We start from the raw sequence: 115343 nt of genomic DNA, 5'->3' as shown, positions 1-115343 counted from the left end.
CACAACTTCTGAATTTTTAGCAGCTTCTATTGCAGGAACTAAAAGATCTTTATCTAATTTAGACCATAGTAATTGAGCTTGTGGATCTGTATGATAATTGTAATATTTTATCTTTATGTCATATGATTTACCGGCTTCTAATCTCATGTCCAGATACTTCATTTTTGGCTCGTGATCATCTTCAAAATCTACTCTTAAAGAATCATTTACATAAAGTTTACCTGCACTACTAGCTCTTAATCCTATTCTATATGAGCCGCTTTCTTCTGGAACAATTTTTCCTGTCCATCTAACAGAAAAACTATCGGAAGCTGCATTCTCAAATGGTGTTTTAGAAACCCATATAAAATCTATTATACTATCATTTCGGGTTACTTTTGGTTCACCTTTCCACTCTTTATTGTCAAAATATTCTCCTTTTAATCCAATAGTATCTCCATTTCGCAATGCAGAAGCCGGTATTGGTTGTAATAAAGGCCAACCTTTTGCGATATGGCTTCCTTTAGCATAATATACTTTTGTATTAGGTAATTTTTCTTTGATCGCTTTTAGAGGTGTGATGTTATTTAAAGGAGTTCCATGATAATTTCCCAATAGCGCTTGTTTAGCATTTGCATTAGGACCGATTACTGCAATAGATTTGATATCTTTATTTAAAGGAAGTAGTTTTCCCTCATTCTTTAACAACACCATGGATTCTCTGGCTGTTTTCTCAGACAACTTATAATGCTTCTCACTACATACAACATCATACGGTATTTTAGACCACGATACGATCTCTTCCGGATCAAACATACCAAGTTTAAATCGAGCTTCCATAAGTCTTGATAACGCTCGATCTACTTTATCCTCATCAACCAATCCTTTAAGAACAGCATCTCCTAGGTTAGGGTCGTATACATCTCCACAATTTAAATCCGTACCTCTACTTACTGCCAAAGCTGAAGCCTCAGCAGGGGTCTCGACTAATTCATGCTTATTTGGTTCCCAGAAATCGTTAATTGCCCAACAATCCGAAACCACATAACCATCAAACCCCCACTCTTTTCGAAGTATATCATTTAATAATAAATTACTCCCACAACAAGCTTCATCTCTATATCTATTATAAGCACACATTACAGATTGTACATTTGCTTCTTTAATTGCGGCCTCAAAAGCAGGTAGATATGTTTCTCTTAGATCTCTATCTGATGTATGATAATTGTCTTCGTGTCTTGATTTTTCCGGTCCACTATGTACAGCAAAATGCTTAGCTGTAGCAACCACTTTAAGGTATTTTGGATCATCACCCTGTAATCCTTTTATAAAATTAACTCCCATTCTTCCGGTGAGATATGGGTCTTCTCCATAAGTTTCCTGACCTCTTCCCCATCTTGGATCTCTGAAGATATTGATATTAGGAGTCCAAAAAGTAAGCCCTTGGTATATCCCTCTTTTATTTTCCTTTACAAAACGATGATGCTTCGCTCTTGCTTCATCAGAAATTACTGTACCTACATCAAATAATAATGGTGCATTCCAAGTGGCACCCATTCCTATTGCCTGCGGAAATACAGTAGCCTCTCCAGCTCTTGCAACACCATGTAGGCATTCATTCCACCAGTTATACTCAGGCACTCCTAAGCGTTCTATCGCCGGTGCATCATACCGCATCTGCGATACCTTCTCAGAAAGAGTCATATGACCTATTAGATCACTTACTCTTTCACTAATAGGTAGTTTGGGATTCTTAAACTTGTATTCTGTTTCTTTTTTTGTTACACATCCAATATTCAATTGAAGAATAATTGAAACGACAATTAAACTGTTAACCCTGAAAAGTTTTTTTAATGTTTTTTTAGATTCTTTCCTTATCATTATTGTTAGTTAAAGCTGGTTCTTTTTATGATATTAGATCAAGGATGAAAACAAATAATCCGAGCACCAATACTATTAAAAATATCTCTCCCAAAATTTTAATTTTAGAGTACTTCTTATTCATGTCCTTTGGCTAATTCACAATTTTTTAACAATTTATATACAGGATTAAAAAAACAATGCCACAGATAGAGCATATGATAAAACATTTGTTGCATCCGCCCCTTTTACGGGGGTTTTACAACATTTTAGACAGTCGAGGCAACAATATTTATAGCTAAATTTGACTAGTATGGGGTCTAATTATGAAGAATATATTTTATTATCTTATTTACTAATACTTCTATAATAAATGTAATACAAAATTGAATATATCTTAAACCACCGAAGATTGATGAAAAATACATTGAGCCATAAACATCCTTTCAATTATACTTAAAAAAGGATGAGGATAGGGTAGAAGTATACTTTATTAATACGCTCGTAATTAGATAACTGAATTCAGTGCAAAAAGTCAATAATTTTACCTTGAATATCTATTTTGTCGATTCCATTTACGGATAAAATTAAGGTTCATTTGTAGTTACCTCTGTAGGTAATATTCCAAACTGCGTTTTAAAACACTTTGTAAAATAGGAGGGAGAAGAAAACCCTACCTTATAGCAAACTTCGCTAATATTCGTAGAACCGCTTTCTAAAATTTGTTTCGCCTTTTGCAATCTTATATTTCTTAAAAATTGATTGGCCGTCTGTCCCGTAAGCGTTTTTATCTTCCTGTAAAATTGACTTCTGCTTAGATGAAGCTCTGAAGACAAAGACTCTACACTTAAATCCGGATCACTTAAATTCTCATAGATATGATTCAATACTTTTTGAATAAACTCTTTATCCAATGATGTATTGTTCTGATTAATATCGGCATCACTAACATCACTAAAGTACTTATTAAAAACTATTTGTCTTATTGTAAGCATCTGAGTTAAATATGATTTTAACACTCTCATATCAAAAGGCTTATTGAGATACACATCTGCTCCGGACTCAATGCCTTTTAATCGATCATCTTCCATTGTTTTTGCAGTAAGCATTAAAATAGGAATATGACTTGTCTTTATATCTTTTTTAATCATAGAACAGAATTCGAAGCCATCCATTTCTGGCATAATTACATCAGTAATAATGATATCCGGCACTTCTTTTTTAGCTATTTCCAGACCTTCGCTACCATGTTTGGCATCAAAGACTTTGTAAGTATTGCCTAATTCTGTTTTCAGATAGTTTCTCAACTCGGTATTATCCTCAACAATTAATATCCTGTTGGTTTTTTGTTCCTCTTCTATTTGATTTTCTAAGCTTTGATTATGAACATTACCTATAAATTTAGTTTTAAGCAGAACATCCGAATCTTCATCACTCAACACAATTTCGCTTTCGCTGAAATGTTTTTTGCCTAAAGGTAATATTACCGAAAATGTTGTTCCTTCATTAACCACACTATCAACTTCTACCCTTCCTTTATGTAACTCTACAAAACTTCTAACAACTTCTAAGCCAATTCCGGTACCGCCATAATACCATTTGTTTAGGTTATCTACTTGATAAAATCGCTCAAATATTTTATCAAGTTGTTCTTTTTTAAGGCCGGGTCCAGTATCAGACACACTAATTTCGAATGCTTCAGATAAAATGCCTTCACCTGTTTTTTCTGTAAGAGTTTGTCCAGTCTTTTTTATTGAAACGGTGATCTGTCCTCCTTCTGGAGTAACTTTAAATGCATTGGATAATAAATTGAAGATGATTTTCTCTAGCATACCAATATCTACCCATACTTTTAGTTCAGGAATTTCATGGCTTATGGTCAGATCTATTTTTTTATGAGACGCTTCCATAACGAAATGACTTACCACATCTCGTACAAAGGTGATTATATCGAGTTGCCTTGCTTTAATACTCAATTTATTAAGCTCAAGCTTTCTATAATCCATCAATTCATTAATTAATCTATAAAGTCGATCTGTATTTTTATGGATTATTAAATGTTTTTCATTCACCTCTTTTGGTAAGTTTAGCTCTTCATTTTTGAGTATGTCTTCCAGCGGGTTAATTATCAACGTTAAAGGAGTTCGAAACTCGTGAGATATGTTGGTAAAAAATTGTAGTTTTTTATTATGAAGCTCTTCTTCTTTAATTCTTTTTTCTCTTTCATATCGTATCTGTTGCTTCTCTCTAATTCTATTTTTTGTTACTTTATTTAAAAGATATATACCAAGCAAAAACAATAAAACATATGCCGATAATGCCCAGTTTGTTTTCCACCAGGGTGGTAAAATCTTTATTTGTAAATGCAATGGAGTTTCATTCCATTTACCATCATTATTCGCAACTTTTAATTTAAAAGTATAATTTCCCGGATCCAGATTAGTATATGTTGCACTTCTTGTATTGCCAACATAATTCCATGAATCTTCTAATCCCTCTAAATAATAAGCATATTGATTTTTCTCTGGACGCGTATAATTAATACCTGTATATTCGATTGTAAAAACTGATTGTTCATTACTTAAAGAAATACTATCAGTCTCTGAAATTACTTTACTTAGAGGTGTCCCTTCCTGATTCGGATATACCTTTTTGTTAAATATTTTAAAATCCGTAAGATATAAACTTGTTGAACTATTATTTGTTTGTATGTTTTTTGGATTAAAATAATCTATCCCTTCGTAGTTTCCGAAATAAATATTTCCCTTTTTATCTCGAAATGCAGCATTAAAATTAAAATCATTGGATAACAAACCATCGTTAACCTTATAATCTTTGATTGTTTCTTTTTCCAGATCTAATTTATGAATTCCAGCATTACCACTGGTCCAAATATTATGATATTCATCTTCAATAATTGCAGAGACATTTTCGTCTTCTAATTCATAAAGTTCATTGTACCAAACAAAGCTATACGTATCTGGATTATACCTACATAAACCGGCACCTCTTGTACCAATCCAGATAGATCCATCGGCTCCTTCATAGATGGAAAGTATATGATTTGTATCAGATTCGTTCTGATATTTACTGTTCATTTTCTCTCTTAATAATATAACAGAGAATTGATTAACCTCATTTTTACTTACTTTATACAATCCATTGGCTGCACCTATCCATAAATTATTATCAGAATCTACCAATACCTTTCTGACATCGCTGTTGGGAATTCCATATTTAGAAAACTCTTCGGACGTATGATGGGTAAACTCATCTTTTGACGGATTATACGATACAACTCCTTTAAAAAAAGTTCCAATCCAAATAGTGCCTTCAGCGTCTTCTGCAAAACTTAATATGCTATTAGAAGCTAATGTTCCGTTTGTATTTTCTATTGTATAATTAACGAATCTTTTTGTTCCTTTTTTTAGTAAAAAAACACCTCCATTCCAGCTTCCAGCCCAAATATTTTCTTTACTATCTATAAATATAGTCTGAATATCATACGCTGTAAGATTTGAAAAATCCTTATTATTCTTTTTATTAACATGGATAAATTTTTGACTGTTTGGATCATAAATCTCTATTCCTCCTCCGTCGGTACTAATCCACAACAAACCTGATTTATCTTGAACAATTCCAGTAACAGAACCTGCTTCTAAAGAATTAGGGTTACTAGCAAGACTTTCTATGTTTTTAAACTTATCATACAACTTATCATAAACTGCTATACCTTTATTATAATACCCTATCCATATCCTTTCATTATTATCCATAAACAAAGACCATATGGAATTTGATCGAATACTATTTTTATTGTTTTTATCAAAAAGGTAATTTTTTATTAGCTCGCCATTCGGTTTAATATGAAACAAACCATCATTTTCAGTGCCACAGAGTATAGATCCATCTGCATTAGAAATCATTGAAAAGATTCTCTTATTAGTAAATTGAAGGTTTTTGATATTGAAAGTGTTGTCATCTTTTTTATCAATTTTATATATTCCGTTGGATATACTACCTAACCACAAACTATTATTGTTATCAATCAATAACGATATAATTGGTGTACGCACTGATTGCCTCCCTTTTTCTGTCCCAAAAACCGCAAGATCCAATGTATTCGTTTTAGGGTCATATACTTTTAACCCTCGATTGGTTGCTGCATATATTATTCCTTCAGAATTTACTTTAAGATCATGGATATCTATCGAACTTTGTTTGTTATCAGCATCAACATTGGTGACCGCTTCTACATTGTAGGTTTCTGAATTTAACTTAAGTAAGCCTATTTCGTATGTGCCGATAAAAATATCACCAGTTTCATCCTCGATGATACTATTAACCGCCAAATCTGGTTGATTAAGATCTTTTGGTTGAGAATAAGAAATATCAATTCTCTTAAATTGATCCAATTCTCGATCATAAAGGTCTAATCCATTTTCTGTACCAACCCAAAGTCTGTTCTTTTTGTCGATATATGAGCAGTAAATGGAGCTACTTCTTAAGGAAGTAGTATCCTTTAATGTATGTTTATACGATTTATACTCAATTCCATCGTATCTGTGTAGGCCCGCTCCGTTAGTTCCGATCCAAATAAAACCATCTTGATCCTGTATAATTACCGGTACGGCTATTCTAGAAATACCATCTTCTATATTTACAAAATCAAAATCATTCGATTTTTCTTGCGCCCAAATAAAATTCAGACAATAGCAAAAAAACAATAAAAATGCTATAGTATTTTTAATATTCATAAATTGATATTCCAGTGCTTAAGAATAAATATAGCATGTTTTATCATATTTCTTTGATTTTTAATATCCCTCAAGTTCAAGAAACACGATTTATACGGGTGTTTGGTATCAACCAGTGAAGTATGTTAATATAGATACTACTACAATCACCAATAATACGGATAAAACAATATCAATCGGGGTATAACTATTTTTAGTTTCTTCTTTTTGCTCTGATGACAATGTTCCGAACGCAAGACCTTTAATCGTTGCATAATCCGGCGCTGTAGTAACCAGACTAGTTGTTACACAAACAATCACGGAAAACACAAACATGAATATTGCCATATGTGCAAAATTGATAGTTGCAAACTCATAGGCAAAGCCTGATAAATCATCCTTTAAAATTTCTGCTGTAATTCTTAAAGCAGCTATCAAAAGACCCGAAAACAATGTAACAATTGCAGCTTTAGAATTTACCCTTTTCCAAATTATTCCTAGTATAAATACTGCTGTAATAGGTGGTGCTATATAAGATTGTACACTTTGTAGGTATTGATACAAAACACCTCCACCTATTTTGTTCATAATAGGAATCCATATAATTCCTAGAACAACTACTAATGATGTAGCTACTCTTCCGATATTTAATAACTTTTTCTCTGGAGTTGCCGGTTTTAATTTTTTATAAATATCTATTGTAAATATGGTGGAGCACGAATTAAATACAGACGCCAATGAACTCATTAATGCCGCCATCAATCCTCCGGCAACTAAGCCTTTTAATCCTGTTGGTAAAAGGGTTTTTACCAAAACAGGGAATACCTCATCCGCTTTATCATATGTCAAAACACCTTGTTTTGCTAAAGCAAAAGCTATAATACCTGGTATTAAAAAGATAAAAATTGGTAATATCTTAAGATATGCTCCAAAAATGGCTCCACGTCTACCTATTTTTATATTATTTGCAGCTAACGTTCTTTGAACAATATATTGATCTGTACACCAATACCAAATACCTACAATAGTTCCTCCAAACAATAAGCCTGTCCAAGGAAAATCTGGGTCAGACATAGGTCGCCACATATTAAAATGGTCAGAACCTACGGTAGTTCTTAGATTTTCCCAACCACCTACTTCTTGTAACCCTAGGTATGTAATAATTAAAGATCCAGCAATCAATACTACAGTTTGTAAGGTTTCTGTATAAATCACAGCTTTCATACCTCCAACTATGGTATATGCTCCTGTAAAAACAACTATCCCAATAGCTCCATACCAGAAAGGTATACCTAGTAATTCTGAAACTACTATTCCTCCTGCATATATTGTTACTGATACCTTGGTAATTACATATCCTACTAAAGAAAAAATAGATAAAAACCAACGTGATCTACTGTCAAATCTTTTTTCTAAAAACTCAGGCATCGTAAACACCTTGCTTCTCATATAAAATGGTAAGAACAACCAACCTAATAATAGAACAATCCAAGCGTGTAGTTCGTAATGAGCCATTGGCATCCCTGATTCAGCTCCTGTACCTGCCAAACCGACCACATGCTCTGATCCTATATTAGAAGCAAATATTGATGCTCCTATAACAAACCAACCTACATTACGCCCTGCTAAAAAATAATCCGCCGTATCCTTATTTCTTTGTAATATTACCCAGACAGCTACGCCTATAAGTGCTAAAAAGTAAACACTTAATACCATCCAATCTAATTGTTCTAAGACTGATTCCATAAATCTTTTTTGGTTAATTATATAGTTTGTATTGTTTGATAATTACAGTAATCCAACTTTTAAACAACTATCTTATTTAGTTAGACTATTGCAGAAAAACATTTACAAACCTATGAACGATTAGCAATTTTAAAAAACATCGTTTGACAAATCGTTTATTTTTTACTTAAAATTTTAAGTAAAAACCAAAAATATTATGCGACCTCCCGATGAGATGGGATATTTGAAGCGAATACTATAAATTATGATGCATCACGAAGTGTGTTTTTTCAGATTTATAAAAAACATCTATTTTTAGTACGTATACACCTTTATTGATGAAAAATGAGGAAGTAATAATTGTTATATTATTAAGTATTTCTTATTAAGAACTGACTATAAACAAATCAACTTTTGTTTCTGCAAATCCGAAAACCTTGATCTGGGCCTACACCGCTAGCTTCAAAATAATCTCTATTGTCATTTTTGGAGTAAATTTCAATGCCAATCCATCCACCACCTCTTTGTGAACGAAAATGTCCACGAGGTATCCGCTCATCTTCATACCAATCATCACACCATTCCCTAACATTTCCTGTTAAATCATATAAACCAAGTTCATTGGGTTTTTTGGCACATATAGGATGTGTTCTACTCTTATTATTTTCTAAAACACGATAATTCCATTGTCCTTTTAAAATAGTATCTCCACTATTTCTCCAGTACCAGGATATCTCCTCAATATTATTGCTTCCACTATATGAATAGCTTTTACTTAATTGACCTCCACCTGCTGCATATTCCCATTCGATTTCGGTAGGCAAACGATATCCATTTGCTTTTGGATTTTTCTTAACTAACCATTTAATACTATCGAACTCGGAGGTATTAAACTTATCTATAGAATCTTTATAAATTTTATAATAAGGTCTTAATCCATCTATTATACTTTTTTTGATACAAAACTCTACACAATCATACCAACTCACCATTTCGACAGGTAAACTATCTCCTTTAAACTTGGAAGGATTACTCCCCATTATCTCCATCCATTCCTTTTGTGTAACTTCTCTTTTAGCTATATAAAAATCATTTACATAGGCATTTTTTCCATATAAATTAGATTGTCTATTTATAAAGGTTCCCCCTTTGACTAAAACCAGATCACCATTGATGACTCTTTTCGTTTCTTCCTGATCACAGGAATAAAACATCATTAGGAATCCAGCAAAAAAATAAAACAAAACTCTTTTCATTACTAAGTCAAAAAAATAATAAACTGTCTATCTCTAATAAGGTCTAAAATTATAAGGCCGAAACAATGAATCGGCCTTATAGTTTTAGTTTTTTATGTACTAACTACCAAATACTAGCATTAATTTTCCCCCAGTTACCTGTATAGGATTCGATACCAAAAACCTGATAATCAAAATCTCTTAGATTTCCCCATTCTGGTTTATGGCCACCATACTTATTCCAATGATTAATATGCGCTTGCATGTGAACCTGCTGATTAGAACCAGTAGAGACACTACCGTGCTCACTTATATATTGATAAAATGTTTTAGTACCTAAAATTGAAGGGGCATTGGATCTCAATTGTTTCTTAAATTTATAATTCTTGCCATTTACAGTATAATTCCTGTTTTGGTTTTGACCTGTAATACTTCCCTTTTCTACTACATAATATTCTATAAGTGGAGTTTGTGTCCAACCATATACACCTACAAAATTATAAGATCCTTGAAGCAATCCAATATTGTAGTTTATTCTTCTTCCATTACCAGTCGACCAGCCTTTCCCTCCAACAATATCTTGATTGTTATCGTATTCGATCTCAAAATTACCGCTATATTGGTTAGCGTAAGGAAACCTCAATCTACCCCATCCTCCTTCTTTATAAATAGTCCAAAAGTAGCCCTTATTATACCCGTCGGTTCGATTATCACTAATGTATCCGTTATTGTCTATCGACTTTTGTTCGATTTCTGTTGTTTCTGGTAGATTATCAGAATTCAAATCATCAGAGCAATTAGTAAATAACAACAAACAGAGTACTGAAATGCTTAAAAATGTTTTCATAATTAAATACGTTTAAGTTAGAATAATTTAAAAATTCATATTCAATCATCAACAATACTCTTTGGAGTCAAATCAATTACGAATACGAATGAATTTGTGTTAAAAATTTAGTTAATGCTCAAAATTATAACTCAATATAAAAACAATTGACAATTTTATTGATTTTAAATCTAATTCTACGAAAACTTTTCGTAAGCACATAAAATGCTGAATAACAATAAATTAACTATTCGCATATGGAGAGGTTGGTTCGACTTATCTTTAAAAATGACATCTTTTCAATATTCGCTCTAAAAAAATAAAATTTCTATTCGCTTCTAGTCATCCAAAAAAAAAGGTAGCTCTAAAATATTTGAAGCAATCTTTACAAATTTTGTTGCAATTAGAATTTCACATCCTTATAAATTAAATTATTAAGATTACTTTACGAAAAAAGCATATTTACCTGATTTTTACGTATAACTTATTAAAACCTTTTATAAAATTTTGATATCTCAAAATATACTGCTCTTAGCCATTATTTAGTCAAAAAACATCTTTAAAAACTAGTATGAAAAAAAAGAGAATCACACTAAAGGATATTGCAAAAAAATTCAATGTTTCTATTGCGACAGTTTCAAAAGCTCTGAATGATAGTTATGAAATTAGCAACAGCACTAAATCTATGATTCAGGAGTACGCGAAAGAACTTCAATATAAATCTAATAATAGCGCTTTTGCTAACGAAAGGCATAAAAGCACCAAAACCATAGGAGTTATTATACCTAATATGCTTAATCACTTTTTTACAAAAGTTTTTGTAGGCATCGAAAAGATTGCAACAGAAAAAGGATATAATATCATTACTTGTATTTCTAACGAATCTCGAGAAAAAGAAGTTGCTGCTATGGAGCTATTAAAAAACTCAGATTTAGATGGATTCATATTATCTATTGCAGAAGAAACACAAATCAAAAAGGACTTTAGTCATTTTCGGAATGCAATAAATCAAGGAATCCCAATCATAATGATTGACAGAGTCACTGATGAAATAGAATGTGATAAGGTTATTGTAAATGACGAAGAAGGAGCTTTTAATGCTGTTAATTATTTTATTAAAACAGGTTGTAGAAATGTTGCAATAGTTTCTAACATACATCAACTTAGTGTTGGAGAACTTAGACTTAACGGGTATAAAAAAGCGCTTACAGAAACCGGTATTCCAATTGATGAAGATTTAATACTTAAAATTGACGAATTCAATGATATCAATACCTTGCTAAAAATATTACTTGATTCTAAAAAAGTGGATGCTATATTGTGTCTTGAAGAAGATTCTGCTATTAGCACGCTAAAAATGGTATTATCCAAAGGATATAAAGTGCCTGAAGACATTTCTATTATAGGGTTTACTAATGGCGTTCTTCCTCGCCATGTAACGCCATCTATTACTACTATAAGCCAACACAGTATCTATCTTGGGGAAGCTGCTACAAAAATCCTTATTGACAAAATAGAAAATGAAAACATAGAAACTTCTTATACTACTAAAGTTATAAAAACGAACCTTATTGAAAGAGAATCCACAAAACGTCTTCACTAACGACAGAGTAGGAGAACCAACCTAGCTTATAATTTTGCCTGTTTAACCCATTTTATATTAGAAAATCTATTATGGCTCGAGACTACTACAAAGACGAAGTTCTAATGCATAAAGCAGTTTAAATAATCGAAAACTCGAATACACTCCTATTCTCATATTCTTCTCCTACTTTTAGTAAGGAAGATGGAAAATGATGATGATTGGGTGCATCAGGATAATTCTGATTTTCAAAACAAATAGCGGGAAAACGATCATATTTTGTTTGATTCTTAAAATTCCAATGAGGTAAATTTTCTGGAGTATAAATTACTACCGCAGATTGATTTGTTTTTATTTTCATCTGTAAACCACTCACTGGGGAAACAAGTTTAGCCTTTATTTTATTCACTGATTCTCCATTTTTAGTTTTATAAATAAAGGTGTCATCTATTAGACCAAAATTAGCTAAGGATTGTAAGTTTTTCGGCTCTAAAAAATCAAACTTAGTACCAGTGACTGATATCAGTTCTCCTGTTGGTAATTGTTTCGAGTCAACTTCTAAATATTCAGAGCAATCTAAAAGTAATGAATGATCTAAAATGTTATTTGAACCATTAAGATTAAAATATGCGTGATTAGTAAGATTCACAAAAGTATCTTGATCCGTGACAGCCTTATAGGTAATGTCTAGAACATTATTATCTGATAAATGATAAATAGCCTTCGCCTCCAGATTCCCAGGGTATCCTTCTTCTAAATGCCTGCTGAGATATGAAAAAACAACAGTGTTTGTGCTATAATCTATTGATTCTACTTCCCAAACTTTTTTATCAAAGCCTTCTGGTCCGCCATGTAAATGAACGCCATTTTCCTGATACAGTCTATACTCTTTATTATTTATAGTAAAGCCTCCAGTACTGATCCTACCCGCATATCTTCCTATCGAGGCTCCCAAAAACTTAGCACTTGGATGGTATGCAACTTCCTGGTAATCTTTAACAGAATCCAATCCTACTACAACATTAATTAACTCTCCTCTTTTATTCGGAATCTCTAAGCTTACGATTGAAGCACCATAATTAGTTAAGGTTAATTTAGCTCCTTGATTATTTCTTAGTATTGGAGAAAGAAGTTCTAAATTTCTTTCTTTACCTGATGTCTTTTGAGTCATTGCCATCTTTTTATTGTTCATACCTCATTATTCATTGATACCTAAACTAAAAAAACCCAGATTATACATTAGAAAATCTGGGTTTAAGTTTAGAATACTTACAAACTATATTGTTAAGACATTTCAAGAATAGATATATTATATTCTCTCATCGTTATATTAATTTCCTTTCTTATAATCCTCTAAGAATTTTGCTAAACCTATATCCGTTAGAGGGTGATTTAACAATCCTGTTATAGATGATAAAGGTCCGGTCATTACATCTGCTCCTATTTTAGCACAATCAATTACGTGCATTGTATGTCTAATAGATGCTGCAAGAATTTCAGTTTGGAAACCGTAATTATTATAGATGTGTCTTATTTCCGATATTAGATGAAGTCCATCTGTAGAAATATCATCTAATCTACCAAGAAAAGGGGATACATATGTCGCTCCTGCTTTTGCAGCGAGTAGTGCTTGTCCAGAAGAAAACACTAAAGTAACATTCGTTCTTATACCTTTATCCGCAAAATATTTACATGCCTTTATACCATCCTTTATCATAGGAAGCTTTACCACAATCTGGGGATGTAAAGCGGCTAGCAATTCTCCTTCACTTATCATTCCTTCAAAATCAGTCGATATTACTTCTGCAGAAACATCTCCATCAACTATGCTACATATTTTTTTATAGTGATCGATTATATTTTGCTTTCCTGTAATACCTTCTTTAGCCATTAGTGAAGGATTCGTAGTAACTCCATCTAGAATCCCTAAAGACTGGGCTTCGGATATTTGATCCAAATTAGCAGTATCAATAAAAAATTTCATATTCTTTTTTCTATATAAAATGTTATAAACTCAAGCAGTTCATTAAATGTATTGATTAATGATATTCTCAAATAACTCCTGTTTTCCGCTTTGTAGAGCAAGCTCTCCGTTATCCGATGCTATTTCGTACAGATCTTTGAGGTTTAATGCTCCATTTTCAAAATCTTTCCCTTTTCCTGTATCGAAAGAGCTATATCTATCTGTTCTTAATTTTTCGTACGATGACGAAGAGATTATTTTATCCGCCGTAATCAACCCTCGCGCAAAAGTATCTGCTCCACCAATATGTGCCAAGAACACATCTTCTAAATCTGTAGAATTCCTTCTAATTTTTGCATCAAAATTAACTCCTCCTCCTTGAAGTCCTCCTGCTTTTAAGAACACCAACATGGCCTCTGTTACTTCTAAAATATTGTTAGGAAACTGATCTGTATCCCATCCGTTTTGATAATCTCCTCGATTAGCATCTATACTTCCTAACATTCCTGAGCTCGCCGCTACCTCTAATTCATGCTGAAAAGTATGCTGTGCCAACGTCGCATGGTTTACCTCTATATTTATCTTAAAATCTTTATCTAATCCATGTTCTTTAAGAAACCCAATAGAAGTGGCTGTATCAAAATCATATTGATGTTTAGTAGGCTCCATTGGTTTAGGCTCAATGAAAAAAGTTCCTTTAAACCCTTGTGCTCTTGCATAATCTCTAGATATCGTTAAAAATTGAGCTAGATGATCTAATTCTCTTTTCATATCGGTATTAAGCAAGGACATGTAACCTTCTCTACCACCCCAAAACACGTAATTCTCGCCCTCTAATGCTATCGTTGCATCTAGCGCTAATTTTACTTGCCCACCAGCTCTTGCTAATACATTAAAATCGGGATTGGTAGCAGCACCATTCATATATCTAGGATTAGAAAAGCAATTTGCCGTACCCCATAATAATTTAACACCTGATTCCTTTTTTTTCTGTTTCAAATAATCGGTTATGATAGAAACTCTTTTTTCTGACTCAGAGAATGTCGGTCCTTCTTGTATCAAATCAAAATCGTGAAAGCAGAAATAATCAAATCCCATTTTAGTAATAAACTCGAATGCAGCATCCGCTTTATCTTTTGCTGCTTGTATTGGATCTGAGGATTGATCCCAAGCAAAATTTTGTGTCCCCCATCCAAATGGATCAGCTCCTTGACCACAGAATGTATGCCAATACGCTATTGCAAATCTAAAATGCTCTCTTAACGTTTTTCCAGCTACAATTCTTTCCGGATCATAATACTTAAATGCCAACGGATTGTCAGATTCTTTTCCTTCAAATTTAATTTCACTTATCCCTTTGAAATATTCTTTGTCTCCTAGTAATACCATTACTTATTTTTTTAAAATTCTATTTAATTCATTTTTCCATCTTTGGTAAGCCGATTGATAATCATCACTATTATGTAAAGGATGATAGGTCATTACTTTATCATTTTTTATTATCATCTCACCAAAATCATTAAATGCACCGTGAGTCCATCCTGCAGCTCTTGCTGCTCCGATTGCACCGGTTGTATTATAAATTTCTATTTCTTGATCTATTAATGTAGAAACTGTGTTAGAAAAAATTTCAGATCTAAATAAATTATCATTTCCAGCCCTTAGTACTTTTATATTAGCTCCATCTTTTCTTAAAATTTCCATTCCATACACAAAAGAAAATGCAATTCCTTCTAATGCTGCCCTGCATATGTGTGATCGAGTATGTTTATTTAAATTGATATTACAAATTTGAGTTCCAATTGTTTTATTTTCAAACATTCTCTCAGCTCCATTACCAAAGGGTAGTATTTGTAGATCATCAGATCCTACTGGAACTTCTGAAGCAAGCATATTCATCGTCTGATATGAATTGGTTTCTAGGCTAAGATTGTCTTTTAACCATCTATATTGAATACCTGCTCCATTAATGCATAGTAATTTACCAATTATTGGCTTCTGCTCGCTATAACTAACATGTGCAAAATTGTTATACTTAACAGGTTCTTTTCCTGATACCTTATCTGTTACCGCATAAATAACGCCTGAAGTACCGCCCGTTAATGCGACTTCTCCCGGGTTAAAAACATTAAGAGACAAAGCATTATTGGGTTGATCACCTGCTCTATAAAAAATTGGTGTTCCTGTTTGTAAACCACTTTCTTGAGCTCCTTTACTATTTAGCTCTCCCTGATTCGAAAAAGTATCTACTATATCGGGTATTAGACTTGGGTCAATATCATAATACTCTAACAACCAGTTTGCAGGCTGCTGTTTTTTATAATCCCATAGTATTCCTTCGGATAATCCTGATTTAGTTGTATTAATATTACCCGTAAATTTATAAGCTATATAATCACCTGGTAACATAAATTTATATGCTTTCTTATAAATACCAGGTTCATTATCTCGTACCCACTTTAATTTTGATGCGGTAAAATTTGCAGGTGAATTGAGAAGATTTTCTTTACACTTTTCTTCTCCTAATTCTTTAAAAGCCTTATTTCCGATATCAACTGCTCTACTATCACACCAAATAATAGAATTTCGCAATAACTTCCCTTCAGTATCAACCAAAACAAGTCCATGCATCTGATACGATATGCCTATTCCCAGAACTAACTCTGAAGCAACTGTGTTTTCCTTTAATAATCGTTTACTGGCATTACAAACATTCTCCCACCAGAAATCTGGATTTTGCTCTGCCCAATCTCTGTTTACCGAAATAATATCCATCTCATCCTTTGGTTCATGTATTGAAGCAATACTTTTACCGCTCTCTGAATCGATCAACGATGCTTTAACAGATGAACTTCCTATGTCAAATCCTATATAATACATTCAGCACTTTAGTTATTGGATATAAAAATCTAAAATCTATATTAATTACAATCGATAAGTTGTGGATATAAACGAAAACTAATACGTAAATTTTCGTAAAAAAGTAAAGGGTGTTTTCTTTTCGAATAAAAACTATTCTAGACAATAGAGATAAGAACTATATATGTTACAGGGTATTAATTACTTTTGTAGCCAATTCTTATACTTGCCTAAAAAGAAATTTTCTTTGTCCTTAAAAAAACTTAGAGCTTCTACTTTTACAGGCAATATCATTCCCAGTTGAAGGTGTTGATTGTGATTAAATCTCATATATTCTGTAGCAACAAAACGAATCGTAGCTTTTCCTTTTTTAAAATCAAGTATGCAAAAGCCAGATTTTGTAAATTTTATGCCAACATACGGATTTTGTAAAAACCCTGTAATATCTTTTAAGCTCTGTATACTTTCTATATCTATTTGATACTCTTTTACCTTCTTTAATACCCAAGAATCGTTTTTAAAAGCATCGACAACATCTTTTTCCTCAAACAATTTTAGAATTGTTATTTCATTTCCGGTTTTTAGGGAAATACTTTTAACACTAACAGTACCTCCTGGGGTTCCACAAGCAGATTCAGCATTTTCTTTATATTCATAACTATAGAAATTTCCAACAAGAGATAATGGATTGTAATAGGATTCGAAATGAGCGGTACAATCGGTATTTGGCATTTCATTTTTTTCCATAAATCGATCATAATCCGTTTTTGTATTGTAGATTTCAGTTTGATCGATAATGAGCTTATTCTTGAAAACACGAGCATCATTTTTATTGAAAAGAATAGAATCTTGGATTTGAGATCTACCTATATTACTTATAAAAATTATAAGTAAAAACCGAACAGTGTTGTTTTTCAAAAGTATACTTCTAAAAAAAAAATGATAACTATTTTTCATAATATGCCACATATAAACCTGCCATTTTTTGATAGTATGCGGCTTCTTTTGTTACCGACTTAGCATACTTCTTAAATAAATCATATACTTTAAGATATTTTTCATTCTCGGTATTATACGTATAAGCTCCTGCCAATAAATATTGATTAGCAGCAACCATCCAATCTTCACCTCCTTCATCTAACTTTAGTCCTTTTTCTAGATGAGGTTCTGATAGGAAATACTTTCCTTGTTGATTATATAACAGCCCTAACATAATATTTGCTCTTCCATGACATTCGCAATGACTAATAGCGTTTCTGTATGCATCTTCAGCTTCTCCTACAATTTTTCTTCCACCTTCAGATAAAGCTTTTGTTGTTGCAGATGCCAATCCTGGTTGTAATAATGCTGTAAGAATACGACCATAATCAAAAACCGCATTTGCATTTTTAGGAGCTGCTATCATGTCCTGATATTCTCCATCTAACTTTTTCATTTGAGCACGATCTATTTCATTATTTCTTATCGCATCTTCTATTAATGAATCAAGCACTCCTTTTTCTATAGGTTTAAAGGTAAACTGTGCTATTCCAGATACATTAAAAAATAATATTGCCGTATATAGTAAGATATTTCTCATAAACAAATTTTAAAGTGATGATTATAATTATTCAATTTCCTTTCCATCAAAGTCTAAATAACCCTCCTTTACATCAGTCGCCCCTTTTTTACCTATTCTGTAAAAGATTCTTTTTTCGGGGACTACAGGAAATAAACCGTCATATTTCTTTGTATTAATAGGTAGACCAGAGTCATCAACAATAAACTTTTTTTTGTTTTCTGTAACAATGAATAGTGGTTTTTCTGGGATTCTAAACACACTTTTAAAAGAAGTTTTATGCAATCTATTTCCATTTATATCGGTAATAAAAACTTCGTTTGGGCGAGTTACAATTTTTCTGCTAATATCTTTACATATCCTTGAAAATTCTTCTACTATATTTCCTTGATAATCTAAATATCCATTTTTATTGTTAACTGAGCCATAGGATCCGATTCGATAATAAACTACCTTTTCTTTATAATGAGGATATAACATATTATATTGATTGTTATCTAATGGTTTTCCATTACGATCAATAAAAAAATCTTTGCCATTTCTAGTCGCCATAAAAGTTATTGGTGCTTCTTTGCCTAGCACTCTAATATTTGTAAACGGTTTTTCGTGAAGTATTGCCCCCGTATAATCTGCTAAATAATATTCTTTATTTTTTTTTCTAAGTTCTATACGTTGGGCTTCTTTATGAAAACTAATTGTTTCGTAAGAAGCAGGAATAATAAATTGATTCTTATACGTATCAAATAAGCCCAAAAGAGAATCCCTAACATTTAAAAAAGAAGTTTCTTCAATTGCATATATACTTTTGTGCTTTGCCTGTAAAACAATTTCCCCTTTTCTATTTGCCCATCCGTTATATTCTTTCTTTTTTTCTGTTTCAGAAGACTCTTTATTTACAATGCTATCAATAGTTAATAAGAAACCTTGCTCATAACTTCTGATACTCTCATATTTTGTTGGTAAAATTAGTTTTCCAGTTGTAGAAAGAACTCCTTTGGTATCCCAACCTTTATCGCTAATAAAAATATATGTAGAATCTATCCTGTCTAAATATGCAGATCTAAATCTATTGAAATATGGCTTTAGTGCTTTTTCGAAAGGATATGTTTCTAACTCTAAACGCTCTATTACCTGATAAAACTTAACAGCGAGCTTCAGAGGAATATTTTTTGAAAATGGACTTTCTTTTATTTCAAAAAACAAGGTGTATCCCTGATACTCTCTAAAAACAAAAGGTTTGTATACTTTATTTTTTGTCTGTAGTACGATACTATTTTTGGTTTGTAAAACAATAGACGCATCAGGATATTTCTTTAATGTCTCTTTTTTAATTTTATTTACTGACACATCCAATATCGATAAAGTACCAGAATACTGACTGTACTTCTCTAGATAAAAACTTTTTGGAAGCCATTTCTCTACAAAATGGTCTGATCTCATTTTATCTTTTAAACTATTATTTACGTCTTTTTCTATCCTTTCGAATATCTCTTTTTCCTTATCCGTATTTAGAAATGTCGCTTCTTCTGTAAAAAGAGATTTTAAGTCTAATGTTTTTACTTTTGAAATAACATTTACTGAATTAAAAATATTATAAAACTCCTTAAGCTCTTCTATATTTTTGTTAGGGCTTTCGGCTTCAGCTATAGCGTAGGTCCCATTACTTATTTTTTTGACACCAATAAATCTATATTCATTAAAAAATCTGAATAATACCAAATCATCATCCTGAAAAAACACTTCTTGTCTATAATTTGGGGCTATCGCCATATAATCCGCTACAGTAATTGGTAGAGTAGAGGTTATAACACCCACATTCATATGACCATAATCGTTATTTTTGTAATTACCGACGGTAATCCCACCGAGAATACTATCTTTTTTTAATGCATATAAAGATGTTTTTTCGCCTGAATCTTTAAGATATTTTGAAGTATATTCTATAGGAATCGACATTCCATAATCACTCGTTTGAATAGCAGTTACATATCCATCCACAGATCTTTTCTCTTCAGATAGAAAATCTTGAGCAAATGTATCGTTCTCCTTTTTTTTCTTTTTTCTAAACGCTTCTATTCTGGTCTGAATACCAACCAATTTATCATCACTCTCAGACACTCTTTTAAGTCTCATTTTTATATGATTGTCTGAAGATTCTGTTAATGACAGATTGATCTTTAATTGAATTATAAATTGATCTTCATCAATAAGATGCAAAGTGTTTTTCGAATTATTCAGAATCTTTAATGCCTTAAAATCAATTTGATCTTTTTTTACTTCTCGGATAGTATATGCATTGATATAAGAAACGGCAGTATCCGTTTCTAAAACATAATAAGATTGTTGAGGTAACGAATCGATAGCAACATTCCAATTAACAGATTTCATTACATTTTCTGGGATATCATGCGATAAGCTATCAATAATATAATGACCTTCTGTTGGTAGAATTCTTTCTGTTTCTTGAGCGTATGAATTACAAAATCCAAAAACAATATAGATAAAGATTAATAATTTAGAAATGGGGGATTTTATCATTTTACTTCTTACTTATTAGTGTTATTCTATTCAATGTATGATACGTTTATCGACGATGAATTCTTTTTTCCATTTTGAGATTTTCGAAGTAATATCAAAATATTCATCAAATTCTGATGTTGGAGTTTCTTCGTAGTATTCATTCAGACTTTTAATGAAATCAGATAGATTAGGAGCAATTACATTCCTATCATTATATTCGTTCCAATAGGATATCAATTGTCCTTTTTGCTTAGTAAATATACCTTCAATATCATAACAAATGTAGCTTCCGCCTCCATTACCAAATATTGGCAACCAATTTTTATTCCACCAATTTTCAATTTCAAAATCATAACCAATCATCTCCGTTAATTCCTTATTTCCGGACAAAACTTGCTCCAACGGCTCGAATTGCGAATTATTTACAAAAGATTCATAACAAGTATAATCTTGTCCATTTTTCCATAAATAAAGTTCTTTTAAATCTTCTGGTAATTTAATATTGTACTTAATTTCTAAATCCTCAATTTTCGTTTCTGATAATGGTTCTTGCAGTTTATTGTAATATTCAGAGCGTTTTTCTCTTAAGTTACGATCTAATTTCTGTATTTCGGTGGTCATAGTATTATAGCTACAGTTTATGAATAAAAATAGGGAGAACAACAATAATATTGTTTTCTTACTTAATTGATGAACATTATTATACTTTATGTTAATCGACTCTTCTCTAATAACTTTTTAATCGCTTATATTAAATACAATTTTCAATATACTTTCTACTCCACGACCTGCTCCATTAGAGCCCTTATTCATTTTAACCTCTACAATATCGACACCTGTAAATCCTTCTTTTGGTTTGTATGTATATATATGTTGTCCTATAGTATGATCTCGTTTTACTTCACTTATTTCAAAATGTTTTGCCTGTGTATCAATCCAAGAACCTTCTTCATCACCAAAAAAACCCAAATCGTATTCGTACACCTCGGAATTAGAAGAGCTAATATGTTTTTCAATTGTCGTGGTGTTATTACTATTACAAGAAATCAAAATCATGACTAACCATATTAAAATACTTCTATTTATCATCTTACCTAATTTCTCTTTTCAATAATTTCATTTTCCACTCACCTTGATTTTTAATAATACTATGTATTAAACTTTCAGTTTTATTTGACACGGGATAGAAAACCGTAGTATAGATTTCTACTTTATCCATAGCAAGAGGATGTTCGGTAATTTGAACAAAAGCCTTTTCTTCAAAAAGTCTTCTCTCCAACTCCTTATTTGCATGAATAGTTTCATTTTCTAACTCCATAAGCTCACCTTCATTACCTCGATTCACCCATAGTATTTTTGTTTTACTGTTTGCTTCTATTTTTTTAGAAAATGTAGGGTGTTCAACTAAGTCATTATACTTTTCGAAGTATTCTTTTAGTCCACTCTTCTTTAGCTCTTCATAATATTCAAAGGCTGCTGTGCCACAATAAAAAACTCTGCTTTCTCGCTGTACTAATAAAGTGTCCGTCCCATTCTCAAACCGAAAATTATCTAAATACGCCTCGTATGGAGATACCTGATCTTGATTTGTAGCCGAAACAGGATCTTTTTCATCTATAACTTGTATTTTTTTACTTTGCGAAGTACAAGACGCTATTATCAAGATTACGATAATTAATACACTATAATGTTTCTTAAAATCTAACATCGATTCCATTTTCTTTTGCATAAGGTATTGCTATTTGCATAAGTGCTTCTCGCTTTACGTGATATTGATTAACAGAACTCTCTAATTTCTTCATCGCGGCATCTAAATCTTCAGATGAAGCGCTTTTATCCATTAATTTAGCAATTTTAATATAATCATTTTCATAAATTGATTTCACGAATTCGAAAACTTCTAAAGAGGTTTTTATCAAATCTTCTGTTTCTGTAGTTACTTTAAGTTCTTTAATTTTTTTAATATCTTCCTCTAAAAAGGCCATTTTCATTCCTCTTATGTGGGTTTCGTAACTGTCAGCAATTTTAAGTTCTCCATCACTAAAACTACCATACAGCATGTTTGCTTTTTTAGAAGCTTTCATCTCTGCAAAATCTCTAGCACCTAAATTATGATACCTATTAGTGTTTAAAGTTGTTCTACCAAAATAATTTTCTGGGGTATGCATATTACAAGCTTGAAAACATAACATTAACAGGAATAAAGCAAAGGCTTGGTGACTTTTTACTATTGTATTTTTAGAAATTCTTCTCATGGTTTTTAGACATAAATTAATCAAAAATGAAATGGTTTAAAACAGTTAATTTTATAGTTAAAAAAATCACAATCATAGCTAGGATTATAGTAGTAAAAACCTTGACTTTAATTGATTTATTAGGTAAAAAAACAATTACTCCTACTGCCACAGAACATATCGCAAAAATCATAAATACACCAAGTATTAGAAGTGCGATTACTTCAGTCCCAAGAACTCTTCCTGAATTACCACCAAATTGTAGCAAACCTATATACAACCCCAATAGTATAAGAGAGGTTATAAGTAAAAAAGTTAAAACGATTTTCATTATTTTTTTTTAGTGTTATCTTAAATAAAAAAACTCAAGTTATCTGTATATGATAAATGTACTATAGAATTGTTTTAAAAAAGTTTCAAATTATAATTTGGCACTGGTTCCCCATATTTTCTATGTTGGTAGTACTATCTAACTTATCCTAATATAGTTTCAAAAACAAAACGATTAATACTAAAAGATATCGAACAGATAATTAAAACTTCAACTAATCATAAAAAGACTTTAAGTTCACTGTATAACAATAAATAAAGCCAAATAAAAACATATAAAATAGAAACTTTATATATTTATTTTTTCTCTAATGATCCACGATTAATTAGCTGATATTTTATAATTTCTGGTATTATCACGAATCACTTGAGATTCGAATTTCATTTTTTTATCCGATGATATAATCTTTATTTCACGATCTGCTGTAGCTTTAAACTTACCTTCAAAAATTATAAATTCGAAATTAGTATAATCTGTATCTAACGTATTAAAAGTAGCTTCTCCTAAATCGAAGCTTGTTCTATAGCTAATAATACTATCAGCAGGATTCACATATATTATTTTTATCCAACCATAACTTTTTTCGGGGATATCCGAATCAGATATAGGCTGAGTAATAGAGCCGTAGTATTTATCTCCTATTTTGGGCAAACTTGTAAATTCGACAAAATCATTCTTAAGTTGAATTGCTTTTTGATTGAAATAATAAAAAATAGTTATACCAATCAATAAGACTATGATACCTGTTATAGTATTTATAACTTTTCCAAAGCGAGAATATTTCTTTTCTGCACCTGGTACTGGATAGTCTAACGCATACTGCTTTGCACTTTGCTTCATTTCATAAGTCCAATCTTCTCTCTGAATATCTACCCCATTAGATGCAAAATAAAAAACTACCAAGGGTTTCTTTTTTATATTTACTGAAACTCTAGAAGATACTATCTGTTTATATAACTGTACTTTTATCAGCTCCCTTGTTTCACTAAATGGAGAAACAAACTTGCTTTCGAAACTTTTATACAACTCTATAGATTCTTTTCTTCTTAACATTGGTGAATTCTTCTTTTTTTAATCTCATCAAAAGCAAGCTTTCCGATATATAATAAGGCCATCTATCGACAATATGGTGTTCATCGAATTCATATTGAACCTTGTTAATTACGACATTCCAATGTTAAAAAGAAATCCTGTGAAAATGGTTCCATCTTATAATTTGAAACCTGTAAATGCTATTACAACGGGTATATGGGAAAAGTAGGCTTGGTAAAAAACTGTGCGCTTAATCCAAAACAATATGCTGTTTTTGATACTCTGAAGGTGTAGAGCCTACTAGGTTTTTAAAAACCCTATTAAATGAAGTTTTGCTCGAAAAACCAGCCTCATAGCCAATAGATAAAATTTTATACTGTCTGTATTTAGGGTTTTTCATAAGTGATTTTGCTTCACTTACTCTGTATAAATTAATAAAACTATTGAAGTTTCTATGAAAACAAACGTTCAGTACTTCAGAAAAAAGATGAACGCTCATGGATAAATCATTTGCTATATCTGATTGTTTAATCTCATGATTCAAATATGGCTTCTTATTATCCATATAATCCAGAATTTGTTGCATATATAACTTTCGATCGTCTAGGGTAAGTGAAGAATTCTGGTAAGAAGTTACATTAGTATCTTTTTCTTTCTTAGTGCTCTTAGCAATTCTTTTTAGCTTTACTTGTAACGCTTCCTTTTCGTTCGTTAATAGCTCTTTGTCCGCTTTTAGTCTCAAAGATTCAGATACAAGTCTTTTCCTTCTTTTCTTATATATTATAAAAGAACCTATTAATAAAATCAATAATACACATCCAAGAATTAGGTATACCTGTTTTTCTCTCGCAAGAAACTTAAGCTCTTGTGTTTGCTCCGTTAATAATTCTGTCTTTTCTTCTGATTCTATTTCTAGTTGTTTTTTTTGCGCTTTAGAAAGTGTATTCAGATATTCTCCATTGGCCTCCGTATAATATTTCTGTTCTTCCAAAGATTTTTTGAAATCTCCCTTAGCTTCATATACTTTAGCTAGTAATTTATGAGCATCCTTTCGGATTTTGAAAAAATTTCCAGAAACAGCAAGATCTCTAGCTTCTATTAGATATGAAAAAGCTTCTGTTGGTTTGTCATTACGAACCAATGCATCTCCTATAAGTATTAGAGCCGTAGCTTTTTGTTTCTTGGAGTCTTCTTCAGTAATAGCTACCAATATTTCTTTACAGTAAAAGACTACCTTATCGTATTCTTCTAATGCTAAAAAACTATCACTTAAATTTAAAAGAATACTTATAATCGCACCTTTACGATTTAATTTCACCGCTAGATCCTTAGCTTTCAGGCTATACTCTACTGATTGACAATATTCTTTTTTAATAGAAGCAGCAATTCCTAAGGCATTATAAGCCATCATCAGATAATGCTCAGATTGATCCACTGTTAAGGCAAGTTCAACTACTTCTTTCATCGTAGCAATCGCCTTATCATATTCTTCTATCTTATTATACAAGTTGCCCAGGTTTGCTAAAACTATGAGCTCTGCTCTCTTATTTTGTGGAAGTTTACTTAGGTTGTCCGAAACTTCTAAGTACTTTTCTATAGCTTTATCTAATTGATCAACGTTACTATAATAAATCCCCAAATTCACTAAGGCTTGATTCTTTAAATCATCTAATTCGTGTTTATTGGCTATCTCTAAAATAGCATCACAGTATTCTTTAAAAGCTTTAAAATCTCCTTTCTGATGAGCTTCAACAGACAACTGTTGATATTTGGGAATACTATCCACAGATAAACTGAATCTAGCCTCCTTAATCGTAGTAATTGTATCTAGTTCATTTTGTGCAACTAAAGAAAATGGTATAAAAACAAGGATTATGTAAAGAAGGATACGCATGTAGTAAGAATCAACTGTTGATACACTGAAGTATAAAACAAATGTATGATGAATATCTGTTTTTAGAAAATAATTTGATGCAGCACTACTTCTTCCTGTCTATCAAATAACTTAAAATGTATTGTCTCGTAATCTATTTAAAAAAAACAACCCTCAGGCTAACTACTTCCTGAGGGTCTGAATTGAAACTAAATTATAATATTTAACACAAACTCAACTTATACATAATTATGATTGTTTCAATTTTGCTGTTTTTTGGTTAGGTTTTTACGCCGCGAATATAAGAGCTAATCTTTAAATATTTAAATGAATTTTTAGTGGTAATACACATTTAACAATGCCATAATATCTCATTAAAATCCTTGAGATTAACTCACTAAAAATCAACCTTTACTATATATTAGTGTCTTTTTTGTCTAATTTGTTACTATATTCTCAACAAATTTGTCTTTAAAACTTGAAAATTTGTTAGTTATTTGATAACAATTGAGCAAAGTTCGTACCAATTTTATATTTTAGGATCAAAATTTTATGCTATAAAAAAGAACCCTCAGGGATATGATATCCTGAGGGTCTAATTGAAACAAATCTGTACTAATAATAAAATACACAAACTCAACTTATTATTATACTATGATTTATGGTTGTTTCAATTTTGCTTATTAATGTGGTTTATTATTTTTTTGATAATTAAAATAAAAGACTCCTGAGCTAACTACTTCTCAAGAGTCTCATCTTGAAAAAAATGTTTGTTTATATTATAAACAAACCCAACTTATAATTGTTATAATTTATTTCTATTATTCTATTGCACGCGTAGGGGAGCTAAATCAATTTCAAACCACCCTGTCGTATATCTTGTGCCTACACTATAATTAGATCCACTTTTCCTTATACAATCATCTGCAAAATTCGCAATGATTGCACCAAGTCTATCATTCTCTAAGGTATATGTTTTAGAAATTGTTTCAGTACGTGTTTCTTCTAGCGATGCACCAAATTCTAATCCAATTTTCACCTTTTTACCAAACCCTACATCAATACCAAAATTAGTTGCATATTTTACAGTCCTTGTATCCGTGGTAGTTATAGTTTCTGTTCTGTCAACCTCTTCAATTTCAATTTTGATCGTAGATGCATATTGATCTAAATCCCAATTCATAAGTGCAAGATTAGGATAGAATCTTTTTGTCCTTAAATTTCTTAAACGTAGTGTAGTACCAGATGGTGTTGAACTTCTAATTCTAAAAAGATCCCTAGCAGGTGCAGGAAAATAGGTCACGAATTCTGATCCTATTCCATTTTTAGCATTGATCAAAGCGGTTACTTTAAATTCGAAAACACCATCAGTCCAACTTCCAGTAGTTTGAGGATATCCTTGCACATATTGGATTCCAATTCTCGGATCACCTGTTTGATCAGCAATTTTATTATAGGCAATAACACCATTAGACCATCCGCCTCCACCTTTAAGTCTAAAAGAAGTAATATGTTCTCTAAAATCAAAAACAAAAGGACCTCTATCACTCATCGGAGTTAAATCGTAATATAAATGGTCTCTTTGCCAACCTACCTGCGTTTCAAAAAAATCATACGCAGCAATATGTTTAGGGTCTACATTAGATTTTGCAAATGCTTCATCTTTATTAAGTGGATACTGAATATTCAAATTACGATTAAACGAATCGTCCAAAAATCGAAAACCAACACCATCCTTTGATTTAAAACTATTATTTCTATTATTTTTAGAGGAAATTCCTTTTTTACCAGGTTCGTTATCCAAAATAACACGTTCACTTTCTTTTATCACTATAACAGGAAATAATGGTATCTTATACGCAGGAAGTACAAAATTTTCTTTGTTACTTTTAATGATCGGTACATCATTAGTTGATTTTACATTATACGCAACATCGGGGATTTGAGAAGTTACATCCCAGTTTTCTGCAGAAAATGATCCTTCAGGAAGATTCGGTACAAAAATAGTTAACGTCGGTAATTGCTCTTCTATTTGTAATAATAATTCTTTATCTAAGTAATCCTCTAGTAATGTTTTTACAGTTTTCGCATCAGAAAGTTCATTATCTTTAATGAGTTGATATAAAACATCATAGTCATTATCGAACATTTTCAATGCCTCATTTTTTAATAAAGCTCTAAGAGATTCACTTTCTCGAACAGATTTTGCGAGACCTTGAGCAAAAGCTTGTTTTAATTCTTCTTTGGGCGTATGCTCGACTTGCTCTAAAGATATTTCTTCTGGTACTGCTTCTGAAGATTCATCAGAAATTTCATTTTTCTGACACGACCACAGAAAGAAACTGGTAATTGCGAACAGATAAGTTGTTTTTTTGTATAAGGTCATAAGAGTAAGGTTTTAAATTAATATTAAATGATTTAAAAAATAATTTAAAAAAGTAATCTCACTTTTAGGCTATAAAGCGAAATGTATAGATAGTCTCCTGTGTTGGTTCAGGAGACCACCTTGTATAATATTATTCTACTGATACATTAAAAGTCCAGTCGATATCTGGGCTTCCTCCTGCATTTGTTATATCACCAGCAGCAACTCCCTGAGCCTCTTTGTTAAGCTCATGTCTTAGCACAACTCTTAATTCTCCATCTCCAACAGCATCTGTGGTAGTTAAGGTAAAAGCTAAACCTACAGGATTAGCATTGCTTCCTTCGCAAGGATCATCATTAAAGTCACATTCTTGATCAGCATACGCTGTAGTAATCCCTAGGTCATCAGTCAAGTAAAAAAATTGATGTTCATCTGCTTCTCCTTCAATCTCTTCATTTACTAATTCAGCTGGGCTTTCTGTTTCATTTAATAGAGCTATAGTACCTGTATAGGTTGTACCAGCACTTAAGCTACCTGAGACAGTCTCAACAGGATTCGTTGGTCCATCCTCGCCATCTTCATCAAAAAATCTAAGCGTTACCGTATCAGATCCATTTGTTAATGTTACTGTCATCGTAGTAATTACTTCTTCTCCACTAACAGGAACAGGATCGTCGTCATCTGAACAAGATGATAATATGAGTCCAAAAACTGATAACATTGATAAAAATTTACGTGTGTTCATCATTCTAAAATTTAATAATTAATAGTTAATCTTAATAAAAAGTTTCTACCTAGATCATCTGCAAAATTTCTCTGGCGATTTAGGTAATTTCTATATCTTTTATTTAATAAGTTATTTATTGTTAATCCCACCTTTAGGTCATTTTTCTCTCCCAATTTAAATCCCATGTTAGTATCAAAACTTAACAGGTGATAAGCATCAGGAGGTGTATTAATCTTTAGTTCAATTTCTTCTCCTGCATCTTGAGAAAACACGAAAATATTGGGAGGAAATTCATTTTGCCTAAAAGTATATTGACTTTCTAAAGAAACTTGTAAATTAAACCAGTCTTGTTCTGTAAAAACAATTTTATTGGTGAAATTAGGTGCTGGCATATTAATTAATGGAATGTCATCATCCGTCTCTTTTCCTTTTACTAAAGAAAAATTATGGTCAGTTTGCCAATTCTTAGACCAATGTACGTACATCTTTGCGTCAAAACCTAGAAGCAGAGCGTTAGTTTGTCGATATTCCCAAACCGGAAAAGGACCTCTAATGGTAAGTGTAGCATCAACAGGTTCTAATAAAATATAATCCTTAATAAAGTTAACATACGGAGCTATTTCCCATCCCCATTTTTCATTATTTTTTAGTATCGATGTTGAAAATTTATGTGATGTTTCTTTGTTAAACCTTAGATCACCTATTTCTATCCTAGCAGCAGAATGATGTAGTCCATCACTAAATAATTCAGCTGGATTAGGAGGGCGTTGAGACAAAGTATAATTAGCTCTAAGCTGATAATCTTCTTTAAACAAATATTGTATCCCTACAGTAGAAGATATGTTATGATAATCAAATATGGGATTGGTTAATAATTGAGAGCCTATTACACCTCTTTCTATTACAATATCTGAAAAATCTGCTTCATATCCCCGTTCATCCCATCTGCTTTCCAAGTAGAATTTTTTTGCATCAACTCTCGTAAAATCATATCTAATACCTGCTTCTAAAATTAATGATTCGTTAATCTCCAATTCACCAGTGATAAAAGCACCGAAATCGTATTTATCATAATCAGGGATTAATCGTCTTACTCCTGTTTCTAAAGCATCAGCAAAGTTATTTTGGTATCTAAGCATTACTCCAGCATTAAAACTGTAATTGTTATTAGCATCAAAGTTGAAATCTGAAGTTAATGTATGGGTAGTAAGTTCCAAGTCTACGCTGGGTCTCCTACTTAGGTCATCTGTTCTTCTAGTATCAAACTCAAATCGCTGATTATTTTGAAAATCATATTGGGTTGTCCATTTACCTAGTTCTTCAAACCTTCTGTAATATTTTACTTTTCCGAGATGGTGAGTAACTTCTTGCCTTGGATTTAAAATATCATAAGTGAAATCTCTAATGATATCAGGTTGACCACTGTTAATAGATTGAAATAAGTCATCAGGATTTCCAATATGTGAAGACGCAAGTACTCCTATTTCAGCGTCATAAAAAGAATAAAATGCATCTAAGCCATATTCAAATTTATTGATTCCAAATGCAACAGATCCACCTTTTTCAGAAACACCTGTATTAGATAACACATAGTCTGGTGCTTCAAAATCTCCGAACCTTTTTAAAGTCCCTTGTCCTTTTACGAACCATCCATTATGATATCCTTTAACTATTTCTGAAGATATAGTACCTCCTCTGCCGTTAGTAGCTCCTGTTACTATAGTTTTTCCAAACAAAGTATCTTTGGCAGGAACGCGATTAGATTCCATGATAATAATTCCGCCTATGGCATCACCTCCATATTTTAATGCAGAAGCTCCCTTTACAACAGTGACATTTCCTGCAGTATTAATATCTACATTAGGAGCATGCTCCTCTCCCCATTCCATATCTTGCATTCTTACATTGTTATTCAAAATTAGTACCCTACTTCCGCTTAAACCTTGAATAATCGGTTTTACAATCGTAGATCCGGTATTTAAAGAAGAAACTCCAGGAATTTCTCTTAAAGCGTCTCCCAGTGTAGCGCTACTATATTTATCTATAATATTCTTATTTATAGTTTCCTCCTGAGACGAAGATGTTTTAGTCTTATTTTTGCCTGAAACCTTTACTTCTTGTAATTCGCTCAAGTGATGCTCTAAATAAAAATCTTTATCAGAAACCTCATTTATATTAATAGTAACCACTTGAGAATTGCAATCCTCATGTGATATGGTAAAGGCATAAGAAGTGGCACAGAGCCCTGTGATTTTATACATCCCGTTACTATCAGTTTTAATTGTTGTACTATTAAAAGTAATTGTTGCTCCTTCTAGGGAAACTCCGTCGTGAAAATCAATTACACGACCAGAGAGTATTTTATTACAATCTTGAGCGAATAAATAATTAACTGCTAGAAGAAACACAATACATAGTGTGTTTCGTTTCATTCTAAAAAATAAAAAAGGGTCTCTACTGCTGATAAGCAATAGTAAAATCGGTATAAAAACCTGATTGATTGATTTAAGCTACAGGTGGTGCTTTATTGAGAAAAGCATAGTGTGCTTCTCTATCAAAATAGGTGTCTGAATTATTGATCTTAATACGATCTTCTGGAACAATAATCTCTTTTGGTATTTCTATAGCGTCCACAGAAACAAAATCATCGTCCAGATTTTCTGAAGCCAGTTGACATATTTTGCAATCTAAATCATTAGCGTCATGACTTAAGGCATGCAAATCCAATACCTGTATAAGACTGAATACTATCAGAAATACAGAAGCTATCATATGTCTTTTATTGGTCTTCACAATCGCAAATAAACAAAAAAAAATCAAAACCATTCTAAATTCAATAACTAAAGTGTGTTAAAGTATTGCAAATGCTATGGATTTTTCAGTAATTGTTGCTAGATCTTTAGGCATTTCTTTTTGTTTCCAGGGATGCTTTGCCCCAAAAACATGATCTGCTCCTTTTACCAAAAACAACTCACTTTTGGGGCTCCAACTATGTAAATTTTCAGCTTCTTTTAAGCTAACAGTAGTATCCGCCGTACCGTGCACTATTAAATGCGGAACTTCTATTTTCTTCATTGCATCGGAAATAGTAAGTCTTTCTTTGTTTTCAATAAATGAAGTGTAAAATTGAAAATAGTGTGGCATCTGTTGTTTGGTTCTACCATTCTCAATATAATATATTCCTTCATTTTTCCAGGTTTGAAACGCTGTTCCTTTCGGGAATCTTTGTTCATAATCCGAGACACCAGCCCAAGTAATTAATTTTGTAATTCTAGCGTCTTCTGAGGTTTTGATCGTTGTAATCCCACCTGCTCGAGAATGCCCTATGAGCGTAACATTATCCTGATTTACCAATTGTTTGTATTCGAAATTAGGAGCAATAATATAGTCCAAAACAGATGTTAGATCATCTAGTTCTTTTATATAGTTGTTATTACCAAAAGCCTCTAAATCAGGAAAATCTATTGGCTGCTGTATGGTCCCTCCATTATGAGAAAAGTTAAACTTCACGAAGAAAAATCCCGCCTCTGCAAAGGTGTTAGCTACCAGATCCCAAGCTCCCCAATCTTTAAATCCCTTATATCCGTGACAAAATATAATTATAGGCTGTTCTTTTTTCTGATCATCATAAAAAACATCCATAAGAATTGGTTTTTGATGTTTTCCTTCTATAATTATATCCTTTTTCTCTATAATCATAACTATACTTCTTTTTCTGTAAAAGGAATTTCTAAGGTAGAAATTTCTGTTATTAGTTTTTTTAGTTGTAGTAAATATTCATCAAATACTTCAGTAGTTATTTCATAATCTACTTTTCCTCTTACAGATGTTTTAGTTCCAAATTTTAGAAACCCTTCTTTAAGATTTTTAAAAGAAATAATTCCTGCCTGAAAAGGTTCTGATAGTGATTGTTGATTATATTGCATATACGCATATGCTAATACCTGTATGGCTTTGCTATACTTATAATCTTCTGTAATCACATCCCAGTCCATTAAGACTACATCACTTTTAATAACTTTGCCAGTTTTATAATCAATGATTCGTAATTGCCCGTCTAATTCATCAATTCGGTCTACTTTTCCCTTAATAAAAACGGGGAAATCAAGCTCAGGAATCCTTAATTCTGTTTTCAGATTGCTTTCTATAGCAATAATTTTCAATTGCGATCCTGATTTCAGCATCTTCTCTTCCCTTTTTAAAAAATTATAAATATACCTTTTCGCCACCTCGAAAATAAGTAAGTTTTTGCCTTGTGTAATATCCAATTTAGAATACTCTTTCCGGAAATGGTATTTGATTTCGGTATCAATTAGAGCAATCATATTTGTAATGTCCTCTACAGATACAAATTTGTCTTCTAAAGGTTTATATAGGTTTTCTAATGTATTATGGATCACTGTTCCTAAGGTGTTTGCAGCAATAGTTTCCTCTACCTGATCACTTTCACTAATTCCTAATACATACTTATAGTAAAAATCAATAGGGTTTCTAATATAAGATGTTAATGCAGAAGGAGATAATCCATTCAACGCTAACTCTTTGATTTTTTGAATTATAGCGTCATTCTTTTCAACAACCAATGGAGTGTTTTTTAGCTTAGGCACTTCAGAAGATGCTATATATTTAGATAATTGATGTGACGGTATTTTATCTATTTCCAACTGATGTAAAAATCTACTTTTCTCTCCACCTCCGACTCCTTCATCTTCTGTATTGTATATTAGATATACATTTTTGGCTCTCTGAATTAAACGATAAAAATGATATGTATATATCGCATCCTTTTCTTTATAAGTTGGGAGATTATACGCTCTCTTCAAATCATAAGGTATAAAAGAGTTCATGCTTTTCCCTGCCGGAAGTACTCCTTCATTCACAGAAGTAATTATTACAGTTTCAAAATCTAAACAACGAGACTCTAACATCCCCATCAATTGCAATCCACTAAATGGTTCTCCTCTAAAATCTAATGTCTCTGAGTTAATAATATCTTTATATAAATGATATAAAGAAGATATTGTTTTAATGTATTGATAGTTTGTACTAAGACCCAACAATTTATTAAAAACAAGATGAAAATGATACACATATTCCAATTCTAATGAATCTTTTTCTTTATCTAAGCTTTCTTTTAACAACTGAACTATTTTCCTGCATTGTTCTATAGCTTTTGACGCTTTGTTCCAAGGAGAGAATAATATGTCCAAAACTTCACTTTTTGCATCACTAGCTTCGTTTTGTAATTTTTCTAAAGAAATGAAAATAAGATTTTCTCTAGAGATTTTTGTAATCAATTGATTTGTCAAAGAGCCTAATAACCAATAACTAGGTTGACTATTTAGAATCTCCAACACAGATTTATGATATAGTCCTTTAGAGTGTGTAGCTTTATGGAGTTTAAACAACAGCTCAAAAAACGAAGCTACCGGGACATCTTTCAGAGGTAATCCCATCGTAATATTAAGTGAACTAATCGTTTCGGGTAGGGAGTTTAGAACAGGTAATAACAATGATTCATCAGCCAATACCAATGCAGTTTTTTCAATACTAGCAGACGGAATCGATCTAAGTATTTGACCTGCCAACTTAGCCTGACCAACATTTTTAGGAACTCCAATTAGTTTAATATCTTTCGAAGAAGAAAAATTATCCCTAATCCATTTAAATGGTTTTTCCTGATAGTAATTCCATTGAGTTTTATAATCTCTTAGAAATAAAGAAGCTTCGTGATACTTGTTTTCTAAAAAGAAGGTATCCACATCCCAATATACCTCAGCAGTATTAGCTTCTAACAAGGACTGAAAAATGACTTGTTCTGCATTATTAAGCGCATTAAAGCCCACCAAAATATGTTTCTGATCATTCTTCTTAATATAATCTTCTATATTCTCTGAGGCCTTTCTATATAATAATCCCTGATAACCGATCTTCTTTTCTAGAAGTTTGGTTTTAAAATTAATGTAATAATCAGATAGATTATTCCAAAAACTAATGTACTTCTGTATAAGTTCAGTTTTTTCTTTTTGAAGATACCAATGATTTAAGTCTTGTATTCCGGAGAGGTATGAAAAAAAACTTTCATTATCAATACAATAACGATCGATTTCATTAAAATCATACACCAGTGTCTGTGCCCAACTACTGAATGTCTCTAAGTTTTCTTTTTCTAAATGAGTATGTGTTGTAAGATAGGTTTCGTAAAACTCGAATAAGGTTTGTGTGCCATCAATCTGACGTAATCCAGACAGCTGGGTGATAAATTCCTCTATACTAAGAATGATGGGGGCAAAAAAAGTTTGACCAGCATACTTTTCTAGCAATTCCTTTTTAAGAAAAAGCCCTGCTCTTTTACTAGGTAGTATAAAAATAAGCTCACTTACATTATGATCTTTTTTTTGTACTTCTGATACAACCTCTTTTAAAAAACTATCCACCCATTAAAAATAAAAAACGTCCCGAATAATCGGGACGTTTTATCTATGTATTTATTATTTAGTGAAAAATAATTACTTCACTAAGTTGATCTCTACACGTCTGTTTTGTGCTCTACCAGCTCTTGTTTTGTTAGATGCAACTGGTCTTGACTCTCCATAACCAACAGCAGACAATCTGAACTGATCGATACCATTACTAGTTAAGAACGTCTTAACAGCGTTTGCTCTAGAATCAGAAAGCTTTTGGTTATTTGCTTCTCTACCTTGACTATCTGTATGCCCTTCGATAACAAATTTAGCAGTAGGATATTCTTTAAGGATACCAATGATATCATTTAATACTTTAGTAGACTGATCTTTGATAGTTGATTTACCAGAGTCAAATAATACCTGTGCAGCATACTCATTTAAAGTTTTCTGAATTTCTTCAGTTACTTCAGGACAACCGTTGTTAGCAACAGTACCAGCAACATCAGGACAGTTATCATCTTTGTCTAATACTCCGTCACCATCTTTATCTTGGTAAGGACATCCGTTGTTAGCAGCAGGACCAGCTTCGTTAGGACAACCGTCTTTAGCGTCAGTGATTCCATCACCATCAGCATCAGGACATCCATTTAAGTTAGCTAAACCAGCAACTGTAGGACAATCATCTTTAGGATCAGCGATTCCGTCACCGTCTGTATCAGGACATCCATTAAATTCTGCAGTACCTGCAGTATCAGGACAGTCATCTTTAGCATCAGTAATTCCATCACCATCAGTATCAGGACATCCGTTAAATTCTGCTAAACCAGGAACGTCGATACACTCATCGTCTTTATCAAATACACCGTCACCATCTGTATCTTTACCTCCGAAAGCGAAAGTAATCCCTGCAGAATGTTGGAAGTGAGTTGGAGGGTAGTTACTAACCTCGTAATCTTCGAATACGTGCTTATATGTAGTTTGTAAATTGAAAGCTAAATTTTCAGTTAACCATAAGTTAAGTCCAAAAGAACCATTAAGAGTTCCTGCACCAATTTCATCAACCCAAGTGTATCCACCACCTATTCCTAAGTAAGGATCGAACCATTTAGATTTCAAAAGGTTTTTAAGACTATAGCTTATTGTTCCATCTACTGCATAATAAGATAAGTCATCGGCAGTAACTTGAGTTCCATCAGGTGTTTCTCCTAATTTATCAATTTTGTTAACCGAACCAGCAGCGGTAAATGTAAAACCATCTCCTATATATCTACCAACTGATAGTTTAGAAACGGATGGAAGAATGTTCCAGTGGTCAGTAGCGTTAAAAAACTCGTCAAAGATTTCTCCTTGTATAGGTAAATCTCCTCCGGTAGGAAAGATATCAACAGCATTAACGCCAATCGATACTGCCCAAGGGTTGTTTTCATCCTGTGCATTCGCAGTACTAAACCCAAGTACTAATAACGAAGCCACTAAAAATCTGCTAAGATATTTCATATTCAATAATTTAATTTTTAAGTGTTAATTAGAGCAAATGTAATATGTTAAAAATTACTGTCAAAGACAAAACTAATAAATTTTTCTTAATAGGCCAGTGTATATCGACCTTTGCGAAGTTTTTAAAGTCCTATTTTAAATCTTTAAGCCCCCCTCAAATGTGAAAAAATTGCCGTATTAAGCTGAAACCTACTGTTCTAATTTCCTTAATTACGGTACAATTATAAGATAAAAATATTTTTTATCAATAAATTTCTACTAGTAATTACTAAAATATTTTTTATTTATATGTATTTTAAAGTAATACCTTCATTAAAATACACCAATATCCTATTACTTAGTTTATATCCTATTTTCTGAAGAAGCAAGCCATATTCTTCTAATTGATTTCCGTGCGAAGCACTGTGTTCTCCTGTTTTATAATCAATTATTGCAGCCTCTCCATGCGCATCAATTATAACTCTATCTGGTCTATAAATGCGTCCGTTTGAGATAATTCCCCTTTCATTTAACACTTGTTTATCCTCTAAAAAATATTTAGAGAGCTCCGGATGCTCTAAAACCATTTTTAACTCATTATAAAGTGTTTCTCTATCTAAAAAACTAATCATTCCAGTTTCAAAAGCGTTTTCTACTACTCTATCTAAATCTTTATTTGAATATATCAAGGACATTAGTTCATGAATTAGATTACCTTTTTCTATGGCAGCTGCCTGTGATGTATCCCAAAGTTTTCCTGAATTGGTAACAATATGCACTTTACGCTTTTTCTTGGAGTTCTCAAACTTAGTAAGTGTTATATTCTTTGTTTTGGAATTTGCAGATACAGTTTCTCTAAAAGGTTTTTCTGGATTACCAAAATCATATGATAATTGTTCTTTATGCCAAGCACCTATATGCATTAGATAATTAATGAACTTTCCTGAAAATTTACTTGAATTACCTTCGCCTTTACTATTTATTTCCGCTTTAGAAATAATATATAATTGTTCTTCTGCTCTTGTTAAAGCAACATATAATAGGTTAAAAGCATCTAACTCTAACTGTGATTGTCGTTCCTGAACGATTTTTTCTGCTGGCACTCCATAATCCGAAAGTTCCTTATTATAGTTAACAAATATCTCCCGGAAACCACTAAAGTCCTTTTTTGCGACTGGTAACCAGGTTTTAGGTTCTATTTCTCTATAAATATCAATGTTTGCATACGGATAGATAACACACGGGAACTCTAAGCCCTTAGCTTTATGTATCGTCATTATCTGAATTGCCTCTTCTCCTTCTGGCGCAATTATACTAAGCTTATCCTTTTTCTGATCCCAATAAGACAAAAACCCGATAATACCTTCGGCATGTTTTTGGGTATATCCAAATATTACATCTAAAAGAAATTGCACGTATGCTGGTGATACTGATGTAAGATTAAAACTATTTATAATATACTCTACTCCTTCATAAAGAGGTTTTGCATCCAATTGAGCAAAACTAAATTCAACTCCTAATGATTTAATTTCATCACAAAACGTTTTCTTATTAGCAAATACTAGTTTTTTCAGAAAAGTGTGTTTCTCCGATATTGAAAATTTTTCAGTTATAAAATGTAAAACATTGGTTTTGGACAACAACTCATCTGGGTACACAAACCAGGTAAGCATATCAATAATAAAACGTACTCTTGGATCATTTTTAAGCAATAGTGTCTCAGAAGAGATAATAGACATTCCTTTTTCAGTAAGAAAATCTGCAATCACAGCTCCTTCCTTTTGCTTTCTGGTAAGAATACAGATTTCATTTAGCAGATATCCTTTTTCCTTAAGCTCTAACACTGATTCATATACTCTTTCGGGATATATTTCATTTTCCTCTGCTACATTTTTAGCCTCTACAAAAGAAAGCTGTACATAACCGCCTTTTTTATCATTATACTCTTGGTTATTACCTAATAAATATAGTTTCTTATGTAAATCATTACTAAAGTCATTTGATAAAAGAGTAAATAGATCATTATTAAACTTAATAATCTCTTGATGACTTCGGTAATTTCTTGGTAAATTAAGCACTTGTTTTTCTTCAACTGAAAATGGATTTTGATCTAAAGAAAGATTAATAAACTGCTCTGCTTTTCCTCCTCGCCATCTATAAATGGCTTGTTTAGCATCTCCAACTATAGTTAACTGTCCTCTTTTGCCGCTTAAGGTTTCAGAAGAAATGGCGTTGTCTATAAGAGGAACTATATTATTCCATTGTAGTTCTGACGTGTCCTGAAACTCATCTATAAAATAGTCTCTGTACCGTTCTCCTAACCGTTCATATATAAAGGGAGCGGGTTGGTCCTGAATAGCTTCGCTAATAATTTTATTAAATTCTGATATCAATAAGATACTTCTTTCTTTTTTGATCTTCTGAAGCTCCTTATTAATAACATTCAGTACAGAAAGAGGAGTAAGATTCTTAATTATATTTTCATATAGCTTTATATCTAGTATCTGTTGTTTTGTTTCTAAAAACGCTTGTTCTATTGGTGACCGAATACTATCTATCAATCCTTTTTTATCAGGATCGAGAGATTTTGTGTAAAAGTCAGTAGTTTCGATATTTTGTCTCCACGCCGAAGAGAAATTTATTTTAAAATCTTTTTTAGAAAGTTTTACAAAGTGAAGAGGAATGTAACTTTTAAAAAAATCCTTGTGATCTAAAGAATTACTTGTGATAAGGTTTAGAATATCTGTAGAGGTTTTTACAATCTTTTCTTTTTGATTTTTGATTTTGGATATTAGTTGATTTTTTAATTCATCAAAATCCTCTGCTGTTTTATCAGATAGGTTATTTAAGTGTGCTCTATCATTTTCACTAAAGAGAAGTCTGGCTACTTTGTTTAACTCTATGGTAATATCCCAACTTTTATCATCTTCTAATTTACTTAAGGCAAAATCAATAATTGTTTCTGTCAGGATCGCATCTTCTCCTACTTTAGCTACGACCGCATCTACAGATTCTTCAATTAACGATTCTGTATCCATTTCAATTTCAAAATTCATCGGAATTCCTAGATCCTTTGCAAATGTTCGGATCACCCTATGCGTAAAAGTATCAATGGTGACTATATCAAAAGCTGCATAATTGTGTAGAATACTTTTAAGAATTCTGTCTGCCTTTTGTTTTACTACCTGTTTCTCTAATCCTGTTTCTTGGACAATATCGTTTAATAACAACTCGTATTTGGGCGAAGTTTCTGCGCTGCGAATGCCTACCAGGTTTTCTACAACTCTGGTTTTCATTTCGGCAACTGCTTTGTTAGTAAAGGTAATTGCCAAAATATTTTTGTAAGCATCCTTATACTCTCCTGTCAAAAGAGCAACTAAATACGCCTTAACTAAGGTATACGTCTTTCCTGCTCCTGCAGCTGCATTGTAGATAGTAAAAGGATATTGAGAATTCAAGTCTGTTTTTTTACTAAAGTATCAAAAAAGAGTAGTTTTTGTGTATTAATAACAACTAAAAATAAATTGAACCCAAGTTCCGCATAGAAAGGAGTTTGGAAAAATTTGAATTTAATTAATTTATAACAAATATTAATTTTTATTCATCACTCTTATTCCTAAATTTGGTTTCATTTTTTTCTTATTAACTAAAAAAAATAGATTATGTCATTTGAATTACCGAAATTAAAATATGCCTTTGACGCATTAGAACCTAACATAGATGCTCGTACAATGGAAATTCATCATGATAAACATCATGCTGGATATACTAATAAATTGAATGCTGCTATTTCTGGAACTGATCTCGACGGCAAAACTATAGAAAACATTCTTATTAATCTAGACAAATCTAATGGTGCTGTTAGAAACAATGGTGGTGGTTACTATAACCATAGTTTGTTCTGGGAAATTATGTCCCCTAATGGCGGTGGAACTCCTTCTGGTGAGCTTGGAGATGCTATTAATACTGCTTTTGGTTCTTTTGATGCATTCAAAGAGGCTTTTTCTAATGCTGCAGCAACACAATTTGGTTCTGGATGGGCTTGGTTATGCGTTCAGGAAGGTGGTAAAGTAGAAGTTTGTGCTACTCCAAACCAAGATAATCCATTAATGCCAGGTACTGGTTGTGGAGGAACTCCTATTTTAGGTCTTGATGTATGGGAACATGCTTATTACCTAAATTACCAAAATCGTCGTCCTGATTATATCTCTGCATTTTTTAATGTTATTAACTGGGATGAAGTTTCTAAAAGATATGCACAAGGAAAATAGATTATATTCAACATTTCTTATAATAAACAAAAAGAGTCGTAAATATTACGACTCTTTTTTATATATCTTTTTTTACAAACTATCCTAAAATAAAAAAAGGTGGAAAGTCCACCTTTTTTTGCCCCAAATCTACCATGAACTTAACCTACTTATGCTATGGCTCTGCTAATATAAAGCGTTATTTCATTGTGTAAAAATGTTTTAGATGAAAAGCTAAAATACTTGTTGAAATACACAAATTAACTGATTTTAACAACGCTGTTTTTCGTTTTTTTAGTACGCACGTTCATCTTTCCCTTCGAAAAAATTTATAAACGCTTTATTTACGACTCTATTCCCTCCTATGGTTGGGTAATCACCTGTAAAATACCAATCTCCTAAATTCTTAGGGCAAGCAACATGAAGATTATCTACAGTTTGATAAATAATTTTTATATCCGCATTGACTGTATCATCAATTAGTAACTCAGCTATTTTATCGCTTATTTCTTGATCAGAAAAACCTTCATATATCTCTTTTACAAAATTCTGAACTTCTTCATCTGCTAGGTTCTCTTGCGCTTTACACTTTTCATACACTTGCTCTACTAGATCATAATTACCATTTTCTTTTAACAATTCTAATGAAGCCTTAAAAGCAATAAGCCCTTCTAATCGCGCCATATCGATTCCGTAACAATCCGGATAACGAATCTGAGGAGCGGAAGAAACAACTATAATTTTTTTAGGTTTTAACCTGTCGAGCATTTTGATAATACTCTTCTTTAAGGTCGTTCCTCTTACGATACTATCGTCTATTATTACCAGATTGTCCTGATGTTTCACTACTCCATATGTAACATCATAAACGTGAGCTACTAAATCATCTCTACTACTATCTTCTGTAATAAATGTACGTAGCTTCGCATCTTTAATAGCTAATTTTTCAGTTCTCAATCTAGAAGAAAGTATTTCTGTCAATCGCTCGTCAGTTAACGAATCTTTCTCAGAAAGTATGGTTTCATTTTTTTGTTTATTTAATTCATCTTGCGCAGCTTCTACCATACCGTAGAAAGATGTTTCCGCGGTGTTAGGTATAAAAGAAAAAACAGTGTTTACAGTATCGTGATCTATTTCCTTTAATACTTGCGGCATAATTAGCTTACCAAGATTCTTTCTTTCTTCATAAATTTCTGCATCACTTCCTCTTGAAAAATAAATACGTTCAAAAGAACAAGCTTTTCTTTCTAATGGCTCAATAATTTTATTTATAGATGTTTTTCCATCTTTTTTAACGATAATAGCTTTTCCTGGATCTAATTCTATAACCTTATCAAATGGAACATTAAACACTGTTTGAATTACAGGTCTTTCAGAAGCCACAACAACTACTTCATCATCTTGATAATAATAAGCCGGTCTTATTCCTGCAGGATCTCTAAGAACAAAAGCATCCCCATGACCTAACATTCCAGCCATAGCATAACCTCCATCCCAATCTCTAGATGATTTCTTAAGGATTTTGACAACATTTAATCTTTCTACAATTTCAGGTGAGGCATCTACTTTACTATAGCCTTCCTTTTTAAGCTTCTTATACAATTTGGCAACTTCAGAATCCAAAAAGTGACCAATTTTTTCCATTACGGTAACAGTATCCACATGATCCTTAGGGTGCTGACCTAATCGTACTAAATTATCAAATAGCACATTATTATTAGTCATATTAAAATTACCCGCTACGATCAGGTTACGATGCATCCAGTTGTTTTGTCTTAAAAAAGGATGTACGCTTTCTACACTATTTTTACCAAATGTACCATAACGAACGTGACCTAATAAAACCTCTCCTATATAAGGAATGTTTTTTTTCTGTAGATCAACATCATCAGCATACTCAGGATGTTCTACCAATTCTTTATTAATTCTATCATTAATTTGCGAAAAAATATCTTGAATTGGTTGCGATTCACTTGAACGAACTCTACTTATGTATCGTTCTCCAGGAGGTGTGTCTAATTTAATACTAGCGAATCCCGCTCCATCTTGTCCGCGATTATGCTGCTTTTCCATCATCAGATACATTTTATTTACTCCATAAAATGCACTTCCGTATTTCTCTTTATAATACTCTAATGGTTTTAATAATCTAATAAATGCTATTCCGCATTCATGTTTTAAGGCATCACTCATTGTATTCCAAAAATTCTATTGTTGTGTTATAGTAGGTCTAATATTTAATTGCCAATTAAAAAAGCCCTTACACGAAATGAGCAGGGCTTATAATTTACTATTAAGACAATTCTATTTCGAATTGTGTTAATTCCCTAAATTGTAGAAGTCGTTTCTGAACTTCTTCTCGTTTTAAGTCTTGCATTCTTTCTGTACCAAACTTCTCCACACAAAAGGAAGCTAGGTTAGAAGCGTGAATGATTGCTTTTTTCATATTCTCAAAAGAGAGATCTCCTGTTTTTGTTAAATACCCAGTAAAACCTCCTGCAAATGTATCTCCAGCTCCTGTAGGATCAAATACCTCTTCTAATGGTAATGCAGGTGCAAAGAAAATTTGGCCATTATGAAATAATAATGCACCGTGTTCTCCCTTTTTGATCACCACATATTTCGGCCCCATTTTCTCAATTGCTCTAGCCGCTTTCACCAATGAATATTCTCCACTTAGTTGTCTTGCTTCCTCATCATTAATAGTAATTACATCTACTTCTGCAATAACTTTCATCAAATCCTCTAAGGCATTGTCCATCCAGAAGTTCATGGTATCCAAAACAGCTAACTTTGGCTTAGTTGTCATTTGTTCTAAAACACTAAGCTGAACTAATGGGTGCAAATTTCCCAACATAACAATTTCTGAATCCTTATACTCAGCAGGAACTACTGGATTAAAATCTGCTAATACATTAAGTTGAGTATCTAAGGTATCCCTAGAGTTTAGGTCATTATGATATCTTCCGCTCCAGAAAAATGTTTTTCCTCCTTTTACAACCTCTATAGCAGAGGTGTCAATGTTTTTCTTTTGAAGCATTGTTAGATATTCCTCTGGGAAGTCATCTCCAACAACAGAAACTATCGCTGAAGGGACATTGAAATTAGCCGCAGAAAGACCTATATATGTTGCGGCTCCGCCTAAGATCTTGTCTGTTTTACCAAATGGTGTCTCTATAGCATCAAAGGCTACAGTACCTACAATAAGTAATTTGCTCATAAAATAGCGTAATATTTTTTTTGCAAATATACGTTTTAGTTTTGAGTAGTAAAGGTATTCATGAAAACTTACTTTCTATTAAAATCTAAGTATCTTTTGACTACCTTCAATTCGTTAGTTTTTGTTTTTTACTTTCCAAAAAAGAGTCTATAATTCTTTCTTGAAAATCTAATTTATCTTGCCAAACCTTTGTTGTCATAAATACAGCGTTTTAACTTTTAACCTAAATAATACATGCAATAATAACATAAAAAGTAGGGTCTTTTCATCTTAAGATGTTTATCTATTACATAACAGCAAACTCAATATAATTATGAAAACTACCAAATTAACCAGGTTAGTTTTGATCTCTTTAGTTTCATTTTCATTGTTTAACTGTGAGAAAGAATCCGAAGAGATTTTCGAAACAAACCAAATTGAAACAGAAAAAGCCGCTCACGTATGTATCGAAAAATGGAATACTGATGATAACATTTCAAAAGCCGCTAGTGTTAAAGCAAAGGAATGGGAAACAGGTCAAACTATCCGAGTGAAATTTTTGAATGGGAATAGTTTTGTTCAATCCAAAGTTCGACAATATGCAGTAGAATGGGAGGATTATGCAAACATTAAGTTTGAATGGGTTTCTTCTAATAGTAGTGCAAACATTAAAATTGGTTTTAGAGAAGGCCAATTTGCCAATGATGGAGGATCTTGGTCATATCTTGGAACCGACTCTAATAACCAAGCACATAGTATGCATTTTGGATGGTTTAATAATAATACATCCGATACTGAATTTAGAAGAACTACAATTCATGAATTTGGACATGCTCTTGGTTTGATTCACGAACATCAAAATCCTGTAGCTGGTATTAACTGGGATAAAGAGGCTGTATATGCATATTATGCAGGACCACCTAACAACTGGAGTAGAGCACAGGTAGACAATAACCTGTTCAGACGTTATGAAGCAAATATTTCTAACTATAGTGAATACGACCCAAAATCTATCATGCACTATCCTATACCTGCAGAACATACTACAGATGGTGTTGCGGTAGGAAGTAACACGCAATTATCTGCAACAGACAAATCCTTTATAGCCACTATTTACCCTGGCACAACCACCGGAAGTGGTAACTGTGACGGTGTGTCAGCATATAATAATAGTGCTTCGTATACTGTTGGTGATCAGGTAACCTATCAAGGAAGTTTATACCAATTAGCAGCTAGTGGGTGGAACAATCTTGGTCCTTGTGATAGTGCTCCAAGCACTGATATTTGCAGTGGTGTATCGGCATATAATAGCAGTACTTCGTATTCTGTTGGTGATCAAGTTACCTATCAGGGAAGTTTGTACCAATTAGCGACTAGTGGATGGAACAATCTTGGAGCTTGTGGTGGCTAAAAGGCATTGATTTACCAACCGATAGTTGTTTATATTAAAAATAGAAATACCCTGTTGTATATTTACTCCAGGGTATTTTTTTGTGTAGCTTATTACTACAATGCTATTTGTTAAAAACATGTTTTTATTACGTTTTTTACGTAATAATTTTATGCTTTTTTTGTATTTTCTTTCAAATATAATTGCATTCCTACTAAATTTTTGTTAATTTTATGATATATTTAACAAAACTCAACATTATTATGAAAAAAAGTAAACTGGCTAGACTAGCCCTGGCTACACTAGTTTCATTTTCTCTATTAAATTGTGAAAAGGACTCTGAAGACGTTTTTGAAACGAATCAGATTGATGATTCCAAAAGCGCACACGTATGTATAGCTAAATGGGATGCACCTAATAGCGCAAAAGCTACTAGTGTTAAAGACAAACAATGGGATACCGGACAAACTATCCGAGTAAAATTTTTAAATGGAAGCAACTTTGTTCAATCTAAGGTTAGACAATATGCAGTAGAATGGGAAAGCTACGCAAATCTAAAATTTGAATGGGTTTCTTCTAATAGCAGCGCGAACATTAAAATTGCCTTTAGAGAGGGTCAATATGCAAACGAAGCTGGTTCTTGGTCTTATCTAGGAACCGATTCTAACAGTTATTCGCATAGTATGCACTTTGGGTGGTTTGATAATAACACCACTGATTCTGAATTTAGAAGAACAACTATTCACGAATTTGGACATGCACTTGGATTGATCCATGAACACCAAAACCCTGTTGCAGGAATTAACTGGGATAAAGAAACCGTATATGCCTATTATGCAGGACCACCAAATAACTGGTCTAGAGCGCAGGTTGATAACAATCTATTTAGACGCTATGATGCTAGTATAACTAACTATAGTACGTATGATCCTCTATCTATTATGCATTACCCAATTCCTGCAGAACATACTCTTGATGGAGTTGGAGTAGGTTCTAATAATCGATTATCAGACACTGATAAACAATTTATTGGCACAATATATCCATTTCCTGCTACTGGCGGAGATATTTGTGCTGGCGTAGCACCATATAATGGTAATGCTTCTTATTCTACTGGAGATCAAGTTACTTATAATGGAGATTTATATCAAAGAACTGCTTCGGGATGGTCAAATCTTGGAGCCTGTGGTCCTATTAGTACCGACCCTTGTGATGGTGTAGCGCCATATAACGGAAGTGCTTCTTATTCTGCTGGAGATCAAGTTACTTATAACGGAGATTTATACCAAAGAACTGCTTCGGGATGGAGTAATCTTGGGCCTTGTGGTGGCTAAAAAAACTTTTAATCATAAAGCGAATTGCTTTATTTATTAGATTTTAATAATCTTATTATTTAAAAAATGCTCCAGAAAAACACTGGAGCATTTTGTTTATTTTATAATTTTTTTTTAATACAATTCCCCACATTACTTTCTGCCAAAATCAGCTGGGATTTCACCCCATGCTTTGGTTTCCCATTTCACTATAGTCGTAGTATATTTGTTTTCTTTAAGCCAAGTAATTGCCCGATCTACCAGATCAAACATTTCCTTGTTTTTCGCGTTACGCTGTAGCTTTGTTTTACAGGTTTTTCTCTGCACCCAACCCATGGCAATTTTAGAATCTGTATATAAAATTCTATCACTACCTTTCTTTTTTAAGTATGCTAATCCGTGAACTAATGCTAAAAACTCACCTATATTATTTGTTCCCTGTGGGAAAGGCCCTTGGTGAAAAAGTTGCTTTACTGTCTGTGTATCCACTCCTCTATACTCCATTTTACCAGGATTACCACTGGAGGCTGCATCTACAGCTATAGAGTATAGATTAGGTTCTCCTATTTTTTCTAATTGTTCTTTGGTAAGAGAAGATTTTGGTTTGCTTTTTCCTTTATAATCTTCATAATCCCCATTATAGGCTTTCTTTGCTAAATCAAAAGATTCAAAAGACTTATACTTTGCACTTGCATACCCTTTTACTGCTGCTTTGCAATCATCCCATTTGGTATAGATACCCGGTTTGTGACCTTCCCAAACAACATAAAACTTTTCTTTCTTGCCCATATTTAGTTGATCGTTATTAGTTACTGCGTTAGGGATAGCAGTGGCATCCTTTTTATTGGTTTTCATAGGTGTCACACTGAACCAGTCGAAGTGTTATCAAAAGCCACCAATAAAAAGATACAACGTATAGCCCGCTCGAACGCCAAAATAATTCTCATTATTTTCAATCTCTCAGATACTCAAAGACTACTTTAAACCTCATCCCTCAATCCTAATACCTTCTCTATAACGACGGGAAAATATTTATATTCTAATGTATGGATTGCCTTAGCCACATCCTCAGCAGAATAATCAGGTGCTACAGGGGTTTTTGCCTGAAAAACAATAGCTCCTTCGTCATAATGTTCGTTTACATAATGAATTGTAATACCACTTTCTTTTTCCTTGTTCTTTACTACCGCCTCGTGAACATGGCTTCCGTACATTCCTTTCCCTCCATATTTAGGAAGTAAAGCAGGATGTATGTTAATTACCTTGTCAGGAAAAGCGTCTATAATCTTTTTTGGAAAAATCCATAAGAATCCAGCCAACACAATAATATCTGGTTGGGCATCTTTAATGATGTTTAACACCTCGTTGGTCGCATAAAATGACTCTTTGTCAAAATGTAAGGCCTCTACTTTCAGGTCATGAGCTCGTTTTAAGACTTTGGCACGCAGGTTGTTAGAGAACACATGTGTAACCTTAGCAGTTTTTCGCTCTTGAAAGTATTTAATTATATTTTCGGCATTGGTGCCGGAACCGGAAGCAAAAATTATGATACGCTTCATAGATAGAGTTGTTAAATTAGAGAGCACAAAAAAAATAATTATTATCCATTTTTAGGCAGCAAAAAGCCAATACTTCCATATATTTGATAAAATACAAATACATTTTTAGAGGATTGTGGGGTTTTAAAATAAAGTTTTTTATTTTTGCCACCTAATTAAAAAATTAAAATTAAACATTATGTCAGACATTGCATCAAGAGTAAAAGCGATAATCGTTGACAAATTAGGAGTAGACGAAAATGAGGTTGTAACTGAAGCTAGCTTCACAAATGACCTAGGCGCTGATTCGTTAGACACTGTAGAATTGATTATGGAATTCGAAAAAGAATTCGATATTCAGATTCCAGATGATCAAGCTGAAAACATTGCAACAGTTGGTCAAGCAATATCTTATATTGAAGACGCAAAGTAATAACTTCACAACACAATATGAATCTTAAGCGAGTTGTAGTCACAGGACTAGGGGCATTAACGCCCATCGGTAACAATATTGAAGAATATTGGGATGGATTGGTAAATGGTAAGAGCGGTTGCGCACCCATTACTTATTTCGATACCGAACATTTCAAGACTAAATTTGCTTGCGAAGTCAAAAATTACAATCCCACGGATTATTTCGAAAGAAAAGAAGCGCGCAAACTCGATAAATTCGCGCAGTACGCTATTGTTTCTTCAGAAGAAGCAATAAAAGATGCTGCTATTGATCTTGAGAAGGTTGATAAATTTAGAGTTGGTGTTATCTGGGGTGCTGGTATTGGTGGATTAGAAACTTTTCAGGAAGAAGTAATTGGTTATGCCAATGGGAATGGAACACCTCGTTTCAATCCTTTCTTCATCCCAAAAATGATCGCTGATATCGCTCCAGGACATATTTCTATTAGAAACGGTTTTATGGGACCTAACTATACTACAGTTTCGGCTTGTGCCTCTTCTGCCAATTCAATGATTGATGCTTTAAACTATATTCGTTTAGGACATTGTGATATTATTGTTACTGGAGGAAGTGAAGCAGCAGTTACTATTGCTGGTATGGGAGGATTTAATGCGATGCATGCTTTATCAACAAGAAACGAGAGTCCAGAAACTGCCTCTAGACCTTTTGATGCTACCAGAGATGGTTTTGTCTTAGGAGAAGGTGGTGGAGCCCTTATTCTTGAAGAGTATGAACACGCTAAAGCACGTGGTGCAAAAATCTATGCAGAGGTTGTTGGTGGTGGAATGTCTAGTGATGCTTATCACATGACCGCCCCTCATCCAGATGGGATTGGAGTAGAACGTGTAATGCTTAACTGTTTAAGAGACGCAGGTGTACAACCAGAACAAGTAGACGCTATAAACACTCACGGAACATCCACTCCTTTAGGAGATGTTGCAGAATTGAAAGCAATTACTAAAGTTTTTGGAGATCACGCACCTACTATGAATATAAATTCGACAAAATCTATGACTGGACACTTACTTGGTGCAGCTGGAGCTATAGAATCAATTGCTTCTATCCTTGCTATGCAACACAGTATAGTTCCTCCAACAATCAATCACACCACTGTGGATGAGAACATAGATAATAGGTTAAATTTAACTTTGAACAAAGCACAAAAACGTGAGATTACGTATGCGATGAGCAATACATTTGGCTTCGGAGGTCATAATGCTTGTGTATTATTTAAAAAACTAGACGAATAATAATGAGTGTTATTCGCAACATATTAAATTCCCGCTCTGAAAAGAACGGGAATTTTTTTTCCAAAATTCAAAACATTCTCGGGTTCAAACCTAAGAATATAGGCCCTTATGAAAAGGCTTTTACTCACCGTTCCCTAAATTTAAAAGATAAAAAAGGAAATGCTGTTAACTACGAAAGGCTAGAGTTTCTAGGTGATGCCATGCTTAGTAGTGTTATTGCTGCTCACTTATTTAAAGAAGTTCCTGAAGGTAATGAAGGGTATCTTACTAAGATGAGAGCTAAGGTAGTAAGTAGAAAACATCTGAACGAGCTGGGGAAAGATCTAAAATTAATTGATCTCGTTCGCACAAACATTCCAAAATCTCAATTTGGTATAAATATTCATGGTAATTTATTTGAAGCACTGATTGGTGCTATTTATCTGGATAAAGGATTTGTCTATTGTGAGCGTTTTATACACGAGGCCGTTATCAATCCCTATGTAGATATAGAAAGCCTAGAAGGACAGATTATTAGTTATAAAAGTTTATTGATAGAGTGGTGTCAAAAAGTAAAAAAGAACTTTAACTATGAAATCTATGAAGATACTGGAAAAGATGAAATGAAACATTTTGCGGTAAAGCTTTGGATTGATGAAAAGGTAGTCGCAAAAGCCAGAGCAACTTCTAAGAAAAAAGCAGAAGAAAAAGCATCAAAAAGAGCGTATTTCGCATTCCAATCAAAAATCAATTTTCCTTAAAACACAACCGTTCTTTTATTTCTATGCTAAAAAAGGTGTTAATAGATTATAAAATTGTCATTTTATCCTCAGTTTTATCCTAGGTTAGCTAAAAGATACTAACTCAATCGTTTTCGTATAATATCTTTATCTTTAATTAAACTTCTAAGGAAATTTTATTTGTATATTTCTCGATAATTCTGGAAAAATGTAAATTCTAATGGCGATCCAAAGGTTAGTTTTAGATACCATTATGGATGATGATTATGACCTAATTGCCATTCATTGTTCGTTAGCTTCATATCGATTAGCTTTTGGGTTAAACAAATATGTGGATCTTCGGCTTTTCAGAAAAAAACAAGATATAAAGTTTGAATATGATACACATTCGGCAAGTTTTCCGCTGTTTCAATATCACGATCATTTTCAATATAACACCTATAGTCTTTTGGGAAATAAATTCAGAACAAAAATTGAATCAGAAACTGCTGCTGTACAAGGGTTATTTGCCGCAGAAGAAGAGGATAATTATGTTACTAAATACCTAATTCCTGAATTAAAAAATGTAGATTATTTTTTAAAGATAGAAGCTGAAACTTCTCAATTTTCGAGTAAATCATTGACAAGTAAATTACTTACTATTCCGCAAATCATAACAGCTTATGTAGTGGATTATACACAACTAAAATCAAAGAACAATTTAATATTTGAATAATGCCAAAAACTAAAAAGACTAAAATAGTGGCAACACTTGGACCTGCTACCAGTACTAAAGAAGTATTGAAGAATATGCTAGATGCAGGTGTAAATGTTTTTAGAATTAACTTTTCTCATGCTGACTATGAAGATGTAAAAGAGCGTGTAAAAATGATACGTGATTTAAGTTCGGAGCACGGTTATAACGCATCTATATTAGCGGATCTACAAGGACCTAAATTAAGAGTAGGTGTTATGAAAGGTGATATCATTGTTAATGATGGCGATTTTATTAATTTTGTTACAGGAAAAGCTTTTGAAGGTACTGCGGAAAGTGTTTATATGAACTATGACAGTTTTCCAAAAGACGTAAAATCAGGCGAACGAGTTTTACTTGATGATGGAAAGTTAATTTTTGAAGTAGTTTCTACAAACAATAAGGATACTGTTAAAGCTAAAGTAATTCAAGGTGGGCCTCTACGATCTAAAAAAGGAGTGAATCTACCAAATACTGATATTTCCTTGCCTGCACTTACGGAAAAAGATATTAAAGATGCAATTTTTGCCTGTAGTCTGGAAGTAGACTGGATGGCATTGTCTTTTGTGCGTCATGCTCAGGATCTTATAGAGTTACAAGAACTTATAAAGGAAAACACAGAACATAAAATTCCTATTGTTGCGAAAATTGAAAAACCAGAAGGTGTAGAAAACATCGATAAGATTGTTGCTTATTGCGATGGGTTAATGGTTGCAAGAGGAGATCTTGGTGTAGAAATTCCTGCTCAAGAAGTTCCTTTAATTCAGAAGAAACTGGTTTTAAAAGCAAAAACAGCTAGAATACCAGTGATTATAGCAACACAAATGATGGAAACTATGATCGATAGTTTAACGCCAACTCGTGCTGAAGTTAATGACGTAGCTAATTCTGTTATGGATGGTGCTGATGCTGTAATGTTATCTGGTGAAACATCGGTGGGTAAATATCCTGTGCAGGTTATCGAAACAATGACAAAAATAATTAATAGTGTAGAGAACTCTGATCTGATACAAGTTCCTCAAAATCCTCCACACATAAGAACAAACCGATTTATTACAAAATCTATCTGTTACCACGCAGCACATATGGCAAATGATATAAATGCTAAAGCCATTTGTACATTAACTAATAGTGGATATACTGCTTTTCAGATCTCTGCCTGGAGGCCTGGAGCTCATATTCTGGTTTTTACAAGCAACAGAAGAATCCTATCTCAACTTAGTCTTCTTTGGGGGGTAAAAGCGTTTTATTACGATAAGTATGTTAGTACAGATGAGACAGTACAAGATGTTAATAATTTAGCTTTAGAACGTGGATTTGTAGAAAAAGGTGATATGTTAATAAATCTTGCTGCTATGCCTGTAGCAGAAAAAGGGATGGTAAATACATTAAGAGTATCTCAGATGTAAATATTGTTTATTAAGATATTTTATTGAGGCCTCATAAATGAGGCCTCAATTGTTTTAAGCTGCACTAAAAATAGACTCTAATTCTTCAATCGTAATTGGTTTAATTAAATAGTCCTTGACACTCTTTATGCTTTTTGCTTTATTGATGTCCAGTGGATTAATAGAAGAACTTACAATATAAAGCGTAATCACTTTTCCGAATTTATTCTTAATCGTAATAAATTTTTCTAAAAACTCCCATCCATCCATTACCGGCATATTAAGATCTAAAAAAATAATCTCGGGAATGCTTTCTTCATTCAAATTGCTTAAAATCGCTTCAAAATATCCTAAAGCTTTCTTTCCATTTTCAAAAACTAATAAGTTCTGACAAAGCTGTTTTGCCTCAATTATTCGTTTCACTAAATTTACATATACACTATCATCATCGATAATGCATGCTACTCCTATTTTATCGCCCATTATATAAGAATTGTTTGTGTTTAAAATTCAATAGTAAAAGTTGTTCCTTTATCAACCTCACTTTCTACACTTATAGTTCCATCCATGGATTCTACTTGGTTTTTGGTTAGGAACAACCCAATACCTACAGCGTCTTTGTTGTAATGAAAGGTTTTATACATGCCAAACACTTTGTCTTTAAAAAGTGCCATATCAATTCCAATTCCATTATCCGATACCTTTAGGTATCTACTTCCTTCTTCAATATATGTTTTAATTATAATGATTGGGTCTCTATCTGGATGTTTATACTTAATTGCATTGGTAATTAAGTTGAGTAAAATACTCTCTAGATAAGCTGGTATATAATCGATTTCTTCGATTTCACTAAAATCAGACCGTATTTGACAATTACTATTGCTAATCACATGACTGATTCCATTGACCACTAGTTTTAAAGCATCTTTAAATTTTACAGGTACTCTTTCTTGTTTATTATTGGTTTGTACAGTAACAACTTCGTTAAGGTGTTCTATCGTGGTATTTAGATTAGAGGAAATGGTTTTCACCTCTTTAATTAATTCTTCTTTTTCCTTAGGGTCATCAATATCTTCTATAAGTTGAACTAGCAGAGATAAGTTACTAGTATGTGATCTAAGATTATGAGAAACAATATGCGCAAAATTAAATAGCCTAGAATTCTGAGCAGCTATAATATCGACAGATTTCTGAAGTCTAATTTCTTTACTTTTTATATCATCAATATCCTGAAAAACACCTCGAATACCTATAATCTCTTTATTTTCATTGTACACAGGTTTTCCGATTGCTCTTGCCCAAAATTCTCTCTTATTAGCCGTCACCATTTTTATTTCGGTATTAAACGGTGTCCCCATCATAGCACAATTAAAGAAACAATCAGCGGCCAATTGTCTGCAATCTTCCGTATAATAGTTAGCTGAATCTTTTAGAGAAGGCTTATAATCTTCTGGATACTCTAGTATTCTATAAGTTTCAAAATCCCAATAACTTCCTTTTTTATGAAAATCTACATACCAGCTTCCTGTGGAAGTCATCTGGGCGGTTTCTTTATAATAGAAATTGTCTTTTTTAATTGTATTCTCAGGTTCCAACCTTATCTCAAAGAAAAAAACAAAATTAGTTTCAGCTTTAATGTTTACTGGTAACGCATCGTTCGTAGCACATCGAAACAATTGATACTTGCCTTTTTTATTCAGTATCTTAATATGTTGTTTAAAGTTTACAGAATTTATTCGATAATTTAAAAAATTGTCTCTAAAGACATCAACATCTTCTTTATGAATAAGATGTTCTAAAAAATAATCAAAATTAGATTCTATATCATTTCTAGAATATCCAAGGATTTCATAAAATCTATCTGACCAATTTTCTCTATACGGATCTCGATGTAACTCCCAATACCCTGTATTGAAATCTTGCATTACATTATTAAAAAGTTCATTCTGGAGCATTTAAAGTCGGTTAAAAAATAATGATCCTAACAATATAAGAATTTCTAATTGTTTTCTTCAATTCTGTCTAACCTTATAGATAATGCTTTTGTAGAAATCTGAACCTCTATAAATGATAAAAAAAGTGAAATCATTAAGGCAAATAAACTTATCCCGAATATTAAATTGGCCAAACTATTTTCTTCTACATATAGTAAAAACATAGTGACTACACTGGTAAGAAAACTAATAATAGCAATTGCTTGCATGTTTCTTATCAACCATAATCGTTTTCTGAGGTTTTTTATTTGTAATACTGTATTCTTTGATGGAGAGGTCAGGTATTCTTTGTGTAACTGACGTATTAGCCCTGCAATGGCAAGGTATCTGGCATTATAGGCTAACATTGTTAAAGATATTGCTGGAAACAATAATGCAGGAATGCTCATGGTAAGTGTCATAGAAAACTTTTTTATAGACACTAATTTACTTCAAAACTTTTACTTCATAAATGATTCTAAGATATTAGAAAACGAAGCAGTGAACAAGAATGTCTTGCTCACTGCTACAAATCCTAAATAATAAATAGTAGAGTCTAAGGGTTATTTCGGTATATTAAATAGTGTCGTTATTTCTTTATAACTCATATGTTTAAGATCCTCTGAAGATCTCGAACTATTTATAGCTACTTCTCCAGGAATAATAATATATCTAAAAACATCATTTAGAAATGGTTCTCCTATATCATTAATACCTACTCCCTCTACACCAATATTAAGTGTTCCCGCATTAATTACTCTGAAGAAGTAGTTTTCGTTTAAGAAACCATAAAATGTAACCGGAACCTGGTAAATTGTATTAGTTGTGCTTCTAGCATAAACCAAAATTGTACCTGTATCCAAGATTTCTTGCGTGATTTCTGGAGCGTCTATATTAAACGCATCGAAACCATCGGTAATATCATTCTCAAATCCAGAATCTATCCAATCAGAATACATTACGTTTGCCGTTCCAGGTTCTCCTTGCGGGCCTTGATCACCTTGAGGCCCTTGTTCTCCTTGCGGGCCAACTGCACCATCCTCTCCTTCACAAGAAAAAATAAATATAGATAACATCACTACAGTAATAAGCCTCACTAAATTTGTCATTGTTTTCATTCTTTTACGATTTAAAAGTTAATGCAACAAACCTAGCAATGGAAAGAAGTGGAGGTGTCCGAAAAATTTGAATTTCAAAGAATTCGGACGGTATTTAGGGGGTTTCCCTATATTCTTTGGGTGATATACCTGTATGTTTTTTAAAAGCGCTATAAAAAGTAGATTTAGAATTAAAACCTGATTCTAAAGCAATGTCTAATATTGTGTAATTTGTAAATTTTGGATCCTTTAGCTTAGACTTAGCATCATCGATACGAAAGCTATTTACATAATCCGAAAAATTAGATCCACTTAATTTATTTACCATTTGCGATAAATAATTACTACTTATCTTCAACATTTTAGAAATGCTATCCAGACCTAAATTAGAGTCTCTGTAAATCTTAGCCTCTTTCATTAAAAAATGAAGTTCTTTAAAATACAAATTGTCATTGGTAATATTAGTAGTATTCTTAATATTAATCTGCGAAAGCTTCTTTGCTGTTAGTTTAGCGATTAGTTGAAACAGAAGGATATGATGTTCATCAAAAAAACCTTCTTCGGAATGTTCAGAATCTAAAACCCCTATAACCGTGCCTTCAATCATAATCGGAACCGCTAATTCAGATTTTCGGCTAATATCGTCCACAACATATCGATCATCATAGGTCACATTATATACACACTCATACTCTCCTGATTGGGCAACCTGCCCTACAATTCCTTCTCCAAGAGAAATTTCTATCGGACTTAATATTTTACGTTCTCCCTGGTTTTTATTACCAAATGCAGCTTTCTGAATAAGTACATTTTTTGATGTATCTATGATATAGATGATACAGTCTTCTAATTGCAGATATGCTATACAATTCTCTACAATATCCCATAATACATCTTCAAGCTTATTTTTATCAAATAAAGATGTAGAAAAATAGCTCAATATCCCTGTAATCTGAGACGGCTTGTCATAATGGATCAATTCTAGTTCTTCTTCTGAAAACATATGATTAAGTCCTGACATCCTAAAATTCTGAATGGCTTTTTGCACTGCTTCTTCCTCAGATTGTTTTCTTTTAGATACTTCATTAAGATGCGTTGATCCCAAATATAAAAACGTATAAAAAAACAGTAGGTATAAGATCCAAAATGGATAGTATGGAAAATGACCGCTTATATCTTCTCTTATAAAAAATAGAACAATCGTCAATAACCAAATAATATTGAACGTAATAAATACGGCAACAATGGTTTTAATCCATTGTGTTTTTTTCCTTACTTGATCAAAAGATAGTTTGCCTATAGTATTTTCATACTTACGAATAATCAAAAGATTCCAAATACTAAGAATAATACTAAATGTCAATGTTGAGTTTTCATCAACTTCTGTGTGAATTATAGTAAAAACTTCATTAGAGATCCATGCGTAATCCAGGAAAACATTCACCTTAAGTACCGTGTATAATACAAAAAAACCAATAAACGGAAGGAACAAGTAATTTCGATTCCTTTTATATACTTCTTCTTTTTTTAGATAGTAACAAATAAATCCTGTAAAATATACTGGCGACAGATATTGAAAGGGGATAAAAAAAGCCAGTATCCAAGCATGCTCCTTATGAACTCCAAAATCCATTAGAAGCACCTGTATAATTACAAGATTAGCGGTAATTAAGATTCCGTAAAAAAAACGATAGGTTCTGCCCTTTTTCCAGTAAACAAGTAGCTTCCACAATGCCATAACAACAAGTGTCAGGCATCCTAAAAAGATGACCGTATTGTAGGGGTTTACTTTCATTACGTTGGTTAATAAACTTTAATATAAAGTAACGCAAAAAGATTGATTGTCTTTATATAATTGTGTAATAAATCCTAAACGTAATAAATCTATGTTTATGTTTTATTTTACCTCAAAAGGGACTTTTTTTGTTTGTCCTCCATTTGAAATAATTACCTCGTATTTTCCAACAGGAAGATAATATTTACCGTTTTTCTTTTTTGTAATTTCTTCATCAGGAAACTCTTTTAACAATGCTTTTCTTCCTTTTTCAGAAATTGTAAGATCATACGCTACATAATTAAGACCTTTATCAGAATCTGAAGAAAACTCCTGAAGCGTTTTTCCGCTTTCAGTTTCAATCTTAACAGTAGTTGTTTCAGAATTATTTGCATAATACCTAATAGTAGTAGAAGGCTCATAAGCATCTAACCACTTACTCCAAGAGCTTCCCCAACGTGGAGAAGCTTTTACAATGCTCATTGGATATAAATACAAACCAGAAGCAAGGACTTCTCCATTTAAATCTTGTAACGGTTCAATATTTGTTTTATATATACTTCTTCCGTGAGTTCCTAACAACAAATCGTTGGCTTCGGGTTGTACCACAATATCGTGAACCGCTACATTTGGTACTCCATTAGAAAATACTTGCCAGGTGTTTCCTTTATCCAAAGAAACATAAGCACCATTATCCGAACCGACATACAACACATTTTCATTTTTAGGATCTTCTTTTATTACGTTAACTGCAGATCTAGGTAATTCTCTTCCTATATTTTTCCAAGTTTGACCATAATCATCACTCATATATACATACGCAGTAAAGTCATCCCATCGATATCCATTTAAGCTTACATAAACTCGCTCTTTTTTGTGTGTAGAGGCAACAACTCTGGACACCCATAAATCTTTTGGAAAACTATCAGAAATTTTATTCCAGTTTCCTCCTGCGTTTTTAGTAACATAAACCAAACCATCATCACTACCTGTATATATGAGCCCAAACTGAAATACAGATTCAGAAATTGAAGATAATGTCCCATAAGCTACATTTCCTTTTTTACCTCCATTGGTAAGATCATCAGAAATTGCTGTCCACTCATTTCCTTGATTCATCGATCTCATCAATTTATTTCCACCTAAATACAGAATATCCTGATTGTGTGGTGATAATAAAATAGGTGTTTGCCAATTAAATCGGTAAGGTGATTCTCCTAATTCGTGTTTTGGCTGAATATAGGTTTGTTCATCAGTTGATCGATCTAATCTAAAATAATTTCCAAACTGAAATCCAGTATACACAATATTACTATCTCGATTATCAATCTGTACCTGCATACCATCACCTCCCATAATACTTTTCCAAGGATAATGACCACTTTGATGCCAGGAAGCATTTTCTTGTGCATTTACAGAACCAACCCAAACTCCGTTATCCTGCAATCCTCCGTACACGTTATATGGTTTCTCGTGATCAATATTAATTGCATAAAACTGTCCCACACTTGGTTGATTTGCTTTGATCCAGTGTTCTCCATCATCATAACTAATATTAACACCACCATCGTTTCCGTTAATAAGATGGTTTGGGTTATTAGGATTTATCCAAAGTGAATGATGATCAGCGTGCACATTTTCTGCACTAATACTTTTATACGTTTTTCCTCCATCTTTTGATTTAAGAATCGGTACTCCTGAGATATAAATATGATCTTTATTAGCAGGATTAACCTGTATTTGCGCAAAATAATATCCATAACTATAAAAGATATCGTCTAGGTATTCTTTATGTGTTTTTCCCCAGGTTTTACCTCCATCATCGCTTCTGTATACTTCGGCTCCGATTACTGGAGTATCAAAAAGGGCAGCATTTGCATTTTCTAAATACTTCGCTAAATCAATTGGCTTCACAGAACCACTACGAACCATTTGCTTTACATTTTCCGCACGATATTTTTCTTGAAATCCATTTGTTTTTAAGTAACGATTCAGCTTTTTGTCTTCTAAATTTAAAAAAGCTTCTACAGACATAGTCTTAAAATCATCCTTAGAGAGCCCAGAACTTTTTTCTGTCTTTTTACTTTCATCTCTTCTAAATTGACTATCATGAACCGCATATAAAGTATTGGAGTCAAAAACTGCCAATCCTATTCTTCCTACTCCGTTTCCCGTTGGGAAACCACTTCCTTCTAATGAAATTTTATTCCAAGTGTTACCAGCATCTGTGCTTTTATAAATACCAGAACCAGATCCGTTTCCTTCAAAATTCCATGCTTTACGATCCTTATCCCAAGCTGCAGCATACATAATATTGAAATTATCTGGTGCGTAAGCAACATCAATAATTCCTGTTTCATTATTAATAAACAATGTTTTTTTCCAGGTATTACCTCCGTCCGTAGTTTTATACATCCCTCTTTCTTCATTATTAGAATACAAATGTCCTGTGGCACCAACTATAACCTCATCCGAATTATTAGGGTTTATTATAATTCTTCCGATATGATGAGAATCAATCAATCCAACATTTTTCCAGGTTTTTCCTTTGTCACTTGATTTCAGAATACCTATTCCTGCATAAGACGATCTGGATGAATTATTTTCTCCAGTACCAACCCAAATAGTTCCTTTTTTCCAATCTACAGCGATATCACCTACATTGATAGTTTCAGCATTATCCAAAACAGGTTCGAAAGTTGTTCCATTATTTTTAGTATACCACAATCCTCCTGAAGCATACCCAACATAAAATTCTGCTGTGTTTTCAGGGTTTACATCCACATCTACTACACGTCCGCTCATTACGGATGGACCTATATTTTCAAAAGGAACATTCTTAACAAGAGATGATTTTTCTAGTTGTTTTTTTTGTAATAATCCTTTTTGAATCTCTTCGGCTTTTGTTGCTGGTTGTTGAGAAAAAATAGAAATACTAACGAATAATAGTAAAAAAGATGAGATGTATGTTTTCATTACGATGGAAATTTAGTTGGCTGAAAGTATGTAATGCTACTATAGTGTCAAAATTTTTAGATATTGTTTAACAATACATCCTTTTGGCTTTAGTATTTTTGGAAATCCATAATACACATCTAATACATTGAAAATATGAAATACCACCTAATAGATAAAAATCTCTTTATAAAGAACAGAAAGAACTTTGCAACTAAGATGAAACCTAATAGCATTGCGGTTTTCAATAGTAATGACATCTATCCTATTAGCGCTGATAGTACCATGCCTTTTGAGCAACATAGAGATATTTTTTATCTAAGTGGAGTAGATCAGGAAGAAAGCATTTTAATACTGTTCCCTGATGCTCCCAATGAAAAACATCGTGAAATTTTATTCCTAAAAGAAACCAGTGAATTAATTGCTATCTGGGAAGGTGAAAAACTAACCAAGGAAAAGGCTTTTGAAACTTCAGGAATCAAAACAGTGTATTGGTTACAGGATCTGGAGAAAATATTCTTTGAGATCATGACACAATGTGATACCGTATATGTAAATACAAATGAGCATTATAGAGCAAATGTAGAAACCGAAACCAGAGAAGATCGTTTTACTAAATGGTGGAAAGCTAAATACCCTGCACATGCTGTTGCAAAAAGTAACCCTATTCTACAGCGATTACGTTCTGTAAAAGACCCAATAGAAATTGATCTGATGCAAACCGCTTGTAACATCACAGAAAAAGGATTCAGAAGATTACTTGGTTTTGTAAAACCAGAAGTGTGGGAATACAATATTGAAGCAGAGTTGTTACACGAATTTATAAATCACCGATCTAAAGGTTTTGCATATACTCCAATCATTGCCAGTGGTAATAATGCCAATGTATTGCATTATATAGAAAATAATCAACAATGTAAAGCTGGAGATCTTATCCTAATGGATATTGCTGCAGAATACGCTAATTACTCTAGTGATTTAAGTCGTACAATTCCTGTTTCTGGTAAGTTTACAGATCGTCAGAGAGCTGTTTACAATGCCGTTTTACGAGTAAAAAATGAAGCTACCAAAATGCTAGTACCCGGAACTATCTGGGCTGATTATCATGTAGAAGTAGGTAAGATTATGACTTCAGAATTATTAGGACTTGGACTTATAGATAAAGCCGATGTACAAAATGAAGACCCTGATTGGCCAGCTTATAAAAAGTATCTCATGCACGGTACTTCGCATCATATTGGATTAGACACCCACGATTATGGAATCTTAACGGAGCCTATGCAGGCAAATATGGTCTTTACTGTAGAACCTGGTATTTATATTCCTGATGAAGGTTTTGGAATTAGATTAGAGGATGATGTAGTAATACAAGAAAAAGGAGAACCTTTTAACCTTATGGCAAATATTCCTATTGAAGCGGAAGAAATAGAAGAGTTGATGAATCAGTAAAAAGCTGGATTTCTAATTCTAATGAAATATAAACCTAATAGTTATTAAAGCTATTAGGTTTTTTTATGATCGTTTTTTGAAATTTTATAGAATATTTATGTTGATTTTGTCGTTGCATAGCAAAACATTAAAGAATAGTAATGCAGCGAATGAAAATTACAGCAGGTCATCAACAAGCAATGCCTTATTTGGTAGTCGAGAATGCAGATGATTTTATTGATTTTATCAGAAAAATATTTAATGCCCAGGAAATGATACGTAAGGTAGATGCTGCTTATAAAGTTGAACACTCTGAGGTAATGATAGGAGACGCTACTATAATGATTACGGAAGCCTCAAAAACCTATCCTGCGCAACATACTTCGATGTATGTTTATGTAAAAGATACCGACCAAACCTACTATAACGCTATAGATGCAGGCTCTACATCCTTAATGCAACCTATGGAAGAAGATTATGGCGCACGCGGAGCCGGTTTTAAAGATCCTTATGGAAATACCTGGTGGATTGCTACTCTAAATTAATCACATCCTAAATCTTCTCTGGATATGTAATCATTATTTGGAAAACAATTTCCAGAATTAATTGACCCTGGAACATATCTGCTCAATTCCGAATCTCGTAAGCTATTCGTAACAAAAGATGTCATATTATCTATTTCTTCTTCGGTAAGATTTATAGTTCCAAATTGAGAGGCTAAATTCTCTTTAGGTACTTCTGTATTTTGTGGATTTCCTTCGTTCTTATAAGAGATTATCTCTTTTATTGAAGTAAAAGTCCCTCCATGACCATAGAAACCATTATCTATTAAATTATATAGTGTTGGGGTTTTAAACTTAAAATCATCTGCAGGATTGTTTGTAAAGTTTCCTCTCCCTCTTTTAACGTTATCGATATTTACATCATATAATAGCAATGCACCATTTACATTTTCAAAATCACCCATACCAAAAGAGTGAAAATCTTTATCATTCAATGCAGGGCCTGTATGGCATTCATAACATTTTCCTTTTCCAAAAAAAGCAATGGCTCCTTTTTTCTCAGAATCACTTAATGCATTACTATTTCCTTTTAGCCAATCCTGCCATGGTGATTTATTTGCTAATAATGTTCTCTCATAAGCGGCAATAGCCAAAGCAGCATTGTCTTTAGTATATCTTTCATTTTCTGCTACATCAGAAAATGCTGCATCAAAAAGATCTTTATAACCAAAAGTGTTTACAAACTCATCATCTATCTGCAATCTATGTACTTTTTGTCCTTTGATGGCCTGAACTTCCACACCTTGAAATCCTAAAAAATTTTCCTGAATCTCTGTCCAACTGGCTTCCGTTCCTGCATTTGTTCCTGTCCCTCCAAACTGTCCATTCCAAAGCATAACATCTTGATAGGCTACATTTAATAATGTTGGAGATTTTATGGGTTGTACATCAATAGAATCTCTTGGAACTGTTGTGTCAGCTACCCTTTCTTCTCCTCTTATTCCAAAACCTACGCCACATTCTCCAATTCCTTGTCTTATTCCAGCTGCAAAACCAGCTGACGCCTGATGACAGGAAGCACAAGAATAGGTTGCCTTCATCTCTGACATTTTCGGATTTCCTCCTGTAGCAGTTTCGTGTAGTAATAATTTACCTAAAAAGACTTTTTCTTCTGTAATTAGATTTAACGGATCTTGTGGGATATTCGCATAATCATCACTTTCCGGTAATGTAAAAAACGATACTCCTTCTCCATTAGATGCTTCATTCAATGTGCTTAATAATTCTGAGTCTAAACTTGAGGTGATTGGAATATAATCATCCTTTGTACATGAAGATATAATCAGTGCCATTACCGCACCGAATGTTAGCTTTTTCATTAGTATTAGTTTTCCCTATATTGATAAAATTCCCCTTTATTAACACTCTTAATAAAATGTTAAAGCGCGAATTTAAGAAAAAATGACAACACCATATACTATTTACTTTTAAAAATAATGCACACTTACTTTGAAGATTTTTCTTTGATAAAAACGTTACTAATAATAAGACAAAGTAAAGCTGGCAATAACCAAGCTAAACTATATGTTCCAAGTGGAATCAGGCTCAAAATAGGTTGTACCTGATCTTTAAACCCAATGGAAGCTAAAAAATCCGGTAAGCTAAATATAATGGTTATGATAACGACAGCTCTAAACACTAATGAAGAAGTAAATTTCTCCGGCAATACATTTAATAATATCAAGACAATAGTAATTGGATAAATAAACATTAATGCCGGAACTGCTACTACGATTATATCATGAACATCCATTTGCCCCATCGCAATACCTAGAACACACCCAATAATGGCTGTTATGACATATGCCTGTTGGGATTCACTGAATATTCCTTTAATAAAATCCGAAGTTCCTGTTACTATTCCCACTGCTGTTGTAAAGCACGCAAGGGATACCAGAACACTTAAGAAAGTGCTTCCGATGTTTCCTAGTGTTTTTAAACTTAAACCAGATAATAATTCAGTCCGGCTAATTTCCTTTTCGAAAGCTCCATTAAATAAAGCTCCATTATATATTAGTCCGGCATACACAATAAAGAGACCCATACCGGCAATAATTCCTGAATTACGAATTAGCGTTCTATTTTCTCGAAAACTTTTTCTTCCTTTCATCCGAAGCGAAATAATAATCACACCACCAACTACAACCGCTCCAATAGCATCAAATGTTTGATATCCCTCTAAAAGTCCATCTATTAAAGGTGTTTGAATAACTGAATTATTCATCGGCGGATGTGTGGAAAAAATTCCGATGAAAATGATGCTAAGAATTACAATGAAGATTATCGGTGTAAGGAACTTTCCTAGAATATTTAAAATTTTTGACCTGTTTAGTACAAAAAACAGTACAAAACCAAAATAGATGCTACTCGTTAGTAAAGAACTCGTTCCAAAAAAAGGTTGTATGGCCATCTCGTGAGTTACCGATGCGGTTCTTGGGGATGGTAATGCAATAGAAATAGCATAAACGATAAAACAATAAATAAGGCTAAAAGTAGGAGACACTTTCTTTCCAAAGTCTAACATAGTCCCTTGCAATCTTGCGTGAGCAAAAATACCAAGTAACGGAAGCACAACTGCAGAGATAACAAAACCAATAACAACCAAAAACCACATATCACCCGCTTTAAAGCCCAAGTTAGGAGGTAGAATTAAATTTCCTGCTCCAAAAAACATAGAGAACAAAGCAAATCCTGTGATAAAAGTTTCTTTATTAAATCGCATTTAGTTAGGTTTATATCGCTTAAACGAATATTGATAATTTGATAAAAAGTTGAAATATAAAATTTCAAAATGACATTAGCATATAAAGGGATTGAAATTAATTATAACACTTACGGAAAAGGTACTCCTCTGGTTTTTTTACACGGTTTTTTAGAAAACTCTACGATGTGGAATGATATCATCCCTCATTTTTCTGAAACTCATAACTGTATAACAATAGACCTTTTAGGCCACGGAAAAACGAATTGTCTGGGTTACATTCATAGAATGGAAGATATGGCAGAAGCGATTAGAGCCGTTTTGTACAGTATCAAAATTGATAATCCTATATTCATTAGTCATTCTATGGGCGGGTATGTTTCATTAGCCTATATAGATCTATTTCCCAAACTAGTTTCGGGACTTGTATTGCTTAACTCTACTTCTTTTCCTGATAACGAAGAAAGAAAGGTAAATAGAAGCAGAGCAATTGATATTGTGAAGAAAAACCCCAAAGCGTATACAAGTATGGCGATTGCCAATCTTTTTGCTGAGGAAAACCGTGATAAATACATAAATCAGATTGAACTCATAAAAAATGAAGCTTCAAAAACACCTTTACAAGGAATCATTTCTGCCTTAGAAGGCATGAAGATCAGAAAAGATCATACAACAACCTTATTAAAATTTAAAAAACCTAAAATAATTTTTGCAGGACAAAAAGACCCTGTATTATCATACCAACAAAATACCGAAGAATCAAAACAATGTAAAACCGATTTAGTTTCACTTAATGGCGGTCACATGTCCTATATCGAAAATCGAAATGAGCTTTTAAAAAACCTGCATCAATTCCTTCAATACTTCTGACATATATTCCCCTATTTTCTAGCCTTACCTCTCCACTTAAAAAAGACCATAATTACTCATTAATTATCCGACGAAATACATTTTTAAAGGTCAAAACCACTATAAAATACACTTTTAAAGCAAAATTTGGAGTTTTTTCAAAAATTTTTCTTACAAAATGTTGTTAATAACTAAAAAAAACTTATTATTGTATTGATAATGAACTTTTAACCCCTACAAAATGAAGAAATCTATACCCAATTCGTCATTCTCCATTTCAAAAATTTATTGCGCTTTATTCGGCCACGATTATGTTACTTCCAAGCAAGTTACACATCATATAAAAGAGTATACTTGTTCTCATTGTGGTGAACAGGCAACTACGAATAGCAGAGGTAGATTAGAAGTAATGACTCCAAAACTTAAGGAAATTAATGATGCACTAGCATCTGTGCACGCTAAGAAGATTGCAAGAAATAAAGGTAAAATAAGTCTTCAGACGGCTTCTTAAATTATTCTTTTATAGGATTCCATCCTTGAGCAGTTAGTTGAATTTTTTCATTTGCTCTAGTAACTAATCCTATTCCGCTTTTTTCATCTGTCATATGACCAATTACGGTAAGATTCGGGTTTGCTTTAATCTTAGGAAAATCTTCTTGTTTAATCGTAAATAATAATTCGTAATCCTCTCCTCCACTTAGAGCTACGGTTGTACTATTTAATTTAAACTCCTCACAAGTAGAAATAACTACAGGATCCAGTGGAATCTTTTCTTCGTATAGATTTACTCCTACTTTAGATCTTTTACATAAATGTATCACTTCAGAAGATAAACCATCACTTATATCGATCATACTTGTTGGTTTTACCTCTAGAGCTTTAAGAAGTTCTGATATGTCTTTTCTAGCTTCAGGTTTTAATTGTCGTTCTATTAAATATGAATACTGATCCAGATCTGGTTGAGAATTAGGATTCGCCTTATATACCTGTTTTTCTCTTTCTAATATCTGAAGTCCCAAATATGCTGCTCCTAAATCTCCAGTTACTACCAATAAATCGTTTTCTCCTGCACCATCACGATATACTAAACTTTCTTCATCCGCATGCCCTACAGCCGTAATGCTTATCAATAATCCAGTGGTAGAAGAGGTTGTATCACCTCCTACTACGTCTATATTATATATTTTGGCTGCAGCTTCAATCCCTGCATATAGTTCTTCTAATGCTTCCAAAGGAAATCTGTTAGATACCGCTATAGACACTGTAATTTGTGTTGCAGTCGCATTCATTGCATAGACATCAGAAAGATTCACCATTACTGCCTTATAGCCCAAATGCTTTAGCGGAACATAGGATAAATCAAAATGCACTCCTTCAATCAAAAAGTCTGTGGTTAATACACATTTTTTGTTTTTAAAATCCAACACTGCAGCATCATCGCCAATGCCTCGAATGGTAGATTCATGTTTGATTTCAAAATTTTTGGTTAAATGATCGATCAAACCAAATTCTCCTAATTCTGACAATGATGTCCTTGATGTATTTTTATCTTCAATCATAATTGCAAAGGTAGGAAACAAGGTGATTTCATTATATAAAAAATCTAGAAAAATCCAGGATTAATTTGTTTGCTCTAGATACATTTTCATTCGTGATTTGCAACTGTCGAACCATCTATAAATACCAATCAGTAACTCTAGAGATCGTAGAGCAAAATTTTAAATCATAATTAATGTGCTACCAAGTTTCATAGAACTTACAACCAATAATATTATACTATCTTCTTAAAAAACTTTGTTTTCTTTCATTTAACTTTTCATTGTTTAACGTCCTAAATATTAATAGTCATAAATTTTTGTTACCTTTTTCATCAAAGTTTTTCAAAACCACAGACTCATATTTCTCTTAAAACAAATATCAAATACAGTTTTGAATAGCTCACATTATATGGTCTAGTAGGGTATTTAGCTAATAAACTGTTATATATATAAGTCTCTAATTAATATTTAATTCTAGTAAATGAAAAAGTATTTTAGTGTAGTGATTTGTTTTTTCACATTATTATCAGTTATAAACTGTAGTAATGATGATGATCAAACTAGTGGAAATGACGGGAACCAGAATGCAAACTGCACAAATCAAGTGTCTGGTGGGATTTATCCAAGTTGTGGTATTGATTTTGTCTCTTCGATATCTTTAAGTACAATGAATGCTTCAGCTGGAAACGATAGTTGGGGATGGACGGATCCAAGTGATGGTAAAGAATATGTTATTATGTGCCTTGATAATGGTACCGCTTTTATTGATATTTCTACTCCTGAAACTCCTGTGTATTTAGGAAAATTACCCACTGCTACACAAAACAGCTCTTGGCGTGATGTAAAAGTATATCAAAATCATGCTTTTATAGTTAGCGAAGCTGCTGGTCATGGAATGCAGGTTTTTGATTTAACTAGATTAAGGAATGTTAGTAATCCACCGGAAACATTTACTGCGGATGCACGATATACAGGTTTTGGTAATGCACATAATATTGTCATTAACGAAAATACTGGGTTTGCATATGGTGTAGGAACGTCTACTTTTGGTGGCGGTCCACACTTTGTAAATATCCAGGATCCAACGAATCCAATAGCAGCTGGAGGCTTTATTTCTGATGGTGGCGACGCCTACAGTCACGATGCACAAGTGGTAACTTATAACGGACCAGATAGCGATTATACAGGAAGAGAAATTTTGATAGGAAGTAATCAAATAGAAATTGTAATTGCAGATATCACTGACAAAAATGCCCCCAGAACCATCTCTACGATTAATTATGCTAATATAGGATATACTCATCAAGGTTGGTTTACTGAAAATCAGCGATTTTTCTTACTTGGTGATGAACTAGATGAGACAAGTGTTGGCTTTAATACACGCACCATTGTCTTTGATTTTGAAGATCTTGACAATCCAAGATTTCATATGAATTATACAGGCCCTACACCTTCTATTGACCATAATGGTTATGTAAAGGGAAATAAATTTTATTTGGCCAATTATACCGCTGGTATGAGAATCATTGATATTTCTGATATAAGTTCTAATTCGATGCGCGAAATCAGTTTTTTCGACACTTTTCCTTCAAATAATAGTGTAAGTTTTAGTGGCGCGTGGAACGTTTATCCCTATTTTGAAAGTGGAAATATTGTGATCAGCGATATAAATTCTGGATTCCTCTTAGTAAAAGAAATCATACCTTAACAAAAAAATAATATCATTTTATAAAACCTCATTTAATTATACTCTTTAAAAAAACTCAACCAATGAAAAAACTGATCTTACTAAACTTAATTTTTTCGTCATTTATTTTGCAATCTCAAACTACATGTGATAATGGAATGGCAGGTTCTTTTCCTTGCGATGATTACATTTTAATGTCTCAGGTTTCACTAGCCACTATGGATGCTAATGAAGGAAGTGATAGTTGGGGCTGGACAGATCCTACTAATGGAAAAGAATACGCAATTATTGGGTTAGATAACGGAACCGCTTTTATAGATATATCTGATCCCATAAATCCCATTTATGTCGGAAAACTACCTTCTGCGGTAGCATCTAGCTCGTGGAGAGATGTTAAAGTATATCAAAATCATGCCTATATCGTAGCTGATTTTATACCAATTGGAAGTCATGGAATGCAAATATTTGATTTGACAAGGTTGCGCAATGTAACCAATCCTCCAGAAACCTTTACCGCTGATGGTAGATATACTGGATTTGGTAATGCACACAACATTGTTATTAATGAAGATTCTGGATTCGCATACGCCGTAGGTACTAGTAGATCTGGACCATATGAAGGAGGGCCTATTTTTATTGATATTCGAGATCCTAAAAACCCTGTGGATGCAGGTGGTTTCCTTTCTACAGGAGGCGAAGCCTATAGTCATGATGCGCAAGCAGTAATATACAACGGTCCTGACACAGATTATACAGGTCGTGAAATTCTTATAGGCAGTAATGAAATTGAAATCGTAATTGCTGATATCACGGATAAAACAAACCCAGTAACTATTTCTACAATTGGGTATACTGATATTGGATACGTTCATCAAGGATGGTTTACAGAAGATCAACGTTATTTTTTACTTGGAGATGAAGGTGATGAAAGTAGAGTAGGCTTTAATACCAGAACCATCATTTTTGATTTTGAAGATTTAGATAATCCTAAGTTTCATTTTAATTACACCGGACCTACAGCAGCGATAGATCATAATGGATATGTAAAAGGGAATAAATTTTATATGGCGAATTATAGAGCCGGATTGCGTGTAATTGACATTTCGGATATAGCAAATAAAAATATATCGGAAATTGGTTCTTTTGACAGTTTCCCTTCAAGTAATAGTGCTGCTTTTAATGGTGCCTGGAGTGTGTATCCATATTTCGATAGTGGAAATATTGTGATCAGTGATATCGAATCAGGTTTTTTACTTGTAAGAGAAAGTAATACTTTAAATGTGACAGATTTTTCGCAGAAGCCTGAATTCAAAATGTATCCAAACCCAACAAGCTCCGCAATTACAATAGACGGAATAAACACATTTGACTTAAAAAAAATAGAAATATTTAATGTTGTTGGAAAAAAAATGAGAGAGATTACCAAATTTGATAACTCTAATAGTATAACGATTAATTTAGAATACGATCCTGGAATTTATCTACTCAGGATAAACGATGTTACTAAGAAATTGATTGTTAACTAATACTTAATAATTATTAAAAACGATTAAATATTGATAATAAGGTGGTTAAACCGGATAAATAGTGTGGAAAGCTAGGACTTAGTTTGGAGTTTTTTAGATTAATTTTGTGTAAAGCGCTAGTTTTTAAGAACTAGTTCAAACTAACTACTAAATTACACAAACTCATGAAAAAACTACCCTTAGCTTTATGCTTTTTGGTATTTACTCTTATTTGCCAAAGTCAAACACCTTGCACAAATGGATTTGCGGGATCTTATCCATGTAAAGATTATGATCTTATGTCTACAATTTCACTTTCTCAAATGAACGCTAGCTCCGGAAATGACAGTTGGGGATGGACAGATACTCAAACATCTAAAGAGTATGCAATCATTGGCTTAAATAATGGTACTGCGTTTATAGATATCTCTAACCCTACCAACCCGGTTTATCTCGGTAAACTTCCTACTGCCACGGGTAATAGTCTGTGGAGAGATGTTAAAGTCTATAATAACCACGCTTTTATAGTAAGTGAGGCTTCTGGTCACGGTATGCAAGTTTTTGATTTAACTAGATTGCGTAACGTTTCTAATCCTCCTGCAAATTTTTCTGCAGATACCAGATATACACAGTTTGGAAACGCACACAATATTGTAATTAATGAAGATACTGGATTTGCTTATATCGTAGGAGCACAAAGAGGTTCTGGACCATATAATGGTGGTCCATTGTTTGTGAATATTCAAGATCCTAAAAATCCAACTAATGCTGGAGGGTTTTTGTCAGGAGGTCAAAGAGCTTATACTCACGATGCTCAGGTAGTTACTTATACTGGTCCTGATAGCGACTATAGCGGAAGAGAAATTCTTATTGGAAGTAACGAGATCGAAGTCGTAATCGCAGACATCACCGATAAATCAAACCCTGTAACAATTTCTACAATACAATATACAAATATTGGATATACGCATCAAGGGTGGTTCACTGATGATATGAGATATTTTCTATTAGGAGACGAAACAGATGAGCAAGGAGTAGGATTTAATACTAGGACTATCATATTTGATTTTGAAGATTTAGATAACCCTCAGCAACATATGATATACAATGGACCTACTCCAGCTATTGATCATAATGGATATGTAAAAGGAGATAAGTTTTATTTGGCAAATTATAGAGCAGGGTTTAGGGTTATTGATATTTCAGACATTGGAAACACCAACATTAACGAAATTGGATATTTCGATACCTTTCCATCTAGTAATAGTGCTTCTTTTAATGGAGCTTGGAACATATACCCATATTTCAACAGCGGAAATATAGTAATAAGCGATATTGAAGGAGGGTTTTTCTTAGTAAGAAAAAGTGAACCTGGAGATGGCGGAGGAGGTGACTGTCCTTCGGTAGTAACTTCTTTTCCGTTCAATGAAAGTTTTGAATCTGGTTTTGGGTCTTGGCAAAATGCATCTAGTGATGACCTTAATTGGACTAGGAATTCTGGAGGTACTCCTTCCACTGGAACAGGTCCAACTAGTGCTTCAGATGGTAATACTTACATCTATGTAGAAGCTTCTGGTAACGGAACAGGTTATCCAAACAAAAATGCAGTTTTAAATTCTCCTTGTTTAGATTTTACTAATCTTACTTCACCTAGCCTTACATTTCAGTATCACATGTTAGGAAGTACTATTAACAATCTAACAGTAGAAGCAAGAACTAATAACCAAGGAAACTGGTCATCTATTTTTAGCAGAAATGGGGCTCAAGGAAGTGACTGGAATGCCGAAACAATAGATTTATCCTCTTATTCAGGAGAAGCAAGTGTACAATTACGGTTTAGTGCACTAACAGGAAGTGGTTCTCAAGGGTGGCAAAGCGATATCGCAATAGACGATGTAAATATAACGGATGGCAATACTACTCCTCCTACATGTGATAGTATCGATTTTAGAGATTTTCAGATCACTCCATTCTCTAATCAGGACTCTGCCGGTAACTTTGTTGTAAATAATACCGGAACAACACTGTCCCTAACCAATAATACTTGGAAATATATTCCTTATAACTATACAGTCACTCCTAATACCGTAATTGAATTTGAATTCAGAAGCTCATCTCAGGGAGAGATTCATGCTGTTGGTTTTGAAAATGATAACAGCCTAACTTCCACTAGATATTTCAAGGTACACGGTACACAAAATTATGGTGTTACTAATTATGATAACTATTCTGGCAATAATTTTATAACGTATGTAATACCAGTAGGAAGTTTCTACACTGGAACAATGGATCGATTGGTATTTATCAATGATAATGATAGCGGTTCTGGTAATACCTCAGATTTCTCTTCTGTAAAAATCTATGAAGGCTCTTGCGGAAGATCTAATAATGTGCAGATAGCATCCTCTAATATCATTCCTGTTTTTGGTAATGAAGATGAAGATATTATGGCATTAAAAATATATCCAAATCCAGTATTTGGTCAGGTCTTAGAAGTGTTTTTAAATACGGATCAACCAGCATCGTATGAAATTATATCTATTACCGGACAATTGATAAGTACAGGAAACGTTACAAAAACAATAGATGTCTCAAGTTTGAATTCTGGAGTTTATCTTTTAAAAGTTTTTAATGATAACAGTCAGATTACTAAACGTTTAATAAAAAGATAATTTAATACTAACAAATGTGCAAATTCAAGTTCTTTTACAAATCCCTATTAATTTTTATTGTTATAAGTATAGTAGCTTGCGGCAGTGATGACAACGCAACCTCTTCTCCACCAACTACCAATCCCGAAGAAGGCTTTCAGGGAACTGTAGAGTGGGTTAAGACTTTTGGTGGTAGCGGTGAAGACGACGCTTTATCCATAGTAGAATCCGAGGACGGAGGTTACGTCGTTTTCGGATATACTCAAAGTGTAGATGGGGATATATCGGATAAAGACGCTACTGATAGTGATTTTTGGGTTTTAAAAATTTCTCCTGAAGGAACCGTAGTCTGGAGCAAAACCTACGGCGGTACTGGAGATGATCGTGGACAAAGGGTTATTAAGACTAATGATGGTGGTTATGCTTTAGTAGGTTATAGCAGAAGTGCTGATGGTGATGTAAGTGAAAATGCAGGATTGCAAGACTATTGGATGGTAAAAATTGATGCTTCCGGAAATTTACAATGGGAAAAGTCTTTTGGATTTCCCGGTATTGACCGAGCTTTCTCCATTGTGCAAACTGCTGATAATGGTTATTTCTTAACAGGATTTCTGGATGTTACAGCTAGTAATGGTGAAGGAAATGACAATAGAAAAAAATCTGAAAAACACGGTGTTGGAGAATTTTGGGGAATTAAACTAGATGCTTCTGGAAACAAAGAATGGAGACGCTATTTTGGAGGAACTAATAATGATAGAAGCTATGACACTGTACAAACCGAGGATGGAGGTTTTTTAATGATCGGATCCTCAGAAAGTGACGATTTTGATATTAGTTCAACTAAAGGAAGCTATGACTTTTGGGTAGTTAAAATAAATACCGAAGGAACTAAAGTTTGGGAGAAATCTTATGGAGGATCTGAAATTGATGTAGGATATGCAATTGCATCATCAGGAGATGGAAAATATGTTGTTGTGGGAGATTCTAGAAGTGATAATGGAGATATCTCGGATCCTAAAGGAAACGCAGATCTATGGATGATTCAGATTGATGGTAACGGAAATTTAATCTGGGAAAAATCATTAGGAGGAACAGAGTTTGATACAGCGAGAGGAATTCACACTACGCAAGATGGTAGTTTTATTATTACCGGTAATTCCAGAAGTAATAATGGAGATGTTGACGAAAATCAAGGTCAAAGTGATATCTGGAATATTTTAATCGATAGTAATGGAGATGTAACCTGGAAATCAACTTTAGGCGGAAGCCTTTCTGAATTTGCAGAAGGATGTATGGAAACTCAAGATAAAAAAATCATTATTGCCGGTAATTCCGAAAGTAATGATTTAGATATCCCTAATAATCGAGGGGGTAAAGACGTTTTAATAATAAAATATAAATAAAAAATGAAAAAGTTCACACTAATAGTACTCACTTTAATAACTTTAATTTCTTGTAAGGATGATGATGTTAATGTAGGTATTGTAAACCTAGAGTTTAAAAACAACGTAAACAACAACCCTATTAATTTAAACACAACATCATATACCAACTTAAGTAATGAAACCTATACAGTTTCTGAACTAAAATATATTATTAGTAATATTGTTTTGATAAAAGAAAATGGCGATGAATTCGCTTATCCAGTTGCTGATAGTTATTTTGTGGTAAATGAAGAAATTTCATCTAGCAAGCAAATTTCACTTAGCAATATAAATGCCGGTGCTTACACCAAGATTAGATTTGGTGTAGGAGTTGATCAATCTAACTATCCTCTTAATGAAGTTGCTAATTTTATTCCTACAGCAGAAGAAAATGGAATGTTATGGTCTTGGTCTGCGGGCTATAAATTTCTTAAATTCGAAGGTTCTTTTACTCCTCAGGGAGGAACCGCTGGTGATTTTCTATTACACGTAGGAAGTCATGGAACAGCCTTAGATAATTATAAAGAAATTACATTAGATATATCTAATACACTTACAATAGGAGATGGAACTACATCTAATTTATCAATACAAGCAGACATCTCTAAAATCTTTGATAGTACTTTTACGCATTCTTTAGAAGAAAAAAGTGATATACAAGTTGATCCTGATTCTGAAAAGATTGCAAACAATGTACAAACCATGTTTACTATATTAACAACAAACTAAATGATAAAGAATATAGGTTACATAGTATTCATTCTTTTTGGAGCAGCCTGTAGCTCTGAAAAGGATGAATACGTCCCTATTGGTCAAAATCCAGCTTTAGAATTTACAATTCCATCTAATTTTCCAGAACCAAGTTATAATATCACACTGAATACACCTACAGAAAAAGGATTTGAATTAGGTAAAAAACTATTCTATGATGGTCGATTGTCTTCTGATGGAGTGATTTCTTGCGGGTTCTGTCATATTCAGGATTTTGCGTTTACGCATCATACACATATTGTAAGTCACGGTGTAAACGGAGCATTGGGTACACGTAATGCACAACCTTTGCATAATCTTGCTTTTATGAAAGAATTTACCTGGGATGGTGCTGCAACACATTTAGATTTACAACCCATAATACCTATTACTGCAGAAGTAGAAATGAATGAGTCTTTCAGCAGTATTCTTCAAAAACTTGAAGAAAAACCTGAATATGTAGAGTTATTTGCCGAGGCATTTGAAGATCAAAAAATCAACTCAGAAAATCTACTCAAAGCACTGTCACAATTTATGATTATGATGATTTCGTCAAACTCAAAGTATGATAAAATCGAAAGAAACGAAGGTTCCGTTTTTACCGCTAACGAAGCAGCAGGGTTTGAGCTTTTTAAATCTAAATGTGCTTCTTGTCATGAAGGAACATTATTTACAGATCAATCATACCGTAATAACGGCTTAGCAGTAGATCCACAATATAATGATATCGGCAGAAATCGAGTTACTGGTCTTGCTTCTGATTTGCACAAATTTAAAGTTCCTACATTAAGAAATATCGAATTAACCTTCCCGTACATGCACGATGGAAGATTAAAAACACTAACGGATGTCTTGAATCATTACAGCGACGGCCTGGTAGATTCTGAAACACTGGATCCTGTTTTCAAAAACACTGATGGTGCAGTTATCGGAATTCCTATGACTGAAGAAGAAAAAGATCAAATTATCGATTTCTTAAAAACACTAACTGATGACGATTTCCTGAACGATAATCGTTTTTCTGAATTTTAATATTCTTTCATTAAATTTACTATAGAATATCCCTATTCTAATATATGTTAGATAAATGTTAGGTTCTGTAAATAAAACCTACATATGTAGTATATTTGCATTCAATTTAGAATTAATCTATTTATAAAGTATGATTAAGGTATCAGACACAGCTAAAAAGAAAGTCGTAGAGTTGATGAGTGATGACGGTTATGACGCTACTTTAGACTACGTACGTGTAGGTGTTAAAAGTGGTGGTTGTTCAGGTTTGTCATATGACTTAAAATTTGATAAAACTCAGGAAGACGGAGATAAGGTTTTTGAAGACAATGGTGTAAAAATAATTGTTGACAAGAAAAGTTTTTTATATCTAATAGGTACTACCTTAGAATATTCCGGTGGACTTAATGGAACCGGTTTCGTTTTTAACAACCCCAACGCTAATAGAACCTGCGGTTGCGGAGAAAGTTTTTCCCTTTAAAAATTTAAACAAAGATCCTAAAATAAAACCTAGGATTTACTAAGATGGCATATACCGAAGACGACTTAAAAAAAGAATTAGAGACCAAAGAATACGAGTATGGATTTTATACTGATATAGAATCCGATACATTCCCCGTTGGTCTAAATGAAGATATTGTTCGTGCAATTTCCAAGAAAAAAGAGGAACCAGAATGGATGACAAACTGGAGACTCGAGGCCTTTCGTATTTGGGAACAGATGGAAGAGCCAGAATGGGCAAATGTAAACTATGAAAAGCCTAATTTTCAGGACATAGCCTATTATTCTGCTCCTAATAGTAAACCAAAATATGACAGTCTGGATGAAGTCGATCCAGAATTATTAGATACTTTCAAACGACTTGGAATATCTCTGGATGAACAAAAAAAACTAGCAGGAGTTGCAGTAGATATTGTGATGGATTCCGTATCTGTAGCAACAACCTTTAAAGAAACACTTGGTGAAAAAGGTATTATTTTTTGCCCTATTTCTGAAGCAATACAAGAACATCCTGAGCTGGTAAAAAAATATATCGGTTCTGTTGTTCCACAAAAGGATAATTTTTATGCAGCTTTAAATTCTGCAGTATTTAGTGATGGTTCCTTTTGTTATATTCCTAAAGGTGTGAAATGTCCAATGGAATTATCTACATATTTTAGAATCAATCAAGCAGGTACAGGTCAATTCGAGCGTACATTGGTAATTGCTGATGAAGGCAGCTATGTAAGTTATCTCGAAGGTTGTACAGCACCATCAAGAGATGAAAATCAATTGCATGCAGCAGTAGTAGAACTTATAGCATTAGATGATGCAGAAATTAAATATTCTACTGTGCAGAACTGGTATCCTGGTAATGCCGAAGGAAAAGGTGGTGTTTTTAATTTTGTGACAAAACGTGGTATTTGCGAAAAAAATGCTAAAATCTCTTGGACACAAGTAGAAACAGGATCAGCAGTAACTTGGAAATATCCTTCTTGTATACTTAAAGGAGATAACTCTGTAGGTGAATTTTACTCTATAGCCGTAACCAATAATTATCAGCAAGCCGATACGGGAACTAAGATGATCCATTTAGGTAAGAATACTAAAAGTACGATTATCTCCAAAGGAATTTCTGCTGGAAAGTCTCAAAATAGTTATCGAGGGTTAGTACAGATTAATAGCAGAGCAACTAATGCTCGTAATTTTTCTCAATGTGATTCTTTACTTATGGGCAATGAATGTGGCGCTCATACGTTTCCCTATATTGAAGCAAAGAATAAAACTGCTCAAATAGAACATGAGGCTACTACCAGTAAAATTGGAGAAGATCAAATCTTTTACTGTAACCAAAGAGGTATTGATACAGAAAAAGCAATTGCATTGATCGTTAACGGTTTTAGTAAAGAAGTATTGAACAAACTCCCAATGGAATTTGCAGTAGAAGCCCAAAAACTTTTAGAAATTTCTCTAGAAGGTTCTGTAGGATAAAGTGTTTAACTAACAAACTCACATAAATGAAAAAACCATTTCTTCTCATCATTGTAAGCCTATTAATTTTTTCTTGTAAAAACGAAAAATCAACTTCATCATCTGATTCTGATATTGAATCTAGCCTGATTCGCGGAGAATATATATTAATTGATAACGCGGGTGTTCTAAAAGGTAAAGATTTTATTTATGGAGTAATCATTGATGATATGGCACATGAATTAGCTAAAAAAGTAAAGCCATTACAAAGAGAAGAATATGATATGGTGCCTGTAGTAATTAAGGGTATTATAAAACCTAATACAGAAGATGGTTGGCCACAGGTTGTAGAGATAAAAGAGATTGTTGGTGTGAGCGAGCCAACAGAAGAATTGCCAACAAAGATAAAATCCTCAGACTCATTACAAGAGTCAAGTGAAACAGGACATGAAGGTCATAATCACTAAAAATTTATTTAAAAAGATATAAAAACAGAAGATGTTAGAAATTAAGGATTTGCACGCTAGCGTTGAAGATAAAGAAATCTTAAAAGGTCTTAACCTACACGTAAAAGCAGGAGAAGTTCATGCAATAATGGGTCCTAACGGTGCCGGTAAAAGTACATTAGCCAGTATAGTTGCAGGAAAAGAAGAATATGAAGTTACGGAAGGTAATATCCTGCTAAATGGTGAAGATATCGAAGAATTGGCGGCAGAAGAACGTGCTCATAAAGGTGTTTTTCTTTCGTTTCAGTATCCGGTAGAGATTCCTGGTGTTACCGTTACTAATTTCATGAAAACCGCGATTAATGAAACTAGAAAAGCACAAGGTCTGGAAGAAATGCCAGCCAAAGATATGCTTAAGAAAATTCGAGAGAAATCTGAATTGCTAGATATTGATCGTAAATTTTTATCTCGTTCTCTTAACCAAGGGTTTTCTGGTGGTGAGAAAAAACGAAATGAAATATTTCAGATGGCGATGATGGAACCTAAACTAGCTATTTTAGATGAAACTGATTCTGGATTAGATATTGATGCATTACGTATTGTAGCTAATGGTGTAAATAAACTGAAGAGTGAAGACAATGCTATTATTGTAATTACTCACTATCAGCGTTTATTAGATCATATCGTACCTGATTTTGTACACGTTTTATATGACGGTAAAATAGTTAAGTCTGGAACTAAAGAATTAGCTTTAGAATTAGAAGAAAAAGGATACGATTGGATTAAAGAAGAGATAAACGCATAGTTATGGAGCTGAAAGAAAAATTAATATCTTCTTTTCTTGCTTTTGAAAATACAGTAGATGTAGATGCTCCTGTTCATGATATCAGAAGTCAAGCTATAAAAGTATTTGAAGAAAAGGGGTTTCCTACTAAAAAAGAAGAAGCCTGGAAGTATACTTCATTAAATGCTATTTTGAAGCATGACTATAGTATTTTTCCAAAAGAAGAGAATGCACTAGAGTTTAAAGATGTAAAAAAGTACTTTCTTTATGATCTAGATACTTATAAAATTGTATTTATTGACGGTAAATATTCTTCTCATTTATCTGAAACTACTCATGATAAGATTGATGTTTGTTTAATGTCTTCGGCTTTAAGTCATGAAAAGTATAAGCCTATTATTGATAATTATTTTAATAAGATTGCTCCAGAAGACGGCCTTACCTCTTTGAATACAGCTTTCTCTAAAGAAGGAGCGTATATTTATATATCAAAGAATAAGCAGGCCGATAAACCGATACAAATCATTCATTTTTCTACAGGAAAAGAATCAACACAGCTTTTACAGCCTCGTAACCTTATCGTAGTCGAAGAAAATTCGCACGTGCAGATTATTGAGCGTCATCAAAGCTTAACGGAAAACCCTGTTTTAACGAATTCGGTTACAGAAATTTTTGCTGATAAAAGAGCCTTTGTAGACTATTATAAAATTCAGAATGATAGTGAGAATGCTTCGCTGATAGATAATACACATATCCAACAACAAGCGCAAAGTGTAGCCTCAGTACATACATTTGCATTTGGAGGTAATGTGACTAGAAATAATCTAAATTTTTATCAGAAAGGCGAAGGAATTGATTCTATACTTAATGGAGTTACAATTATCGAAGGTAAACAACATGTAGATCATAACACCTTAGTGCATCACACAGAACCAAATTGCGAAAGCCATCAAGACTATAAAGGTATTTTTGACGAAAGAGCAACAGGTGTATTTAATGGTAAAATTATTGTGAATAAAGAGGCTCAGAAAACTAATGCTTTTCAGTCCAACAACAATATTTTACTAAGTGATAAGGCTACCATTAATTCTAAACCACAGTTAGAGATTTTTGCAGACGATGTAAAATGTTCTCACGGCTGTACCATTGGTCAGTTAGATGAACAAGCATTGTTCTATATGAGATCCAGAGGAATTGGAGAAAAAGAAGCAAGAGCCTTATTAATGTATGCTTTTGCCAATAATGTATTAGAAAGTGTAAAAATACCTCAGCTAAAACAACGAATTAATAAATTGATTGCCAACAAGCTTGGTGTTGATATTGGATTCGATTTGTAGAAAAGAATAATCGTAATACATACTAAACCTCTTCATATATTTGTTGAGGTTTTTTTATTTTATGCAGAAAGCTACCGTATATCAAATAGTTCTCCTGATACTTTATACCTTCTTTTGTGTATTGATGTTTCAGATTACGCTTCAATATTTTCCTATTGACTTTGATGTGGCGTTTTTAAGAATCAAGCAGCAGTATATTCATTCCGCACATTATAAAATTGCATTTTATATTCACGTTACATTCTCTGTTTTTTCCTTATTTGCAGGCTTTACTCAATTTTCTAAAAAAATAAGAACAGAGTACACTAAAGTTCATAAAGTTGTTGGCTGGATATATTTGGTTTCTGTATTACTTCTTGCGGCTCCATCGGGACTGATTATTGGATATTATGCTAACGGTGGGTTCTGGTCTCAACTCGCCTTCTGCTTACTAGCTATTGGTTGGTTTTGGTTTACTTTAAAAGCTTTTTGGGCTCTTAAACAACAAGATTATCAAAAACATCAAATTTTTATGATCAGAAGTTTTGCGCTAACATTATCTGCTATAACTTTACGATTATGGAAATACTTGATTGTTTTGGTTTTTCAGCCAAGACCCATGGATGTATATCAAATTGTAGCCTGGTTAGGTTGGGTATTAAATCTAATTATCGCCGAAATTATTATTCTAAAATATATTAAAAAATGAAAAACACCATCTTCTTAGTATTCGTTCTACTCTTTATCTCTTGCAAAAAAGAAGTACAAAAAGAAAAGACAGAAACAACTCCGATCATTGAAAATGAAACTACAACCAAAGAAAGCGAGGCTACTCAGGTAGAAAATAATGAGGTGGTTGAAAAAGTTTCTAAAACTATTAATCAACAAGAAAACCCAATAATTACTTTTGAAAAAAGGGTGTTTGACGAAGATTCTGATCATCAGGGTCTACTTGGCTTTTATGTAGGAAGTTTTAATACTGTTAATTACCAAAGTGTTTCAGAAAAAAATGGCTCATATTCCAATAAAATCAATATTTCCATAGATCACATAAAAAGAGATTCTTTATTCGGTCATTCTGTAGTCGCTGGTAATGCCAGACCATTTAAAGGAAAATTTAATTCAAAAACTTTGTTTGCAGAAGTTGTAGAACCAGGTGATGATAAATATGATGGTGTTTTTGAATTTACATTAGACCCTGAAAAGACAAGAGTTAAAGGAATCTGGATTGCAAATGACAAAAATTTGGCGGTTCCTAAAAGAGATTACAACCTAAAAAAGAAAGAGTTTAAATATGATTCAAAATTAAATTTAGATTTTGATGTTGACTACGATTATAATTTAGCTCTTTATGATTCTCAAGATGAAGAAGGTGGAGAAATGGAAGCAATAAGTGCAAAAGTTATTGGAAAACTTAATGCCTCGACTGAAAAATTAACCAATCAAAATATAGAAAATTTAAATAAAGGAGAGTTAGAAGTGCTTCGAAATCTAATTTATGCCAGACACGGCTATTCTTTTAAAAATCGTAAAATGCGTTACTTTTTCGACACAAAGGTAAATTGGTACATTCCCGTATCTACAGATGTTAGAAGTCAATTAACTGATCTTGAAAAGAAAAACATTGATCTTATTAAACGGTATGAGCAACACGCAGAGCGATACTATGATTATTTTGGGAGATAAAATGAAACACTATAGACCTTTCAGCTTTTAAAAACCTGTGAGGTCTATCCTATTGTATCGAGCTAACGATCTCCTTCAAGAACGTATTAAAATCTACTCCAGCGTCACCAATTAATCCAAAACGTACAATTACTAGATCTTTAGAAGGGATAATAAATACACGTTGTCCCTGAAATCCATTTGCAGAATACATGTCTCTGGGAGCATCAGGATAAAAACCTCCTGAATTCAACCAAAAATGACCACCATAATCACCTTCTGATGTTGGGCTTGGAGTCGTTACATAATCTACCCAATCAGGGTTAAAAATTTGTTCTCCATTCCAATTTCCTCTATGAAGGTATAACAACCCGAATCTTGCCCAATCTCTAACTGTTGCCCAAGCGTATGAAGAACCCACATAATTACCTGCCATATCCGTTTCCATAAGCATAGAGTGCATTCCTATCTTATCAATAAACTCTCGATACGGAAAATCAAGATACTCCTGATAACTATCAAACTGTTTTCTCAAAATTCCTGATAACAAATTAGAAACACCAGATGAATAATACCAATACTCATTAGGCTTATGAATCGCCTCTTTATAAATCTGAGGCTTCGTCATATCTTCATCTATATATAACATTGTTGTTGCATCAGAGATAGATCCATAGTCTTCATCCCATGCTAAACCACAATTCATCTGTAACAAATTATTAATTGTTATCTCCTTTCTTTCATCATTCTCCCATTCTTTTATGGGTGCCTTTTGGTTAATATTAATCTTACCTTGTTTTTGCAATATTCCATAATTTGTCGCCAATACACTTTTAGTCATGGACCAACCTAGTAGAATAGAGTTTTGGTCTAATCCATCCGCGTATTTTTCTGCTATTATCTGATCTTTATGAATGACCAAAACAGCTCTTGTCTTTTTAATACGCGCTCCTTCTTTATCAAAAATCGAGTTGACAACATCATTTATTTTATTATAATCAATAGAAGTAAACACCGTATCTTTTTGAGGCAAATCTCCATAAGGAAATGGTAGGTTGGTTTTTGATTTACTTCGCGTAGGTGTTACATAAGGAGCTTTTTCATCAAAATCATCATTAATCAATACACTCCCTAATCCTTCTCTAAAAATTGCTTTCCTTTCTTTTAGTCCAAAAACAGATGCAATTGCAGATTTTTCAGTTGTATTTACTTCATCATCCGCTAGGTTGACTGGAGCAAAATTGTTGTCATTAACATCCGTAAATTCCACAGTACGATTTCCGATAAAAACAGAAGAAGCCATATTCTTAGCAGAATACCCAGAAAGTATCGTAAGTTTAGGATAGTTCCAAAAAACGGAGACAACTATAAGCCCAACAATTCCTATGAACCCATATCTTAAAATCTTTTTAAATCGTTTCATTGTGTAAAGTGTTAAATCCTTTTAAAAATAAACAATATCACTTAGAAATAGTTCCTATTTTTGCAGAAAGAAATTGATATGCTAGATGTACAGAAAATACGAAAAGATTTTCCTATTCTGAAAAGAGAAGTAAACGGAAAACCTTTGGTATATTTTGATAATGCAGCCACATCACAAACTCCACAAGTAGTGATAGATGCAATTGTAGATTATTACAGCAATTACAACGCTAATATTCATCGGGGTGTACATACACTATCACAAGAAGCTACTGATGCCTATGAAATTGCACGTAAAAAGGTGCAACAACATTTTAATGCAAAACATCCATACGAAATTATCTTAACCTCTGGAACAACGCATAGCATTAATATTGTTGCAACAGGTTTCACCAATTTACTAGCTAAAGGAGATGAGATTATCGTTTCGGCTTTAGAGCATCATTCTAATATTGTTCCCTGGCAAATGCTCTGTGAAAGAACAGGAGCCATTCTTAAAGTTATTCCTATGAATGAAGAAGGAGAACTCTTAATGGATGTATATGATCAATTACTTTCTGACAAAACCAAACTAGTTTTTACTAATCATATTTCTAATGCTTTAGGAACTATTAATCCTATCGAAGAGATTATACAAAAAGCTCATAATGTCGGCGCTGCTGTATTAATTGATGGAGCACAATCTTGTCCTCATATTAAACCAGATGTTCAGGACTTAGATGTGGATTTTTATGTGGCTTCTGCCCATAAACTTTGTGGACCTACAGGTGTTGGTTTATTATATGGAAAAGAGGAATGGCTTAATAAATTACCCCCCTACCAAGGTGGAGGCGAAATGATTGATCAAGTAACTTTCGAAAAAACAACCTACGCTGGTCTTCCTCATAAATTTGAAGCAGGAACACCTAATATTTGTGGAGGTATTGCTTTTGGGGTAGCATTAGATTATATGAACAGTATTGGTTTTGACAACATTGCTGAGTATGAAAATGAACTATTAGACTACGGAACTAAAAAACTTTTAGAAATAGAAGGATTAAAAATCTACGGGACTTCTAAAAACAAAACCTCTGTTATTTCATTTAATATAGATACTATCCATCCTTATGATATAGGTTCTATAGTGGACAAATTAGGTGTTGCCGTTCGTACTGGCCACCATTGCGCGCAGCCTATAATGGATTTTTATAAAATTCCTGGTACCATTCGCGCTTCTTTTTCTTTTTATAATACCAAAGAAGAGATTGACATTCTGGTAGAAGCCTTAAAAAAGGCAAAAATGATGTTGAGTTAAAAAAATCAAGCCATTAGTTAATACTATCTTATCATTGATAGAAAGTATTGAATAGCAAAGATTCATGTTGTATTTTTGTCAAAAATTGTAAGTATATGTCCATACAAGAACTTCAGGAAGAAATTGTTGATGAGTTTAGCATGTTTGATGACTGGATGCAGCGCTATGAATACATGATAGATCTTGGTAAATCACTTCCTTTAATTGAAGAGAAATATAAAATTGATGAAAATATCATAAAAGGTTGTCAAAGTAAAGTTTGGGTTCATGCAGAAATGAAAGACGACAAAATCGAATTTACTGCCGATAGCGATGCTATAATAACCAAAGGTATTATTGCCATTCTTATCAGAGTTTTTTCTGGTCAACACCCGAAAGATATTATGGATGCAGATACCGCTTTTATTGATGAAATTGGTTTAAAAGAACATTTATCACCAACCAGAGCAAACGGATTGGTGAGTATGATCAAACAATTAAAAATGTATGCTATTGCATACCAAACACAATTGAATTAACATTCGTTGTCTGACTGAGCTTGTCGAAGTCAACTAAAATATAAGAAATATGAGTGAAACTAATATAGATACTACAGAGCTTGGAGAAAAAATTGTACGCGTACTGAAAACAATTTATGATCCAGAAATTCCTGTTGACATATATGAACTAGGGTTGATATATGACGTTTTTGTAAATGAGGACTATGATGTAAAAATTCTTATGACGCTTACATCTCCTAATTGTCCGGTTGCAGAATCATTACCAGAAGAGGTTAAGGAAAAAGTAAAATCTTTGGATGCTGTAAATGATGTAGAGTTAGAACTTACCTTTGAGCCAACCTGGACACAAGATCTAATGAGTGAAGAAGCAAAGTTAGAACTAGGTATGCTTTAAAAAACATATATCAGCAAAATGGCAGAAGAAATTATCAATAGAGTCGCTAATAACACTAAACTATTCACCATTGATTTGGAGGACTATTATCCAGAAGGTGATCGTATCTTGTTTGATATAAAAGATTGGCTTTTTGAAGGTTTTATTCTTAAAGAAAAAGATTTCAGAAAATACGTATCTGATCACGATTGGAGTCAGTATCAGAATAAGTATGTTGCTCTAAGTTGCTCGACAGATGCTATTATTCCCGGTTGGGCATACCTATTATTGACAAGCTCATTAATGCCTTTTGCAAAAAAGGTAGCTGTTGGATCATTAGAAAACCTAGAAACCATTCTCTATACGGGTATTATCAACGCACTTGATGTTTCAGAATATCAAGATAAACTTCTAATTATAAAAGGGTGTTCTAATAAACCTGTTCCTGAGAGCGCATATATAGAGCTTATCCAAAAACTACAACCAGTTGCTAAAAGCATCATGTATGGAGAAGCTTGCTCCTCTGTGCCTCTATTTAAGAGAAAATAGATCATTTCATCCCATAAAACTGCTTTTTATCGAAAATTGTTTTAACAATTACTTCGTTTTAAATTGAAAAACGTTACTTCAAGTATATTTGCCAACGCAAAATTTTACATAAATCTTGAACTTGTTTTTGCAAAAGCTTTCTTAAAAAAGACTTCTTTAGATGTAAAGACAAACTACTTAAAACTATTAATTATGAAAAAAATCGTATTCTCATTTATTCTTCTATTGGCTGGTATCCATACAGGATTTGCACAAACAGAAGAAGAGTTGAAAACAAAATTATCTGCAAAGAAAGATTCTATTGCAGCAATACAAGGAAGAGCTAATGCAATACAATCGCAAATAGATGCACTACCAGGATGGAAAATTGGCGCTTTTGGTACTATTGGAGGAAGTCTTTCTGGATTTAATAATTGGTATTCTCAAGGGATTCCTGATAATGATGCAGGAACTATAGGTATTACTGTAAATGCATATGCGAATTTATTACAAGAAAAATACTTTTGGCGAAATAGTGCCACTGTTAATCTTGCTTGGGTAAAATTAGATGACAAAAGTAATGATGATAACCCTGATCCTTTAGTAACAGATGATAAAAACTTCCAAGAGTCAACAGATGTATTCAATATTACTTCTCTATTTGGTTATAAATTAACCGAAACTTTAGCAGTATCTACTCTAGGAGAATATAGAACAACATTATTAAATAATTTTAATGATCCGGGCTATTTAGATCTTGGTGTGGGTGCTACTTGGACTCCCATTAATAACTTAATAGTGGTTGTACACCCTCTTAACTACAATTTTGTATTTAGCAAAGGAGCTGCAGAATATGAGTCTTCTTTAGGAGCCAAAATCGTTGCAGACTATACGCGTAAAATAGGAGCCATCAACTTTAAAACCAATCTTTCTGCTTTCTTAAGTTATGAAGATGGTGATTATTCTAACTGGACTTGGACCAATTCTTTTTCTTATACTTTATGGAAAGCAATTGGTGTAGGGTTTGATTTTGGTCTTAGAAAAAATAAACAAGAAGCATTTAATAATGCATTGACTCTGGACCCGTTACCTACCCCAACTCCAACACTAGAAAACACGGATAATAAATTACAATCTTTCTGGAACCTTGGACTGAGTTACTCTTTCTAAGTAGAAAATCTTTTATTACTAAAAGAGGCGTTTAGGTTATCTAGATGCCTCTTTTTTTATTTCTATCATTTCTTAAACTGCATATGAAATTCATATTGATCTTCTCCAATAATACAAAAGCCATTTCTTTCGTATAAATATCTCGCAGGGTTTTCTTTTAGAACTTTCAGTAGTATATTTTTATCAAGAGACCCTGATAATTGTATCATATCGTTAAGAAGGTAGTTACCAATCCCTTTTCCCTGATACTTCGGTAGTATCTGAAACTGAAGTATTTCTATAGCATCTTTGGTTTCAATATATTTTAATAAACCTACTTTTTCGTCCAATTGTTTTATGATATACGCTGCATTAAAATGAATTTTTACTCTGGATAAGTGCTGATCATCTGTTAAATACAGTCCTGCTTTTTTTAGATATTCAACCATTGTTAATTTTCTCAATTTTAATAGAAATAACGTGTCTGAATCTTTTGCCTTGACCAATTTTATATCCATCTTCCTTTTCATATAGATAATTTTAGCATTCTTTCCCTTTAAATTTGTAACATCTATATAAAATAGTAGTTTTTTTACTGATACCAACTAAAAAACAACCATTTAGTAACACTACTCAAACGTATTTTGAATAAGCAATGTACATGAAGTATATTTGTGCCTTGCCATAACTTTGCAGTATCTATGAGGAAATTAGTTTTTATACTTTTCTTATTCTTTTTTGTTTCCAAAATTTTTAGTCAGGAAAAAAAAGAGGTAAAACAACTAGACTCTATTCAGGTTCGTTTAGCAAGGTCTTTAGATAGTTTACTAAAAGACACACCAAAGGAGCTTAATGTTATTGTATTAAAAGGCCTGTTAAAAAAATTAAATCCTAAACCTGTTAAAAAACCGCATATTGGGTGGAAATCTTTCGGAAAGTTTTCCTTTTTCTTTAATCAATCTGCTTTTAACTATGATTGGCAAGGTGGTGGAACCTCTAATATTGCTGGTAATGCTACTCTTAATTATGAATTTAACTACAAAAAAAATAGCCTAACTTGGGATAATAAAGTTTTAGCAGATTATGGTCTTACATTTTTAAAGGGAGAGAATTTTGCTCGCAAAACCAATGACAGATTAGAATTAAATTCTAGATTGGGACAACGAATTGGCGAGAGTTTCTGGAACTATTCATTGTTTGTTAATTTTCGATCTCAGTTTGCTAAAGGATATAGCTTTAGTAAAGACCCGGATACTGATGAAACCATACGTACTGAAGAAACTAGTTTCTTTTCTCCAGCCTTTATACAAATTGGTCCTGGACTATTATGGAAAAAAAGTGACGATTTCAATGTCAATATCGCTCCTGTAACTTCTCGTATGATTTTCGTTGATAATCAATTTACAAGCATTCCTGATTATGAGGATGGGGATTATTTTGGAGTAGACGAAGGTAGGAGTTCTCGATTTGAATTTGGTGGGTCCCTATCAGCATATGCCAAATTTCAAGTAATAAAAAACATTACTATGGAAAACATTCTTAATCTATACTCTAATTATATAGAAGATCCTTATAACGTAGATATTGATTATACCTTAAACTTAAACCTGGTAGTGAACAAGTACATTTCCGGAAGCTTTGTCTTTCAGGCAATCTATGACGATAATGCTACCAGTGGCTTCCAAATCCGAGAAGTTCTTGGACTTGGACTTAATTATGAGTTTTAAAATATAACCACTACTCTTCTACAAACTCTGGATATAAAAAGTTGTTATAAGGAAAACGTGTTACGTGTATATCTCTTACTTCTTTGTATACTCTTTTTCTAAATGTGTCAATATTTTCCTTGTTAATTGCAGATATGAACAAAGCATTATCTCCTATCTTGCTCATCCAGGTTTGCTTCCACTCATCAAGGGTATAATGTACTTTCGTTCTTTCTGTGGTTAGGTCATCTTCATCAATGGTTTCATGTTCATACGCATCGATTTTATTAAAAACCATAATGACCGGTTTATCCACACTATCTATTTCCTCCAAAATCCTACTTACAGAATCGATATGGTCTTCAAACTGAGGATGGGATATATCTACTACATGTAGTAATAAATCGGCCTCTCTTACCTCATCTAATGTACTTTTAAAACTTTCTACTAATTGTGTAGGCAATTTTCTTATAAACCCTACGGTATCACTTAACAAAAAAGGAAGGTTACCAATAACTACCTTTCTTACCGTAGTATCAAGCGTTGCAAAAAGTTTATTCTCTGCAAAAACATCACTTTTGGCTATCACATTCATTAATGTAGATTTACCAACATTGGTATACCCCACCAGTGCCACTCTAACTAATTTTCCACGATTACCGCGCTGCGTAGCCATTTGCTTATCAATTGTTAACAGTTTTTTCTTTAATAAAGAAATACGATCTCTAACAATACGACGGTCAGTCTCAATCTCTGTTTCACCGGGACCACGCATACCAATACCACCACGTTGACGCTCTAAGTGTGTCCATAGTCCTGTTAGTCTTGGTAAATAATATTGACATTGCGCCAACTCTACCTGAGTTCTGGCATAACTTGTCTGAGCACGCTGTGCAAAAATATCTAGAATCAGATTGGTTCTATCAATGATCTTAGCTTTTAGCATACGCTCAATGTTACGTTGCTGTCCAGGTGTTAACTCATCATCAAAAACCACCGTTCCGATATCGTGTTGTTCTACATATGCCAGTACTTCTTCCATTTTACCAGATCCGATAAATGTTTTAGGATTGGGCACATCCATTTTTTGGGTAAATCGCTTTACCACTTCTCCGCCAGCTGTATAAGTAAGGAATTCTAATTCATCTAAAAATTCAGTTAACTTATCTTGATCCTGATTTTTTGTAATAATTCCTATTAAAACTGCTTTTTCGTATACTGTTTCTTCCTTTTCTATCATTATCTATTCCTTCTTCAAGCTTATATTATATATCATTCAACTTTCACTCGTACAATCCTAATAAAAATCAAATTTCGTTCAATAACGAGATAAACGCTGCTACATATTTTAAATGTACTTTATATTTTGTCTTTTAAAATATTGTCTTGTTTAATTAATTAACAAAGGTACAATATTGTATGCATTTGAATTTGTACATTAGTCGTTTACAACAAATTTTTATTGAATGTCTTCAAAGCCTTATTTTAGAAAGAAACATACAAATCTGCATACGGTTGGTTTTTACAACTTAGAAAACCTTTTTGATACCAAAGATGACCCCAACACATTGGATAATGATTTTTTACCTGATTCAGAAAAACGATGGAATAAAAAAAGGTATGAAAGGAAACTATTTAAGCTGGGAACTGTAATTTCTAATATTGGATTTGCTAAAACCGGTAAAGCTCCGGTTATTTTGGGTGTAGCTGAAGTAGAAAATAAAGCTGTTTTAGAGGATCTTATCAAAACGAAGCACTTGGTTAACAAAAACTATGGAGTCGTCCACCACGAGTCACCAGATGAACGAGGGATTGATGTTGGCCTTTTATATCAAAAAGAAAGTTTCACGGTTATTAATTCGGAAAGTGTTCAGGTACTAGTTGATAACGAATATGGTGAAAGAGATTTTACACGTGACATTTTATGGGTTACTGGAAAATTAAACAACGAAGAGATTCACATTTTAGTTAATCACTGGCCTTCTCGTAGAGACGGAGCGGAGTCAACTTCGTATAAACGTATAGCTGCAGCTAATAAAAACCGAGAAGTCATTGACCAGATTATGGAAAAAGATCCCGATGCAAAAATTATTGTGATGGGTGATTTTAATGATGATCCTAAAAACGAAAGTGTAAGAAAGCACTTAGTATCTCACGATTTTTATAACCCTATGGAGAAGCTACACACTCGTTATCGAGGAACACTTAATTATAAAAGTCAATGGAATTTATTCGATCAGATTATTTTTAGCAATAACTTCCATAAATATCAAGAAGGTTCTCATAGTTTTTCGGAGGCGAATATTTTTGATGATAGTTTTTTAAAAATCTACAAAGGCAGATACAAAGGAACACCTTTTAGAACCTATGCAGGAAGAAAATATAAAGGGGGATATAGCGACCACTTTCCTGTGTATGTACTACTAAAATGTAATGTGCAAAAATCTTAGGTATTTTGTTCCCTAAGAGGGAGAATATCGTTACATTAAGAAAAATACATCTTCTACATCACGCGGAAATCGAAGTGTCTTTGAAAACAAAGGCTTGATAGGTCTTCGGCAAAACCTTCATACATCTTACCAAAAAATGAATGCAGTCCGCACAAAAACTCAAACTAACCCTATTGTAGGAACTCTACAATACTATTTTCTATTCTAAACACAGGTATTTAACTCAACAAATAAAGGTAAATCACCCAAATATTGTCCAGAAAGATTGAAATTCAAACTTTTCGGACATTGCTTTTTCTTTCACAATTTAGTTTTGTACTGTAAAAATTTAGAACCTCACAACGCTTGTAAAAAATCAGTTCTCTCTTAGACTAGAAACAAAACGGCGCCAACAATACAAGTTTCTATGCTGATTGATTATATGTGCATATAGGTATCTAAAAAAACAGATTATTACCTATCGTCTGTATAAAAATGAATAGGATTAATTATTCTTAAAACTAAATTAAAATGAAAAGATTATTTTATGTATTACCGATTATTGGACTCCTACTATTCGCATCCTGTAATAACGATGAATCTGATGAAATTCTTGATGAGTATCAAGAATTAGATGAAAGCCAAATCGAAATAACAGAAATCACTGAAGGTAAAAATTTTGTTTGGGCGATTACTCCTGGATTGTATGGACCTATCAATACAGCACCACTAACAAATGTGAAATATACGTATCACCCAACTCAGGCACAGTTGAATGCTATACCAGCTTCATTAAGAGGGTATCGAATCCATTTTGAAGTGGACAATCCATTCATAGCTGGCACTGCTTGGCAACACGAAGCAAGTTTTGATATTACTTCGAATTCAGTAACTGTAAAATTTCCTACGAAATACAATGCTAGTACAACTAGATGGAGAATTCGATACGAAATATATAATAAAAATACATTTACTAGCTACTCTAGACTAAAAGTAGTGAATGTGAATTTTGTTATTCCAGGATAAATTAAATAAAAAGAGACCGTCTTAATTGGCGGTCTTATTTTGCTTATACAAAATGTTCCTTTTTAGTATACCAACCTAATTTAGTGTCTAAAGAAACCCGTTTAGCACTTATACCTGAAGAAAATATAAAGAAGGATATAATGACCACTTTCCGTTATATATTTATTTAAAACATAATTAGGCACTTCACTTTTAAGGTAAATACGTGCTTACCATACAAAAAGTCCCAATAAATCCCTTTTTCTTATAAAGGGATTCCACTATAGAAACATGGGGGTTATAACCCATTTTACCTTGACAATAAACCCTTAAGAAAACGTTAACCTTCTGTTTTTCAGGTTTTTGTTTTGCGGAAATTTCCGTAAAACAACTTTCTTCTTTTGCAAATTGTAAGCCCTATCCTACTTTTGATTCAGAATTTATAAGGATGCTCTTATAGTTCTAATTTCACTCGTATGATAAGACTGATTATAAAGATCAACCATCTATTGGATTAGAAACAAAACTGGCGCCAAAAGTAGTTTCTTCGTGTATAATCTAACTATACTACACAGTGAAAATCAGGATACATTAGTATCCAAAAACTAAACATATCAATTTAATTATTCTTAAAAACCAAACAAATGAAAAAGTCATTTTATGTATTACCAATTCTCGGTTTATTATTCTTTGCATCATGTGATAAGGATGAATCCAATGAGATCGCAGAAGAAGCTGTTATAGAATCAGTAGATTTAGAAAAAGATTTATATGATTTTCATAAAGATGTTAAGATAACTTCTGATGGAGGAAGTGAAGCTATTATGCGTGTTTATTCTAACTCTGAAGCTGCAGTAGCTAGCTACACAAGCGAACATTTTAAACTAGTAGAAACTCTTAAAAGTGAAACCTTAAGTGAAGGCTTAATTCGTCAAAACATCAAAGATGATAGTGATGTTTCTTTAGAAAAAGAAGAAGAAATGACTGATTTTGATGCAAAAGACAACGCTGGATCGGGTATCGCTTTTAAAATGGTATCAGTAACTAAAACCAATCCTAATGTAAACTATAGTGTAAGTTTTTATCACCCAGAAAATATTGCAAAAAGCTGGTCATACTGGACACATTATAGTGGAATTGGTCAAACGATTGCTACTATAGATAGACATTCTGCTTTAAGAAGAGTGTATTTTGGATTAAAACGCAAAGCATACAGTACAAGCGGATGGGCAATTCATGTTTCCGAATGGAGGTTTCTAGGAAATGGTAATAGCTATTCTCTTACAGCAAATACCAACTACCAATTCCGTTTTAGAGTAAAATCAAAAAGAAGCTCAGCATATACTGTGAATTTCAGTAACTAACAGAAGCTATTCATAAAAAAAACTCCCTGAAGAAAATTCTTCAGGGAGTTTTACTATTTAATATTTCAGAAACTCTTAATTTCCTGAAATCGAAATATTATCTATATGATATCTTGTAGTTGGTCCCGGATCTGCTCCTGCATAACGGAATGCAATTCTTACTGTACCATCAATACAAGAAATATTAACTGGTCCTACTGTTTCGAAGCTTCCAAATCCGCTTGGGTTTCCATTAGGAATACTAGCATCTAACTGAACCCACTCTGTAGTAGTCACATCACCAGTAAAGTTATCTGTGATAAAAGGAGTAAGAATATTACCATTATCAAAATTAGCTTGAATATCAAAAGCCAATTCTTCTGCTGAAGAAGCTGTTAAATCAATTTCTGGTGTTACTAACCAAACCTCGAATGGACTCTCTCCTGAGTTAAATCCAGAAATCTGAGCGTATTGATTACCACTAAAGCTACCTACAAAATAATCAAGACTTCCTCCTGTAGTATTCACATTTAACCATCCAGAGTTTTCTAGATCACTAATGCTTAATCCTGTAAAATCTTCTTCGAATATTATATTAGATCCTCCACTAGTTCCATCACACTCTAATACATTAGGGTCGCAACGATTTTCATTATCAAATACTAACCCAGTAACATCATTTAAAACTAAATTAAACGTGTCTCCAAAGAAGTTTTTAGTTAAAACTCCTTCAAAACTTCCTTGTTGAGCAGGCAAGGGTAGTGATTTAAAATCAGCAAACGTACTCGTACTTAATACAGCAATGGCACCACTATCGCAACTTTCTAAATTTCTCTCACCATCAAAATCATCACTTGGTTCTCCTGCAAAAGTTAATATATCATTTCCTAACACATCGTTTCGATTAAACTGAAGGTTGTTAATCTTAATAAATAAGTTAGTAAGATCATCAGAAAAATCAGCGATAGTAATTTCTAAAGGGGTAATCGTAGCAACCTCAGCCGATCTTATGATTACTTCTTCCTGAGAAAAAGATGGTATCTGATCTACCTCATCACCAGAAAGCACACCCAAAGTGGCAACTCCGTTTTCAATACCTGCAGATAACCCTTCAAGTTTTATAAATACTTTTCTTCCAAATTCATACGAAGTAAATAAAGGATTAACATCAATAACAACTCTAATCCCTGCCGTTGGGTTTTCAGGTTTATCCTGTATCACTAACTCTTCGAAAAAGTTACCCGCTTTATCGGTAGACACTACGTATCCAGCAACAAACTTATCAGAGTCCCCAAAATTAACAGCTTCTCCATTAGCTTGAGCTATTTCTCCCAAAATACCATCTAACTCAACAATAAGGTTGCTATCAATGTTTGGTTCTTCAATAACCAATATGGGGGTTTTAAAATCATCGTCTTGTACACAAGCAGTAAATGTAACTGCCAAAACTAAAACGCTTATTAGTTTCTTTAAATTAATTGAATTCATTTTATAATATTTTTTTGTTGTGTTCATCATTAAAATCTTACATATACATTAAGGTAGTACGAAGTACCAAATCCATAAAAATACCTTGGGCCAAAAACAGGAGTTTCTCTCTGTGATTCTTCTAGAGCTAGTCTATAATTAGCATTTCTAGCTTGTTCAAACCCACCTGTTCTATATTGCTTATCAAAAACATTGTTGATGGTTGCAAAAAAGCCTATGTAATAATCTTTTACTCTCCAAGATTTACCACCTACTACATTTACTAAAACATAGTCATCAAACTGCTCTTGTCTTAATAATTCTCTGGCAATATTTTCATCATAATCATTAAATGGTAATCCGTCTGTATCCTGATTAAAGTTTGATGATCTTGCAAAAGGACTTACATCAATGTAGGCATTAGAGAAATAATTGGCCGTAGTACCAAACCACCAAAAGTCAGGATCTCTATATTCGAAACCTAATTGTGCAGCATTCTGAGGACCTCCTGCAATTCGATAATCTTTTAATGTTGATTTACCGAAATATTTTACACGATCTAAATCTCCAGCAGACTCTCCTAAAAAGTCACTACTAGTACTTGCTACAAATAAATCAGGATTATTAGCATATGTAAACTGACCTATGGCGGCTGCACCTTTTAATTTGATAGTAGGAGTTATTTGATACTCAATACCTAGTTCTGCTCCTATATGTTGTTTATCTACTCCAGTAAGAATTTCCTGAACAAATCCGACATCAGATCCCGAAATTGCTTGTGTAAAGAAGAAAGACAATTCTGTTGCATCTTCTATCTTAGTGTAGTAACCCGTTAGCCTTGCTTTTAGTTTAGGCGTTCTAAGAATATAACTAGCATCTATTGATTGCACTTTTTCACTTTCTTGTTCAGAAGAACCGATATTAATATTATCTAATCGACCTGCTAGAACTTCTGCTTCTTCAAAAGCTCTTTCTGCTCTAATAAGCTGATCGATTGTTCTATTATTTTGTCTGGCATTCGCAAAAGAATTACGGATTGTTGGAGCTTTCGTAAAATACGTTCCGTGAACATCTATTAAGTTACGTCCATTAATTTTATAAGTAAATCCTCCTTTAGCTCCATAATTAGTAAATTCTAATTTATCGCTTTTACCAAATGATCCTAGATTTCCTTCTCCAGGAAAATATCCATTTTCGAACAAACCTGTTCTTTGATAAGTAGTTTGAGAAACATTGGCTCCCACAAAGAAATCTACTTTATTGTATTTAAACTGTGCCTGAGCGAATCCACTTACTACATCTGCATCAATATCATAATTATAATCATAGCGATCGCCAACTCCTACAACTCTGTTACGATTTCTCAAATCACTTTGAGCTCTATCTGCCAATTGTTCTGCTGTTAGTCTGTCTTCTGGAGGAACATCATTATCTTGTTGTGATCCAAATAGATCTACATCTAAGAATCCCCTTCCGCCTAATAGATCTGTTACCTCTGCAAAGTTTTCACTTTTTAAGGTTCTATAATTTAAAGCTCCATTTACAGTAATATTATCTGATACCTGACTATTTAAAATTGAATTAAAAGTTAATTGTGTATCATCAATTCTATCTTCATATAAGATATAAGTAGAATTAATACCGTTTTGAGCATTCAACTGATTCGTTTGTATTAATTGATTCCAGTTTAATTGTCCATCTCTTATAAATTCTTGGTGTGCTAAGAATGCATTTTGATAATCTAGAGGTGTAGGGTTAGGATCATCCAAGAAAGAACTCGGTAAATAACTCGGATGTATTGGGTTTGTATCTCTACTGGCTCCGCCTCCTCTATATGATTCCTGTCCATTAAAACTTACCAATTCAGTTCCCCCATTATCTATACGACTGTTTCCTATTTTACCTGTTTGATATCCTACATTTGTATTTAAAGTGGTCTTATCTGTAATATTCCAGTAATGATTTAACATAAAAACAGGTTCTTCAACTTCACGAACTCTGGAGTTTTTCTTTTCTCCATCAAAATAACCCCAATTCGGATTATATTGTCTTCCCTTTAAGTTAAAAGCTTCTTCGGTTATTGCAGTAGATCTTCCTCTTCTGTTTGGAGTATAAAAACTAGTTACATTTATACTATGTTTATCATTAATCTTTTTTTCAACCGAAGCAAAAATCGAATTAGCATCATATAAAGTTCCGTCGATAAAACCTTCTTCTCCAAATCTGCGAGCTAATGAGATTGTATAAGCCCAACCATTACTCATTAATCCAGAACTGTAACTAGCCATTGCTCTACCTGTATAACTTCTGTTAGACGCAGCATAGGATATTCTTCCACCCTGACGATACTGAGAAGCTCTCATAATGATATTAGTAGCTCCTGATAGGTCTCCGAACGTGTAATCATTTGCAGAAATCCCCATTGAGAACTCTTGGTTACGCTGTACATCATTCAATCCTCCCCAGTTACTCCATTGAGGTCTCCCATCATTAAGTTTATTCATTTCAATACCATTGATCAATACCTTAGAGTTTTCGTTACCGAGTCCTCTTGGACGAAAAAAGGTAGCGCTAAAATCGAATGCTGCAGCGCTAAGAAATACATCTCTTGATGCCTGTAATAATCCCGAAACATTCGAAGAAGCGTCATCATCGCCTTCATCTAATTCATTATCAGAAAGGCTAATAGTACCTATCTGAATTTGTTCCTGATTTACGTCATAGTTAAGATCTATAGTCTTTAGATCTAAAACACTTCCTTCATTAATAATAATCGGAAAACGTTTTGTAATATACCCTTCTTTGGACATTACTGCTATCTGTTCTCCTAAAGGTAATTGTACGCCCCCAAAATCAAATTCTCCCAAAGCATTTGTTGTCGCAGAAACCATGGTTCCTTCGATAGTAATTAATACTTGTGCAAGATTTTCGTTTGAAGATGCGTCAACAATTTTACCCTTTAATCCTGTTTGCTGAGCGTAAGATGTAGCAACAGAACTTAAAAAAATCATTAAAAAGAATAGATTCTTTTTGAGTTGTGACACTTTCATTAATTGTTGTTTTAGTTAAATATTTAACATTTCTGCGGCGCAAAAGTACATTTTTTAAATAGAAAAGCTAATTTTGGCCCAAAGTTTGGAATACAATTTACAATAAGTTAATAATCAATTATATAATGAACTCAAAATATTTGCTTGCCATAATCTTAGTATTAAACCCTATTTTGTCTGTGTTTTCTCAAGAAAAGAAGACTTATAAAGTTAATACAGTTGCTTTTTATAATGTTGAAAATCTTTTTGACACTGAAGATGATCCAATTACATATGATGACGATCGAACACCAAACGGTAAGGATCATTGGACAGAAGATATATACAAAGACAAACTTAAAAACATGGCAAAGGTTATTTCTGAAATCGGCGCTGATGTAACAAAAAACACTCCTGCACTTATTGGAGTTGCAGAAATAGAAAACAGAAAAGTATTAGAAGACCTTGCTAATGAACCTGTTCTTTTACCAAAAGATTACGGGATTGTACAATTCGATTCTCCAGACAGAAGAGGTATTGATGTTGCCTTATTATATCAAAAATCTTTATTTAGACCTATCAATACAAGTAAACATGAATTACTAATCTATCGTACAGATGATCCTACTAAAAGAGTATATACAAGAGATCAACTATTGGTTAGTGGGTACCTTGACGGAGATTTAATACATGTTATTGTGAATCATTGGCCATCAAGAAGTGGTGGTGAAGCCAGAAGTCGTCGTAAAAGAGAAAAAGCCGCTGAACTAAATAAAAAGATTATTGATTCACTTTTTGATATAGACCCTTATGCTAAAATCATAACGATGGGTGATCTTAACGATGATCCAGATAACTCAAGTGTAAAGAAAGTATTGGCAGCTAAATCAGAAAAAGAAGACGTAAAATTAAAAGAGTTATACAATCCAATGTATAATATGTCTAAAAAAGGAATTGGTTCTCTTGCTTGGAGAGATAGTTGGAATCTTTTTGATCAGATTATTGTTTCTAAAGGTTTACTTGATAAAGATTATAGTTCTTATAAATATTATAAAGCAGGTGTATTTAACAAAAATTACTTAGCCAATCCACGTGGGAGATATAAGGGATATCCTTACAGAAGTTTTGCTAATGGTGCCTATACCGGAGGGTATAGTGATCATTTTCCGGTCTATATTTATCTTATAAAAGAAGCTAATTAATACATAAAAAAAGGAGATCAAAATGATCTCCTTTTTAATAATTCTTATGTCCCGTCCTGAAATATCTATACAGATTATTTAGGACTACTAGACATTATTTAATTAGTTTCCTGCACCAGCAGTCGAACAATCCTCTGGTAAAGCATCTCTTTGTGCAGCATACGCATCAGGAGCTCCACAATCACTTGCTCTAAAAGCATCAATAGCGCCTCTTAAATCGGCACAAGTGTCAGGGTTTTCTTCAGCTTGCCAATCAGCAAATGCCGCATCTACATCAGCTCTAAGTTCTTCTATTACTGCGTCACAAACAAAATCTACAACATCATCTTCTCCACAAGAAGTAAATCCTAAAGCCATACCGAAGACGGCTACAAACATAAGTTTTTTCATAATTTGGGTTTTAAAAAATTTAATTTTTAGGATTGCGAATATATAGTATTAATTTACGATTAACAAAATTTTTTGTTAAAATTGTGCATTTTGACGGAAAAAACTCACTTTTTGTCGTTTTATTTTACCTCTTCTACATCTATTGGCTTACCAATATATACTAAAAAACTATCCTTATTTATTTGCTCCATTTTTTCGCTATAAGCAGAAATAATTCTAATATTTCCATCCGGATCTTTAATAAATAAAGGAATGATGTCTTTATCTTGTTTTGTAATCTTAATTAGAGAGTTATAGTGATCTGCATCCTTAATATTAATCTCCTGTATACCAGGATATTTTTCTGCCAAATTCATTAAATTACTATAATCATCTGTATGAGAAAACAAACCTTCGTTTGGATTATTTTCTGGATCGTTCATCTCTTCCGAACTCACCAACCTAAAAGAACCGTTTTCTCCAAACTGATCCTTAAATTTATTAATTGAAAATTTATTTATATCTGTATTACCAGTCAGTGCCATTAAAAAACCAATATCATTTAGTTCTATATTATTTGTTAATTGATCACTGTATATACTACCTTCTATAGCTTCTAAGCCTAAGTCCTTTGCTTTCTTAATATTATCACGGTTACTATCAACCAATACCACGTGGCGTTGATTGTTTTTTAAATATGATGCTATTAGCCTGGAAACCTTTGAAGCTCCAATTATAAGAATCCCTTCGGATTTTGTTAAGAACACTCCGACTATTTTAGCAAACATTCTTGCAGTTGTAGCGTTTAGAAGTACTGTACCTAAAACGATCATAAAAACCAATGGAGTAATGTATTCTGCTCCAGGTTCTCCATTCTTGGCTAGCTTTAATCCAAATAAAGAAGCAATACCTGCGGCCACAATACCTCTAGGACCAACCCAGCTTATAAAAAGTTTTTCTGATAATTTAAGCCCTGAATTAATGGAGCTTAAAAAAACTCCTAAAGGTCTAATAAAGAAAACAACAGATCCAAAAAGTAAAAGAGCATTCCAGTTATAAATTAATTTTAAGTCTTCAATATTAATATTTGCTGCCAGAAGAATGAATAAAATAGAAATTAATAAAACGCTTAAGGATTCTTTAAAATATAATAGTTCTTCTATATTTGGTAACTTCGTATTACCTAATACCATACCCATTACAACTACAGAAAGTAATCCAGATTCATGGGCAAAAACATCCGATAAAACAAAAACACCCAAAACAGTTGCTAATGTGAAAACATTAAGCAAATAATGTGGTATTACTTCCCTCTTTATTCCAAAAGCTAATGCGTGAGCAAAAGCAAAACCAAATGTAAAACCAAATACAACTATTTTCCCAAATTCAATAAGTGCTGTTTTAGTAAAAGTCTGTTCCTCTCCAACACTTATAAACTCGAAGACTAAAACAGCAACCAAAGCTCCTATTGGGTCTATAAGAATTCCCTCCCATTTTAATACTGCAGAAATGTCCTTTTTTAAAGGTATGTTTCTTAAAATAGGTGTGATCACTGTAGGGCCTGTTACAATAATAAGAGAAGAAAATAAAAATGAAATTGGCCAACTAAGATCAAAAATAAAATGTGCAGCGAATCCAGCTCCAAAAAATGTCACCAAAACAGCAACCGTAATTAACTTAAGAATTACCGGCCCAACATTAAGAATCTCATTCCTTCTTAATGTCAATCCTCCTTCAAACAGAATAATACCAATTGCTAAGGAAACGAAATAGAATAAACTCTCACCAGGAAACAATCCTTTTTCTCCATTGTAAATAGGTTGTATTAATTTAGTTCCATCCCCTGTGTATAATGTTGCTATCGGTCCAACCAAGAGTCCGATCAATATAAGAGGCAAAATTGCTGGAATCTTAAACTTCCAGGCGACCCATTGGGCTAAAATTCCTAAAATTATAATACCGGCTAATTCTACCATATTCTTTACTTAATTATCTAAGAGCAGCAAAATATCGGAATTTTTTTAGAAATATGTGTCTCTTTCTTGATTTTATACTTCCGAAAAATAACACTATATTCTCGCCTTAATTTTTTAGATCATACTATATTGAGCGAATTACCAGATCATAAATTTAAAACCATACTTATAGGACTGGCATTCTCTCCTAACCTTAAGAACAATGTATACGAAGCCATGAGAATGGTGGATTTTTTTGATTCTCAGCTAATACTTGTTCATGTAGGATCTAAGACAAAGGAAAAAGAGGTTGCTATTAAAGAGTTAATTTCAGGTTTTTCTGATGATACAGAAAAAGTAAAGATCATTTGGCGTGAAGGAGATCCTGTAGATGTTATAATAAAAACTGCCAATGAGAACAAAGCAGACCTTATAATGCTTGGGGCATCACCAAGAGAGGATTTTCTAAAATTTTATATTGGATCCATTGCCAGAAAAATAACACGAAATGCAAATTGCTCTGTGTTATTGCTTATAAAACCTTCTGAGGATCTCAGACCTTGTCATCATGTAGTCGTTAATGGATTAAAAGATGATAAAACGAAACAAACGATTCTTGCTGCTTTTGAGGTTTCCCAAAACCTTGGAGCACAACAAATAACCGTAGTTGAAGAAATATCTCAGCAAGAAGTACAAGTAGTAGTTCAAGACGATAAAACACTACTAAAGGCTATAAAAAGAAAAGAGCAAATAACAAAAAAAGAACATCTTAGGGTTCAGGACATTCTGAATGAAGTTCCTAAAGAATTTAAGTCCGGTATACACATAAAAACTCAACCTATATTTGGGAAAAGAGGATATTCTATAGGTCACTATGCCCGTGTTAAAGGTGCGGATTTGCTGATAATGAATGCTCCAGGAAAAACAACATTCTGGGATCGTATTTTTCCTCATGACCTTGAACATATTCTAGCCGAGCTACCAACCGATGTGTTAATTATTAGATAAATGAAAAGCATTAAAACTAATGCATCTGGATTTTTATCCAGCTTGCCAAAAAATATTTTTTCCGGTTTTGTGGTTTCTTTGATTGCTTTACCTCTCGGACTAGGATTAGCCTTAGCATCAGAAGCTCCTCCAATATCAGGAATAATTGCAGCTATAGTCGGAGGAATCATAGTATCTGTATTTGGTGGTTCTAATGTAACAATAGCTGGTCCCGGAAATGGATTGGTAGTTGTTCTATTAGGTGCAATCACGACTTTGGCCAATGGAGATTTATATCAGGGATATCTTTTTACACTCGCCGCAATTATCTGTTCAGGTGTTTTAATGATTCTTATTGGATTATTGCGCTTAGGAATATTAGGTGATTTCTTTCCTTCTTCTGCTATTCAGGGTATGTTGGCAGCTATAGGTATTAGTATTTTCGCAAAACAATTTCATGTAATGTTGGCCAATACTGGTGTAAAAGGGGATACTATCTCTCTTCTCATGGATATTCCGAATAGTATCATCTCCTTATTTTCGCCAGAATTTTATCATCTTGTAATTGCAGCAGCGGTTGGCGTCACTAGTTTATTAATCATGATTTTTTATGGTAAAATCCGAAACAAATACTTTCAGTTGGTTCCCGCGCCTATGTGGATTGTTTTATTAGTAATTGGTCTAAGTTATTACTACGAGTTTTTTTCATCCAAAACGTATCCAATAAACGATTCACTTCTTGTGCAGATTCCTAATAAAGTATTTTCTAGCTTTCCTTCTCCTGATTTTTCATCCGTATTTAAACTTAAATTTATTGGGGTTGTAATAGCAATTACATTAATTTCTAGTATAGAATCTTTATTAAGTATTAAGGCTGTCGACAAACTTGACCCAGAGAAAAGAAGGTCTAATGCGAATAAAGACCTCACAGCATTAGGAATAGCCTCAATTGCCAGCGGTTTTATTGGGGGGTTAAATGTAGTAACCGTTATAGCCAGAAGTTCTGTAAACGTAAATAATGGAGGTAGTAATCGATCTGCCAATTTTTTCCACTCTGTGTTCTTAATATTATTTGTTGTATTGTTTCAGGATCAATTAAGTAGAATTCCGCTTACGGCATTAGCCGCAATTTTAGTTTATACAGGATATAAATTAGCTGCACCAAGAAATCTAAAAGATGCAGCAAAAATTGGGAAAGAACAATTCATTATTTTTTCTGCTACCATTATTGGTACGATTACTACAAACTTAATTAGCGGTATTTTTATTGGAATTCTTACAACCTTATTAATCCATTTTATACTTAATAAAAGTGTTATGCTTTTTGCCAGAAATCTATTTAAACCCAATGTTCTTATGTTTAAAGAAGAGGTAAACGGAACTTATTTCATAGGTGTAAAGAACTTTTCTAGTTTTCTTAATTATTATAGATTAAAAAGAAACTTAGATTCAATTCCAGAAGATAGTGATGTTGTAGTAGATTTTTCCTATTGTGACTTTGTTGATTATACTGTACAGGAGAGTCTTTTTAGTTATCAAGAAACCTTTCTTAGAAAGGGAGGTTCTTTTGAGGTTACGGGTCTTGATAAACATGGTACCGCTTCAGAACATCCACTTGCGGTAAGAAGTCTAGTCTCTATTTCCAGAAAGTTTAAAATCGGCACCAATCTCACCAAAAGACAAGAAGATTTACAAAAAATTGCCGATGATTTCTCCTGGAATTACAGTCCAAAAAAACAAGAAGATACTACCGCTTTAAATAATTTTCTGTTTTTCAAAATCAAAAAAGTAAAATACATTTATAACAATATATTTAATGGTGATTCTTCTGTAGAAATTTCAGATGTTGAGTTTTCTGAAGGTGAATTTATCGCTAAAAAAAATAGTAGAACAACTGTTTTGACCATTCATCTCAAAAAAGAAATTCCGGTGTTTACTTTAGATCGAGAAGGTTTTATAGAATTTGTGTATAAAATTGCAGGGTTTCAAGATATTTTGATAGATGATCACCCAGATTTTTCCAAACGTTTTTTTCTTTTAGGGGAACATACCGAAAAAATTAAATTGTTCTTTACGGACGAATTAGTACTGTTTTTTGAAAGCAATCCTTATTATCATATCGAATCTAATGGTTCAACCCTCTTACTAATGCGAAAAGAACGTGTAGCCAGTGTTAAGGAAATTAAAGCCCTATTAGATTATGGAATTCGATTAGAGAAAGTTATATCACAAATCGATTTTGATGAAATATTGTTAAAAAGTCTACAAATTAAATCCTGATCCTTCACATTTTTTCTATTTTGCAAAGATTTTTATACAATTATGAAACGAACCAATAGAAAACTTTTGATTTGTATCGAAAAGAATTACTTGGAGACTTTCGCACGACATCTAAAATAATAGTATTAATACATGAAATTACACGCAGTAAAGGCAGGAAACTTTAAACTTGATGGCGGAGCAATGTTTGGTGTCGTTCCTAAAGTTTTATGGAATAAAACGAATCCAGCTGATGCCAATAATCTTATCGATATTGCTGCCCGATGTTTATTAATAGAAGATGGAAATCGATTGATTTTGATTGACACAGGAATGGGAAACAAGCAATCGGACAAATTTTTTGGTTATTATTCTCTTTGGGGTGATGATAATTTAGATACATCTCTAAAAGAGAAAGGATTTCATAGAGACGATGTTACAGATGTTTTTGTTACCCATTTACATTTTGATCATTGTGGTGGTGTCGTGCAATGGAATGATGACAAAACAGGATATGAACTAGCCTTTAAAAATGCTAAAATCTGGAGTAACGAAAATCACTGGAAATGGGCTACAGAACCAAATGCTAGAGAAAAAGCATCTTTCTTAAAAGAAAACATTCTTCCTATTCAGGAAAGTGGACATCTTAACTTCATTTCCAGAACTGAAGAAACATTCCAGAAAAATACTGAATTGGGATTTGGCGTACTATTTGTAGATGGTCATACAGAAAAACAAATGATCCCTCATATAAAATATAAAGAAAACACAATCGTGTTTATGGCAGACCTTTTGCCAACAGCCGGTCATGTTCCATTACCATATGTTATGGGATATGATACCAGACCATTACTAACATTGCCAGAAAAAAAATTATTTTTGGAAAATGCGGCCACGAATAATTGGTATCTGTTTATGGAGCACGATGCACATAATGAGATTATAACTGTACAACAAACCGAAAAAGGTGTACGATACAAAGAAACTTTTACCTGTAATGAAATATTTAATTAATAATGCTATGATTTCCAAGTCTAATAAAATAATAATAGCCTCTGTTGCCTCAGCAATGTTATTGAGCAGTTGCGGAGCGCCTTCGATAATTTCTACACCAATAGAGAATATTGACACAATTCCTTTAAAAAATGTTGTGTTAACCGAGGCTCAGTTAAAAAACTGGAACTCTGCTGATTTAAAGATTGATACTATTCCAGGAATGAGTGTTAATCGAGCATATACTGAGTTAATAAAAAACAAAAAAGGCGAGACCGTTATTGTTGCTGTTATTGATAGTGGTGTTGATATAGAACACGAGGATCTTGACGGTGTAATTTGGACAAATACTAAAGAAATCAAAAATAACGGAAAAGACGACGATAAAAATGGATATATTGATGATATTCATGGGTGGAATTTTCTAGGAGATTCTGAAAATGAAAACCTAGAATACACAAGAATCGTAAAAAAATTGAAGCCAAAATATGACGGGAAAAATTTAGCTTCCATCGATCCATCCGATAAAGATGAATACCAAACTTATATTGAGGCTAAAGCAGAATATGAAAAGGAATACCAAGAAGCTCTTGCTAATAAAAACAGATATGAACAGATACTGCAGCAAGTTAAAATCTCACACGGAAAACTTACTGAAGTATTAGGAAAAGAAAATTATACCCAACAAGAATTACTTGCTGCAAAAGCTGAAACTCCAGAAATGCAGCAATATGTTGCAATACTTTCTCAAATGTTTGGTTTTTTAGAAGAAGGTGAAAAGATTCCAGATTTAATAAAAAATTTAAAGGAAGGTATTGAACATTTTTCAGATCAACTAAACTACAATCTTAATCTTGATTTTGATGGAAGAACAAAAGTAGGAGATAATGTAGATGATTTGAATAATACTGATTACGGAAACAATAACGTAATGGGTCCTAATCCTGAAAAAGAAGGTATAAAGCACGGAACTCACGTTGCAGGAATTATAGCAGCTGAACGAAATAATGGAAAAGGAGTTAATGGAGTTGCAAAAAATGTAAAAATAATGGCAATCAGAGCTGTTCCTAATGGTGATGAATATGATAAAGATATTGCATTAGCAATTCGATATGCTACGGATAATGGTGCTAAAGTTATTAATACGAGTTTTGGAAAATACTACTCCACTCATCCTGAATGGGTAAGAGAAGCAATAAAATATGCCGCAGAAAAAGACGTCTTAATTGTTAATGCAGCCGGAAATGAAGGAATAGACTTAGATCAAAAACCGGTATATCCTAATGATCAAACAGATAATTCATCTGAAGTTGCTGATAATTTTATTACCATAGGAGCATTAAATTATGAATATGGAGCTAACCTAGTAGCTGACTTTTCTAATTACGGAAAAAACAATGTAGATGCTTTTGCTCCTGGAGTAAAAATATGGGCTACTACTCCATCTAATACATATGAGTACCTTCAAGGGACTTCTATGGCTGCTCCTGCTGTTTCAGGTGTTGCAGCCATTATTCGATCTTATTATCCAAAATTAAAAGCCTCTCAGGTAAAACAAATATTAATGAACAGTGGCCTAAGCTCTACTGCTACTGTAGTAGTTGGTGGAGATGCTACTAATTCTGATAAATTTACAGAATTATCTAAATCTGGTAAGATGGTAAACTTATATAACGCTCTTATTTTAGCAGAAAAAACATCTAAATAAAAAACAAAACAAGTTATGTTTAAAATAATCTCAATTGGATTTTTGCTATCAGTTTTAGGTGTTTCGGCACAAAATAATACAGGCTATTGGCAACAACACGTTGATTACAAAATGAACGTGGATATGAATGTGGAAAACTTTAAGTACACAGGAAAGCAAGAACTAATTTACACAAACAATTCTCCTGATTCCTTATATCAAGTTTTCTATCACTTATATTTTAATGCATTTCAGCCAGGAAGCGAAATGGATGTACGTTCTAGAAACATTGCGGATCCGGATCCCAGAGTAATGGACAGAATCAGTAAACTTACTCCAGAAGAAATAGGATACTTAAAAGTTTCTAGCTTAACACAAAATGGAACAAAAGTAAAATATGAAGTCGCTGGTACTGTGTTAGAAGTACAATTAAACAAACCTATTGCACCAGGAGAAAAAGTAACTTTTTCTATGGATTTTGATGGACAGGTTCCCAATCAGATACGTCGTTCAGGACGTAATAGCAGTGAGAATGTAGCATTGTCAATGACGCAGTGGTATCCTAAAATGGCAGAATATGATTTCGAAGGTTGGCATGCTGACCCATATATTGCTCGAGAGTTTCATGGTGTTTGGGGAAACTTCGATGTAACCATAAACATTGATAAAAAATATATTTTAGGAGGATCAGGTTATTTACAGAATCCGCAGGAAATAGGATATGGGTATGAAAAACCAGGAACAAAAGTGAAACAGAAAGGAAAAAAACTTTCTTGGCACTTTATAGCTCCTAACGTGCATGACTTTACCTGGGCAGCAGATCCAGAATATATACACGATGTAGTTCAAGTTCCTGATGGACCAGTACTTCATTTCTTATATAAAAACAAAAAAGAATACCTAGAAAACTGGAAAAAACTACAGCCTAAATCTGTAGACCTAATGAAATATTTCAGTACAACAATTGGAAAATACCCATATGACCAATATTCGATTATCCAAGGAGGAGATGGTGGAATGGAATACGCAATGTGTACTTTAATTACAGGAGAAAGAAGTTATGGAAGCCTCGTAGGAGTTACAGCACACGAAATGGCACACGCTTGGTTTCAACACATATTAGCTACAAATGAAGCAAAGCATGAATGGATGGATGAAGGTTTTACAAGTTACATTTCTACATTAGCAATGGACAAAGTAATGGAACAAAATAAAACCAATCCTATGTCAGGAATGTACCAAGGATATTTTCAACTTGCTACTTCTGGGATAGAACAACCGCAATCTACACATGCGGATCGTTATACAAGAAACGGAGCTTATGGAGCTACTGCATATGCAAAAGGAGCTGTTTTTATGGCACAACTTGGTTATGTTATAGGAGAAGAAAATTTATCAAAAACAATCAAACGATACTACGATGAATGGAAATTTAAACATCCTACACCTAATGACTTTAAACGTATAGCAGAAAAAGTGTCTGGTATACAACTAGATTGGTATCTAACGGATTGGACTCAAACGACAAATACTGTTGACTACGGGATAAAAGATGTTTCAGAAAAAGAAAATAAAACTTCTGTCACGCTAGAACGTATCGGACTTATGCCAATGCCTCTAGATGTATATGTAGAGTATACAGATGGAACCAAAGAATCTTTTTACATTCCTCTAAGAATGATGAGAAAAGAAAAAGAGAATCCATTCCCGAAGATGAAACGTACCCTTTTAGCTGATTGGACCTGGACTAACCCATCCTATTCATTAGATATTTCTAAGTCTAAATCTAGTATAAAATCAATAGAAATTGATATAACTAAACAGATGGCAGATGTAAACAGTGCCAATAATAATTTCTCTCAATAGTAAATAGTATTGATTTTTAGAATAATTCAGAAAACCAGAATTGAAATACTTCGATTCTGGTTTTTCTTTTTAAGAATATCTTATACCAAATCTTATTGTATTTTTACCCAAACATGAAAGCAACTTTTGGCACAAATGAAAGACTGAAAAGTAAAAAGGAAATAGAGCTTCTTTTTTCAGAGGGGAAATCTATTGCCAAATATCCTATACGACTTATTTACAGAAAAACTACCTTAGAAAAAGAAGTTCAGATTCAAGCAGGAGTTTCAGTAAGTAAGCGTAATTTTAAAAAGGCTGTAGATCGCAATCGTATAAAACGTTTATTGCGCGAAAGTTATAGAAAAAATAAGTATATTGTAGGCAACAACACTACTCATCAATTTGCTTTTATGTTCTTATATACTGGTAAAGAAATGCCAGACCATATAATAATTGAATCTAAAATAAAAGAAATTATACAAAAGTTCATTGCGAAAGAAATTGAAACACCTTAGTTTTAAACATCTTGTTGCCTGATAAAAAATGAAAAAGATAAAACGTATGAAAAAGAGAGTCCTTTATCCTGCAGTTGCAGTTATTATTCTATTATCTACAGTAAGTTTTAAATCCGATTTTTTTGAAATCGCCAAACAGATTGAAATTTTTACTACCATGTTTAAAGAGTTAAACATGAATTATGTGGATGAGACGAATCCTGCAGAACTTATGGACACTGCTATTAAGGCTATGCTAGATGATTTAGATCCATATACTAAATATTGGAACGAACAAGATGTAGAAGCATCCAAAATTAGAAATGCCGGAGAATATACGGGTATTGGTGCTTCGGTTAAAACCGTTAAGGATAAAATAATCATTGTAGAACCTTATAAAGATTATCCTGCAGACAAAGCTGGTCTTAAGGCTGGAGATGAAATTATTAAGATTGGTGATGTAACTGTGTCAGATTTTGAAGAAGATGCAGGAGAGCTTCTTAAAGGAGCTAGTGGTACCAAAGTAGAAATTACTTACAAAAGGCAAGATCAAACAAAAACCACAATCCTAACCAGAGAAGAAATAGAAGTAAAAGCTGTTCCGTTTTCTACATTATTAGATGATAATACAGGATATATTGTACTATCTAAATTTAATAACAAAGCTTCGTCAGAAACTGTTGCTGCTTTAAAAGATCTAAAAGCTAAAGGAGCGGATAAAATTATTCTAGACCTAAGAGGAAATCCCGGAGGTTTACTTAGCGAAGCTATTAATGTCACCAACATATTCGTACCTAAAGGAGAACTTATTACCACAACCAAATCAGTTGTAAAAAAATATAATAAAGAGTATTTCACGAAAAAAACTCCTGTTGATACAGAGATTCCTTTAGTGGTGTTAGTAAATGGCAGAAGTGCTTCTGCTAGTGAAATTGTTGCCGGAAGTATTCAGGATTTAGATAGAGGTGTTGTGATTGGCGCTAGAAGTTTTGGTAAAGGGCTAGTGCAACGCCCTAAAAAACTTACTTATGGGACACAGCTAAAAATAACAATATCTCGCTATTATACGCCAAGTGGAAGGTGTATACAAGCGCTGGATTATTGGAATCGGGATGAAAATAATAAAGCTGTTCGCATAAGTGAAAAAGATTTTAAAGCTTTTAAAACAAAAAAAGGAAGAACTGTATATGATGGAGGAGGAATTCAACCAGATATCGAAATGGAAACTTCAAAATTTAGTAATATAACCACTTCTCTACTTCAATCAGATGCTATATTTGATTACGGAACAAGATATTATTATGCTCATCCAAACGATAATATCGCCAATTTCAAGTTTACTGATAAAGACTACGAAGATTTTAAAAAATTTGTAAAACAAAGCGGTTTCGACTATGAAACTGCCACAGAGAAGTCTCTTAAAAAATCCTTAGAAGTAGCTAAAAGAGATAAGCTTGATGAAGATATTTCTGAGAGTTATAATGCTTTATTAGCATCTATCAAAACTTCTAAAGAAAAAGGATTGGATACATACAAAACGGAAATTGCAAATTTACTTACGGATGAGATAGTAAAGCGCTATTCATATAGAGAAGGTCTATATAATTACTACATAAACCATAATCCAGAAATTGAAAAGAGTAAAGAGATTTTAGGAAACAAAGCCCAATATGATAAAATCTTAAAATAATTAAGGTTCTATATATGAAAACCATCCGCGACGGCGGATGGTTTTTTTGTTATTAAGACCTAATCATTGCTATGTGTGGAATACCATCTTCCAGATATTCTTCTCCTATTTGTTTAAATCCGTGTTTTTTATAAAATTTCTCAAGATAACATTGCGCTGATATTTTGATCTGATCTGTTTGGAATTCTTCTTGTATCCCTTCAATACTTTTCTTTATCAGATTATGTCCGTAGCCATATTTTCTGGCATTTTCTGATACTACTACTCTACCAATACTGGCATTTTCAAAATAATCCCCAGTATTAAATATTCTTGTATAAGCTACAACTTCATCATTTTTGTATCCTATCACATGAAGGGCTTTTTGATCTTTATTATCAATATCTTGATAAACGCAATCTTGTTCTACCACAAAAACTTCAGCACGTAAGCGCAAAATTTTATACAGCTCTATAAGCTCTAACTCGTCAAAACGCTTAATTCTAAATTCAATATCCATATATCAGTCTTGTACGATAATATCTTTACTATCATTTTTGTTATACTCCGGTTGTAAAGTAACATGGTTTATACCAAATTTATCATATAATACATTTTCTATCATATGAAGTATTTCTCCGAATCTGGACACCTGAATATCATTATCAAAATCTATATGTGCCTCTAGATGTGTTTCTTCTTCATTAAGCTGCCATACGTGTACGTGATGAATACTTTTAACTTCTGGTAAATTATTCACAACTTTTACAATCTCTTTTACAGCAATTTTTTCTGGAGTAAATAACATTAATATTTTAAAAGACGATTTTAATAAATCATATCCAACAACAATCAAATAAATAGCGATAATAAAAGTAAGGAGGCTATCTATCCAAAATATTTGATAAAATTTCATTAATAACCCTCCTAACAAAACTGCAACTGACGCCATCATATCAGTAATAAGGTGTAAATATGCAGATCTCATATTCATATTCACCTTACTATCTTTTTTTAACAACAAAACACTTATACCATTACCTACAATAGCCACAGAAGATAATATAATGACCGTCTGAGTTGTAATTTCTTGTGGGTTTTGCAGTCTCTCTATCGCTTCTACAACCAAAAAAATAGCCACAACAATAAGCGTAGAGGCATTTATAAAAGCAGCCATTATTTCTGCTCTTTTAAATCCAAAAGTTCTTTGAATAGATGCTTCCTTTTTTGCTAATCTATTGGCAAAAAAACTAACAATCAAAGAAAGTACATCACTAAAATTATGAAGTGCATCTGATAGTAAAGAAAGACTTCCTGAAACTATACCACCTATAACCTGTGCAACCGTAATTACAATGTTTAATAAAATAGAAACTAATAAGTTACGCCCTCTTAATTTTGGATGTGAATGTGTATGATGGTTATGAGCGTGCGTTTTTACCATGTATACTCTTAATTAACACATAGAGATCTTATTTACTCTATTCTGATGTCTTCCTCCTTCGAATTCTGTTTCTAAAAAAGTTTTGACCATTTCAATAGCTTGTGGTAAGGATGTAAACCTTGCCGGAATACTTATAATATTAGCATTATTATGTTGTCTAGTTAATTCAGTTATTTCTTTTGTCCAACATAAACCAGCACGAACATTTTTATATTTATTTGCTGTCATTGAAACACCGTTTCCACTACCACAAATAAGTATTCCAAAATCTACATTATTAGTATCTACATCTTTTGCTACAGGATGAACAAAATCCGGATAATCTACACTGCTATTTTCATCCGTACCATAATTTATAACCTCTATTCCTTGAGTTTTTAAATATGTTATTATTCCAAATTTGTATTCGGTTCCCGCGTGATCATTTCCAATAGCTATTTTCACAACTTTTTAGTTTTTAAATTATTTAGAGATTAAGATTTTTTGTTGAAAGCAAAGATACTTTAAACAAAAAAAGTAAGGTTCAAAAAATCAATAAATTAACCCAATATTACCTTAATGTTAATAACCCCTTACCTCCTGTTAACATTACATGTGTATAAATA

General features: G+C 33.0%; 93 protein-coding genes (1 of these 93 cut by a window edge). 44 read left to right on the top strand and 49 right to left on the bottom strand.

All coding sequences use genetic code 11. The features are described 5' to 3' along the window. The 5 genes from D1818_RS15090 to D1818_RS15070 all read right to left on the bottom strand — a co-directional run. On the bottom strand, nucleotides 1–1860 hold the 5' portion of the coding sequence (locus D1818_RS15090; RefSeq protein WP_118459820.1) for a glycoside hydrolase family 3 protein. Its footprint begins 801 nt before the window's first position; 1860 of the gene's 2661 nt are visible here — the first part of the coding sequence; its start codon is at nucleotides 1858–1860; its stop codon lies off the left edge, out of view. 566 nt (nucleotides 1861–2426) lie between these two features. Continuing rightward, entirely contained in the window at nucleotides 2427–6596 is a 4170-nt protein-coding gene (locus D1818_RS15085; RefSeq protein ID WP_118459819.1) for a hybrid sensor histidine kinase/response regulator transcription factor, read from the bottom strand. 108 nt (nucleotides 6597–6704) lie between these two features. Continuing rightward, a complete protein-coding gene (locus D1818_RS15080) occupies nucleotides 6705–8321 on the bottom strand; it encodes a sodium:solute symporter (protein WP_118459818.1) in 1617 nt (538 codons plus the stop codon). 386 nt (nucleotides 8322–8707) lie between these two features. Then, entirely contained in the window at nucleotides 8708–9556 is an 849-nt protein-coding gene (locus D1818_RS15075) for an SUMF1/EgtB/PvdO family nonheme iron enzyme (protein ID WP_118459817.1), read from the bottom strand. Nucleotides 9557–9659: 103 nt separating this feature from the next. Then, nucleotides 9660–10382, bottom strand: a complete 723-nt coding sequence (locus D1818_RS15070; protein WP_118459816.1) for a glycoside hydrolase family 11 protein — start codon at nucleotides 10380–10382, stop codon at nucleotides 9660–9662. A gap of 550 nt (nucleotides 10383–10932) precedes the next feature. On the opposite strand from D1818_RS15070, the gene D1818_RS15065 reads away from it, so the two are divergent. Beyond that, nucleotides 10933–11964 carry a LacI family DNA-binding transcriptional regulator gene (locus D1818_RS15065; RefSeq protein ID WP_118459815.1) on the top strand — a complete coding sequence of 344 codons (1032 nt, stop codon included), beginning with the start codon at nucleotides 10933–10935 and terminating at the stop codon, nucleotides 11962–11964. A gap of 118 nt (nucleotides 11965–12082) precedes the next feature. Here the strand turns inward: D1818_RS15065 and D1818_RS15060 are convergent, their stop codons facing one another. The 11 genes from D1818_RS15060 to D1818_RS15010 all read right to left on the bottom strand — a co-directional run bounded on the left by D1818_RS15060 (nucleotide 12083) and on the right by D1818_RS15010 (nucleotide 23098). Then, on the bottom strand, nucleotides 12083–13135 hold the full coding sequence (locus D1818_RS15060) for an aldose epimerase family protein (protein ID WP_118459814.1): 1053 nt from the start codon (nucleotides 13133–13135) through the stop codon (nucleotides 12083–12085). A gap of 138 nt (nucleotides 13136–13273) precedes the next feature. Continuing rightward, nucleotides 13274–13927: a fructose-6-phosphate aldolase gene (gene fsa / locus D1818_RS15055; RefSeq protein ID WP_118459813.1), complete on the bottom strand. Its 654-nt coding sequence runs from the start codon at nucleotides 13925–13927 to the stop codon at nucleotides 13274–13276. A 42-nt stretch (nucleotides 13928–13969) separates the two neighbouring features. Then, nucleotides 13970–15295: a xylose isomerase gene (gene xylA, locus D1818_RS15050; protein ID WP_118459812.1), complete on the bottom strand. Its 1326-nt coding sequence runs from the start codon at nucleotides 15293–15295 to the stop codon at nucleotides 13970–13972. Nucleotides 15296–15298: 3 nt separating this feature from the next. Then, nucleotides 15299–16786: a xylulokinase gene (locus tag D1818_RS15045; RefSeq protein ID WP_118459811.1), complete on the bottom strand. Its 1488-nt coding sequence runs from the start codon at nucleotides 16784–16786 to the stop codon at nucleotides 15299–15301. 180 nt (nucleotides 16787–16966) lie between these two features. Then, nucleotides 16967–17683 carry a hypothetical protein gene (locus D1818_RS15040; RefSeq protein ID WP_147406139.1) on the bottom strand — a complete coding sequence of 239 codons (717 nt, stop codon included), beginning with the start codon at nucleotides 17681–17683 and terminating at the stop codon, nucleotides 16967–16969. A gap of 28 nt (nucleotides 17684–17711) precedes the next feature. Further along, the gene (locus D1818_RS15035; RefSeq protein WP_118459809.1) at nucleotides 17712–18344 is read right to left on the bottom strand and encodes a hypothetical protein; all 633 of its coding nucleotides are present in this window, start codon (nucleotides 18342–18344) and stop codon (nucleotides 17712–17714) included. Between the two features lie 27 nt (nucleotides 18345–18371). After that, nucleotides 18372–20861, bottom strand: a complete 2490-nt coding sequence (locus D1818_RS15030; RefSeq protein WP_118459808.1) for a WG repeat-containing protein — start codon at nucleotides 20859–20861, stop codon at nucleotides 18372–18374. Between the two features lie 30 nt (nucleotides 20862–20891). After that, complete coding sequence (locus tag D1818_RS15025) at nucleotides 20892–21464, bottom strand: SMI1/KNR4 family protein (protein WP_118459807.1); 573 nt, start codon at nucleotides 21462–21464, stop codon at nucleotides 20892–20894. Between the two features lie 117 nt (nucleotides 21465–21581). Next, nucleotides 21582–21932 carry a hypothetical protein gene (locus tag D1818_RS15020; RefSeq protein WP_118459806.1) on the bottom strand — a complete coding sequence of 117 codons (351 nt, stop codon included), beginning with the start codon at nucleotides 21930–21932 and terminating at the stop codon, nucleotides 21582–21584. 1 nt (nucleotide 21933) lies between these two features. Continuing rightward, the gene (locus D1818_RS15015; protein WP_147406140.1) at nucleotides 21934–22572 is read right to left on the bottom strand and encodes a hypothetical protein; all 639 of its coding nucleotides are present in this window, start codon (nucleotides 22570–22572) and stop codon (nucleotides 21934–21936) included. Continuing rightward, the gene (locus D1818_RS15010; RefSeq protein WP_118459804.1) at nucleotides 22538–23098 is read right to left on the bottom strand and encodes a hypothetical protein; all 561 of its coding nucleotides are present in this window, start codon (nucleotides 23096–23098) and stop codon (nucleotides 22538–22540) included. Before D1818_RS15010 ends, D1818_RS15015 begins: the two co-directional genes overlap by 35 nt. Before the next feature lie 26 nt (nucleotides 23099–23124). On the opposite strand from D1818_RS15010, the gene D1818_RS25380 reads away from it, so the two are divergent. Beyond that, nucleotides 23125–23421, top strand: coding sequence for a hypothetical protein (locus tag D1818_RS25380; protein ID WP_147406141.1), 297 nt, complete (start codon nucleotides 23125–23127; stop codon nucleotides 23419–23421). A 308-nt stretch (nucleotides 23422–23729) separates the two neighbouring features. Here D1818_RS25380 and D1818_RS15000 read toward each other — a convergent pair whose 3' ends face one another. From D1818_RS15000 to D1818_RS14955, 10 genes are all read right to left on the bottom strand, one after another. After that, on the bottom strand, nucleotides 23730–24461 hold the full coding sequence (locus tag D1818_RS15000; protein ID WP_118459802.1) for a hypothetical protein: 732 nt from the start codon (nucleotides 24459–24461) through the stop codon (nucleotides 23730–23732). Between the two features lie 229 nt (nucleotides 24462–24690). Continuing rightward, a complete protein-coding gene (locus tag D1818_RS14995) occupies nucleotides 24691–26334 on the bottom strand; it encodes a helix-turn-helix domain-containing protein (RefSeq protein ID WP_118459801.1) in 1644 nt (547 codons plus the stop codon). Nucleotides 26335–27139: 805 nt separating this feature from the next. Next, nucleotides 27140–28699 (bottom strand): hypothetical protein, encoded by a 1560-nt coding sequence (locus tag D1818_RS14990; protein ID WP_118459800.1) that lies wholly within the window; start codon nucleotides 28697–28699, stop codon nucleotides 27140–27142. Between the two features lie 130 nt (nucleotides 28700–28829). After that, complete coding sequence (locus D1818_RS14985; protein ID WP_118459799.1) at nucleotides 28830–29423, bottom strand: type 1 periplasmic binding fold superfamily protein; 594 nt, start codon at nucleotides 29421–29423, stop codon at nucleotides 28830–28832. 11 nt (nucleotides 29424–29434) lie between these two features. Beyond that, nucleotides 29435–31837 (bottom strand): TonB-dependent receptor domain-containing protein, encoded by a 2403-nt coding sequence (locus D1818_RS14980; RefSeq protein WP_118459798.1) that lies wholly within the window; start codon nucleotides 31835–31837, stop codon nucleotides 29435–29437. 73 nt (nucleotides 31838–31910) lie between these two features. Further along, a complete protein-coding gene (locus tag D1818_RS14975) occupies nucleotides 31911–32177 on the bottom strand; it encodes a hypothetical protein (RefSeq protein ID WP_120752368.1) in 267 nt (88 codons plus the stop codon). 78 nt (nucleotides 32178–32255) lie between these two features. Then, a complete protein-coding gene (locus tag D1818_RS14970; RefSeq protein WP_118459796.1) occupies nucleotides 32256–33104 on the bottom strand; it encodes a S9 family peptidase in 849 nt (282 codons plus the stop codon). A gap of 2 nt (nucleotides 33105–33106) precedes the next feature. Continuing rightward, nucleotides 33107–35842, bottom strand: a complete 2736-nt coding sequence (locus D1818_RS14965) for a PD-(D/E)XK nuclease family protein (protein ID WP_118459795.1) — start codon at nucleotides 35840–35842, stop codon at nucleotides 33107–33109. Between the two features lie 72 nt (nucleotides 35843–35914). After that, nucleotides 35915–37309: an OmpA family protein gene (locus tag D1818_RS14960; RefSeq protein ID WP_118459794.1), complete on the bottom strand. Its 1395-nt coding sequence runs from the start codon at nucleotides 37307–37309 to the stop codon at nucleotides 35915–35917. A 284-nt stretch (nucleotides 37310–37593) separates the two neighbouring features. Next, nucleotides 37594–40746 (bottom strand): exodeoxyribonuclease V subunit beta, encoded by a 3153-nt coding sequence (locus D1818_RS14955; protein ID WP_118459793.1) that lies wholly within the window; start codon nucleotides 40744–40746, stop codon nucleotides 37594–37596. Nucleotides 40747–40950: 204 nt separating this feature from the next. Between D1818_RS14955 and D1818_RS14950 the strand changes: the two genes are divergently transcribed. After that, a complete protein-coding gene (locus tag D1818_RS14950) occupies nucleotides 40951–41559 on the top strand; it encodes a superoxide dismutase (protein WP_118459792.1) in 609 nt (202 codons plus the stop codon). 273 nt (nucleotides 41560–41832) lie between these two features. Here D1818_RS14950 and D1818_RS14945 read toward each other — a convergent pair whose 3' ends face one another. Both D1818_RS14945 and D1818_RS14940 read right to left on the bottom strand, forming a co-directional pair. Then, nucleotides 41833–43731, bottom strand: a complete 1899-nt coding sequence (locus D1818_RS14945; RefSeq protein WP_118459791.1) for an amidophosphoribosyltransferase — start codon at nucleotides 43729–43731, stop codon at nucleotides 41833–41835. A gap of 100 nt (nucleotides 43732–43831) precedes the next feature. After that, nucleotides 43832–44758 carry a PfkB family carbohydrate kinase gene (locus tag D1818_RS14940; RefSeq protein ID WP_118459790.1) on the bottom strand — a complete coding sequence of 309 codons (927 nt, stop codon included), beginning with the start codon at nucleotides 44756–44758 and terminating at the stop codon, nucleotides 43832–43834. A 313-nt stretch (nucleotides 44759–45071) separates the two neighbouring features. Between D1818_RS14940 and D1818_RS14935 the strand changes: the two genes are divergently transcribed. Beyond that, entirely contained in the window at nucleotides 45072–46148 is a 1077-nt protein-coding gene (locus D1818_RS14935; RefSeq protein WP_118459789.1) for a carbohydrate-binding protein, read from the top strand. A gap of 242 nt (nucleotides 46149–46390) precedes the next feature. Beyond that, on the top strand, nucleotides 46391–47461 hold the full coding sequence (locus tag D1818_RS14930; protein ID WP_233558492.1) for a matrixin family metalloprotease: 1071 nt from the start codon (nucleotides 46391–46393) through the stop codon (nucleotides 47459–47461). A gap of 132 nt (nucleotides 47462–47593) precedes the next feature. Here D1818_RS14930 and D1818_RS14925 read toward each other — a convergent pair whose 3' ends face one another. Together D1818_RS14925 and purN are read right to left on the bottom strand one after the other, a co-directional pair. Continuing rightward, entirely contained in the window at nucleotides 47594–48229 is a 636-nt protein-coding gene (locus D1818_RS14925; RefSeq protein ID WP_118463790.1) for a viroplasmin family protein, read from the bottom strand. A 191-nt stretch (nucleotides 48230–48420) separates the two neighbouring features. After that, nucleotides 48421–48999: a phosphoribosylglycinamide formyltransferase gene (gene purN, locus D1818_RS14920; protein ID WP_118459787.1), complete on the bottom strand. Its 579-nt coding sequence runs from the start codon at nucleotides 48997–48999 to the stop codon at nucleotides 48421–48423. 178 nt (nucleotides 49000–49177) lie between these two features. On the opposite strand from purN, the gene D1818_RS14915 reads away from it, so the two are divergent. From D1818_RS14915 to pyk, 5 genes are all read left to right on the top strand, one after another. Further along, a complete protein-coding gene (locus tag D1818_RS14915; RefSeq protein ID WP_027394586.1) occupies nucleotides 49178–49411 on the top strand; it encodes an acyl carrier protein in 234 nt (77 codons plus the stop codon). Nucleotides 49412–49428: 17 nt separating this feature from the next. Continuing rightward, on the top strand, nucleotides 49429–50682 hold the full coding sequence (gene fabF, locus D1818_RS14910; protein WP_118459786.1) for a beta-ketoacyl-ACP synthase II: 1254 nt from the start codon (nucleotides 49429–49431) through the stop codon (nucleotides 50680–50682). A gap of 2 nt (nucleotides 50683–50684) precedes the next feature. Next, nucleotides 50685–51422, top strand: a complete 738-nt coding sequence (gene rnc, locus D1818_RS14905; protein WP_118459785.1) for a ribonuclease III — start codon at nucleotides 50685–50687, stop codon at nucleotides 51420–51422. Nucleotides 51423–51621: 199 nt separating this feature from the next. Continuing rightward, nucleotides 51622–52116, top strand: coding sequence for an IPExxxVDY family protein (locus D1818_RS14900; protein WP_118459784.1), 495 nt, complete (start codon nucleotides 51622–51624; stop codon nucleotides 52114–52116). Further along, a complete protein-coding gene (pyk, locus tag D1818_RS14895; RefSeq protein ID WP_118459783.1) occupies nucleotides 52116–53543 on the top strand; it encodes a pyruvate kinase in 1428 nt (475 codons plus the stop codon). Before D1818_RS14900 ends, pyk begins: the two co-directional genes overlap by 1 nt. A 54-nt stretch (nucleotides 53544–53597) precedes the next feature. Here pyk and D1818_RS14890 read toward each other — a convergent pair whose 3' ends face one another. From D1818_RS14890 to D1818_RS14865, 6 genes are all read right to left on the bottom strand, one after another. Next, nucleotides 53598–54005: a response regulator gene (locus tag D1818_RS14890; protein WP_118459782.1), complete on the bottom strand. Its 408-nt coding sequence runs from the start codon at nucleotides 54003–54005 to the stop codon at nucleotides 53598–53600. A gap of 20 nt (nucleotides 54006–54025) precedes the next feature. Continuing rightward, nucleotides 54026–55477 (bottom strand): PAS domain-containing sensor histidine kinase, encoded by a 1452-nt coding sequence (locus D1818_RS14885; protein WP_118459781.1) that lies wholly within the window; start codon nucleotides 55475–55477, stop codon nucleotides 54026–54028. 44 nt (nucleotides 55478–55521) lie between these two features. Beyond that, nucleotides 55522–55917, bottom strand: a complete 396-nt coding sequence (locus tag D1818_RS14880; protein ID WP_118459780.1) for a DUF2721 domain-containing protein — start codon at nucleotides 55915–55917, stop codon at nucleotides 55522–55524. A gap of 141 nt (nucleotides 55918–56058) precedes the next feature. Next, nucleotides 56059–56613, bottom strand: coding sequence for a collagen-like protein (locus D1818_RS14875; RefSeq protein ID WP_147406093.1), 555 nt, complete (start codon nucleotides 56611–56613; stop codon nucleotides 56059–56061). A gap of 94 nt (nucleotides 56614–56707) precedes the next feature. Then, nucleotides 56708–58387, bottom strand: a complete 1680-nt coding sequence (locus tag D1818_RS14870) for a helix-turn-helix domain-containing protein (RefSeq protein WP_118459778.1) — start codon at nucleotides 58385–58387, stop codon at nucleotides 56708–56710. 102 nt (nucleotides 58388–58489) lie between these two features. After that, complete coding sequence (locus tag D1818_RS14865) at nucleotides 58490–61342, bottom strand: glycosyl hydrolase (protein WP_118459777.1); 2853 nt, start codon at nucleotides 61340–61342, stop codon at nucleotides 58490–58492. 135 nt (nucleotides 61343–61477) lie between these two features. Between D1818_RS14865 and D1818_RS14860 the strand changes: the two genes are divergently transcribed. After that, nucleotides 61478–62770, top strand: coding sequence for an aminopeptidase P family protein (locus tag D1818_RS14860; RefSeq protein WP_118459776.1), 1293 nt, complete (start codon nucleotides 61478–61480; stop codon nucleotides 62768–62770). Between the two features lie 140 nt (nucleotides 62771–62910). Then, entirely contained in the window at nucleotides 62911–63294 is a 384-nt protein-coding gene (locus D1818_RS14855) for a VOC family protein (protein WP_118459775.1), read from the top strand. Here D1818_RS14855 and D1818_RS14850 read toward each other — a convergent pair. Together D1818_RS14850 and brnQ are read right to left on the bottom strand one after the other, a co-directional pair. Continuing rightward, nucleotides 63291–64631 (bottom strand): cytochrome-c peroxidase, encoded by a 1341-nt coding sequence (locus tag D1818_RS14850; RefSeq protein ID WP_118459774.1) that lies wholly within the window; start codon nucleotides 64629–64631, stop codon nucleotides 63291–63293. The genes D1818_RS14855 and D1818_RS14850 overlap by 4 nt on opposite strands. A 125-nt stretch (nucleotides 64632–64756) precedes the next feature. Continuing rightward, complete coding sequence (gene brnQ, locus D1818_RS14845; protein ID WP_118459773.1) at nucleotides 64757–66034, bottom strand: branched-chain amino acid transport system II carrier protein; 1278 nt, start codon at nucleotides 66032–66034, stop codon at nucleotides 64757–64759. A 69-nt stretch (nucleotides 66035–66103) separates the two neighbouring features. On the opposite strand from brnQ, the gene D1818_RS14840 reads away from it, so the two are divergent. Continuing rightward, nucleotides 66104–66883 carry an alpha/beta fold hydrolase gene (locus tag D1818_RS14840; protein WP_118459772.1) on the top strand — a complete coding sequence of 260 codons (780 nt, stop codon included), beginning with the start codon at nucleotides 66104–66106 and terminating at the stop codon, nucleotides 66881–66883. 220 nt (nucleotides 66884–67103) lie between these two features. Continuing rightward, a complete protein-coding gene (locus tag D1818_RS14835; RefSeq protein WP_233558491.1) occupies nucleotides 67104–67373 on the top strand; it encodes a hypothetical protein in 270 nt (89 codons plus the stop codon). Between the two features lies 1 nt (nucleotide 67374). Here the strand turns inward: D1818_RS14835 and thiL are convergent, their stop codons facing one another. After that, nucleotides 67375–68421 (bottom strand): thiamine-phosphate kinase, encoded by a 1047-nt coding sequence (thiL, locus tag D1818_RS14830; RefSeq protein WP_118459771.1) that lies wholly within the window; start codon nucleotides 68419–68421, stop codon nucleotides 67375–67377. 460 nt (nucleotides 68422–68881) lie between these two features. Between thiL and D1818_RS14825 the strand changes: the two genes are divergently transcribed. The 13 genes from D1818_RS14825 (at nucleotide 68882) to D1818_RS14765 (ending at nucleotide 83610) form a co-directional block, all read left to right on the top strand. After that, complete coding sequence (locus tag D1818_RS14825; protein WP_118459770.1) at nucleotides 68882–70108, top strand: choice-of-anchor B family protein; 1227 nt, start codon at nucleotides 68882–68884, stop codon at nucleotides 70106–70108. 62 nt (nucleotides 70109–70170) lie between these two features. Beyond that, nucleotides 70171–71613, top strand: a complete 1443-nt coding sequence (locus tag D1818_RS14820) for a choice-of-anchor B family protein (RefSeq protein WP_118459769.1) — start codon at nucleotides 70171–70173, stop codon at nucleotides 71611–71613. Between the two features lie 164 nt (nucleotides 71614–71777). Further along, nucleotides 71778–74264: a choice-of-anchor B family protein gene (locus tag D1818_RS25935; protein WP_118459768.1), complete on the top strand. Its 2487-nt coding sequence runs from the start codon at nucleotides 71778–71780 to the stop codon at nucleotides 74262–74264. Nucleotides 74265–74278: 14 nt separating this feature from the next. Continuing rightward, nucleotides 74279–75646, top strand: a complete 1368-nt coding sequence (locus D1818_RS14810; RefSeq protein ID WP_118459767.1) for a hypothetical protein — start codon at nucleotides 74279–74281, stop codon at nucleotides 75644–75646. A gap of 3 nt (nucleotides 75647–75649) precedes the next feature. Next, nucleotides 75650–76396, top strand: coding sequence for an MbnP family protein (locus D1818_RS14805; RefSeq protein ID WP_118459766.1), 747 nt, complete (start codon nucleotides 75650–75652; stop codon nucleotides 76394–76396). Further along, nucleotides 76397–77449 carry a cytochrome-c peroxidase gene (locus tag D1818_RS14800; RefSeq protein ID WP_118459765.1) on the top strand — a complete coding sequence of 351 codons (1053 nt, stop codon included), beginning with the start codon at nucleotides 76397–76399 and terminating at the stop codon, nucleotides 77447–77449. It abuts the gene before it with no gap. Between the two features lie 130 nt (nucleotides 77450–77579). Beyond that, nucleotides 77580–77909: an iron-sulfur cluster assembly accessory protein gene (locus D1818_RS14795; RefSeq protein ID WP_118459764.1), complete on the top strand. Its 330-nt coding sequence runs from the start codon at nucleotides 77580–77582 to the stop codon at nucleotides 77907–77909. Between the two features lie 44 nt (nucleotides 77910–77953). Further along, nucleotides 77954–79399 (top strand): Fe-S cluster assembly protein SufB, encoded by a 1446-nt coding sequence (gene sufB / locus D1818_RS14790; protein WP_118459763.1) that lies wholly within the window; start codon nucleotides 77954–77956, stop codon nucleotides 79397–79399. A gap of 26 nt (nucleotides 79400–79425) precedes the next feature. Beyond that, entirely contained in the window at nucleotides 79426–79845 is a 420-nt protein-coding gene (locus D1818_RS14785) for a hypothetical protein (protein ID WP_199726254.1), read from the top strand. Between the two features lie 31 nt (nucleotides 79846–79876). Further along, nucleotides 79877–80629 carry a Fe-S cluster assembly ATPase SufC gene (sufC, locus tag D1818_RS14780; protein WP_118459762.1) on the top strand — a complete coding sequence of 251 codons (753 nt, stop codon included), beginning with the start codon at nucleotides 79877–79879 and terminating at the stop codon, nucleotides 80627–80629. 2 nt (nucleotides 80630–80631) lie between these two features. Then, nucleotides 80632–81945, top strand: a complete 1314-nt coding sequence (sufD, locus tag D1818_RS14775; protein WP_118459761.1) for a Fe-S cluster assembly protein SufD — start codon at nucleotides 80632–80634, stop codon at nucleotides 81943–81945. 61 nt (nucleotides 81946–82006) lie between these two features. After that, nucleotides 82007–82633: a DUF2306 domain-containing protein gene (locus D1818_RS14770; protein ID WP_233558490.1), complete on the top strand. Its 627-nt coding sequence runs from the start codon at nucleotides 82007–82009 to the stop codon at nucleotides 82631–82633. Beyond that, on the top strand, nucleotides 82630–83610 hold the full coding sequence (locus D1818_RS14765) for a YARHG domain-containing protein (protein ID WP_118459760.1): 981 nt from the start codon (nucleotides 82630–82632) through the stop codon (nucleotides 83608–83610). The genes D1818_RS14770 and D1818_RS14765 overlap by 4 nt, the downstream gene beginning before the upstream one ends. Before the next feature lie 49 nt (nucleotides 83611–83659). Here D1818_RS14765 and D1818_RS14760 read toward each other — a convergent pair whose 3' ends face one another. Beyond that, nucleotides 83660–85012, bottom strand: coding sequence for a serine hydrolase (locus D1818_RS14760; RefSeq protein WP_118459759.1), 1353 nt, complete (start codon nucleotides 85010–85012; stop codon nucleotides 83660–83662). Between the two features lie 78 nt (nucleotides 85013–85090). Here D1818_RS14760 and D1818_RS14755 point away from each other — a divergent pair, with 78 nt between their 5' ends. The 5 genes from D1818_RS14755 (at nucleotide 85091) to D1818_RS14735 (ending at nucleotide 88876) form a co-directional block, all read left to right on the top strand. After that, nucleotides 85091–86305, top strand: coding sequence for an aminotransferase class V-fold PLP-dependent enzyme (locus D1818_RS14755; protein ID WP_118463781.1), 1215 nt, complete (start codon nucleotides 85091–85093; stop codon nucleotides 86303–86305). Nucleotides 86306–86400: 95 nt separating this feature from the next. Then, nucleotides 86401–86823, top strand: coding sequence for a SufE family protein (locus D1818_RS14750; protein ID WP_118459758.1), 423 nt, complete (start codon nucleotides 86401–86403; stop codon nucleotides 86821–86823). A gap of 49 nt (nucleotides 86824–86872) precedes the next feature. After that, nucleotides 86873–87199: a DUF59 domain-containing protein gene (locus tag D1818_RS14745; protein ID WP_091406545.1), complete on the top strand. Its 327-nt coding sequence runs from the start codon at nucleotides 86873–86875 to the stop codon at nucleotides 87197–87199. An 18-nt stretch (nucleotides 87200–87217) separates the two neighbouring features. Further along, the gene (locus D1818_RS14740; RefSeq protein ID WP_118459757.1) at nucleotides 87218–87727 is read left to right on the top strand and encodes a DUF2480 family protein; all 510 of its coding nucleotides are present in this window, start codon (nucleotides 87218–87220) and stop codon (nucleotides 87725–87727) included. 192 nt (nucleotides 87728–87919) lie between these two features. Further along, the gene (locus D1818_RS14735; RefSeq protein WP_118463778.1) at nucleotides 87920–88876 is read left to right on the top strand and encodes a DUF3078 domain-containing protein; all 957 of its coding nucleotides are present in this window, start codon (nucleotides 87920–87922) and stop codon (nucleotides 88874–88876) included. A 65-nt stretch (nucleotides 88877–88941) separates the two neighbouring features. Here the strand turns inward: D1818_RS14735 and D1818_RS14730 are convergent, their stop codons facing one another. Then, complete coding sequence (locus D1818_RS14730; RefSeq protein WP_199726253.1) at nucleotides 88942–89385, bottom strand: GNAT family N-acetyltransferase; 444 nt, start codon at nucleotides 89383–89385, stop codon at nucleotides 88942–88944. A 171-nt stretch (nucleotides 89386–89556) separates the two neighbouring features. On the opposite strand from D1818_RS14730, the gene D1818_RS14725 reads away from it, so the two are divergent. Next, the gene (locus D1818_RS14725) at nucleotides 89557–90582 is read left to right on the top strand and encodes a DUF3078 domain-containing protein (RefSeq protein WP_118459756.1); all 1026 of its coding nucleotides are present in this window, start codon (nucleotides 89557–89559) and stop codon (nucleotides 90580–90582) included. 10 nt (nucleotides 90583–90592) lie between these two features. Here D1818_RS14725 and hflX read toward each other — a convergent pair whose 3' ends face one another. Beyond that, entirely contained in the window at nucleotides 90593–91801 is a 1209-nt protein-coding gene (gene hflX, locus D1818_RS14720) for a GTPase HflX (protein WP_118459755.1), read from the bottom strand. A gap of 226 nt (nucleotides 91802–92027) precedes the next feature. On the opposite strand from hflX, the gene D1818_RS14715 reads away from it, so the two are divergent. The 3 genes from D1818_RS14715 (at nucleotide 92028) to D1818_RS14705 (ending at nucleotide 95359) form a co-directional block, all read left to right on the top strand. Next, a complete protein-coding gene (locus D1818_RS14715; RefSeq protein WP_118459754.1) occupies nucleotides 92028–93011 on the top strand; it encodes an endonuclease in 984 nt (327 codons plus the stop codon). Nucleotides 93012–93521: 510 nt separating this feature from the next. Next, nucleotides 93522–94016 carry a hypothetical protein gene (locus tag D1818_RS14710; RefSeq protein ID WP_118459753.1) on the top strand — a complete coding sequence of 165 codons (495 nt, stop codon included), beginning with the start codon at nucleotides 93522–93524 and terminating at the stop codon, nucleotides 94014–94016. 623 nt (nucleotides 94017–94639) lie between these two features. Beyond that, nucleotides 94640–95359: a hypothetical protein gene (locus D1818_RS14705; protein WP_118459752.1), complete on the top strand. Its 720-nt coding sequence runs from the start codon at nucleotides 94640–94642 to the stop codon at nucleotides 95357–95359. Nucleotides 95360–95434: 75 nt separating this feature from the next. On the opposite strand, the gene D1818_RS14700 is transcribed toward D1818_RS14705, so the two are convergent. After that, nucleotides 95435–96826 (bottom strand): DUF5689 domain-containing protein, encoded by a 1392-nt coding sequence (locus tag D1818_RS14700; RefSeq protein WP_118459751.1) that lies wholly within the window; start codon nucleotides 96824–96826, stop codon nucleotides 95435–95437. 29 nt (nucleotides 96827–96855) lie between these two features. Next, nucleotides 96856–99855, bottom strand: a complete 3000-nt coding sequence (locus tag D1818_RS14695; RefSeq protein WP_233558489.1) for a TonB-dependent receptor — start codon at nucleotides 99853–99855, stop codon at nucleotides 96856–96858. A gap of 125 nt (nucleotides 99856–99980) precedes the next feature. Here D1818_RS14695 and D1818_RS14690 point away from each other — a divergent pair, with 125 nt between their 5' ends. Further along, a complete protein-coding gene (locus D1818_RS14690; protein WP_118459749.1) occupies nucleotides 99981–101036 on the top strand; it encodes an endonuclease/exonuclease/phosphatase family protein in 1056 nt (351 codons plus the stop codon). A gap of 102 nt (nucleotides 101037–101138) precedes the next feature. On the opposite strand, the gene D1818_RS14685 is transcribed toward D1818_RS14690, so the two are convergent. Next, on the bottom strand, nucleotides 101139–101426 hold the full coding sequence (locus D1818_RS14685) for a hypothetical protein (protein ID WP_118459748.1): 288 nt from the start codon (nucleotides 101424–101426) through the stop codon (nucleotides 101139–101141). A 119-nt stretch (nucleotides 101427–101545) separates the two neighbouring features. Then, complete coding sequence (locus tag D1818_RS14680) at nucleotides 101546–103381, bottom strand: sodium:proton antiporter (protein ID WP_118459747.1); 1836 nt, start codon at nucleotides 103379–103381, stop codon at nucleotides 101546–101548. 129 nt (nucleotides 103382–103510) lie between these two features. Between D1818_RS14680 and D1818_RS14675 the strand changes: the two genes are divergently transcribed. The 7 genes from D1818_RS14675 (at nucleotide 103511) to D1818_RS14645 (ending at nucleotide 113315) form a co-directional block, all read left to right on the top strand. Beyond that, entirely contained in the window at nucleotides 103511–104368 is an 858-nt protein-coding gene (locus D1818_RS14675; protein WP_233558488.1) for a universal stress protein, read from the top strand. After that, nucleotides 104369–106627 (top strand): SulP family inorganic anion transporter, encoded by a 2259-nt coding sequence (locus D1818_RS14670; protein WP_118459746.1) that lies wholly within the window; start codon nucleotides 104369–104371, stop codon nucleotides 106625–106627. A gap of 132 nt (nucleotides 106628–106759) precedes the next feature. Continuing rightward, nucleotides 106760–107620 (top strand): MBL fold metallo-hydrolase, encoded by an 861-nt coding sequence (locus D1818_RS14665; RefSeq protein ID WP_118459745.1) that lies wholly within the window; start codon nucleotides 106760–106762, stop codon nucleotides 107618–107620. Further along, on the top strand, nucleotides 107604–109307 hold the full coding sequence (locus D1818_RS14660; protein ID WP_233558487.1) for a S8 family peptidase: 1704 nt from the start codon (nucleotides 107604–107606) through the stop codon (nucleotides 109305–109307). Before D1818_RS14665 ends, D1818_RS14660 begins: the two co-directional genes overlap by 17 nt. Nucleotides 109308–109322: 15 nt before the next feature. Next, complete coding sequence (locus D1818_RS14655; protein WP_118459744.1) at nucleotides 109323–111152, top strand: M1 family metallopeptidase; 1830 nt, start codon at nucleotides 109323–109325, stop codon at nucleotides 111150–111152. A gap of 113 nt (nucleotides 111153–111265) precedes the next feature. Continuing rightward, nucleotides 111266–111646, top strand: a complete 381-nt coding sequence (gene rnpA, locus D1818_RS14650; protein WP_118459743.1) for a ribonuclease P protein component — start codon at nucleotides 111266–111268, stop codon at nucleotides 111644–111646. A 46-nt stretch (nucleotides 111647–111692) separates the two neighbouring features. Then, nucleotides 111693–113315, top strand: a complete 1623-nt coding sequence (locus D1818_RS14645) for a S41 family peptidase (protein WP_233558486.1) — start codon at nucleotides 111693–111695, stop codon at nucleotides 113313–113315. A 52-nt stretch (nucleotides 113316–113367) separates the two neighbouring features. Here D1818_RS14645 and D1818_RS14640 read toward each other — a convergent pair whose 3' ends face one another. Genes D1818_RS14640 through rpiB form a run of 3 tightly spaced genes read right to left on the bottom strand, consistent with a single transcriptional unit; the run spans nucleotide 113368 to nucleotide 115182 of the window. After that, complete coding sequence (locus tag D1818_RS14640; protein ID WP_118463766.1) at nucleotides 113368–113808, bottom strand: GNAT family N-acetyltransferase; 441 nt, start codon at nucleotides 113806–113808, stop codon at nucleotides 113368–113370. Between the two features lie 9 nt (nucleotides 113809–113817). Continuing rightward, complete coding sequence (locus tag D1818_RS14635; RefSeq protein ID WP_118459741.1) at nucleotides 113818–114738, bottom strand: cation diffusion facilitator family transporter; 921 nt, start codon at nucleotides 114736–114738, stop codon at nucleotides 113818–113820. A 12-nt stretch (nucleotides 114739–114750) separates the two neighbouring features. After that, on the bottom strand, nucleotides 114751–115182 hold the full coding sequence (rpiB, locus tag D1818_RS14630; protein WP_118459740.1) for a ribose 5-phosphate isomerase B: 432 nt from the start codon (nucleotides 115180–115182) through the stop codon (nucleotides 114751–114753). Nucleotides 115183–115343 lie beyond the last annotated feature (161 nt).

The sequence above is a fragment of the Aquimarina sp. BL5 genome, from assembly GCF_003443675.1.
Classification (GTDB): domain Bacteria; phylum Bacteroidota; class Bacteroidia; order Flavobacteriales; family Flavobacteriaceae; genus Aquimarina.
Note: the sequence above shows the minus strand (reverse complement) of the source record. Positions and strands in the feature narration are given on the sequence as shown.

Excerpts from the sequence above, each read along its gene's own strand:
- D1818_RS14685 (WP_118459748.1), bottom strand. The coding sequence starts at position 101,426 with ATGAAAAAACTTATGTTTGTAGCCGTCTTCGGTATGGCTTTAGGATTT.
- rnpA (WP_118459743.1), top strand. The coding sequence starts at position 111,266 with ATGAAAGCAACTTTTGGCACAAATGAAAGACTGAAAAGTAAAAAGGAA.
- D1818_RS14975 (WP_120752368.1), bottom strand. The coding sequence starts at position 32,177 with ATGATAGCTTCTGTATTTCTGATAGTATTCAGTCTTATACAGGTATTG.
- D1818_RS14680 (WP_118459747.1), bottom strand. The coding sequence starts at position 103,381 with ATGGTAGAATTAGCCGGTATTATAATTTTAGGAATTTTAGCCCAATGG.
- D1818_RS14950 (WP_118459792.1), top strand. The coding sequence starts at position 40,951 with ATGTCATTTGAATTACCGAAATTAAAATATGCCTTTGACGCATTAGAA.
- D1818_RS25935 (WP_118459768.1), top strand. The coding sequence starts at position 71,778 with ATGAAAAAACTACCCTTAGCTTTATGCTTTTTGGTATTTACTCTTATT.
- D1818_RS14690 (WP_118459749.1), top strand. The coding sequence starts at position 99,981 with ATGAACTCAAAATATTTGCTTGCCATAATCTTAGTATTAAACCCTATT.
- D1818_RS14670 (WP_118459746.1), top strand. The coding sequence starts at position 104,369 with ATGAAAAGCATTAAAACTAATGCATCTGGATTTTTATCCAGCTTGCCA.
- D1818_RS15075 (WP_118459817.1), bottom strand. The coding sequence starts at position 9,556 with ATGAAAAGAGTTTTGTTTTATTTTTTTGCTGGATTCCTAATGATGTTT.
- D1818_RS14915 (WP_027394586.1), top strand. The coding sequence starts at position 49,178 with ATGTCAGACATTGCATCAAGAGTAAAAGCGATAATCGTTGACAAATTA.
- D1818_RS14725 (WP_118459756.1), top strand. The coding sequence starts at position 89,557 with ATGAGGAAATTAGTTTTTATACTTTTCTTATTCTTTTTTGTTTCCAAA.
- D1818_RS14995 (WP_118459801.1), bottom strand. The coding sequence starts at position 26,334 with ATGCGTATCCTTCTTTACATAATCCTTGTTTTTATACCATTTTCTTTA.
- D1818_RS14990 (WP_118459800.1), bottom strand. The coding sequence starts at position 28,699 with ATGACCTTATACAAAAAAACAACTTATCTGTTCGCAATTACCAGTTTC.
- D1818_RS14740 (WP_118459757.1), top strand. The coding sequence starts at position 87,218 with ATGGCAGAAGAAATTATCAATAGAGTCGCTAATAACACTAAACTATTC.
- D1818_RS14825 (WP_118459770.1), top strand. The coding sequence starts at position 68,882 with ATGAAAAAGTATTTTAGTGTAGTGATTTGTTTTTTCACATTATTATCA.
- D1818_RS14765 (WP_118459760.1), top strand. The coding sequence starts at position 82,630 with ATGAAAAACACCATCTTCTTAGTATTCGTTCTACTCTTTATCTCTTGC.
- D1818_RS14930 (WP_233558492.1), top strand. The coding sequence starts at position 46,391 with ATGAAAAAAAGTAAACTGGCTAGACTAGCCCTGGCTACACTAGTTTCA.
- D1818_RS14660 (WP_233558487.1), top strand. The coding sequence starts at position 107,604 with ATGAAATATTTAATTAATAATGCTATGATTTCCAAGTCTAATAAAATA.
- D1818_RS14655 (WP_118459744.1), top strand. The coding sequence starts at position 109,323 with ATGTTTAAAATAATCTCAATTGGATTTTTGCTATCAGTTTTAGGTGTT.
- D1818_RS14945 (WP_118459791.1), bottom strand. The coding sequence starts at position 43,731 with ATGAGTGATGCCTTAAAACATGAATGCGGAATAGCATTTATTAGATTA.
- D1818_RS15070 (WP_118459816.1), bottom strand. The coding sequence starts at position 10,382 with ATGAAAACATTTTTAAGCATTTCAGTACTCTGTTTGTTGTTATTTACT.
- D1818_RS14800 (WP_118459765.1), top strand. The coding sequence starts at position 76,397 with ATGATAAAGAATATAGGTTACATAGTATTCATTCTTTTTGGAGCAGCC.
- sufD (WP_118459761.1), top strand. The coding sequence starts at position 80,632 with ATGGAGCTGAAAGAAAAATTAATATCTTCTTTTCTTGCTTTTGAAAAT.
- D1818_RS14770 (WP_233558490.1), top strand. The coding sequence starts at position 82,007 with ATGCAGAAAGCTACCGTATATCAAATAGTTCTCCTGATACTTTATACC.
- D1818_RS14695 (WP_233558489.1), bottom strand. The coding sequence starts at position 99,855 with ATGAAAGTGTCACAACTCAAAAAGAATCTATTCTTTTTAATGATTTTT.
- D1818_RS14855 (WP_118459775.1), top strand. The coding sequence starts at position 62,911 with ATGCAGCGAATGAAAATTACAGCAGGTCATCAACAAGCAATGCCTTAT.
- D1818_RS15045 (WP_118459811.1), bottom strand. The coding sequence starts at position 16,786 with ATGTATTATATAGGATTTGACATAGGAAGTTCATCTGTTAAAGCATCG.
- hflX (WP_118459755.1), bottom strand. The coding sequence starts at position 91,801 with ATGATAGAAAAGGAAGAAACAGTATACGAAAAAGCAGTTTTAATAGGA.
- sufC (WP_118459762.1), top strand. The coding sequence starts at position 79,877 with ATGTTAGAAATTAAGGATTTGCACGCTAGCGTTGAAGATAAAGAAATC.
- D1818_RS14960 (WP_118459794.1), bottom strand. The coding sequence starts at position 37,309 with ATGAAATATCTTAGCAGATTTTTAGTGGCTTCGTTATTAGTACTTGGG.
- D1818_RS14635 (WP_118459741.1), bottom strand. The coding sequence starts at position 114,738 with ATGGTAAAAACGCACGCTCATAACCATCATACACATTCACATCCAAAA.
- D1818_RS14820 (WP_118459769.1), top strand. The coding sequence starts at position 70,171 with ATGAAAAAACTGATCTTACTAAACTTAATTTTTTCGTCATTTATTTTG.
- D1818_RS14870 (WP_118459778.1), bottom strand. The coding sequence starts at position 58,387 with ATGAAAGTAAACCCCTACAATACGGTCATCTTTTTAGGATGCCTGACA.
- D1818_RS15010 (WP_118459804.1), bottom strand. The coding sequence starts at position 23,098 with ATGAGAAGAATTTCTAAAAATACAATAGTAAAAAGTCACCAAGCCTTT.
- pyk (WP_118459783.1), top strand. The coding sequence starts at position 52,116 with ATGCCAAAAACTAAAAAGACTAAAATAGTGGCAACACTTGGACCTGCT.
- D1818_RS14645 (WP_233558486.1), top strand. The coding sequence starts at position 111,693 with ATGAAAAAGAGAGTCCTTTATCCTGCAGTTGCAGTTATTATTCTATTA.
- D1818_RS14850 (WP_118459774.1), bottom strand. The coding sequence starts at position 64,631 with ATGAAAAAGCTAACATTCGGTGCGGTAATGGCACTGATTATATCTTCA.
- D1818_RS14730 (WP_199726253.1), bottom strand. The coding sequence starts at position 89,385 with ATGAAAAGGAAGATGGATATAAAATTGGTCAAGGCAAAAGATTCAGAC.
- D1818_RS14805 (WP_118459766.1), top strand. The coding sequence starts at position 75,650 with ATGAAAAAGTTCACACTAATAGTACTCACTTTAATAACTTTAATTTCT.
- D1818_RS14875 (WP_147406093.1), bottom strand. The coding sequence starts at position 56,613 with ATGAAAACAATGACAAATTTAGTGAGGCTTATTACTGTAGTGATGTTA.
- D1818_RS14925 (WP_118463790.1), bottom strand. The coding sequence starts at position 48,229 with ATGGGCAAGAAAGAAAAGTTTTATGTTGTTTGGGAAGGTCACAAACCG.
- D1818_RS14865 (WP_118459777.1), bottom strand. The coding sequence starts at position 61,342 with ATGAAAACATACATCTCATCTTTTTTACTATTATTCGTTAGTATTTCT.
- D1818_RS15035 (WP_118459809.1), bottom strand. The coding sequence starts at position 18,344 with ATGAGAAATATCTTACTATATACGGCAATATTATTTTTTAATGTATCT.
- D1818_RS14900 (WP_118459784.1), top strand. The coding sequence starts at position 51,622 with ATGGCGATCCAAAGGTTAGTTTTAGATACCATTATGGATGATGATTAT.
- D1818_RS15080 (WP_118459818.1), bottom strand. The coding sequence starts at position 8,321 with ATGGAATCAGTCTTAGAACAATTAGATTGGATGGTATTAAGTGTTTAC.
- rnc (WP_118459785.1), top strand. The coding sequence starts at position 50,685 with ATGAGTGTTATTCGCAACATATTAAATTCCCGCTCTGAAAAGAACGGG.
- D1818_RS15065 (WP_118459815.1), top strand. The coding sequence starts at position 10,933 with ATGAAAAAAAAGAGAATCACACTAAAGGATATTGCAAAAAAATTCAAT.
- D1818_RS14810 (WP_118459767.1), top strand. The coding sequence starts at position 74,279 with ATGTGCAAATTCAAGTTCTTTTACAAATCCCTATTAATTTTTATTGTT.
- fsa (WP_118459813.1), bottom strand. The coding sequence starts at position 13,927 with ATGAAATTTTTTATTGATACTGCTAATTTGGATCAAATATCCGAAGCC.
- thiL (WP_118459771.1), bottom strand. The coding sequence starts at position 68,421 with ATGATTGAAGATAAAAATACATCAAGGACATCATTGTCAGAATTAGGA.
- D1818_RS14985 (WP_118459799.1), bottom strand. The coding sequence starts at position 29,423 with ATGAACACACGTAAATTTTTATCAATGTTATCAGTTTTTGGACTCATA.
- D1818_RS14835 (WP_233558491.1), top strand. The coding sequence starts at position 67,104 with ATGAAGAAATCTATACCCAATTCGTCATTCTCCATTTCAAAAATTTAT.
- D1818_RS14935 (WP_118459789.1), top strand. The coding sequence starts at position 45,072 with ATGAAAACTACCAAATTAACCAGGTTAGTTTTGATCTCTTTAGTTTCA.
- D1818_RS15060 (WP_118459814.1), bottom strand. The coding sequence starts at position 13,135 with ATGAACAATAAAAAGATGGCAATGACTCAAAAGACATCAGGTAAAGAA.
- D1818_RS14980 (WP_118459798.1), bottom strand. The coding sequence starts at position 31,837 with ATGAAACGAAACACACTATGTATTGTGTTTCTTCTAGCAGTTAATTAT.
- D1818_RS25380 (WP_147406141.1), top strand. The coding sequence starts at position 23,125 with ATGAAATGGTTTAAAACAGTTAATTTTATAGTTAAAAAAATCACAATC.
- D1818_RS14880 (WP_118459780.1), bottom strand. The coding sequence starts at position 55,917 with ATGACACTTACCATGAGCATTCCTGCATTATTGTTTCCAGCAATATCT.
- D1818_RS14785 (WP_199726254.1), top strand. The coding sequence starts at position 79,426 with ATGAAAAAACCATTTCTTCTCATCATTGTAAGCCTATTAATTTTTTCT.
- purN (WP_118459787.1), bottom strand. The coding sequence starts at position 48,999 with ATGAAGCGTATCATAATTTTTGCTTCCGGTTCCGGCACCAATGCCGAA.
- xylA (WP_118459812.1), bottom strand. The coding sequence starts at position 15,295 with ATGGTATTACTAGGAGACAAAGAATATTTCAAAGGGATAAGTGAAATT.
- D1818_RS14710 (WP_118459753.1), top strand. The coding sequence starts at position 93,522 with ATGAAAAGATTATTTTATGTATTACCGATTATTGGACTCCTACTATTC.
- sufB (WP_118459763.1), top strand. The coding sequence starts at position 77,954 with ATGGCATATACCGAAGACGACTTAAAAAAAGAATTAGAGACCAAAGAA.
- D1818_RS15085 (WP_118459819.1), bottom strand. The coding sequence starts at position 6,596 with ATGAATATTAAAAATACTATAGCATTTTTATTGTTTTTTTGCTATTGT.
- D1818_RS14890 (WP_118459782.1), bottom strand. The coding sequence starts at position 54,005 with ATGGGCGATAAAATAGGAGTAGCATGCATTATCGATGATGATAGTGTA.
- brnQ (WP_118459773.1), bottom strand. The coding sequence starts at position 66,034 with ATGCGATTTAATAAAGAAACTTTTATCACAGGATTTGCTTTGTTCTCT.
- D1818_RS14940 (WP_118459790.1), bottom strand. The coding sequence starts at position 44,758 with ATGAGCAAATTACTTATTGTAGGTACTGTAGCCTTTGATGCTATAGAG.
- D1818_RS15015 (WP_147406140.1), bottom strand. The coding sequence starts at position 22,572 with ATGCAAAAGAAAATGGAATCGATGTTAGATTTTAAGAAACATTATAGT.
- D1818_RS15000 (WP_118459802.1), bottom strand. The coding sequence starts at position 24,461 with ATGTTAAGAAGAAAAGAATCTATAGAGTTGTATAAAAGTTTCGAAAGC.
- D1818_RS14970 (WP_118459796.1), bottom strand. The coding sequence starts at position 33,104 with ATGATTATAGAGAAAAAGGATATAATTATAGAAGGAAAACATCAAAAA.
- D1818_RS14755 (WP_118463781.1), top strand. The coding sequence starts at position 85,091 with ATGCTAGATGTACAGAAAATACGAAAAGATTTTCCTATTCTGAAAAGA.
- D1818_RS14705 (WP_118459752.1), top strand. The coding sequence starts at position 94,640 with ATGAAAAAGTCATTTTATGTATTACCAATTCTCGGTTTATTATTCTTT.
- D1818_RS14760 (WP_118459759.1), bottom strand. The coding sequence starts at position 85,012 with ATGAAACGATTTAAAAAGATTTTAAGATATGGGTTCATAGGAATTGTT.
- D1818_RS14860 (WP_118459776.1), top strand. The coding sequence starts at position 61,478 with ATGAAATACCACCTAATAGATAAAAATCTCTTTATAAAGAACAGAAAG.
- D1818_RS14840 (WP_118459772.1), top strand. The coding sequence starts at position 66,104 with ATGACATTAGCATATAAAGGGATTGAAATTAATTATAACACTTACGGA.
- fabF (WP_118459786.1), top strand. The coding sequence starts at position 49,429 with ATGAATCTTAAGCGAGTTGTAGTCACAGGACTAGGGGCATTAACGCCC.
- D1818_RS15020 (WP_118459806.1), bottom strand. The coding sequence starts at position 21,932 with ATGATAAATAGAAGTATTTTAATATGGTTAGTCATGATTTTGATTTCT.
- D1818_RS14665 (WP_118459745.1), top strand. The coding sequence starts at position 106,760 with ATGAAATTACACGCAGTAAAGGCAGGAAACTTTAAACTTGATGGCGGA.
- D1818_RS14715 (WP_118459754.1), top strand. The coding sequence starts at position 92,028 with ATGTCTTCAAAGCCTTATTTTAGAAAGAAACATACAAATCTGCATACG.
- D1818_RS14745 (WP_091406545.1), top strand. The coding sequence starts at position 86,873 with ATGAGTGAAACTAATATAGATACTACAGAGCTTGGAGAAAAAATTGTA.
- D1818_RS14795 (WP_118459764.1), top strand. The coding sequence starts at position 77,580 with ATGATTAAGGTATCAGACACAGCTAAAAAGAAAGTCGTAGAGTTGATG.
- D1818_RS14700 (WP_118459751.1), bottom strand. The coding sequence starts at position 96,826 with ATGAATTCAATTAATTTAAAGAAACTAATAAGCGTTTTAGTTTTGGCA.
- D1818_RS14735 (WP_118463778.1), top strand. The coding sequence starts at position 87,920 with ATGAAAAAAATCGTATTCTCATTTATTCTTCTATTGGCTGGTATCCAT.
- D1818_RS15025 (WP_118459807.1), bottom strand. The coding sequence starts at position 21,464 with ATGACCACCGAAATACAGAAATTAGATCGTAACTTAAGAGAAAAACGC.
- D1818_RS14750 (WP_118459758.1), top strand. The coding sequence starts at position 86,401 with ATGTCCATACAAGAACTTCAGGAAGAAATTGTTGATGAGTTTAGCATG.
- D1818_RS15030 (WP_118459808.1), bottom strand. The coding sequence starts at position 20,861 with ATGATAAAATCCCCCATTTCTAAATTATTAATCTTTATCTATATTGTT.
- D1818_RS14885 (WP_118459781.1), bottom strand. The coding sequence starts at position 55,477 with ATGCTCCAGAATGAACTTTTTAATAATGTAATGCAAGATTTCAATACA.